This is a genomic window from Candidatus Baltobacteraceae bacterium (assembly GCA_035502855.1).
Lineage (GTDB): Bacteria > Vulcanimicrobiota > Vulcanimicrobiia > Vulcanimicrobiales > Vulcanimicrobiaceae > Aquilonibacter.
The window spans coordinates 1-90,557 of sequence record DATJTX010000026.1; the positions used below are offsets into that span (position 1 = coordinate 1).

General features: G+C 63.2%; 87 protein-coding genes and 2 riboswitches. Of the genes, 61 read left to right on the forward strand and 26 right to left on the reverse strand.

All coding sequences use genetic code 11. The features are described from left to right. Window positions 1–163: 163 nt before the first annotated feature. Both VMF11_10795 and VMF11_10800 read left to right on the forward strand, forming a co-directional pair. Complete coding sequence (locus VMF11_10795) at window positions 164–778, forward strand: hypothetical protein (GenBank protein ID HTU70792.1); 615 nt, start codon at window positions 164–166, stop codon at window positions 776–778. Between the two features lie 55 nt (window positions 779–833). After that, on the forward strand, window positions 834–1,958 hold the full coding sequence (locus VMF11_10800) for an LCP family protein (GenBank protein HTU70793.1): 1,125 nt from the start codon (window positions 834–836) through the stop codon (window positions 1,956–1,958). Window positions 1,959–1,993: 35 nt separating this feature from the next. On the opposite strand, the gene VMF11_10805 is transcribed toward VMF11_10800, so the two are convergent. Continuing rightward, complete coding sequence (locus tag VMF11_10805; protein HTU70794.1) at window positions 1,994–2,440, reverse strand: ATP-binding protein; 447 nt, start codon at window positions 2,438–2,440, stop codon at window positions 1,994–1,996. Window positions 2,441–2,500: 60 nt separating this feature from the next. Here VMF11_10805 and VMF11_10810 point away from each other — a divergent pair, with 60 nt between their 5' ends. Next, on the forward strand, window positions 2,501–2,986 hold the full coding sequence (locus tag VMF11_10810) for a peptidylprolyl isomerase (protein ID HTU70795.1): 486 nt from the start codon (window positions 2,501–2,503) through the stop codon (window positions 2,984–2,986). On the opposite strand, the gene VMF11_10815 is transcribed toward VMF11_10810, so the two are convergent. The 4 genes from VMF11_10815 to VMF11_10830 are packed head-to-tail and all read right to left on the reverse strand — an operon-like array spanning window position 2,987 to window position 8,460. Beyond that, window positions 2,987–4,993, reverse strand: a complete 2,007-nt coding sequence (locus VMF11_10815) for a hypothetical protein (GenBank protein ID HTU70796.1) — start codon at window positions 4,991–4,993, stop codon at window positions 2,987–2,989. After that, a complete protein-coding gene (locus VMF11_10820) occupies window positions 4,990–6,756 on the reverse strand; it encodes a hypothetical protein (GenBank protein ID HTU70797.1) in 1,767 nt (588 codons plus the stop codon). The genes VMF11_10815 and VMF11_10820 overlap by 4 nt, the downstream gene beginning before the upstream one ends. 40 nt (window positions 6,757–6,796) lie before the next feature. Then, a complete protein-coding gene (locus tag VMF11_10825) occupies window positions 6,797–7,669 on the reverse strand; it encodes a serine hydrolase (protein HTU70798.1) in 873 nt (290 codons plus the stop codon). Then, window positions 7,666–8,460, reverse strand: coding sequence for an ABC-2 family transporter protein (locus VMF11_10830; protein ID HTU70799.1), 795 nt, complete (start codon window positions 8,458–8,460; stop codon window positions 7,666–7,668). The genes VMF11_10825 and VMF11_10830 overlap by 4 nt, the downstream gene beginning before the upstream one ends. Window positions 8,461–8,682: 222 nt before the next feature. Between VMF11_10830 and VMF11_10835 the strand changes: the two genes are divergently transcribed. Next, a complete protein-coding gene (locus tag VMF11_10835) occupies window positions 8,683–9,405 on the forward strand; it encodes a pirin family protein (protein HTU70800.1) in 723 nt (240 codons plus the stop codon). A 1-nt stretch (window position 9,406) separates the two neighbouring features. On the opposite strand, the gene VMF11_10840 is transcribed toward VMF11_10835, so the two are convergent. From VMF11_10840 to VMF11_10850, 3 genes are all read right to left on the reverse strand, one after another. Further along, window positions 9,407–10,207 carry an ABC-2 family transporter protein gene (locus VMF11_10840; protein ID HTU70801.1) on the reverse strand — a complete coding sequence of 267 codons (801 nt, stop codon included), beginning with the start codon at window positions 10,205–10,207 and terminating at the stop codon, window positions 9,407–9,409. 188 nt (window positions 10,208–10,395) lie between these two features. Further along, complete coding sequence (locus VMF11_10845; protein HTU70802.1) at window positions 10,396–11,154, reverse strand: gamma carbonic anhydrase family protein; 759 nt, start codon at window positions 11,152–11,154, stop codon at window positions 10,396–10,398. Beyond that, a complete protein-coding gene (locus VMF11_10850) occupies window positions 11,151–12,158 on the reverse strand; it encodes an ATP-binding cassette domain-containing protein (protein HTU70803.1) in 1,008 nt (335 codons plus the stop codon). The genes VMF11_10845 and VMF11_10850 overlap by 4 nt, the downstream gene beginning before the upstream one ends. Window positions 12,159–12,174: 16 nt before the next feature. Here VMF11_10850 and VMF11_10855 point away from each other — a divergent pair, with 16 nt between their 5' ends. Continuing rightward, window positions 12,175–12,780 (forward strand): cytidylate kinase-like family protein, encoded by a 606-nt coding sequence (locus tag VMF11_10855; GenBank protein ID HTU70804.1) that lies wholly within the window; start codon window positions 12,175–12,177, stop codon window positions 12,778–12,780. Between the two features lie 158 nt (window positions 12,781–12,938). Here the strand turns inward: VMF11_10855 and VMF11_10860 are convergent, their stop codons facing one another. Continuing rightward, entirely contained in the window at window positions 12,939–13,193 is a 255-nt protein-coding gene (locus tag VMF11_10860) for a hypothetical protein (protein ID HTU70805.1), read from the reverse strand. Between the two features lie 80 nt (window positions 13,194–13,273). On the opposite strand from VMF11_10860, the gene VMF11_10865 reads away from it, so the two are divergent. Next, entirely contained in the window at window positions 13,274–14,065 is a 792-nt protein-coding gene (locus tag VMF11_10865) for an alpha/beta hydrolase (protein ID HTU70806.1), read from the forward strand. Here the strand turns inward: VMF11_10865 and VMF11_10870 are convergent. After that, the gene (locus VMF11_10870; GenBank protein ID HTU70807.1) at window positions 14,052–14,234 is read right to left on the reverse strand and encodes a hypothetical protein; all 183 of its coding nucleotides are present in this window, start codon (window positions 14,232–14,234) and stop codon (window positions 14,052–14,054) included. The two genes, VMF11_10865 and VMF11_10870, sit on opposite strands and share 14 nt — an antisense overlap. Before the next feature lie 75 nt (window positions 14,235–14,309). Here VMF11_10870 and VMF11_10875 point away from each other — a divergent pair, with 75 nt between their 5' ends. From VMF11_10875 to VMF11_10940, 14 genes are all read left to right on the forward strand, one after another. Continuing rightward, window positions 14,310–14,471 (forward strand): hypothetical protein, encoded by a 162-nt coding sequence (locus VMF11_10875; GenBank protein ID HTU70808.1) that lies wholly within the window; start codon window positions 14,310–14,312, stop codon window positions 14,469–14,471. A gap of 10 nt (window positions 14,472–14,481) precedes the next feature. Continuing rightward, window positions 14,482–15,246, forward strand: a complete 765-nt coding sequence (locus VMF11_10880) for a hypothetical protein (protein HTU70809.1) — start codon at window positions 14,482–14,484, stop codon at window positions 15,244–15,246. A 127-nt stretch (window positions 15,247–15,373) separates the two neighbouring features. Next, complete coding sequence (locus tag VMF11_10885; protein HTU70810.1) at window positions 15,374–16,393, forward strand: IS630 family transposase; 1,020 nt, start codon at window positions 15,374–15,376, stop codon at window positions 16,391–16,393. 107 nt (window positions 16,394–16,500) lie between these two features. Continuing rightward, window positions 16,501–16,956 (forward strand): hypothetical protein, encoded by a 456-nt coding sequence (locus VMF11_10890; protein ID HTU70811.1) that lies wholly within the window; start codon window positions 16,501–16,503, stop codon window positions 16,954–16,956. A 386-nt stretch (window positions 16,957–17,342) separates the two neighbouring features. Then, window positions 17,343–18,155 carry a TOMM precursor leader peptide-binding protein gene (locus VMF11_10895; GenBank protein ID HTU70812.1) on the forward strand — a complete coding sequence of 271 codons (813 nt, stop codon included), beginning with the start codon at window positions 17,343–17,345 and terminating at the stop codon, window positions 18,153–18,155. 46 nt (window positions 18,156–18,201) lie between these two features. Then, window positions 18,202–19,602, forward strand: coding sequence for a YcaO-like family protein (locus VMF11_10900; GenBank protein ID HTU70813.1), 1,401 nt, complete (start codon window positions 18,202–18,204; stop codon window positions 19,600–19,602). 138 nt (window positions 19,603–19,740) lie between these two features. Continuing rightward, on the forward strand, window positions 19,741–20,430 hold the full coding sequence (locus VMF11_10905) for a SagB/ThcOx family dehydrogenase (GenBank protein HTU70814.1): 690 nt from the start codon (window positions 19,741–19,743) through the stop codon (window positions 20,428–20,430). 1 nt (window position 20,431) lies between these two features. Next, the gene (locus VMF11_10910) at window positions 20,432–21,343 is read left to right on the forward strand and encodes an ABC transporter ATP-binding protein (protein ID HTU70815.1); all 912 of its coding nucleotides are present in this window, start codon (window positions 20,432–20,434) and stop codon (window positions 21,341–21,343) included. Continuing rightward, window positions 21,343–22,164, forward strand: coding sequence for an ABC transporter permease (locus VMF11_10915; protein ID HTU70816.1), 822 nt, complete (start codon window positions 21,343–21,345; stop codon window positions 22,162–22,164). Before VMF11_10910 ends, VMF11_10915 begins: the two co-directional genes overlap by 1 nt. Window positions 22,165–22,176: 12 nt before the next feature. Then, on the forward strand, window positions 22,177–22,815 hold the full coding sequence (locus VMF11_10920) for a hypothetical protein (protein ID HTU70817.1): 639 nt from the start codon (window positions 22,177–22,179) through the stop codon (window positions 22,813–22,815). Window positions 22,816–22,946: 131 nt separating this feature from the next. Continuing rightward, window positions 22,947–25,088 carry a hypothetical protein gene (locus VMF11_10925; protein HTU70818.1) on the forward strand — a complete coding sequence of 714 codons (2,142 nt, stop codon included), beginning with the start codon at window positions 22,947–22,949 and terminating at the stop codon, window positions 25,086–25,088. Then, window positions 25,081–27,006 (forward strand): RiPP maturation radical SAM C-methyltransferase, encoded by a 1,926-nt coding sequence (locus VMF11_10930; GenBank protein HTU70819.1) that lies wholly within the window; start codon window positions 25,081–25,083, stop codon window positions 27,004–27,006. Before VMF11_10925 ends, VMF11_10930 begins: the two co-directional genes overlap by 8 nt. Further along, on the forward strand, window positions 27,006–28,904 hold the full coding sequence (locus tag VMF11_10935) for a RiPP maturation radical SAM C-methyltransferase (GenBank protein HTU70820.1): 1,899 nt from the start codon (window positions 27,006–27,008) through the stop codon (window positions 28,902–28,904). Before VMF11_10930 ends, VMF11_10935 begins: the two co-directional genes overlap by 1 nt. A 12-nt stretch (window positions 28,905–28,916) precedes the next feature. Continuing rightward, the gene (locus tag VMF11_10940; protein HTU70821.1) at window positions 28,917–29,468 is read left to right on the forward strand and encodes a CPBP family intramembrane glutamic endopeptidase; all 552 of its coding nucleotides are present in this window, start codon (window positions 28,917–28,919) and stop codon (window positions 29,466–29,468) included. 332 nt (window positions 29,469–29,800) lie between these two features. On the opposite strand, the gene VMF11_10945 is transcribed toward VMF11_10940, so the two are convergent. Beyond that, a complete protein-coding gene (locus VMF11_10945) occupies window positions 29,801–30,346 on the reverse strand; it encodes an NUDIX hydrolase (protein ID HTU70822.1) in 546 nt (181 codons plus the stop codon). A 22-nt stretch (window positions 30,347–30,368) separates the two neighbouring features. Here VMF11_10945 and VMF11_10950 point away from each other — a divergent pair, with 22 nt between their 5' ends. Together VMF11_10950 and VMF11_10955 are read left to right on the forward strand one after the other, a co-directional pair. Then, the gene (locus VMF11_10950; GenBank protein ID HTU70823.1) at window positions 30,369–31,976 is read left to right on the forward strand and encodes a 3-hydroxyacyl-CoA dehydrogenase NAD-binding domain-containing protein; all 1,608 of its coding nucleotides are present in this window, start codon (window positions 30,369–30,371) and stop codon (window positions 31,974–31,976) included. Window positions 31,977–32,073: 97 nt separating this feature from the next. Continuing rightward, window positions 32,074–32,310 carry a hypothetical protein gene (locus VMF11_10955; protein ID HTU70824.1) on the forward strand — a complete coding sequence of 79 codons (237 nt, stop codon included), beginning with the start codon at window positions 32,074–32,076 and terminating at the stop codon, window positions 32,308–32,310. Between the two features lie 67 nt (window positions 32,311–32,377). Here the strand turns inward: VMF11_10955 and VMF11_10960 are convergent, their stop codons facing one another. Together VMF11_10960 and VMF11_10965 are read right to left on the reverse strand one after the other, a co-directional pair. Beyond that, window positions 32,378–32,788, reverse strand: coding sequence for a hypothetical protein (locus VMF11_10960; protein ID HTU70825.1), 411 nt, complete (start codon window positions 32,786–32,788; stop codon window positions 32,378–32,380). A gap of 19 nt (window positions 32,789–32,807) precedes the next feature. Further along, entirely contained in the window at window positions 32,808–33,644 is an 837-nt protein-coding gene (locus VMF11_10965) for a PaaX family transcriptional regulator C-terminal domain-containing protein (GenBank protein HTU70826.1), read from the reverse strand. A 44-nt stretch (window positions 33,645–33,688) separates the two neighbouring features. Here VMF11_10965 and VMF11_10970 point away from each other — a divergent pair, with 44 nt between their 5' ends. The 5 genes from VMF11_10970 to VMF11_10990 are packed head-to-tail and all read left to right on the forward strand — an operon-like array spanning window position 33,689 to window position 37,157. After that, a complete protein-coding gene (locus VMF11_10970; GenBank protein ID HTU70827.1) occupies window positions 33,689–34,810 on the forward strand; it encodes a Phenylacetic acid catabolic protein in 1,122 nt (373 codons plus the stop codon). Between the two features lie 38 nt (window positions 34,811–34,848). After that, entirely contained in the window at window positions 34,849–35,703 is an 855-nt protein-coding gene (locus VMF11_10975; protein HTU70828.1) for an enoyl-CoA hydratase/isomerase family protein, read from the forward strand. 38 nt (window positions 35,704–35,741) lie between these two features. Then, window positions 35,742–36,158 carry a hypothetical protein gene (locus VMF11_10980; GenBank protein HTU70829.1) on the forward strand — a complete coding sequence of 139 codons (417 nt, stop codon included), beginning with the start codon at window positions 35,742–35,744 and terminating at the stop codon, window positions 36,156–36,158. Between the two features lie 14 nt (window positions 36,159–36,172). Then, entirely contained in the window at window positions 36,173–36,394 is a 222-nt protein-coding gene (locus tag VMF11_10985; protein HTU70830.1) for a hypothetical protein, read from the forward strand. 37 nt (window positions 36,395–36,431) lie between these two features. Next, window positions 36,432–37,157, forward strand: a complete 726-nt coding sequence (locus tag VMF11_10990; protein ID HTU70831.1) for an MgtC/SapB family protein — start codon at window positions 36,432–36,434, stop codon at window positions 37,155–37,157. On the opposite strand, the gene VMF11_10995 is transcribed toward VMF11_10990, so the two are convergent. Both VMF11_10995 and VMF11_11000 read right to left on the reverse strand, forming a co-directional pair. Then, a complete protein-coding gene (locus tag VMF11_10995; protein HTU70832.1) occupies window positions 37,148–38,836 on the reverse strand; it encodes an ATP-dependent DNA ligase in 1,689 nt (562 codons plus the stop codon). The genes VMF11_10990 and VMF11_10995 overlap by 10 nt on opposite strands. 39 nt (window positions 38,837–38,875) lie before the next feature. After that, complete coding sequence (locus VMF11_11000; protein HTU70833.1) at window positions 38,876–39,976, reverse strand: NAD(P)-dependent alcohol dehydrogenase; 1,101 nt, start codon at window positions 39,974–39,976, stop codon at window positions 38,876–38,878. Window positions 39,977–40,086: 110 nt separating this feature from the next. On the opposite strand from VMF11_11000, the gene VMF11_11005 reads away from it, so the two are divergent. Next, on the forward strand, window positions 40,087–40,365 hold the full coding sequence (locus tag VMF11_11005; protein ID HTU70834.1) for an Lrp/AsnC ligand binding domain-containing protein: 279 nt from the start codon (window positions 40,087–40,089) through the stop codon (window positions 40,363–40,365). Next, window positions 40,365–40,724 (forward strand): hypothetical protein, encoded by a 360-nt coding sequence (locus VMF11_11010; protein HTU70835.1) that lies wholly within the window; start codon window positions 40,365–40,367, stop codon window positions 40,722–40,724. The genes VMF11_11005 and VMF11_11010 overlap by 1 nt, the downstream gene beginning before the upstream one ends. A 6-nt stretch (window positions 40,725–40,730) precedes the next feature. On the opposite strand, the gene VMF11_11015 is transcribed toward VMF11_11010, so the two are convergent. Both VMF11_11015 and VMF11_11020 read right to left on the reverse strand, forming a co-directional pair. Beyond that, a complete protein-coding gene (locus VMF11_11015; protein HTU70836.1) occupies window positions 40,731–42,428 on the reverse strand; it encodes a serine hydrolase domain-containing protein in 1,698 nt (565 codons plus the stop codon). Window positions 42,429–42,459: 31 nt separating this feature from the next. Further along, complete coding sequence (locus VMF11_11020; protein ID HTU70837.1) at window positions 42,460–43,479, reverse strand: MBL fold metallo-hydrolase RNA specificity domain-containing protein; 1,020 nt, start codon at window positions 43,477–43,479, stop codon at window positions 42,460–42,462. 82 nt (window positions 43,480–43,561) lie between these two features. Here VMF11_11020 and cysK point away from each other — a divergent pair, with 82 nt between their 5' ends. The 4 genes from cysK to VMF11_11040 are packed head-to-tail and all read left to right on the forward strand — an operon-like array spanning window position 43,562 to window position 49,949. Continuing rightward, window positions 43,562–44,527 carry a cysteine synthase A gene (cysK, locus tag VMF11_11025; GenBank protein HTU70838.1) on the forward strand — a complete coding sequence of 322 codons (966 nt, stop codon included), beginning with the start codon at window positions 43,562–43,564 and terminating at the stop codon, window positions 44,525–44,527. Beyond that, a complete protein-coding gene (locus tag VMF11_11030; protein HTU70839.1) occupies window positions 44,527–45,492 on the forward strand; it encodes an asparaginase in 966 nt (321 codons plus the stop codon). Before cysK ends, VMF11_11030 begins: the two co-directional genes overlap by 1 nt. A 22-nt stretch (window positions 45,493–45,514) precedes the next feature. After that, entirely contained in the window at window positions 45,515–49,033 is a 3,519-nt protein-coding gene (gene metH / locus VMF11_11035) for a methionine synthase (protein HTU70840.1), read from the forward strand. A gap of 25 nt (window positions 49,034–49,058) precedes the next feature. Next, entirely contained in the window at window positions 49,059–49,949 is an 891-nt protein-coding gene (locus VMF11_11040; protein ID HTU70841.1) for a sulfite exporter TauE/SafE family protein, read from the forward strand. A 240-nt stretch (window positions 49,950–50,189) separates the two neighbouring features. Here the strand turns inward: VMF11_11040 and VMF11_11045 are convergent, their stop codons facing one another. The 4 genes from VMF11_11045 to VMF11_11060 form a co-directional block, all read right to left on the reverse strand. Further along, window positions 50,190–51,473 (reverse strand): cyclopropane-fatty-acyl-phospholipid synthase family protein, encoded by a 1,284-nt coding sequence (locus VMF11_11045; GenBank protein HTU70842.1) that lies wholly within the window; start codon window positions 51,471–51,473, stop codon window positions 50,190–50,192. Further along, on the reverse strand, window positions 51,470–52,621 hold the full coding sequence (locus VMF11_11050; protein HTU70843.1) for an amidohydrolase family protein: 1,152 nt from the start codon (window positions 52,619–52,621) through the stop codon (window positions 51,470–51,472). Before VMF11_11050 ends, VMF11_11045 begins: the two co-directional genes overlap by 4 nt. A gap of 32 nt (window positions 52,622–52,653) precedes the next feature. Then, a complete protein-coding gene (locus VMF11_11055; protein HTU70844.1) occupies window positions 52,654–55,251 on the reverse strand; it encodes a dynamin family protein in 2,598 nt (865 codons plus the stop codon). Between the two features lie 275 nt (window positions 55,252–55,526). Next, window positions 55,527–56,879, reverse strand: a complete 1,353-nt coding sequence (locus VMF11_11060) for a hypothetical protein (protein ID HTU70845.1) — start codon at window positions 56,877–56,879, stop codon at window positions 55,527–55,529. A gap of 50 nt (window positions 56,880–56,929) precedes the next feature. Here VMF11_11060 and VMF11_11065 point away from each other — a divergent pair, with 50 nt between their 5' ends. Next, window positions 56,930–58,312 carry a PP2C family protein-serine/threonine phosphatase gene (locus VMF11_11065; protein HTU70846.1) on the forward strand — a complete coding sequence of 461 codons (1,383 nt, stop codon included), beginning with the start codon at window positions 56,930–56,932 and terminating at the stop codon, window positions 58,310–58,312. After that, window positions 58,299–58,691: a hypothetical protein gene (locus tag VMF11_11070; GenBank protein ID HTU70847.1), complete on the forward strand. Its 393-nt coding sequence runs from the start codon at window positions 58,299–58,301 to the stop codon at window positions 58,689–58,691. Before VMF11_11065 ends, VMF11_11070 begins: the two co-directional genes overlap by 14 nt. On the opposite strand, the gene VMF11_11075 is transcribed toward VMF11_11070, so the two are convergent. After that, window positions 58,669–59,442 (reverse strand): ABC transporter ATP-binding protein, encoded by a 774-nt coding sequence (locus tag VMF11_11075; protein ID HTU70848.1) that lies wholly within the window; start codon window positions 59,440–59,442, stop codon window positions 58,669–58,671. The genes VMF11_11070 and VMF11_11075 overlap by 23 nt on opposite strands. Beyond that, the gene (locus VMF11_11080) at window positions 59,439–60,422 is read right to left on the reverse strand and encodes an iron ABC transporter permease (protein HTU70849.1); all 984 of its coding nucleotides are present in this window, start codon (window positions 60,420–60,422) and stop codon (window positions 59,439–59,441) included. Before VMF11_11080 ends, VMF11_11075 begins: the two co-directional genes overlap by 4 nt. 40 nt (window positions 60,423–60,462) lie before the next feature. Beyond that, a riboswitch (cobalamin riboswitch) is annotated at window positions 60,463–60,632 on the forward strand. A 37-nt stretch (window positions 60,633–60,669) separates the two neighbouring features. Here VMF11_11080 and VMF11_11085 point away from each other — a divergent pair. The 5 genes from VMF11_11085 to VMF11_11105 are packed head-to-tail and all read left to right on the forward strand — an operon-like array spanning window position 60,670 to window position 65,218. Next, on the forward strand, window positions 60,670–61,146 hold the full coding sequence (locus VMF11_11085; GenBank protein HTU70850.1) for a hypothetical protein: 477 nt from the start codon (window positions 60,670–60,672) through the stop codon (window positions 61,144–61,146). Beyond that, complete coding sequence (locus tag VMF11_11090; GenBank protein ID HTU70851.1) at window positions 61,115–61,693, forward strand: cob(I)yrinic acid a,c-diamide adenosyltransferase; 579 nt, start codon at window positions 61,115–61,117, stop codon at window positions 61,691–61,693. Before VMF11_11085 ends, VMF11_11090 begins: the two co-directional genes overlap by 32 nt. Continuing rightward, complete coding sequence (locus VMF11_11095) at window positions 61,687–63,216, forward strand: cobyric acid synthase (protein ID HTU70852.1); 1,530 nt, start codon at window positions 61,687–61,689, stop codon at window positions 63,214–63,216. The genes VMF11_11090 and VMF11_11095 overlap by 7 nt, the downstream gene beginning before the upstream one ends. Next, window positions 63,213–64,133, forward strand: coding sequence for an adenosylcobinamide-phosphate synthase CbiB (cbiB, locus tag VMF11_11100; protein HTU70853.1), 921 nt, complete (start codon window positions 63,213–63,215; stop codon window positions 64,131–64,133). The genes VMF11_11095 and cbiB overlap by 4 nt, the downstream gene beginning before the upstream one ends. Further along, entirely contained in the window at window positions 64,130–65,218 is a 1,089-nt protein-coding gene (locus VMF11_11105) for an aminotransferase class I/II-fold pyridoxal phosphate-dependent enzyme (protein ID HTU70854.1), read from the forward strand. Before cbiB ends, VMF11_11105 begins: the two co-directional genes overlap by 4 nt. Here the strand turns inward: VMF11_11105 and VMF11_11110 are convergent. Then, window positions 65,170–67,101, reverse strand: a complete 1,932-nt coding sequence (locus VMF11_11110; protein ID HTU70855.1) for a TonB-dependent receptor — start codon at window positions 67,099–67,101, stop codon at window positions 65,170–65,172. The two genes, VMF11_11105 and VMF11_11110, sit on opposite strands and share 49 nt — an antisense overlap. A gap of 47 nt (window positions 67,102–67,148) precedes the next feature. After that, a riboswitch (cobalamin riboswitch) is annotated at window positions 67,149–67,302 on the reverse strand. Window positions 67,303–67,367: 65 nt separating this feature from the next. Between VMF11_11110 and VMF11_11115 the strand changes: the two genes are divergently transcribed. From VMF11_11115 to VMF11_11125, 3 genes are read left to right on the forward strand one after another with little or no spacing between them, the layout of a single operon-like run. Further along, a complete protein-coding gene (locus VMF11_11115) occupies window positions 67,368–68,189 on the forward strand; it encodes a helical backbone metal receptor (protein HTU70856.1) in 822 nt (273 codons plus the stop codon). After that, window positions 68,183–69,178: a GTPase HflX gene (gene hflX / locus VMF11_11120; protein ID HTU70857.1), complete on the forward strand. Its 996-nt coding sequence runs from the start codon at window positions 68,183–68,185 to the stop codon at window positions 69,176–69,178. Before VMF11_11115 ends, hflX begins: the two co-directional genes overlap by 7 nt. Then, on the forward strand, window positions 69,169–69,858 hold the full coding sequence (locus VMF11_11125) for a serine protease (protein ID HTU70858.1): 690 nt from the start codon (window positions 69,169–69,171) through the stop codon (window positions 69,856–69,858). The genes hflX and VMF11_11125 overlap by 10 nt, the downstream gene beginning before the upstream one ends. Here VMF11_11125 and VMF11_11130 read toward each other — a convergent pair. After that, a complete protein-coding gene (locus VMF11_11130; protein ID HTU70859.1) occupies window positions 69,846–70,976 on the reverse strand; it encodes a potassium channel family protein in 1,131 nt (376 codons plus the stop codon). The genes VMF11_11125 and VMF11_11130 overlap by 13 nt on opposite strands. Window positions 70,977–71,017: 41 nt before the next feature. On the opposite strand from VMF11_11130, the gene cobU reads away from it, so the two are divergent. Together cobU and VMF11_11140 are read left to right on the forward strand one after the other, a co-directional pair. After that, window positions 71,018–71,593, forward strand: a complete 576-nt coding sequence (gene cobU, locus VMF11_11135; GenBank protein HTU70860.1) for a bifunctional adenosylcobinamide kinase/adenosylcobinamide-phosphate guanylyltransferase — start codon at window positions 71,018–71,020, stop codon at window positions 71,591–71,593. 9 nt (window positions 71,594–71,602) lie between these two features. Then, window positions 71,603–73,189, forward strand: coding sequence for a Na+/H+ antiporter (locus tag VMF11_11140; protein HTU70861.1), 1,587 nt, complete (start codon window positions 71,603–71,605; stop codon window positions 73,187–73,189). Window positions 73,190–73,243: 54 nt separating this feature from the next. Here VMF11_11140 and VMF11_11145 read toward each other — a convergent pair whose 3' ends face one another. Further along, window positions 73,244–73,741, reverse strand: a complete 498-nt coding sequence (locus VMF11_11145; protein ID HTU70862.1) for a carboxypeptidase-like regulatory domain-containing protein — start codon at window positions 73,739–73,741, stop codon at window positions 73,244–73,246. Between the two features lie 121 nt (window positions 73,742–73,862). On the opposite strand from VMF11_11145, the gene VMF11_11150 reads away from it, so the two are divergent. The 16 genes from VMF11_11150 (at window position 73,863) to VMF11_11225 (ending at window position 90,327) form a co-directional block, all read left to right on the forward strand. Next, a complete protein-coding gene (locus tag VMF11_11150) occupies window positions 73,863–74,216 on the forward strand; it encodes an NADH-quinone oxidoreductase subunit A (protein ID HTU70863.1) in 354 nt (117 codons plus the stop codon). Beyond that, window positions 74,207–74,686, forward strand: coding sequence for an NADH-quinone oxidoreductase subunit B family protein (locus VMF11_11155; GenBank protein ID HTU70864.1), 480 nt, complete (start codon window positions 74,207–74,209; stop codon window positions 74,684–74,686). Before VMF11_11150 ends, VMF11_11155 begins: the two co-directional genes overlap by 10 nt. Before the next feature lie 80 nt (window positions 74,687–74,766). Then, a complete protein-coding gene (locus VMF11_11160; GenBank protein ID HTU70865.1) occupies window positions 74,767–75,363 on the forward strand; it encodes an NADH-quinone oxidoreductase subunit C in 597 nt (198 codons plus the stop codon). Window positions 75,364–75,365: 2 nt separating this feature from the next. Then, complete coding sequence (gene nuoD, locus VMF11_11165; protein ID HTU70866.1) at window positions 75,366–76,580, forward strand: NADH dehydrogenase (quinone) subunit D; 1,215 nt, start codon at window positions 75,366–75,368, stop codon at window positions 76,578–76,580. Between the two features lie 301 nt (window positions 76,581–76,881). Then, window positions 76,882–77,694: an NAD(P)H-dependent oxidoreductase subunit E gene (locus tag VMF11_11170; GenBank protein ID HTU70867.1), complete on the forward strand. Its 813-nt coding sequence runs from the start codon at window positions 76,882–76,884 to the stop codon at window positions 77,692–77,694. Beyond that, window positions 77,681–78,940, forward strand: a complete 1,260-nt coding sequence (gene nuoF / locus VMF11_11175; protein ID HTU70868.1) for an NADH-quinone oxidoreductase subunit NuoF — start codon at window positions 77,681–77,683, stop codon at window positions 78,938–78,940. Before VMF11_11170 ends, nuoF begins: the two co-directional genes overlap by 14 nt. 187 nt (window positions 78,941–79,127) lie before the next feature. Further along, on the forward strand, window positions 79,128–81,077 hold the full coding sequence (locus VMF11_11180; GenBank protein HTU70869.1) for a molybdopterin-dependent oxidoreductase: 1,950 nt from the start codon (window positions 79,128–79,130) through the stop codon (window positions 81,075–81,077). Then, window positions 81,070–82,053 (forward strand): NADH-quinone oxidoreductase subunit NuoH, encoded by a 984-nt coding sequence (gene nuoH, locus VMF11_11185; GenBank protein HTU70870.1) that lies wholly within the window; start codon window positions 81,070–81,072, stop codon window positions 82,051–82,053. Before VMF11_11180 ends, nuoH begins: the two co-directional genes overlap by 8 nt. 3 nt (window positions 82,054–82,056) lie before the next feature. Then, window positions 82,057–82,653 (forward strand): NADH-quinone oxidoreductase subunit NuoI, encoded by a 597-nt coding sequence (gene nuoI, locus VMF11_11190; protein HTU70871.1) that lies wholly within the window; start codon window positions 82,057–82,059, stop codon window positions 82,651–82,653. Continuing rightward, window positions 82,650–83,252, forward strand: coding sequence for an NADH-quinone oxidoreductase subunit J (locus tag VMF11_11195; GenBank protein HTU70872.1), 603 nt, complete (start codon window positions 82,650–82,652; stop codon window positions 83,250–83,252). Before nuoI ends, VMF11_11195 begins: the two co-directional genes overlap by 4 nt. After that, entirely contained in the window at window positions 83,252–83,566 is a 315-nt protein-coding gene (gene nuoK, locus VMF11_11200) for an NADH-quinone oxidoreductase subunit NuoK (GenBank protein HTU70873.1), read from the forward strand. Before VMF11_11195 ends, nuoK begins: the two co-directional genes overlap by 1 nt. Before the next feature lie 14 nt (window positions 83,567–83,580). Continuing rightward, window positions 83,581–85,602 carry an NADH-quinone oxidoreductase subunit L gene (nuoL, locus tag VMF11_11205; GenBank protein HTU70874.1) on the forward strand — a complete coding sequence of 674 codons (2,022 nt, stop codon included), beginning with the start codon at window positions 83,581–83,583 and terminating at the stop codon, window positions 85,600–85,602. 1 nt (window position 85,603) lies between these two features. Then, window positions 85,604–86,989, forward strand: coding sequence for an NADH-quinone oxidoreductase subunit M (locus tag VMF11_11210; GenBank protein ID HTU70875.1), 1,386 nt, complete (start codon window positions 85,604–85,606; stop codon window positions 86,987–86,989). Then, a complete protein-coding gene (locus VMF11_11215; protein ID HTU70876.1) occupies window positions 86,986–88,416 on the forward strand; it encodes an NADH-quinone oxidoreductase subunit N in 1,431 nt (476 codons plus the stop codon). The genes VMF11_11210 and VMF11_11215 overlap by 4 nt, the downstream gene beginning before the upstream one ends. After that, entirely contained in the window at window positions 88,413–88,835 is a 423-nt protein-coding gene (locus tag VMF11_11220; GenBank protein ID HTU70877.1) for a MarR family transcriptional regulator, read from the forward strand. Before VMF11_11215 ends, VMF11_11220 begins: the two co-directional genes overlap by 4 nt. 292 nt (window positions 88,836–89,127) lie before the next feature. Then, complete coding sequence (locus VMF11_11225) at window positions 89,128–90,327, forward strand: tetratricopeptide repeat protein (GenBank protein HTU70878.1); 1,200 nt, start codon at window positions 89,128–89,130, stop codon at window positions 90,325–90,327. Window positions 90,328–90,557: the final 230 nt, after the last annotated feature.

The following is a 90,557-nucleotide window of genomic DNA, read 5'->3' on the forward strand; positions in this document are numbered from 1 at the left end:
GCTGCGGGTTTTCGACCCATGCGGACGTCAACGCGGCGCTGGAGATCCGCCGGCGAGCGCAGTTGGCGCTCTCAAGACTCCCGGATACCGGTGCGGAGCCGGTTGCAGCGTAGGATGCGTTGCAAGGCAGTTACAACGAAATCTAACGGGGTACAAGGACCCCATGAAGCACTCGGCGATTCGGCTGTGGTTCGGCCTAGCGGTGGCGGTGATCGCCGCCGCGATCGCCGATCCGATCGTCGAGACGGTCTCGAACGCGGGCTGGTTCGGGCCGGGCAGCTTCACCGACCATTCGAATCTCGACGTGCTCCCGGCTTTACTCGCTGGCGCGGTTTTGGTCGGATGTTATCTCGTGCTGCGCGTGCGCCGCGCGCTTTTGCGTGCGTCGGGCGAGGCGCTGCGCGCCAACGTCGCACGTCTGCTTCCCTTCATCTTCCTCGCGCAGATGGGCGTGCTCTTCGCGATGGAGACGACCGAGCAGCTCGTCGTCTCCGGACATACCATGGGGGGCACGATCTGGCTCGGCGGCCCGATCTGGTTCAGCTTGACGGTGCACGCCGCGATGAGCATCCTGGTTGCCTACGCGCTGGCGCGCACCGCGTGCGCTTGCGCGCACACCACGCTGCGCGCCGTTCGTCATCTCCACGCGCTGGCGATCCGCGCCTTGCACGGACAGGCGCCGATCGCGCTGCGGCGGCGCGAGCGCACGGCGTTCGCTCGTCTCGCGCCGGTCCGCTGCCGCATCGGCAACCGCGCTCCTCCGTTCGCGTTCGCGTAAGACTCGCGTCCGTCTTGGACGCTTGCGAACCGTCTCGTAAGGAGTTTCTTCAATAATGTCGACAAGCATTCGCTGGAAGCGCGTCGCGCTCGTAGCAATAACCGGTATCGCCGCCGTTGTGGCCGGTTTCTTTCTCTTCGGCGATCGCGTGCGCCATGAAGTTGCGGTCACCGCTTCGCATAAAGCATTCGGAGCGAGCAAATTGAACGTGCTCCTGCTCGGCTATCAAGATGACGAAGGGACGACCGATACGATCATCTTGGCTCATCTCGACGTTGACCGGCGGACAGCGACGCTCGTCTCGATTCCGCGCGACACATGGGTTCCGATTCCCGGGCACGGTCACGACAAGATCAACGCCGCCTATGCGTTCGGCGGTCCGCACGCGAGCGCGCGGGCGGTGAGCGCGCTGCTCGGCGGTGTCCCGATCGACGCGATCGTGGCGCTGCAGCCCGACGGCGCGGCACAGATCGTCGATGCGATGGGCGGCCTGAACGTCGACGTTGACGAGACGATGAACTACGACGACAACTACGGCGATCTGCACATTCACTTGAAACAGGGTGAGCAGTATCTCACGGGTAGTCAGGTTGCGGGCTATTTGCGCTTCCGTCACGACGCTTCGTCCGATTACGGCCGCATGAAGCGTCAGCAGCAAGTGCTCAAGCTGATGCTGAACCAGCTCAGCCAGCCGCAAAATTGGGCGAAGCTGCCGCGCATCTTGGCGTTCGCGCGCAAAGACGTGAAGACGACGTTGAGCCAGGACCAGCTTCTCGCGCTCCTGGAGATCTATCGCGACGTCCCCGAAGACAACGTTCGTGCGTTCACGCTTCCCAGCAAGGCGGGCTGGGTCGGCGATGCGTCGGTCGTCTTCGCCGACGACCGGTGGGCGAAGCTGATCGGTAAGCTGCTCTTTACCAAGACCGACCCGCCGCAAGGTCAGATCGTCGTAGCGAACGCTACGGGCGACACCGACTTCGACAAGACGATCGTCGGCGCGCTGCGCGGCGGCGGCTGGAACGTCCGGACCGCGATCGATCAACCACCGAAATCGACCAGCATCGTGGTCGGCAGCTCGGCGGCGGCGCAGGCGCTCGCGGACGTCTTCTCAACCGGACTGCGGCCCGGAACCAACGCAACGCTGTTGCTCGGCTCGGATCTCGCGCCGCGGACCGAGTAGTTACCGTTCGCGCACCGCACGGCGTTCTCTGAGTTTTACGAGCCGATCCGATACTCTTGATGCAGCTCGATGCCGCTGCGGCGGAAACGGCTGAGGGTGACCGTCGTTCCGCGCCCGGGCATGCTCTCGACGTCGCACGAGTCCATGCACCGCTGCATGATCGGGATTCCGCGGCCGTGCTCGGTAAGTGCTTCGGGCAGCGGCGCGCGGCCAACCGGCGCATCCGGAAAACCGCGGCCATGGTCCTCGATGCGGGCCGAAATGAGGTGCGCGTCGATCTCGATCGTCACGTCGATGTCGGTCGAGCTTCCACCATGTTCGATGGCGTTCGCCAGGGCTTCGCCGACGGCAAAGATCGTCGCCTCCATGTCGGCTTTGGTGACTCCGTGGAGCGAGGAGAAGGTTGCTAGCGCGTCGCGGACGGTCCGTGCGTGGCGCGCATCGGGCGGAATCCGGACGTGCAGGCTGGGTCTCTCGGGCATTCGCAGAATTCTTACCGTAAAAGCGAAGGGCGCGAAACGGGTGTAGTGCAAGTGAGCGGCATGTCGATTGCTGCTCCTACCCCCGCTGAAGTAGAGACTTACTGCGAGCGCGCACGTAGCTCGCGCATACGTATCACGACGGAGAAGGGCGATATCGTGTTCACCTTCTTTCCCGATGACGCGCCGAACCACACAGCCGCCTTTATGAAATTGGCCGAGGCCGGGTTCTACAACGGTCTGGTTTTCCATCGAGTCGAGCCCGGATTTGTGATCCAAGGCGGTGACCCCGACGGCGACGGTACCGGCGGTCCTGGTTACCGCTTGAAAGCCGAGTTCAATACGCGTCCGCATCTGCGCGGCACCGTAGCGATGGCCCGCTCGTCCAGTCCCGACTCGGCCGGCTCGCAATTCTATGTTTGCCTTACCGACGCACGCTTTCTCGACAACAATTACACCGTGTTCGGGCAGATGACCGAGGGCTTCGAAACGCTCGATGCGATCAAACGCGGCGACGTGATGAAGAAGGTGACGGTGGAATCGCAGTAATCACGGAATCGCGTGCCCGATTTTTCCTACGTTGTACTCCGTAAACCACAAGCTGCCATCGGGTCCTACCGTTATTTCCTGCGGCCCCGCACCGCTCGTCGGTAACGGGAACTCCGTTACAGCGTGCGTGGTGAGCGAGATCTCGCCGAGCGCGTTCTTGCCCGCATCAAGGAACCACATCGCGCCGTCGACGCCCGCGGCGATGCCCTCGGGTACGGACCCTGCCGGCAGTGCGATCTGTGTGAGCGCATCCGTCGACGGATCGATCACGAGCACGAGCGGCGCGGTTCCGCCCGACGCCGTTACCCACACGTTGCCGTCCGTGCCGTACGCGATGTAGTTGGCATTATCGCCGTCCGGCACCGAGATCTGCGTCGTGAGCGTGTTGTTCGTGAGGCTGAAGTCGCCGACGTAACCGGTTTCGGCGAACCATGCGTCGCCGAGCGTGCCACCGGGGACCCATGTTACCTCCGAAGGCGTTCCCGACGGGGAGAACGGCAAGATCGTGAACTGACCGCCGGTATCGAGCGTCCAGACGCCGCCGCTGGTGTTGTCGGCGACCAGCATCAGACCGTTCGGTCCGGGCGCGATACCCTGCGGCGTTCCGGTGAACGGATAGCGTGCGATGATCCCGGTCGTCGTAACGCGATCGACGCCGCCGTTAGCTTGATCGGTAACCCAGAGCGCGCCGTCGGAGCCGGCCGTGATATCGAAGAGGTCGCCGCTGCTCACCTGATAGGTATATGCCAACGATGCGTTCGACGGATTGATGGCGTAGACGTTCGACGGCTGGTCGGTAAACCAGATGTTGCCGTCGGGTCCCTTGGCGATGCTGAAAGGGTGCGAGTAGCCCGTGTATTCGGTGATCGTCGTGCCGTTGATGCTCACACTCGCGCCGACCGGCGTGTTCGTTACGGGAAGCGCGAGCGCGACGTTGCCTGAATCGGTGATCGTTAGGGTGCATCCGCTTGCGCTCGATATGCTGCCGCCGCTCACCGGCAGTGTTGCCGATGCACCGCTGCCGCTGATCGAGCCGATCGTCGCGATGTTTGTACAGCCGGCAAGACTTGCCGTGTAGGTTCGCGTGCTGCCGGCTTCACCGAACCCGAGCTGTAGCGGTCCGACTCCGGTTCCGTTGAGCGAAACCGAGGTTACGGTGTTTCCGTTCACGTCAGCGATGAGCGGAGCGAGCGTCGAGGACTGCGAACTCACGCCGCTTGCGCTGAGCGTGATCGTGAAGGAGTACCCGGGCGCGCCGCCGCCGTCGTAGTCGACCGTTACGGAATCGGTCGATTTGGTTACCAGCACGCTGCTGCTCGGGCTGCCGCCGTCGAGCGAGACGCTCGCATGACCGCTGCCGCCGCTTTCGCTGATCGCGACGGTGATCGGATTCGCGTACGGATCGTTTTGACCGGCAGTGATCGGATTGTCGCCGAAATCGGTGGGCGCGATTACCAGACCCACGCTCTGCGGCTCACCGTCGGCGGGCAGCGACCCGGAGGGCAGCCTCGCTCCGAAGTTCGCGATCTCACCGCCGACGAACACCGGCACGCTGGTGGTCGAACCGGCGATGACGTCGACGTTCGCGGTTCCAACGCCGAGAATCGCCGCGCCGCTCGGGATCGCATTGTTCGCCGGCGCTTCGTTGTAAACGGTAACGGTGAAGACGTCGTTGCCGGTCGGAACGGTCACCGTCGTGGTGCAGGTTCGCGAGCTGCCGCTGCCGGAGCATGCGCTCGATGATGCCGAGAGATCGAGCGTTGCGTCCACGGTCGTTGCGCCTTGCGTGACCACGATGCCGGCACCCAGGGCCGATGCCGAAATGTACGCTGGATGCCGCGCGATGTCCGTCCCGCTATTCGCCGGCACGATCAGTGAGATCGCAACGATCTGCATCTTCGAATTCGATGGGCTTGCCGGCGCGCTCGGCGTGACGCTCCCGCCCCCGCCGCCGCCGCACGCAGCGAGCAGCAGTACGAGAAGCGGAGCAAAGCGCCGCGCGCTCATCGCTGCACCTGCACCAGCGTCGAAGTGTTGTCGAATACCATGTAGACGAGGCCGTTTGACGCTGCACCGATCGCACCGGCTTGCGATCCGAACGGGCCGTTGACGTCGGTTGCCATCACGAACGTGGCCGGGGAGACGTTCGTATCCATGCGGCCGATGCCGATCTGGCCGTAGAGCAAATAGTCGAACCACACGATACCGGGTTGTGCATTATCGGGCATCATGTACCAGGGTATCGCGCCGTCGGGGACCGGCACGATATTCACGATGCCGCTTGCATTCGCTTGAATGATCGCAGGGTTCGGTCCGTGATCGGTCACGTAGACGCCGTTGGCGTTCGCGAGCACGTCCCAAGGCTCGCCGCCGGCTTGTAACGGGTTGTTATTGCCGGGATACTCGATCAAACGATCGTTCACGTTATCGACGACCCAGACGTTCGACGAGGCGTCCACGGCGACGCCGGCCGCGGCGTTCACGCCGAGGAATACCGCATTCGGCGAGCCGGACGCCAGCGGGTAGTCCACCACCGAAGAGCCGCTCGTGTACCAGATCGAGGAATTGCCCGCGGCATACGCGATCGCCCCGCCGTTCGGCACCGGTGCCAAGGTCGAATTGGGTCCGGAGCCGATGGTGCTCGCGGGCGGAGCCGAGAACCTCTGCTCCTGATTGCCGGCGATCGCGTAGAACGTGCCGCCCGCGCTGACGATGCTGCCGAGGATCGGTGCGGTGGCGCTCGCCGCGTAATTGCTGACGCTTCCGCTCCCGCTGTAGTACGAGATGCCGCCGGAATTGAGCGGGGTCGTGTAATACACGCCGCCGTTGGTATCGAAGACGATCCCACCGTGATACGGATTGTTGACGCTCAAACTGCTGTCGGTAATCGATGTGAATGACGGGTAGATCGCTTGCAGCGCCGCGCCGGTCGTCGTGACGGGTGCGTACGACGAGCTCACGGAGATATTGCACGTGATGGTTCCGGACGTGCTCAATACGCCGTTGCCTGGAGCGTACACGTACTGCATGCCGGTCGGGCTCGGCGCGCTGATACTGCTCGGCGAGAATGACAACGCGCCGTTCAGATTGTTGTCGACGCCGAAGGTCAGCGTGATCGGATTGCCGTTCGGATCGACGAACCCGTTGCTCACGATCACGTCGTTGTCGGCATCGAGCGCGTAGACGCCGACCGTTCCGGTGGCCGGAATGATCTGATGAATCGCGGCCGGCGTGAGATCGAGCGACACGGATGCAAGGACGCCCGAGAGGGTCGCGCTGACGGATGAGGTCGTGCCCGCGGCGATCGCGACCGCGGGATCGATACCCCAACCCAATTGATTCGCGCCGGCGGGGATCGCGTTGCCGGTCGGTGGTTGGTCCCAGGTCGTGATGATGAAATCGTCATCGCCGATCGGGGCCGCGATGTTGAACGTGCACGTACGATTTCCGTACGCGTCGGAAGCAGCACAGGTCGAGCCGGCGGAGGCGGAGGTTTCGATGTTGGCGGCGGTTGTTGCCAGAGGCGTGCCCGTATCGTTGCCGGCGGTGTAGACGTTGACTTGTGCGCCGGCGGTGTTCTGCGCAACCGTGAAGATTCGGCGCAACCCCGCCGTGTGCGCGCTCGCGGCGCCCGGCACGTGCATCGTGATTGTCACCTGGGCCAGCGTCCTGGCCGGCGTTCCGGCGGTCTTCGGGAGCGCGTTCGAACCCCCGCCGCTACAATCGGATAGCAGCACGGCACTGAGGGCAAAGGCGACCCAGCGCAACATCGGACGAGCCCCTTCTAGGGACCGCGCGCGGCAACCTCGTCTAAAGATCCGTCCGGCCTACCAACCGGTATGACAGCGCCGCCAGCTCGTGGAAGGCGGGATAAACGGGCTCGAGGTCTTCGAGCCATTTACTGTAGACCGTCAAGATGTACGGCGAGTCCCCGAACGGTTCGACGATCGCGACGTCGCTGCGGCTTCCGTCGAGCGCTCCCGTCTTATGCGCGACCGGGACGCCGGGAGGGAGACCCACCGGGATTTTATTGTTGTCGGTCTGTCGCAGCATGATGTCGATCATCGCGCGGCAGTGCTCGGGTGAGACGATCGTCCGGATTTCTTCGCGCGAGCCGCGCGCAATGGCGTACAGCAGGCGCGCCATGTCGGACGGCGTGGTGACGTTGTCGTTGTGTTCCACGATCGCCGCAAAATCCAGGAAGTGCCGGGCCAGGCGGGTGCGGCTCATCCCGAGCCGCGCGCCGACCGCGTTGATTCGCGGCATCCCGAAGTAGCTGATGAGATAGTTGCTCGCGGTGTTGTCGCTGACCGTAATCATGGGCACCAGCAGCTCGTACACGGTAAACCTCGCCCCGTCGGGCTGTTCCGACATGAAATCGGACCCGCCGATCACGTCGGCGCTGTGGGTCGTGATGCGGTGCCGGAGCGTCCCCGGATGGCGTTCTTCCTCGACGAAGGCAGTCACCAAGATCAGCATCTTGATCGTCGAGGCGGCCGGAAAGACCTCATTCTCATTGAAGGCCAGGACCGGCGGGCCGGCGGCGAGCGTGCGGCAGTACACGCCCACGATGCCGGGCACGGCGCGCGCAATCGCCTCCACGCGGTCGTAGGCGGACGCCTTCGCGGCCGCCGGATAGGCGGCGAACGCGCCGGCGGCGAGCAAGAAATGGGCGCGCTTCACGATCCGGTTCCCTGGTATCGGTGCAGCCCTGCTTGCCAGAAAAGGTAGGCAAGCATGACCCACGCGACTCCGATCGCGGGCGTGAGCAGGCCCACCGCCGGATTGAGGTGCAGCCCGGTCTCGGCTTTCTGCAAAAAGTACGTCGCCGGGAAGTAGTTCATGAATGCGAACGGCAGCACGAAGGCGAGTACGAGTTGCACGCCGCGTGTGTAGATGCTGATCGGATAGCGCGTGAAGTCCTGTTCGAGCGACATCACGACCCAGCGCAACGTGTCGACGCGGATGAACCAGAACGAGATCGTCGCGACCGCGAGCGAGATGCCCAAATCGATGAGCGAGCCGCCGACGACGACCAGCGGTACAAAGAGCACGAAGATCCAATCCACGCGGACGTGCGCGGTTGCGGTCGCGAAGGCGAGCGTGACAATCGCAATAACGAGGCCGTCCGGCGAGAGTTGTGCGGGCACGGTTAGCACTTGGAAGAGCGTATCGAGTGGGCGTACCAGGAATCGGTCGAACCGGCCCTCACGCACGTAGTCGGGGACGGCGACGACGTTGAAGAACAGCGCGTTGTGTAATTCGTGACCGGTCATCCACAGCGCGTAGAGAAAGAACATCTGGCGAAAATCCCAACCGTTCATCGACGGGAACTGCCGCATCGTCACGTACAGCGCCGCCAATGCGACACCGTGATAGACGATCGTGAACACGAACCACATGATGAAGTTCGCGCGGTATTCCAGCATCGTGAGGAAGTTGACTCGCCAGTACTGGAGATAGGCTCCGGGCATCGATGACAGACTTTACCCGCGACGCAGGCGTCTCCCCGCGTCGAGCGGGCGGACGCTTGCGCGCGGTGAGTCTTTCGGCGGTGAGTCTTTCGAGAGAAGCCGAACTCAATCTTGACGGCCTGCTAGAGACCGCCGGGACGGGTTGCGGGTATCCTTGGATATCATCTCTTGCTAGGGCGTCTGCGCAACCTTTCGCGCAACGACCGGATTGAAGCTGGAACTATGAAGACCCTCACCGCCCCGGCGTTCACGATCCAGCGTTCGAAAGAGCGCGCGTATTTCGACCACGGGTGGCTGCAGACGTATCATTCATTCAGCTTTGCCGACTACTACGATCCCGACAACCAGAATTGGGGCGCACTGCGGGTGTTCAACGACGACACCGTCGCCGGCGGTGCAGGCTTTCCGACACATCCGCACCGCGACATGGAGATCGTCACCTACGTGCTCGAGGGAAAGCTCGCGCACAAGGACAGCATGGGGAATGAAGGCATCGTCGGCCCGGGCGGCGTGCAATTCATGAGCGCGGGAAACGGCGTGCGGCATTCCGAGTACAACGCCGATCCGAACGCCCCGCTGCATTTCGTGCAAATGTGGGTCGTGCCGGGAACGCTCGGCGGTGCGCCGGTGTACGGCCAGATGGATTTTACGCTCGCGGAGCGTCACAATCGCTGGCTGCGCGTCGTCAGCGGAGACCCGCTCGTGGAGGCGCCGATCGCGATAACCGCGGATGCGACGCTCGCGGTCTCGCGCGTGGACGACGCTACCGTCGTGTACGAGTTTGCCCCTCACCGCTACGGCTTTCTCTTCGTGGCCGACGGCAAGGTCGAGGCCAACGGCGAGCTCTTACAAAAGGGCGATGCCGTACGCTTGTTCGACGTTCCGCGTCTGGGCGCACGCGGCCACGGCGAGCTCATCCTCTGGGACGCCCCCGCCCTGGACTAGACTACCCACCCTGGACGACGACGCGGCGGGCGGCCGCGTTCCACACCGCCGCAGAGACGACGCTGAAGAGCACGAGCCAGGCGACTTGCACGCCGAGTGCGAGCGGCCATTGCGCGGGCGGAATCACGCCCACGTAGATCAAGAGCGGCGTCGAATACACGGCCGCGAACGGCAGCGCGAAGACGATTTGCCCGAAGACGCCCGGGAAGAACGTCAACGGGATGATCTGACCCGAGAGCAGATCGGAGACCCAGCGCACGATCAACTGGATTGCGAACGTTTCCAGCGTCCAAAATGCGGTCGAGTTCATCAGGAAATTGATGAAGAAGTTCACGCCGTAGCCCAGCAAGAACGAAAGCGCAAAGACAGCGAGCGTGGCCGGAGCGGGCACGTCGATATGGACCAGCAGCAGCGCGAAAAGCAGCGACGGAATCACCAGGACCGCGTGCAGGATCGTCTGGCCGACGCCGTCGGCGAAGAAGTAGAGCGGCACGCTGATCGGCTTCATCAAGTCGGTGGCGATCGTGCCCTCGCGGAGCTTCTCGCGAATCAGACGCGTGCCGTCGACTTCCAGAATCAGTGACATCAACAGTGCGATCGTGGCGTACGTGATCATGCTGTGCAGCGGCAGATTCAGCGGCATCGCGTTCTGCGCGTAGAGCGCCGTCCAGAGCGAGCGCAGGATGTACACGCGCAAGATCAGCGAGCCGACCTCGGTCAGCACCTCGAGCCGGTAAGTCGCCTCGCGCGCAAACGCCTTCTTGGCGAACTCCACGTACGGCTCGACATTCAATCCGCGCATCGAATCCAATCCAACCCTAGCGAAAGAAAAAACCTCAACGGTGATTTGGTTGGGCGTGTTTGGTTCCCGGGGCGTCTGAGAATCGGTCGAAGCCCGGAGGGCGAGAGACCGATTTCAGAGAGTAGCATTTTCACAAGGACGTGAAAATGCGGACGTCCCCGAAACCAAATACGCCCAACCAAAGAACATCACCGTTTGGGTTTTTTCTTGAGCGCCTCCTGGCGTTTCATCTCCATCTCCTGGAGTTCCAGCATCATCGCATCGACGACCGTGTCGACCTCGGTGGTCTGCTGCTTCGGCGGTTCCTCGCCCGCGCTGCGCCGCGCCGGCGCCTTGTTCGCGTGTGCGTCGAGTACGGCATCCTGCGCATGAGCTTTGCGCAGAAACTGCGCGTACGCTTGTGCGGCCTTGGCCCGGGCACCCTCGCCCGAATCGATGTTGAAGACGTTCTCGTAGAACTGCAGATCGCGCGCGGCCTCGGGCGCCTTCTCGGGCGGCACGATCTTGGCCGGATTGCCGTAAGCGATGTGCTGCATCGGCACGCTCGCGTTCTTGAGCAGGCGCGCATTGACGTGGACGATTCCGCCCAACGCGACGCCGCTGCCGTCCTCCATCACCGCGCCGTTGAAGACGCGGCTGCCGCTGGCGATGAAGCAGCCGCTTCCGATCGTGGCGCCGACGACGTAGGCGTGCGGTCCCACGATGCAGCGATCGCCGATCTTCACCGGAAACCGGGTCGCGCTTCCGCCGCTGGCTTTGATCACAGCGTTCTCCATCACCACGCAATCGGCGCCGAGCGTCAACGGCGCGCCTTCGGCCACGATCACGGCGCCGTGCAAGATCGCACAGCCCTGACCGACCGTCACCTCGCCGCTGATCGTGGCGCTTGGCGCGATGTAGGCGCTCGGATGGATCTTGGGTTTTTTCGTTCCGCTCGAGAGAATCATCGTATGCTCTCCGCCGCGCGCGCATCGTATCCTTCGACGTAGATGCGGCGAATGATCGATTCGAGGTCTGGTTCCTCGATCGAGACGTCCTCGAGGCTGTAGCGCTCGCTCGCCTGACGGATCAGCAGATCCGCCCGTTCCAGATTTCGGTCGAAACGAAAGCGGGCCGTCCGGCCGTCGCTGCTTTCGAGCTCGGCGCCCGCCAGCTGCGGCGAGGACACCGCGCGATCGAAACGCACCACCAGCGTGCGGAAGCGGCCGTACTCGCCCTTGATCCGTTCGACGTCGCCGTCATAGATCACGGTGCCTCGATCGATCAGCACGATCCGGCGGCACAAGCGTTCGACGTCGGCCAAGTCGTGCGTGGTGAGGATGATCGTCGTGCCGCGCTCGGCGTTGATGCGAGCGATGAACTCGCGGATCGCCTCTTTGGCAACGACGTCCAAGCCGATCGTCGGCTCGTCGAGGTAGACGATCGTGGGATCGTGGAGAAGTGCGGCCGCAAAATCGCCGCACATACGTTGACCCAGCGAGAGCTGACGCACGGGCGTGCGTAGAAACTCATCCATCTGCAGAATCCGGACGAATTCGTCGAGATTGCGCCGATAGATCGTGGGCGGAATACTGTAGATCGCGCGCAGCAGCTCGAACGACTCGATCAGCGGCAAGTCCCAATAGAGCTGACTGCGCTGGCCGAAGACGACGCCGATGTTTCGCGCGTTCGCCCGGCGCGACTGATACGGCACGATCCCGGCGACCCGCACCTCGCCTGCGGTCGGTACGAGGATCCCGGTGAGCATCTTGATCGTGGTCGACTTGCCGGCGCCGTTCGGTCCGATGTAGCCGACCAGCTCGCCCGGCTCGAGCGACATCGTCACCCCGCCCACCGCGACGCGCTCGTCGTAGGCGCGCGAGAAGAGCGTGCGCAGCGCTCCCAACGGCCCGGGAACGCGCTTGACCGCGCGGAAGACCTTGCGCAGGTCGCGGGTTTCGATGATCGGCATCGCGTAGTTCTTCGGCGTGATCCTGACGATCTCCAACCAATACGGAAGCGGAGCGGTTGCCATCGCGCAGCGCGTGGCGGCGGAGCTGGGCTACGAGTTCGTCGACCGCCAACTCCCGGTGGTGGTCGCGAAACGGATGCACATCTCGGACGCGCAGGCGCAGGCTGCCGACGAGACGGGCCGGTCACTCGGGGCGCGGCTGCTCTCGAGCCTCGAACTCGCGACGCCCGAGGTCGCGGTGACCAGTTTTGGTGAGACCTTCGACGAGGAGTACGTGCGGGAGGTGCAGGAGGCGGTGCGGGAGTTCGCCGCGCACGGCAACGTCGTCATCGTCGGACGCGGGGCCGGCGCGATTCTCGGACGACGGCCGGACGTGTTGCGGGTATTCATCTACGCGCCGCGTGACTGGCGGATCGAGCGCGTCATCGCCGAGCTCGGTTTCGACCGGAAAGCCGCCGCCGCCGAAATCGACCGCATCGATCGCGCACGCCGCGCGCACCTGCGGGATTGGTACAACGTCGAGATCGGATCGCCCGCGGTCGTGGATCTCGCGATCGACAGCGCGACCGTCGGGCTCGAGGGCAGCGCCGCAGTCATCATCGCTGCCGTGCAGGCGCGCTAAGGGTTTTTATGCGGGGAGCGGTTTCAGGCTAGGCGACAAGGAGCGACGTGTGCAATGGCACACGAGCTCCGTGTCAACGACGCCTGAAGCTGTTCCCCCGCATAAAAAAAGCGAGTCGCGGTTGCGACTCGCATATAGCCATAAAAAGAGCCGAGAAGTTAGGCTGCGGGTGCAGCTTTCTTCCGGCGCGATTTGCGGCGGGTGGTCTTGCGAGCGGACGCCTTACGAGCGGCCTTCTTGCGGCTGGCCTTCTTGCGGGAAGTCTTCTTACGCGAAGCCTTCTTGCGAGTAGCCTTCTTGCGAGTGGTCTTCTTGCGGCCCGCGGCCTTCTTACGGGAGGCCTTCTTGCGAGTCGCTTTGCGCTTCGGCGCAGCCTTCTTCGCAGCCGCTTTTCTCTTGCGTTTGACTGCCATGTGCGTGGAGTCATCCTTTCTCCGGCTACACAGTTGTAGCCAGGGGTAGTTGCCTACCTTATACAGTATTCTCGGCTGCAATGCAAGTTTTGTGTAGTGACGCGCGTATCGAGGTCGACGTTGCGGGTGATGGTGATGCAGTCGTCCTCATCCATGGCTTTCCACTCTCACGCGAGATCTGGCAGGCGCAGGCGCGCGCGCTTTCGCAGCACATGCGCGTCATCGCACTCGACCTGCGCGGCATGGGCGCGTCGACGGTAACCGACGGACCGTACTTGATGGAGTCGCTCGCGGGCGACGTCGCGGCGGTGCTCGACACGCTTGCGATCGAGCACGCGTCGCTCGTCGGTCATTCGCTCGGAGGTTACGTCGCACTCGCTTTCGCGCGCATGTACGCGGAACGTCTCGATCGTCTCGCGCTGGTCTGCTCGCGCATCGCCGCAGATGATTCTGCGCGCGCGGCACATCGTCACGATCTTGCCGACGACGCCGTTCGCACGGGATCGACGCAACGCATCGTGCGCGAATTCCGCGATGCCGCGCTGAGCGAAAAAACGCGTGACGATCGACCGGAAATCGTCGAAAAATTCAATAAAATCGCGGAAAAACACGACGTACACGGATTAGCGGCGATGTTGCGCGGGATGGCGCTGCGCGACGGGGCCGAGGACATCGCCGGCGACCTGCTGATGCCCGTGCTGGTGGTCGCCGGAGCGCAGGACACGATCGTCCCCGCACCCGAGGCCGAGGCGGCGGCTCGAGCCTTCCCGGACGGGCGGTTGGTCGTATTGCCCGGCACCGGACACGTGCCGATGCTGGAGTCGCCCGAGGCGCTGACTGCTTGCTTGCTCGCCTGGTTTAGCGACGGCTGACGGGGAGGCCCGACCGGCGCCGGACCATGTTATAGAGGAAGAGAGCGACGACGATCACGGCGGCGATCACCGCGGCCACCACGATGAGGTGCAGGGCCCAGCCCAGCAGCGCGATCGCCACCAGGACGGCGGCGATGATCAGGGTCAGTCGGATGAAGGTGTTCAGCATCGGTGGTTCCCATCTCCGTGGTAGAAGGCTCTTCCAAAACTACCGATACCCAGGTGGAGAGGTTTCACGCTACGTATGGACATCGGCACGGTAACGGCCCCCCTGACCGACGGGTCGGCGACGACCGGCAGCGTCTCGCTCTCGGTCCTGAAGACCGTCGAGGATCTCCAGGCGACGATTTCGGCGGAACTCTTCCAGTCGCTCGGTGTGGGCACGCAAATCGATCGGTACGCTTAGGGAGCAGGTCATGAAAATTGCTATTTCTTGCGCCGCGCTTGCGTTGGCGGTGAGTTTATGTGCTCCGGCGGCGGCGCAGACCAGTGCGGCGCCGCAGCGCCATCTCGTCTACTCCTTTACCTACGGCGCTACGACGGACGTCACGATCCATGACTCGGGATTCAATAACAACGGCACGAACGCGGCCGGCGGCGGAAACGGGATGGAGGACTACACCGATCGCGCCGGCGACACCGGGACGATCACGGTAGACGTAATGCGCGAAGAGCAGGACACCGGCCTCGTGCTCACCGTTTCCGAGACAGGTAGCAATCCGGCGCGCAGTGCCAAACCCGCCACCTGCGTGGTCTACGGGACGGGCAGCGTCATATGCGATCCGAACGCAACCGTCAACCCCGAGGAGTATAGCGTCATTCGGCTGCTCGGCGCGCACTTCGTCAACCCGTCGCTGCTCGATTCGAAGCTGCACTGGCAAATCTCGAGCCAAGGCCCGCAGTTCAGCGCCACGAGCGATTACACGATCGTCAAGAACGACGGCGGGCTCATGCAGATCGACGAGAGCCGCAAGCTGACCTATCAAGGTTCGCGCACCGGCAGCGCCGATGTCACCAACACGATCGGTTACGATTTCAACCGGCAGATTCCGACCTCGCTCGACGAGATCACCAGCGATCACGGTGCGCATCCCGGTCCGAACGAGATCGACACGACGGTGACGGTGGACGCGAAGCTGATCACCGATTCCATGGCGTCGGCGACGGCGACGACGCACTAAGCGATAGAAGGGTTTCTCTTTAGTGTAGTGTCGAATAAATTGCTTGAATAATACCGCGCGTCGCGGTAGAATGACTCATGGGTCGTCCTCTTCGTGATCTAAACATGACGGATGCAGGCGCGCGACGTTGCAGAGCTGGGCGCGTCGGCCGAAGACATCGCAACGCCTGGCGCACCGAGCGCGAATCTTGCTGCAGTGCGATCGTGGTTTGCCGAATGACGTTGTCGCCGAACGCGTCGGGACGAGCAAACAGGCAGTATGCAAGTGGCGAGAGCGCTTTCGCCTCGATCGCCTCCAAGGGCTGAGCGACGCTTCTCGCTCGGGCCCTCCGCGCCAAATCACCGATGACCGGGTCGATGAGGTCGTCCGGAAAACGCTCACGGCTCGCCCGAAGGGTGCGACGCATTGGAGCGTGCGCGAGATGGCCGCGGAGACTGGCCTTTCCCGCGCCGCGATTCATCGAATTTGGCAGACGTTCGGGCTGCAGCCGTATCGCGTCGAAACGTTCAAGCTTTCTACGGATCCGCTCTTCGTAGAGAAAGTTCGCGACGTTGTTGGGTTGTACATGGCGCCGCCTGAACGCGCGATCGTTCTGTGCGTCGACGAGAAATCACAAGTGCAGGCGCCGGACCGAACGGAGCCGATCTTTCCGATGCGACCCGGCGTTCCCGAACGGCAGACGCATGACTACACGCGACACGGCGTGACATCGTTATTTGCCGCGCTCAATGTCGCGACCGGAAAGATCATCGGGGCTTGTCATCGCCGTCACCGGCATCAAGAGTTTCTGCGATTTTTGAGGCGCATCGATGCGGAAGTTCCCAAAGCGCTGACCGTGCATCTCGTACTCGATAACTACGGAACCCATAAGACGCCGGCGGTTCGTCGCTGGTTTGCCGCACATCCGCGTTTTGAACTCCATTTCACACCGGCGAGCGCCAGTTGGCTCAACCAAGTCGAGCGATTCTTCGGGGAGATCACGCGACGCCGAATTCGCCGTGGAACATTCACGAGCATCGCCGCACTTGAACGAGCCATCATGGAATATCTCAACGCTCACAACGCCAAAGCCAAGCCATTTGCCTGGACAGCGACCGCCGACAAAATCTTCGACAAAATCACTTATGGTTATTCGCGCAACTCGTGAGACACTACACTAGCAGGCTGCGGAAAAGCGAATGAAAGAAGAGGATCGTCTTGCCAGCCAGCGGTTTTAGAGGATGGCTTGCATCGGGAAGTGAGGCATCGCGGTGCTTGCAGGGGCGTTTCGATACTGCATATCATGTCTCATGTCGCCATCGCTTGAAGATTTCGCATGCGAACTATGTTGTAAACCGCCGCAGTAAACGTAAATTACCATCGAACGCGATCGAGTCCTCGGAATTTTGTCTTGCGCATCGGCCCGATGGTTTTCATCCGTCAGAAGCCCTCTTCGATTTGCTTTCGAATCCGTTGGCTGATGGCCCTACCCAGCATGACGCGTTGTACGTGCGTTTAGTGAAGTGCAAAATCAAAGTCCAGAGAAGGAGCGAAATCCCAGTACTGGCGGCACCAAATAATGTACATCGACAAAAAGTGGTGGTGGTTGTACCGGTTGTACCGATGGTTCGTATGCAAATGTGGGCTTTTTTAACCAAGGAGCGTCGCTGGTTCCTAAAGAAGCCGGCCGTTGCGAACGGGGCGGCGCTATCCCCCGGACAGCATTTCTAACTCAAAGCTGACCGAGAGGTAATCATTATGGATATCGAGGTCTATGATGCGGTGGACAGTAGCCCTGCAGATGCAGGTAGTGTCGTCGCAGATGTAACCGCGTGTTGCTGCATCATCACGAGCTCGAGCTGCGATTGCAGTTCGTGCTCTGAAGCATAACGTCCGACGTTAGCAAAGGGGGGCGGCAGTACTGCAGACTGTTGACTCCCCAGCCTCAATCGACTTTCCAATATCGCGGTCTTATACGTCTTGGCGTGTCGCCAGACGTCTAGCTGTACCTTGCTCGTGTCCATTATGTTTGCACGGGAGGACCCATGTCGGTTACGCATTCCGAAACGTATCGGTTATTGTCTGGCGTCTCCGTTCAATCCATCGGTAGTGATGAGGTGTTCATCACCGGCGCTGGGCGGATCACTGCGGTCAACGGCCCGTCCTCCGCAATTGCGTCATTCATTCGCACGTTCCAAGACGAAGCGGGAAGCAATTTCGAGGATGCATTCCGCTCCCTCGAAGATCTCGAAGGCACTAAGACGAGCCGCGAACAATTCAAAAAGCTCTTCGACTCGCTGGTGGGAAGTTCGCTGCTGAAGCCGAACGTTGCGGTCCCGAAGACATTCCGTAGAGCGATCGTTGTCTCGCGTTTCGATCTCGAACTCACCGAGAATCATATCGAACGGAGTTCTGCGGAAGTGCTCTGCACGCACGTACTCGGCCGTCACCAAGATGGCGCGACGTTGTCGTCTTTCATCGACGGCGCTACTCAGAGCGACGTCGTTCTCGCGGTGGGATTGCACGAACACGAGTTCTACGCGCTGAATCGCCGGCTCGCGCCATCGTCGATTCCGTGGGTATTCATAGAATGCTCCACGCGGAAAGCGGTCGTGAGCCCGATTCTGCGGGCTGGGCGTTTCGCTTGTTACGAATGCCTGCGTCTTCGGCGACTCGGAACGTTGCGCGACATAATGCAGAACTCGATTCTGGAGGAACGCGTAAGCCGCGGACTCACGCCCGAAGTTTCCGCGCTTCGCGAGCTCACCACTCCAGAACGGGAGATGATCCGGGCGTTGCTGTTGCGTCGGCTCTACACATCGGAAGTTGCGATGGAGGATGCGTTTCTGTTCGCCGATTTCTCGAACGGTACGGTTTCTGCTATCCCCTGCGCTCATATCCCCGAGTGCGCCGTCTGCTCCTCAAGCTAAGATTGGACGCGATTTATCTATGCCGTCAGGGAGTACGTTTGCTCAATTGGTCGATCCGGAGGCCGGCATCATCTTACGCGCGTCGCTCAGCCGCAAGCCGCTTTGGTTCTCCGACATAAAATTCGCGTCAGCCTTCAGCAACCAGTGGCCGGGTCTGGTGGCGGCTCTCAGGGAAGAGCGTGCACGCCCGACCGAACGATCAAGAGAAGCTCGTTCAGCGTTCTGGAAGCCTTCGTCGGTTTCGGTCGGCGTCGGCTACGATACCGACTCGGCTCTGATCCGCGCGATAGCTGAAGGCGTCGAACGGTTCTGCGCTCAGATCATAGATCGGAAACGCCATGTATTTCGCGATGCATCGTACGCGGAAATGGCTGCCGAGGGACTCGTGCTTCCGATTGAAGACTATCAGGTACTTACGGACGAGCAGATAACAACGCAAGCGCGTCTGGAGCCTGAAACCGGCAAGGTTCCTGTCCGAAAGCTTACTCCGGACGACCAGATGACGTGGGTTCTCGTGCGTGAGTTGACCGAGAACAAGCCGGCGTATGTTCCGATCCTGAACGCTTTTCTCGGTGTTCGTCCGCCGCGCCACCATGATCGGATCATCGAGCAGATCAGTACGGGCACGGCGTGTCACGGAACGTGGGAAGCCGCGGTATTGAGCGGGTTGTGCGAAGTGATCGAACGTGACGCGTTTGTAGGCATGTGGCTACGTCGTCTCTCACCGCCACGCGTGTCGCTGGAATCGCTGCGCTCCGCGAGCGCCGTCCTCGATCGCATGGTCGGCGAATTTTCCCGCACGACGATAAAGCTCCACGTCAACGACCTCACCGCCAATTTCGGTGTGCCCACCTTCGTCGCTACGGCGACCCATGATAGGCCGCCATATGCCGTCGTCGGCGCGGGAACTCATCCGGACGCCGCCATCGCTGCGGAAAAAGCGATCTACGAAGTTCTCATGGCTGTTGCGGGCTACGTCGAGTCCACGTATCTGAGCGAGAATTGGGATTTCTGGAAGGTATTGCCAGAGGGCAAGATCCTCTCGGATCATGAGATCTCGCACATGAAAGACCACTCGGAGCTATACGTGAAGAACGACTTGCGGTCGCGCTTGGACTTCTATCTGACGGCTCCCGAAGTGGAATTCCGAGGGCAGACGTATCTCGGAGATCGGCATGGCGGCGATCCCGGCGCGATGCTCGATTTTCTGATCGCCACGATGCGGAATGCTGGATATCCAGTATTCGTCAACGACCTTACGATTGACGAAGTCGATCGTCTCGGCTTGAAGGTGGTCAAGGTGTTCGTGCCGCGGCTTCTCCCTCTGTATTGCAGAGAGGCGAACAAACCGCTTGGGTGTGCTCGGCTTTGGCAATACGAGCGGATCTTCCCTCAGCTACATGTGTTCGACGAGCCGCTGAATCCCTGGGCGCATCCATTTCCGTAAGGGTGAATCAGAAGTATGCTGCTAGACAATACCGACGATTTTTCGACGCTGCTAAAGAACTCCGGTGTTCCCGAGGATCTTGGGCAGCTGTATTTTGCGCATCTCGACGTGCGGCCGCGACTTGATTCCGGGAAGCCGTTGCATCCGGCGATTATGCGCTACTTCAAGAAGCCGAACCGCGCGTTCATCGCCACGCGAGAGTTTCCGTTACCGGAACTGGACGCCGATGCCGGCGGGCGTTCGTTCGCGGACGTTGTCCATAGGCGCCGAAGCTTTCATGACTTCACCGGTGCGCCGATGTCGCTGCAGGAACTGTCGACGCTGTTGAAGCTGGGCATGGGCGAGACGGGCGCTCTGCACAACGGTCAGGCGCGACGCGCATATGCATCTGGTGGCGCGATGTTCATAAACGACCTCTATATTATGGTCCGCAGCGTCGATGGTTTACCGCCCGGCCTTTATCATTTCAACGTCCAGCGTCACTTTCTTGAACTAGTCAGCGAGGGCGCACTGGATCTGAACGATTATTTCTATGATCAGTCTCGGCAGGGCGGCGTCGAGCGAGCCTCGCTCGAGAACTGCGCAGCTGCGCTCGTAATGGTCGCGTTCTTGCGAAAGGCCGGCTATAAATACGGCGAGCGTGCGTGGAAACTCGCGCTTCTCGAGGCCGGGCATATCGGTCAAAATTTCTACTTGGCGACTGCTGCCCTCGACGACGTCGGCATCAACTCGGTCGGCGGCTGCAAGGAGCTTGAGCTCCGCGGTCTGCTCCCAATCGATGCCCGATCGGAAGCCATCCTGTACGCGCAGATCGTCGGAAAGGCCTGACGTGTCTGACGCCGCGATATCCGTAGAAAAGGTGAGCAAATCGTACGGCTCTATCAATGCGCTGAAGGACGTGTCGTTCTCCGTTCCGCGCGGCTCAGTGTGCGCGCTGCTCGGTCCTAATGGGGCGGGAAAGACGACGCTAGTCGAAATCATCGAGGGCTTGCGCAAGCCCGACGCTGGCGGCGTAGTCGTCGAAGGCCTGGATCCCTGGCGGGACGCGCGGAAGCTCAAAAACATTCTCGGCGTCCAACTTCAGGGTGCCGCAATGCATGACCAGCTGACCGTTCGCGAGGCACTTGAGCTCTTTTCGTCGTTCTACGCGAAGAGCGCAAGTACGAGTTACCTACTCGATATGTTCGAGCTAGCGGAATGCAAGAACACGCTCTTTCGCCATTTGTCAGGCGGTCAAAAGCAGCGGACGAGCCTGGCACTCGCGCTCGTCGGATCGCCGTCGATCATCATCTGCGACGAGCCGACGGTCGGGTTGGACCCCACGATCCGCGAGGAACTGCACCACACTTTGCTGCGCTTGAAGGCCAACGGGTGTACAATTCTTCTTACGACGCATTACATCGAGGAAGCGGAGAAGCTTGCGGACATCGTCGGCTTCATTACACAGGGAACGATGGTCGCATTCGGTCGGCCCGCGGAGTTGATCGCCGCTCACGCCAGAGACAAGCAGGTCGTCGTGAGTTTCGAGCATGCCGTGCACGTAGACGCCTTGAAGCATATATCCGACGTCGACAGCCTGCGCGTGCTGAATGACAAGCGCTTTTCGTTCAGCACGAAGAACCCGGCGGCTGTCATCAGCTCCCTCGCTAAAGAGCACGCGTATCCGGCGCTTGCCGAAACCTCCATCGTCGATCCGAGCCTCGAGGATGTCTATTTCTCACTCAACGGAGGGCGTACCTGATGCGCGCCATTCTCGCCATGACGAAGACTTATCTGCTTCTCGCAGTCCGAATTCGTACTGCCTTCATGTTCTCGTTCGTGTATCCATTCGCGTATCTCGTGCTCTACCTCACGGCCTTCGGTTCGCATGTTCCAGCCGCTCAACTGATCGGACCGCTTTTGGCATTTACGGTGCTCAGTCGGGCGCTGTTCGGAATCGGGACGCAGTTTTCTATGATGCGCGAGCGCGAGATACTGAAGCGCTATTGGTTGGCTCCCATTACACCATTCCAAATTCTCATCAGCCGCCTCATCGGGAACTACCTACTGCTGATGATCGTCCTTGTTGCGCAGATTGCCATCGCGATGATCATCTTTCGGCTGCCCTTACTCGCGTCCCCGGTCGAACTGTTCGTTTTTCTCTCCATCGGCGTAATCGGCGTCTGCGCGATTGGGCTACTGGTTCCGAGCGTCGCGAACACGACGCAGGAGGGGCAAATCATGAATCAGTGCTTGTTCTTCCTGTGCCTTTTGCTGTCTGGATCGGTCTTGCCCTTTCTCGCGCTGCCCACATGGGTTCGAGAGGGCGCGATGACCGCGCCGCCGGCCGTCTTGACGCTTGGTCTCAGTCGGCTTTTCTCGGGACACCCGCCGGCGAACGCCATGCTTTCTCTGGGTTTGGATCTCGTCGTCTGCGCGGTGACGTGCGTTGCGATCGCGGCCGCGCTGTTCCGTTGGGATCGCAATCAGGTTGTAACGACACCGCAGCGGGCGTATGCGGCGGTTTCGCTGCTTCCGTTGCTAGCGTTCTCCGTTGCTCTTGCTTACTTCAAAGTCATATAAGAGGATTCAAGAATGTCCATCCGCGTCGTTACGGCCGTTATTCTCGCCCTGGTCGTCTCGGCGAGCATCGAAAATGCTCGTGCCGCCTTGACGCCCTTGGCGTTCGATGCCACGTTCGAGGGGCACTTTTGGAACGATTATCAGAAACACGCGTCTGCGCGATTCTCGATTACGCCGAACGCCGACGGTGCTTCGGTACAGTCGGTCGAGAACGGAAAGACGACATCTGGCGAAGTCACGGTCAAGGATGGGCAGCTGTCAGCTGTCTCGGGCGTGTGGGAAATCGAGGCGTATAACGACCTCGTCCGATTGACAGAGGACAACGCAAAGCCGTTTGCGGTCGGTAGTACCTGGCGCAGCAAGGTTCCGGTGCAAGTCGACAATACGCGCTTTGACGATGTCCCCGTTACAGTAACAGTGGCCTCAGTCGATGGGCCTAAGGTCGTACTTCAAGCAACAGGCACGTTGAGCGAAAATGCTATGTTGCGCGGATATTCCACACCCATTGTTCTCGACGTTAGCGCGGCGATGGCCATCGTCGACGGGCAAATCGCAGCAGGGCGCCTCGCCGTTTCCGACGACGTCAAGTCGATGATCGGCGAACAGCAGCTCAATTGGCAATGGACTCTGGCGCCTGCACGATCGATGTGAGGAGAGTCCGGAGCCTATCGTTGGCACTCGTCGTCATGTTTTCTCTTGTGTTACCACGTGGCCTGAAGTCCGGAGCAGAATCCCTCGCGCCTATCGCTGCGCTCGTCGTCGTTACGCAGGACGGCCGCGCGGTGGCCGGTGCAGATGTGATCGACGGCGCTTCCGGTCGGATCCTCGCGACGACGGACCGTAACGGGCGTGCCAACGTGCGGGTCGTGGTGGGCGAACGCATCGTCGCGATCCAAGACAGGACGCGCTCGGCGCCCACGGTCGTTACGACATCCGGTGCGACGATACAGCTGACCATACTCGCGACGATCGCAACGACGGTCAGTCATTCGGCATCGGTGATCAGTTCGAACGGCGAGGACGACGTCAGTACGATCGCCCTCGGTGGGGCACGTGGCGCCGCGCGGTCCTCTCCAATTTCGCGTTCGCCGGGCGAGGGCGGCATGACGTCTCAGTCAGTCGATGGCGTCGCGTTACCTGATCTTCCGGTGGCGTCGGCCGGCGTCGCGAGTAGTATGACGCTCTTCCCTTCAGATCTCGTAACCTCGACGAGCCTTTCGACCGCCGACGACGGTACCGTGAATACGAACATGGGCTTCCTCAAGCCGAGCGATGGGCCTGTGAGGGACCTCGATCTCGCGGCGTCCCAGTTTGACGGCAGTTCGGCTACGGTGCGCGCAGCCGATCGAGTCAACGGCTTCGGCTACGCGATACAACTAGGCATGAACGCGGACGAGGGGGCGCTTGACGGATATTCTGGCCGGGACACGAGCGGGCTCATATACAACCATGCGAGTGATTATCGTGAGTTCGAGTCCTCTCTGGATCTAGAATATGCGCGCGGGGCGACGTTCGCGCAGATCGTCGGATTCTCGGATACGCAGCGGCAAGCGAACGTCAACCGCGATATGCCCGGATCGCTGCCGTTGGGGGTCGGCCCGGGAAACTCGATAGACGGCGCGAGTTCCACGGGATGGGTTTATTTGAGACGGGCGCTCTTACACGGCGACGCGCTTTCGTATCTCGACGTGCATTACGGCGGCGACCTGAACGATGGCGAGAACCAAGCGTTCATCGCTGGAATTCCCGAGCCGAGCGAAAGCGAGTTGAGCTTCTGGGGAGCTAGCAGAAAGCTGCAGTTCGTTCATCCGACATCGACGGGCGATATGAGCCTTTATATGAGCCGCACGACAACGCAGAGTCTTTCGACGTTCGACGAGAGCGGATTCACGGGAGCGACCGGTTCGACCGATGTGGGGCTGCTTTGGAACACCGCAGTGCGTAATACGAAATATCACGTCGCCCTAAGCTCCCAGAATTCCACGGGATTCCTTCATTACGGCGGCCCGTCCGTTTCGATGACCTATGTCCATTCCAACGGCAGCGACGAGGTCTACGCCGAGCTGTTTCGCGGGGCGATTCAGTCTTACGAGGTTGCCGAAGCCGCCGCGAGCACCTTCATTCCGGCGATCGACTCGAGCATCACATGTTCGCCACAGACCGCCACGGCGCAGGCGCCGTCCGTTACCGATGGTCGGCAACCAGTTGGGAACTCCGCCATTTGGCATGCGAGCAAGACGATTTCACGAGTGAAGGTAACGGCCGGCGGCTACGCGAGCGTCATTCAAAATGGCCTCGCACGACAGGTCGCGAGCACTGCGTCCCATGTTCCGGCCGGCTACGCAGCGTCGCTTGCCGGCTTCGCACAGTATGCTTGCCAGAGCAGCGCAGTAACTCACGTCCTTTATCAAAGCTTTCGCAGTGTGCCGCAGCTGCTTCAGATCGACAACTATGTTGCGTTCGAATATCGTAGCGGGATTTTCTTGACACGGACGTACGTCGAGTCGCTTCGTGACGTCGCAACATCGATCGACCCCGCCGGGACGGCGAGCACGATAATTCCGTGGACGCAATTACAAGGCGTCCCGAAGTGGCGCTCCAATCTGCTGTTGGGACTTACGTCCGGCCAGCGTATTGTCGGCGTCGACGTCGCCTACGAGGGTACGAATAACGAGAACCACATCCCCGGATACGTGACCGTCGGCGTCGGAGCACGCCTTCCCGCGCCGCATGGCTATCTGCAATTCGACATCCAGAACCTCTTTGGAACCTACGCTGATCGGTTTGCCACGACATTGGGAGCCACGTCATTTTCGCTCGACGGAATGTCGGTTCCGTACACTGCCACGCCTATCGACCGTACTTGGTCAGTATCCTATCGCTTTGCCGTCGCCAGGCGAAGTCGGGGGACATCAGATGAGTAAAGTGCTTCTGGCATCGCTTCCGTGGACCACGGTGGCCGCGCCGTCGATGCAGCTTGGAACGTTGGTCTCCGTCCTCGAGCGCGAAGACATCATGGTCGAGGCGAAGTCGTTCTACTTTTCCTTTCTCGAGCTTCTGCTGTCGCAACGTAGCGCCGACTTCGGGCTTCAAGACTACGTCGACATTGCGGACATTTCGTTCTTGAACGGACTGGGGGAATGGGTGTTCCTGGTCGAGCCCTATGCCTCGCCTGACGAGCGCCGCGACGAGACATATTGGAACGTTGCAGGTAAGCATATCTCTCCCAGACTGGCGAGCGCCGCCAAGTTCGCGCGCGCACATGCCGCAGGCTTCGTCGAATGGGTGGCGCAAGAGATCGTCCGCGCTGAGCCCGACATCGTCGGCTTCACCAGCACGTTTGCGCAGAATGTCTGTTCGCTGGCGGTTGCGAAGCGCGTCAAGGAACTTCGTCCGCGAGTCGCGACCGTATTCGGAGGTGCGAACGTCGAGAGCGGGATGGGCGCGGCGCTTCACGCGGAATTCGATTGGGTCGACTACGTCGTCCGGGGGGAAGGCGAAGCGGCGCTCCCCGCGCTGGTGCGAGTCGTGGAAGGGGCACGGGTTCCTTCCAGCGTTCCTGGGCTATGCTACCGCGAAGACGGAGCGTCGGTCGCCATGCCGTTCGACATGGGCGCGCAGACTCTCATGGATTCGGTACCGCCTCCAAACTATGACGAATACTTCGAGCGGCTGAGATCGAGCAAGATACGCGCGATGCTCGAACCACTCATCCATATTCCCGTGGAGAGTTCGAGAGGTTGTTGGTGGGGCGAGAAGCACCATTGCACGTTCTGCGGACTAAATGGTCAGACGATGGCATACCGCAGCAAGAACGGGGACAATTTCGCGGACGAGATTATCGGTCTGAGCCGGAAGTATCGCCGCCTTCTATTTCACGGCGTAGACAACATCCTAGACCTCAAGTTCTTCAAGTCGTTCCTTCCGCGAATGCAGGCCGCTCGTGCCGAGGGCTTGGACTTCCGCTTCTTCTTCGAAACGAAAGCCAATCTGCGTAAGGAGCAGCTGCAAATGATGGGGAAGGCTGGCGTCTATCGGTTCCAACCCGGAATCGAGGCGCTCAATACGTCGATTCTGCGACGGATCGACAAGGGCGTTACGGCCATTCAAAACGTACGTCTGCTGAAATGGGCGCGCGAACTCGGAATGGGAGTTGACTGGCATCTGATCTACGGATTTCCAGGCGAGACGGTGGAGAACTGGAACGAGGTCCACGACATGATTCCGCTCATCAGCCATTTTCAGCCGCCGCGCCTCATTGGACTTCTTTTGGAGCGGTTCAGCCCGTATTTCGACGACCCTGACAAGTACGGAATAAAGATGGGCGAGGCTGCGTCCTGGTATCGTTCGCTCTATCCTCTCCCGCCCGAGAGGGTCACCGAATTGGCCTACTACTTTCAATACACGGCGCGGGACACGGTTTCTCCCGAGACCATCGCACGAGTCCAAAGGCGGCTCGACGAGATCTGGAACGACGAGACGTTCGTGCATAGTTCATTCAAGTATACGGTCGGGCCGGGATTCGTCGAAATCAAAGACCGACGCGTCGGGCTTCCGGCCCAGGATATCGTGCTCTCCGCGCTTCCCGCGCATATCTTTCTCATTTGCGATAACGCGGTGACGCCGCTCGAAATCGAGAAGTGGCTTGCCTCGAACGAGGCGCCGTTCGAGTATTCGCAGGAGATCATCCTAAAGATCCTCGACGAACTTCATTCGCGGAGAATCCTGTTCCGCGAGGGCGAGCGCTGGATCGCGCTCGCGACGGCGCGCACTCCGGTAGACGGCCCTGCGGCAAAACCGCTGTGGGAGACTTCATCCGTCCGCCCGCTAGCAGCTGTGTGATGAAGCGGCATAGTGTTTTGCTGGTCTCCCAGCCCTGGGCGTTCGTTCACGTTCCGTCGATTCAGCTCGGCGTGTTGCTTTCCAGCCTCAGGCGTGCCGGGATAGACGCGACCGCCGCTTCGCTGTACCTCGACTTCATGCATCTGTTGAAGGCGAAGAGTCGTGACTCGGCCGATGCGAGCGGCCGTTTTACGGTTGACAGCTATACGTCCATCTCGAATCTTTCGTTCCTGACGGGCATTGCGGAGTGGGCTTTCGCGTTCCCGCCGATCGCCGTGCACACGGAAGAAGAAGACGAAGCCTTTCTTCGGTGCGCCGAGCGTCGTTGCGGCCCGCGCGTCATCGCTACGGCCAGGATGGCACGTGCTCACGCCGAGGAGTTTCTTTGTGGCGCCGTCCAAAATGTAATCGATTCAGGCTGTACGATTCTCGGCATTTCGTCATGCTATTCGCAGACCGCTGCATCCTTGCAGTTGGCGATGCGCGTCAAACAGATCAAGCCCGAGGTCGTCATCGTCATGGGCGGAGCAAGCTGCGAGGCCGACATGGGGGCGGCATTGCACGAGAGCTATACGTATCTGGATTACGTGTTGCGCGGTGAGGCGGAGGATACGTTGCCGCAGCTCGTTCGTGCTATTGAAGGGCAGTCGGGATTCGAGGAGATCGCGGGATTGTGCTACCGCGCGGCGGATGGGAGCACGAAATGCGTCGGCGATGGAGCTACGATGACGTCGAAGATGGACGACGTGCCGATACCCGAGTACGATGAGTACTTCGAGCATCTGAAGCGGACAAACTTCGCGGCCGATGTGAACAGCTACGTCATGATTCCGGTGGAGAGTTCACGCGGATGCTGGTGGGGAGCCAAGAACCACTGCAAGTTCTGCGGCATCAACGGTGGAAGCATGGCGTATCGCAGCAAGTCTCCCGAGCGGTTTGTGAGCGAGGTTGAGGGCCTGTGCGTCAAACATCGGAATCTGCTTTTCCAGGCGACGGACTCGATATTGGATCTTCGCTACTTCGAATCGGTGTTTCCGCGGTTTCGGGACATGCGCGAGCGTGGCATCGATCTCTATTTCTTCTATGAGACGAAGGCGAATCTGCGCAAGCAACAGGTTGCGCTTTTGCGGGAAGCAGGCGTGCAGGTGATGCAGCCGGGCTTGGAGAGCCTGAGCACCAACGTGTTGCGTCTCATGAACAAAGGTGTGACGGCTCTTCAGAACATCCGGCTGCTGAAATGGGCGATGGAATACGAAATAGATGTCGAGTGGAACATCATCTGTGGCTTCCCCGGCGAGACGGCGGCCGATTACGCTATCATGACGGAGTTGATTCCGATGCTGACCCACCTCCATCCGCCAGACGTCATCCAAATGCAGCTTCAGCGCTTCAGCCCATATTTTGAAAAGGCCGACGAAAACGGCGTGCGAATTCTCGGCCCCGCGTCGTGGTATAAGTTCGTCTTTCAGAAGGACGACCAGACGGTTTGGCGTCTTGCGTACAACTTCGAACACGAGTGCGAATCCGCAGTGGCCACGGACGAAGTTCGGGCGCTGAAGGAGCTGGTCAAGCGCAATTGGGACAAGCGCACGTATCGCAAGGGGCAGAGTACGCTCGCGTATTGGCGAGGTCCAGGCTTTCTGACGCTGCGGGATCGTCGGCTCGGCCTCCCCGCGCAAGATTTGCGCATCGCCGGTTTGGCCGCATCGGTCTACACGCTGTGCGACGAAATCTTGACTCCCTCGATGGTCGTTGATTCGCTCGGCAAGGCGACTATCGTCGAAGTGCAACAGATCCTATCTTTCTTCGTGAAAAAGAAATTGATGGTCGAGGAGAACGGGCAGTACCTCGCTCTTGCCACCGCATATCGCGCGGCTCCGGTCGCCGCATCCGCATAAGCGCTGGAGAAGATGCACGTAACCCCTGCGTCCGTCCTCGCGTTGACCGCGATCGTCGAGGGGGCGCCGCTCCTCGCCGGGATATTAGGCTTCTGGAATATTCGGCAAGTATTTGTCGGACCGGTCCGACCGGCGGGTTGGGTGCTCGCCGTCTTAGTTCCCGTTGCTTATATCGCGACGACCTATGCGATGGAACCGGGGATCGCCGCTTTCGCGTTTGGGCCATGGCCGCTCAAGGGGCTCGCGCTGCTCGCGGCCGTAACGGGAGCGTTTACCGAGGAACTGCTCTTCCGCAGAATGTTGATTGAGATCCTTCTGCGTCGTCGCATACCGCGCATCGCGGCGGCGTTGACCTCGGGCATCGCCTTCGGCATCGCGCACTTAGTGTGGTCCCCGACCTCTCCCGCGCTCGTTGTCGGTTTTACCGGCGCATTGGGCTTCGCCCTCGCGATGACGTATCTTTTGGGCAATAGGAGACTATTGCCGTGCGTCCTAGCTCACTTCGCCATTGACGCCGTACTTGAGCCGGGCTTGCTGCACTTTGCGCTCGCTTCGCACCCTTGAGAAAAAGCGGTTTCGCTTTACTTCGTTCGCCCTGATCATTCCGACGCGGAAGAGGGCAACGTACAACGAAGCGGAGCTTTGGTAATTCACGGGCGCTGCGCTAGAACGTCGATCGTGGCGACTTAGGCCAACTCGAAAATAAGGGGTCAAACGGCCCCGCCATTGGCGTAGGGACCGCCGCGCCCGCGGCCACGCGGCAATGAAAACGAGTAGAAAAGAGAGGCCCCGGTGCCAACCTGTTGGCCTTTGATCTAGCTACCATACGGGTTACCCTCGTGTGGCGGGGTGACGAGCGCGTCGGGGGTAAAAGACGCCTAGACGTCTTTCTTGACTTAGCTTCCGAGGCGATCGAGGGCGGCGTAGGCAACCGCGACGCACGAGATCGCCCCAAACGCGCCGCCGCGCAGCATCGGCCGGATCTCGGCGAGCGGTACGGTATAGGGTTCGATCGATTCGGTGAGGTCCAGCTCTTGCGGATGCGTGCAAATCGCGTCATGGGCCAAGTAGCCGTACATCCGGCTATTCGAGCGCACGGGCTCCGCCGGGACGGCCGAGAGTAACTCCCAGCGCGCGGCCGTGTAACCGGTCTCTTCGGTCAGCTCGCGCTGCGCGCAGCAAAGCGGGTCTTCGCCCGGAGCAATGCTTCCGGCGGGCAGCTCGACGATCACCTCGTCGATACCGTAGCGGTACTGGCGCACCAGCACGACCTCACGTGCAGGCGTGAGCGCAAAGACCATTACGAACCCGTGCGATTCGCGCACGTAGTAATTGGGAAGCACGGCGCCGCTCGGCAGCTCGATCTCGTCGCTGCGAATGCGCAGGTGCTCGGACTCGATGAGGTAGGTCGAGGAGCGAACGCGCCAGAGCGGTTTTTCCATACGACCGCGAAGTTCAGAATCCGTGGAAGATCTCATGCTGGTCGTGGGCGCGGGAACGATGGGCGCCGGAATCGCCTACGTGGCCGCCGCGGGCGGATATACCGTCGAACTGATCGAGCCGGATTCCGGGGTGCGCGAGCGCGCGAGCGCGCGGATCGCGAAGGACGCCGAACGCGCCGGGACGCCCGACGTGCTCGCGCGGGTGCGGTTTCATTCCGTGATTCCCGCGCGCAGCGAAGCGGCGATCGCGATCGAGGCCGTTCCGGAACGGCTCGATCTCAAGCGCGAGGTCTTTGCCGCGCTCGAGGCGGCGTTAGGGCCCGATGCATTGCTCGCCACCAACACCTCGTCGCTCAGCGTGAGCGAGATCGCGCAGCATTGCCGTCACCCCGAGCGCGTGGTGGGACTGCATTTCTTCAACCCGCCGGCGGCGATGAAGCTGGTCGAAATCGTGGAGACCGAACACGCGTCGGACGACGCGCTCGATCGCGCCCGCACGATCGTGGAACGCATCGCCAAAACCGCCGTCGCCTGCGCCGACACACCGGGCTTCATCGTGAACCGGGTTGCGCGTCCGTTCTATTTGCAATCGATGCGCGCCCTCGAGCGCGGCGTTGCGCCGATCGAAGAGCTGGACGCGCTCGCCCGCGGCGCCGGCTTTCGCATGGGTCCGTTCGAATTGATGGACCTCATCGGTCTGGACATCAACCTCGCGAGCAGCGAATCGGTCTACGAACGGCTCGAGGCCGAACGCCTCGCGCCGCGGCCGATGCAGCGCCAACTGGTCGCGCAAGGGCGGCTCGGACGCAAGACCGGTTCGGGATTCTACGCGTACGAGGACGGGCGGTACGCGCGACTCGATCTCTTCTCGGGGATACAAGAGCGCAGCGATCCGCTCGAAGAGTTCGTTGCCGTCGTCGGTTTCGGCGGGACCGCGGACGATCTGGCGAGTGCGCTCGAGCCGCGTTGCGAGCGCGTGCAGCGCGTGGAGAACGACGACTTGCTCGATCGCCTCGATCCGGAGGTGACGCTGGTGATCGACACGGGTGACGGGTCCAACGATCGCGCCGAGATCGTGATCGCGCTCGATCGCCGACTCGAGCCGTCGACGATCATCTTCGTCGATGCGTACGCGACCGATCTCGGGGCGTTGCGCGCGCGGTTACAACATCCGCAGCGCGTCGTCGGCTTCGGTGTTCTCGGCGCCTTCAACGATCAGCGCGCGGTCGAGATCGTCGACTCCGATGCGGCCAGCGACGACGCGCTCGCATTGGCGCAAGAGTGTTTCGAAGCGGTCGGAAAGGTCGTCGTCTTGGTCGAGGACGTTCCCGGACTTTTCCTCGGGAGGGTCGTCGGCTCGATCGTCAACGAAGCGATGATTGCGGTCGCCGAAGACGTTGCTTCGCCGGACGACGTCGACCTGGCGATGCAGCTCGGCGTCAATTATCCGCGCGGTCCGATCGAATGGGGACGCGAGATCGGCGGTGCGCGCATCGCGCGCATTCTCCAGCGGCTTGCCGGCGCCGAAGGCGAGGAATTCGCGCCGCATCGCTCGCTGTGGGTACTCGATGCGCCGCCGGAGGGTTCCGAGGAAGCGGAAACGGCGCCCCTGAACAGTTTTCCGGCGTGAGGAAAGAACGATCGAACCTCTGAAAATCGGCCATCACTACGACACGACCTACGGCACGCTCTGGAAGGACGGCACCTATTTCCCGCGCGGAACGCGCGTGACGGTGGTCGGCGTGCATCTCAATCAGGGGTTCTGCGTCCGCTTCCCGGCCGAGATCGACGGCGAACCGCTCGAGACCTGGGAAGATTGGAGTGAAGCCGATTTTTTGGCTGAGCACGGGTCGATCGCGCCGCCGCGAGAACCGCTGTCCGGCAACGTGCTCAGCGAAGCGCGCGAAGTGCTCTCCGATGCGGAAGACGGCTGTCATCTGCACCTGCACGACGATATGGACTGATTTAACTTGTCATCCTGAGCGAAGCGAGCGAAGTCGAAGGACAACGCTCAACCAAAGCATCGCTCGATCAGAAGCTGAAGACGACGCCTTCGAACCAGAGATAGCCGCAGATCCATTGGTTCTGCGCGGTCGATCCCGGCGCCGACGGCGTGTATGAGGTGTTGAAGCAGTAGTTCGTCGCCGGGGTGAGATTGCTGAACGTGGTCGATCCTGTCGCGTCCGTGACCTGGGTCGTGATCAGCGTGCCGTAGTGCCCGTTGACGTCGGTGTAGAGGTTGACGGGCTGATTGGGGATCGGCGAACTGCTCACGTACACCGCGACCTGCGCAGCCGAGGCACTGGGGTTCGGCGTCGGTGTCGAAGCCGTGCTGGTGGGTGCGGGCGTTCCGTAGAGGTCTTCCGGGTTGTAGCCGCTGTTGCACGCAGCGAGTGCGAGCGCCGTGACGGCGAACGCGATCAGGAGGATCCGTTTGGGCATGGCGGCGGAGCTTCGACGCCTATCCGGCCCCCGCCTTGCCCGTCACGCTCAGGAAAAACCGGCGCGATTTCTGCTCGATCCTGCGGTAATATTCGCGAAAAATCGCGGCCGCTCGGGTCCCCGGCCAGTGTGCCGGGAGCAGCGATGCGGGCAGACCGGGATCGACGTAGGTGAGTTTGCGATAGTCGTGCACGAGCCAGAGGCGTTCGACGAACGCGCCCCGGTCGGTGAGCTTGGTTTCGCGTTCTTCGCGCTCGAGGCGAGGGGCATAGGCAGCGATGAAGTCGTCGTATGCGGCCGCGATCGCGTCGAGATCCCAGCATCGCTGCAGCAACTCCCGATCGTTCCCCGGGCCGGCAAAGTCACAGACGAACAGGTCGATGTCGGCATCGACGCCCGCGTTTTGCGCTGCTTCGCGCACGGCCTCGAGCGCATCGTGCGGCGAGATCCACGTCGAAGAAGAAAGTGGCGCCCAACCGAGCAAGGCAAGTTCCTTGCGCAAACGGTCGCGCCCCGCGCGCCGCGATTCGGCGATGCTGTAGGTGAGCAGACGCCAGCGTCCATCCCACGCGACCAGCGGCCCGTAGATCCGTGGGCTCAATTCCTCGATCCGACGCCGTCCACGCTCGGTTACCGCGTAGTTCGAGCGGTTTCCGAGTTTTTGGGCCCGCAGCCACCCTTGCCGCGACATCCGCGAAACCGCTTGCCGCACCGCCGGCTCCGAGAGGCCGAACGATGCCATCAGCAGGATCAAACTCCCGATCGGCAGGGCTTCCTCGCCCGGTTGGCTGTGCACCAGGTCGCCGTACAGGGTGAAGATGAACGAGTTCGGCCTCTTTACTTTCCGTTCCGACATGCGTAGTATGACAGTATTCTCACGCCAAATAGAAAATCCGTCACATGCGCATCGCGACCTTCGACGACTGGCTGGACCTGCTCAAGGAGTGGCAGCACGACATCGGGCTCGATCCGGAGCTGATCGAGCGCTACGTGCCGGGCTATGCGTTCGAGGCGAAATACGGCGCGTTGCCGACGCCGGAGATTTACTTCGGCGATTTCAAGGGCGAGCGGCGTTGGGAAACCGTGCGCGAGATCCCGGACCAGCGCATGCGCGATGCGCTGCTGAACATGATCGTTTTTCAGGGCGACACCGAGTTTGCTTCCAACGAGCAGCAGCGCTTTCTGGTCGAGCGCGCACCGTCGGAATACGATCTGGCCTCGCTCGTGCGCATCATGGCCGAGGAGACCCGCCACGGCTACCAGATGTGTCACGTATTGATCCATCATTTCGGCAGCGAAGGCAAGATCGAGGCGCAGAAGCTGCTCGAACGGCGCGCCTTCGGCAAGAAGAATCGGCTGCTCAACGCGTTCAATGACGACGTTACGCACTGGCTCGATTTCTTCGCGTATACGAATTTCATGGACCGTGACGGGAAGTTTCAGTTGACGATGCTCTCGCACTCGGGTTTTGCGCCGCTCGCGTCGTCGGTCGGTCCGATGCTGCGCGAAGAATCCTTCCATATGGGGACCGGTATCACGGGGTTGCGCCGCATTGCGCAAGCGGGCGTCATTCCGGTGGAGATCCAGCAGAAGTATTACAACAAGTGGATCTCGGGCTCTCTCGATCTCTTCGGCACCGACCATTCGGGTTCGGCGCAGTGGGCGTATGCATGGGGCATCAAAGGGCGCGTCGACGAGGATAAGGCCGGCGAGGCGGTCGACCGCGAGCATCTCAACGAGCGTGCGCGCGCCCAGTTCCATGCCGAGGTGCAGGCGACGGTCGACCGTGTCAACGAGGTCAACGTGAGCGAGGTCGGGTTCTACGTTCCCGACATGCGCTTCAACCGCCGGATCGGCGCGTTCGCCGGGAAACGCTACGCGGTCGACGGGCGCGAATTGACGGAGCACGAGTGGGAAGCCTACGCACCGACGGTGTTGCCGACGCCGGCCGACGAGGTCGCGCTGGCGGAATTTTTCAAGAACCCCGAGTGGATAGCACCCCGTGTGTCATCCCGAACATAGCGAGCAACGTGAGTGAAGTCGAGGGACAGCTACCAATCATGGCAACGACCAACGGTATAGCAACACAAACGCCCTTCGGGCGCGAGCTGCGGACCTTCGCAGGGAAGCCGGTCGTCAACGCCTGGAAAGACGGGCATCTCGCCTTCATCGAGATGGACGACCCGCCGGCAAACACCTATACGCATGAAATGATGCGTCAGCTCGACGACGCGATTCTCGACGCGCGCTTCGATCACGATGTTGAAGTCATCGTGCTGACCGGCAAGGGTGAGAAGTTCTTCTCGGCCGGCGCAAACGTTGCGATGCTCAACGCGGTCACGCCCGAGTTCAAGAACATGTTCTGTTTGCACGCCAATGAGACGCTCAATCGATTGGAACAGACCCCGAAACTCGTGATCGCCGCAATCAACGGCCATTGCGTGGGCGGCGGCCTGGAGATCGCGATGGCCGCGGACATCCGTATCGCGCGCAAAGATGCCGGAAAGATCGGGCTACCCGAGGTCGCGCTCGGCGTGCTGCCGGGCACCGGGGGAACGCAGCGGCTGGCGCGACTGGTCGGGAAAGCTCGGGCGATCGAGCTCATGGTCATCGGAAAGACGTTCAGCTTCGAGCAGGCGTTGGATTGGGGTATCGTCAGCGACGTCTACGAAGGCTCGGCCGACGAATTCCGCGCGGCCGTAGCCGATTTTGCACGGCAGTTTTGCACCCCCAACAAGGCGCCGATGGCGGTTGGCCTGATCAAGCGCAGCGTCCAGACGGGCTGGGAGCTTCCGCTCCAAGACGCTCTTGCGCTCGAGCGCGAGCTGCAGTCGCAGCTCTTCAAGAGCGATGACGCCAAAGAAGGCATTGCGGCGTATAATGAAAAGCGGGTCGCCAAGTTCAAGAACAAGTAGGAGGGGCAATGAGGGGAGGGACAATGAGGGGAGCGACAATGAAGGCTTTTGCAATCGCCGGAATCATCTTCGCATCGTGTTTCGCGATCGCGCTCCCGGCCCAAATGGGCTCGATGAACGCAATGGGCTCGATGGGGAAGATGGGCGTCGTGAGCGCGATGCCGACCGTTCACGGCGGAGCGCTCGTCGACGCCAAGGGCATGACGCTCTACGTTTTCGCGAAAGACACGGCCGCGACGTCGAATTGCACCGGCAAGTGCGCGATCATCTGGCCGCCGCTGCTCGCTCCGAGCGGTGCGACGGCATCGGGAAAGTTCTCGATCATCACGCGCAAAGACGGAACGAAACAGTGGGCCTATAACGGGATGCCGCTCTACCTCTTTTCGAAAGATACCGCTCCGGGGCAACAAAAGGGGAACGGCATCAAAGGAGTTTGGAAGGTCGCGCGGCCGTAGCCACGCCCATACTCGTGCGGCGCTGGGAAACATTGACCGCGCTGGCCGCGGTGGTTATCGCCAGCGCCGCAGCGCTCCCCATTCCCGACCGGCTGACGCTCTCGATCGTGTCGGTGGTGTTGCTGGCGCTGGTCAGCGGCTCGATGCTCCTGCGCGGTCTCTCGCAGCGAAAGACGCGCAGTTCCGACGCCGCCGATCGGGCACGTCGAATTCGCGAACGCAGGGACCGTCGCTGATCGCAGGCTGAGCGTTAGTCGCCGCGAAGCCCCCGTGATGAATTTCGCCGTCGAACCGATCGGTGAGAGCTGGCCCCAGCTTGCCGAACTTGGCTTAGCGTTGATTTTGTCGGCTCTGATCGGTCTTGAGCGCGAATACCGTCAAAAGAGTGCGGGGCTCCGCACCTACACGGTGGTCGGGGTCGCGGCCGCGTTGATGATGCTGGTTTCCAAGTACGGCTTTACCGACGTGCTCCTAACCGGTCGAATCGTGCTCGATCCATCGCGGGTAGCAGCGCAGGTCGTTACCGGAATCGGGTTCATCGGCGGCGGCGTGATCTTCATGCGTCGCGATGTCGTCCGCGGACTTACGACGGCTGCGATCGTCTGGCTGACTGCGGCAGTCGGCATGGCGTGCGGGGCGGGGTTGCCGGTGCTCGCAATCGCGGTCACCGCAGCGCATTTCGTCGTCGTTTTCGTCTTTCCGTCGCTGGCTCGTCGCTTGCCGCGGGCGCGCTTTCGCTCGACCCAGCTTCGGTTACTCTACGAATTGGGCCGCGGTTCACTTCGCGACGCTCTCTCGATCTGTACGCACCGCGGGTTCAGCGTTTCGGACCTCAGTGTCCAACATACAGGGGATGGTGCGAACGATGTCGTCAACGTGCTGGTAACCATTCAGGGATCCGGTGACCTCGAGCAACTCGAAGCGCTCATGGTAAAGGTCCCCGGTATGCTCTCGGTCGCGACCGCCGATGCCGGCGAACCGATCGAACGCTATGAGTGAACGCGCTCGCGCTCCAGCATTGCTGCGTAGATCTCTCGAACGCGCGCGATCGTATCGATGTCCGCCGGCGGCTTGTCGTCGCGGATCCGAACGATGCGTGGAAACCGTAGTGAGAAACCGCTCTCGTGCAAATCGCTCTCCTGAATTATGTCGAACGCAACTTCGAGCACGATCTCCGGCTCGACCGGAATCTCGTGCGACCGCGCCTTTTCGCGTTGCGCGTGGGCCGGAAGCGCGTGCTCGAGAAACCGGGGCGTCAGGGCCGCGATCTCGGCGTCGGTGAGGCCCGAGTAGGCTTTGCCGATCGTCAGCAGTTCGTCGTGTTCTCCGCGGACGGCGAAGGTGTAATCCGAGAGCACTTTGGCCCGCTTCCCATGCCCCCACTCGACGGCCACCACGACGACATCGAGCGTGTCGAGTTCGCGCTTGAGTTTGAGCCACCACTTGCCGCGCCGTCCCGGCGCATACGGTGAATCGGCGCGTTTGAACATCGCGCCTTCGTTCCCGCGCGCGCGGGCCGCCTCGAAGCGCGCGTTGATCGTCTCCGGCCCGGCGTCCGGTTCGAGCGTCTCGAACGGCGCGATGCGCAGATGCGCGTTCTCGGCGACCGCCTCGGCCAGGCGTGCGCGCCGCTCGCGCAGCGGCACATCGAGCAAAAATTCGTCGTCGATCGCCATCATGTCGAACGCGACATACTGCAACGGAACCTCCGCGAGCAGAGCCGCATCGATCTCCTTGCGCTGCAAGCGCGCCTGGAGCATCCGAAAGGGAAGCACCTGGCCCTCGCGCATCGCGATGATCTCGCCGTCGAGCATCATGCGGTGAGACTGGCCGTGCAGCGCCTGCGCGATCTCTGGATACGAATGGGTGACGTCGTTGAGCGTACGCGAGAAAAGCGTTACGCGGGCGCCCTCGACGTGCGCCTGCGCGCGAATCCCGTCGTATTTGTCTTCCGCGTGCCAGAGCGCGCCGGTCAGGTCGCGATAGATTTCGCCGTACGGGATTGGAGAAGCAAGCATGAACCCGATCGGTGATCCGTAGCGGATCCGCACTGACGAAAGGTCGCCGTGCTTGGCCGCGACCGCCACCGCGCCGACGTCGCCGGCGATCATGACCGCGCGCCGCACGTCCGGAGCGTGGAGCCCGAACGCTGCGGCAATCGCGTCATCGACCAGCCCGGCGCGCAGTCCGATGCGCAGATCACCGGTCATGATCTTGATCACGTACGTCGCCTCGAGCGGATCGGAACACGCGCCGAGAATGCGTTCGCACAGATGCAGGCGGTGCTTGCGGGCCGACCGTCCCGCCGCCGCCGCGATCTCTTCGAAAAGCGCGCCGAGCGAAGCGGGGGTCAGAGGCTCGCGAAAGAGCCCGAGGTCGTGCGGCTCACGGACGAACGGACCGAGCGCAGCGCCCAGATCGCCATGCTCGCGATAGCCGGCGCGCAGTTGCGCGTCGGTCACGCCCCACGCATACTGGGCGGCTTCGACGATCGCGCTTGCGCCGATCGAGAGCTGCTTTTGCTCGCGCGCGGCAAACGCGTTGCCGGTGAAAAAGCGTGCTGCAGCCGCGAGATTCGCATCGTCGAGCTCGCGAAAATATGCGGCGAGTATTGCGATCTTCTCGAGCTTACTCGCCGTAGCGGCGATAGCCGCGCAGGTGCGCGCGAAGGCGATCATTCCCCAATGATTGCCTGCGCGCGCAATGCGCTCCCGCGTTTACGAGAAGAGGATCAGCGGTTTGATGACGCCGTCGGTCTTCTTGTCCATCATCTCGAATGCCGGTTCCAGTTGATCGAAGCGGAAGGTGTGCGTGGTGAGCGGGGTCGGATCGACGCGGCCGTTCTGCAGGATCGTCAGCAGGCGCTGCATCCGCAGACGTCCGCCCGGGCAGAGGTCGGTCTTGATCGTTTTTTCCGCCATGCCGACGCCCCATGCTTCGCGCGGAATCGGGACGGTATCGCCATGTCCGTGATAGCCGACATTGGAGATCGTGCCGCCTGGCTTTGCGACGCGGATGCAGTTGGCGAAGCTGACCGGATTGCCGAGCGCCTCGATGGCCGAGTCGACACCGATGCCGCCGGTGAGAGCCAGGATGCGCTCGACCGGATCTTCCTTGGTAAGGTCGATCGTGACGTCGGCACCGAAATGCTTGCTCATCTGGAGACGCGACGGGACGGCGTCGACGGTGATGATCAAACCGGCGCCGCGCAACCGCGCACCGGCGGTGGCCATCAGTCCCACCGGGCCTTGCGCAAAGATCGCGACCGTACCGCCGATCGGGATGTTCGCGTTCTCGGCGCCGGCGAAACCGGTCGAAAGCATGTCGGCGCAGTAGACGGCCATCTCGCTGGGGATGCTCGGGGGGATGAGGGCCATGTTCGCGTCGGCTTCATTGACGTGGAAGTATTCGGCGAACACGCCGTCCTTCACGTTGGCGAACTTCCAACCGCCCAGCGCACCGTCGGACTGCGAGGAATGGCCGGCTTGCGAAGCCAGATCGCCCCACGTGGGCGTGATCGCGCCGACGACGACGCGATCGCCGGGCTTGAAGAGTTTGACGTCGGAACCGACCGCGCTGACGATTCCGACCGCTTCGTGGCCGAGGGTGAGGTTCTCACGCGGGCCGATCGCCCCATGGACCGTATGTGCGTCGGACGAGCAGATCAAGGCATGAGTTGTTTTGACGATCGCGTCGGTCGGGCCGGGCGTCGGAACCGGTTTCGTAGCGAAACCGACGTTATCGAGGCCCTGCATGACGAATGCGCGCATCGTTGCCGGGGGCGCTGCCGGGCGCTCCCGCATGGTCGTGGCTGACATATACTATCCTCCGCATCAAGCGTAGGAGCGCTGTGGGAAGAGGGCGGGAAGGCTCATCGGAACCGGTCCTTCTCAAGGTCCGCCGGTGCGCGTCTGCGAAGCCGCTTCTCATGGTTACGGCCTTCATCTTGATGAACGTCTCCCGCACGCATCTCAAATCGATCGCCGACGATCTGCTTGCGATCGACGGAATCGCGGAAGTCTACTCGGTCGCGGGCCCCTTCGACATCATCGCGATCGCCCGCGTGCGCGAGCACGACGAGCTCAACGACCTGGTCACCGAACACGTGGCCGCACTCGAGGGAATCGAGAACACCGAAACGCTGATCGCGTTCAAAACCTTTGCCAAAAAAGATCTCGGCCTACTCTGGGACATAGGAGTCGACTGATGAACGTACGTCGTCCGATCGTCGCCCTCGTTGCACTCACGCTGGCTGCAGCGCCGGTTGCGGCGCTCGCCGACTGCTACATCAACGGTACCGGCGGAATGCAAGCCGAGATCCATACCGCGAAATGTCATGCGAACGGCGGCGCCGGTAGGGTCCGCTGCGATGGCAACACCGAGGGAAATCTGGGGAATATCACGTTTACCTACAGCGACGGCTCCCACAACTACCGCTGCGAGATCAACGTTGCACACGTACACGGGGCCGGATGGCGCTGGGACGTGTCCCACCGGGGGGACTGCGGCGTGCAAAAGAGCGGTCCCGACACGTTCGAGGTGCTGCCGATCGCTCGCCGCCGTTAGGCGAGGTTAGGGAAGCTCGATGCGATAAAGATCCGCGCCGTCGAGCCAGAGCCGCTGCATCTTGCCTTCGAACGGCGTGTCGAAGCGAACCACCGACGGTCCCAACGCAAAGGTTCCGTTGGCCGACGGCCGCAGATGCTGCAGCCCGTCGACGGTGAGACCGCCTTTGACGATGACGATCCGCATCACCAGCGCCGAGCCGAAGATCGAGGTTTCGTAGCGTCCGGTCAACGCGTTCCATGACGCGGGATGCGGGAACGTCGTCGGTCCGGTGTGCCGGGAATTGACATAGTACATTCCCGCGTTGGTAAAGCCGTCGACCGCTTTTGCCTTGTTCCGTTCGAAGGCGACGTAGTAGATCGTGAAGCGCGGATCGTCGGTCCAGAACATGTCGTGTCCCTGCGCGACGAGACGATAGGTTCGTCCGGCGTCGGTGAGCGCGAGGGTGCCGTGCGCGTCGGTGACCTCGACGCTATTGCCGCCGGTCATGTGATATGCCCCGACGTAATCGCTCGAGACGATCGCGGGCGGTGGAATCGGCGGACCGTTCGGCGGCTGCGGCAGCGCTTGCCCCAGGCTCTGCGCGCGCAGCACCGCCATCGCGTATTTCACGATCGCACACGGATGCAGCGGCGCTTCGACGAGATTCGAGAGCGCGATCGCACCGAAGCCGCGCGTGAGGTTGGCTTGGAAGCACGCCGTGTAGCCGGAGACGCCGCCGGTGTGCCCGACGAGATGATCGCCGTCGGTGTGAAAGATCGAGAGGCCGTAGCCGTATTCGTGATAAAAGGCCGGCCACTCGGCTAGCTCCACGTCCTTCGCGACGTCCGGAGCGCCGTTATTGAAATGGTCGGCGGTGGTCATCGCGGCAAAGCTTGCGGGAGAAATCAGCTGGACGCCGCTTGCGGTCTTGCCGCCGTTGAGATAGAGGCGCAGGTAGGCGGCCATATCTCCTGGTGTCGAGATGATCGAGCCGGCCGGATCCACGAAGTCAACATACGGCGAGGGGATCAATACCGGGTTCGGCGGCGTCGCGACGTAATCGCCGTCGCGGAATTGATAGCCGGTGGCGGCGTCGGAGAGCGTGCGATCGTCGAAGATCGCCGAGCTATGCGTCATGCCGATCGGCGCGAAGACGTGGTTCTCGATATCTGACTGCCAGGTCGTGTGCGAAACCGCGGCGACGATCGCGCCGACCGTGGCGAAGCCGTCGTTCGAATACGACCACTGCGTTCCCGGCGTGAAGAGCGTGTGCGCGTTACGCAACGCGGCGATCGCGTAGCCGTACTGTTCGACGGTGTAGTCGTCGGGAATGCCGGCCGTGTGGGAGAGCAGCTGATGAACCAAAATCGGCACGCCGTTACTGTGGATCGACCAAGACGGCAGATACCGTTGCACGCGGGCATCGAGATCGACCAAGCCGCGATCGTGCAGCTGCAAGAGCGCAAGTGTGGTCATCGATTTGGAAATCGAACCGATCGGAAAGCGCGTGTCGGCGGTCACCGGCGTCTTGCTCGCCACGTCCGCCATGCCGACCGTGATGATCGCGAGCGTCTGGGTGCGATCGGTGATCGCCACCGACATGCCCGGCGCGCCTTGTTCGCGCAGCGCCTGCGGCGCATACGCCCGAATCGCGGCGATCGCATCATCGATCGTGGGCGGCGAGGATGTCGTCTGAGCCTGCGCGGGAAGGAGCGTTGCCAAAAAAAACAAGACGGTTAGTGCTGCCGGGATTCTAAAGGAGTGAGAGTTGCGCATGGTCCTCCATATACTCGGCGTCGACGCCGAGCGCACGCAGGCGATAAACGAAATCGCGCCAGCCGTGATTCAGGAGTACTTTGCGCGGCTGCGCGCGTTCCACGTATTGCAGCAGCGCGGGATAGTCGGCGTGGTCCGAGAGCGCGAAGCCGCGCTGCGTTCCATAACGGAAGAGCGCGCCGCGATCGAGTGACCAGCCGGTCAGCACGGCTGTGCGTACCGGTTTGTTGCGCAACGCCTTGGGCAACGCCTTTCCACCCGGCGGCCAGATCAGCACGCTGCGCGCATCGAACGCTTCCGCGTGATACCGCGCGTAGGACGGCATGGAAACGCCGCAGGCTTCGTAGACCTGTGCCAGCGCATCGACCGCATCGTGTACCGTCAGGGCCAATCCGGCGGCGCCGAGAATTGCCATCGCCTCTTGCGCTTTGCCGAGCGAATAGGCGAAAAAAACCGGTACCGCGTCATCTTCCAACGTCTGGCGCGCGAAGGCGACCATCTGTGCCGCGACTTCGGCATGCGGCGGAAAGACATACTGCGGACGGCCGTAGGTACATTCCATCAGTACCACATCGCACGGTTTGACCTCAGGCGGCTCGACCGTGAGCGATTCACGCAGCTTGAAGTCGCCCGTATAGACGAAGCTTCCGCCCTCGCCCTCGATCAGCAGCTGCGCGCTGCCGAGCACGTGTCCGGCTGAAAAGAGCGTGAGCCGGTGGCCACGTTCCTCCCACGGTTCGTTGAAACCGTGCTCCTCGAATTCGACCGGCTGCGCAGGCTCGGACTGCGGCAGGGTCGAGAGCCGGCGCCGCTCGGCACGGCGCGCAAACCGGGTGCGGCAGATGCGGGCGGTGTTCGGCGTCGCGACGACCGTGCGGTGCTCGCGCGCATGGTCGCTATGCCCGTGCGAGACGTAGCAGCGCTCCCGCGAGCGCATGCTGTCGATCCACAGGTCGAGCGCCTCGACGTAAAGGGATTTCTGGGAGAGGGAGAACACCTCTCGAACATTCGTTCGAGGGGCCGACAATCACCTCGCTTGCGCAACACATCCGCTGCGGGAGGGGGTTCAAACAGACACTATGGCACGCATCTACGAAAACTTGGCCGATACGTTCGGCAATACGCCGCTGGTCAAGATCCCGCGGCTCAACAAGGGTCTTCCGGGCACGATCCTGGTGAAGATGGAGTCGTTCAATCCGGCCGGCTCGGTGAAAGATCGCATCGGCGTTTCGATGATCGAAGCCGCCGAGCGCGACGGTCGCTTATTGCCGGGGATGACGATCCTGGAACCGACCAGTGGAAACACCGGCATCGCGCTGGCATTCGTCGCGGCGGCGAAGGGCTACAAATGTATTCTCGTGATGCCCGACACCATGACGATCGAGCGTCGCAATCTGCTCAAAGCGTACGGAGCGCAAGTGATCCTCACCCCAGGCGCCGACGGCATGAAGGGTGCAATCGCGCTGGCCGGCAAGATCTATGCTGATACGCCCAACAAATACTTCATGCCGCAACAATTCGAAAATCCGGCGAATCCGGAAATCCATCGCCGTACGACCGCGGAAGAGATCTGGCGCGACACCGACGGTGCGGTCGACATCTTCATCGCGATGGTTGGAACCGGCGGCACGATCACCGGCGTCGGCGAAGTGCTCAAGGCACGCAAGAAGAACGTCCAGATCATTGCCGGCGAGCCGGAAGGGTCGCCGGTTCTGAGCGGAGGCGCGCCCGGTCCGCACAAGATCCAAGGCACCGGCACGGGTTTCATTCCAAAAGTTCTCGACCAAAGCGTCTATGACGAGGTGATTCGGGTAACCGATGCCGAGGCAATCGCAACGGCGCGGCTCCTCGCGCGCGAAGAAGGCATGCTGGTCGGAATCTCGGCGGGGGCGAACGTCTGGGCAGCGTTGCAAGTTGCTGCGCGTGACGAGAATAAGGGCAAGCTCATCGTGACGATCGGCTGCGATACCGGCGAGCGGTACTTGAGCAACGCCGTCTTTGCCGATCAAGCGGCGGTCGTCGTCGAACCCGCCCTCGTTTCTTGATGGTCGTCGAGGTTACACGCGGCGATCGGGTAGAATCGGTCCACCACGTTGCCCTCTGCGCAGCGAACGCGGACGGCGAGGTGGTACTGCAGACCGGCGATATCGAATCGCCGGTCTTTCTTCGTTCGACCGCCAAGCCGTTCATCGCCGCCGCGGCGATCGATGCGGGAGTGCGCGAAGCGTTCGGCCTCGATCAACGCGAGATCGCGGTAATGAGCGCCTCGCACGTGGGCGAGCCGTTTCATGTCGACGCGGTTCGTTCGCTTCTGAAGAAGATCGGGCTCGACGAATCGGCGCTGCAATGCGGCGAGCAAGAGGGACGTCCGCACGGCTCGATTTACAACAACTGCTCCGGCAAGCACGCCGGAATTCTCGCGCTGTGCCGCGCGCTCGGAAGCGACCCCGCAACGTACATGGCGATCGAGAATCCGGCGCAGCAGCACATCCTGACGTTTTGTGCGCGACTCTCCGGCGACGATCCGGCGAGTTGGCCGGTGGGTATCGACGGCTGTGGCATCCCGGTCTATGCAACCTCTCTTCGCCGCGCGGCGATGGCGTTCGCGCGCTTCGCTTCGCTCGCCCAACTGGAATCGCGCGACGCGATGGCGCTCTTGGTAGTGCGCGACGCGATGATTTCCTATCCGGAATACGTGCACGGAACGGCGGAATTCGACTCGCGCTTGATGGCTGCCGGGGGCGGCTCCATCGCCTGTAAATCGGGCGCCGAGGGCGTGCATGGTTCAGCGCTGATTCCCGAGGGTATCGGGCTCGTCAGCAAGGTTCTCGACGGCGCAGCCCGTGCTCGGGCGCCGCTGACGATGGCGGCGCTGGGCCGGTTGGGCAGCCCGCTCGCCGATGCCGCCGACTTGGGGGGCTTTGCCGCGCCGGTCGTGTATAATCGTGCAGGGCGTGCGGTCGGAGCGATCCGCGTGCGCTCGAACTTCGCCGTCGAAGAAGCGAGTTGATTCGGATACATTGCGCGACTACTTGCGCCTGCTGCAAGAGCGGGTACTGATTTACGACGGCGCCATGGGCACGCAGCTCATGGCGCTCGACTTATCCGCGGCCGACTTCGGCGGCGACCGCTACGCCGGATGCAACGAGGCGCTGGTTCTCGCGCGGCCGGACATCGTGCGCTCGATCCATGCGGCGTACCTGCAAGCCGGCGCGGACGTCGTCGAGACCGACTCGTTCATGGGCTCGCATCTGAAGCTCGAAGAGTACGGCCTGGGCGAGAAGACGCTCGAGATCAACGCACGCGCCGCTGCGCTGGCGCGCGAAGCCTGCGACGCGATCGCAACGCCCGATCGGCCTCGCTTCGTCGCCGGTTCGATGGGTCCGACCGGCATGTTGATCTCCTCGTCCGATCCCGCACTTTCGAAGATCACCTTCGAGGAACTCGCCGCGATCTACGGCGAGCAAGCGCGCGCGCTGGTCGAGGGCGGGGCCGATGTGCTGTTGCTCGAGACGATGCAAGACCTGCTCGAGCTCAAAGCCGCGATCGCCGGCATCGTGCGCGAGTTCGACCGCGGCCTTCGCCGCGTGCCGATCCAAGCGCAGCCGACGCTGATCACCGAAGGACGGATGCTGCTCGGAACCGACATCCGCGCGATCACCGCAACGCTCGATGCACTGCCGATCGACGTGATCGGCCTCAACTGCTCGACCGGCCCCGCGCAGATGCGCGATGCGGTACGCTACCTCGCCGAGAACTCGCGCTGTTTCGTGAGCGTGATCCCCAATGCCGGCCTCCCGTTGATGGGGCCCAAGGGCGAAACCATTTACCCCGAAACCCCGGACGAACTCGCGCGCGAGCTCGGCGACTTCGTCCGCGACTTCGGCGTAAACATCGTCGGCGGCTGCTGCGGCTCGACGCCCGCGCACATCACCGCGCTACGCGACGCGATCGACGAGGCAGCGACGACTGCGGCGCGGGGTCGCGCAGCGAGCGTAACAATCAAAAGCGAGCCCCTCGGCGCCGCTCGGGACAGGCTCCGCGATCCCGTGCCGCAGCAAGCTGCCTCAGCGATGACCGCGATCGCGCTTGAGCAGGAACCGCGGCCGCTGCTCGTCGGCGAACGTATCAACAGCCAGGGCTCGCGCAAGATCAAGCGGCTGCTGCTCGAGGATAACTACGACGAGATCATGCTGGTCGCGCGCGAACAGGTCGAGGGCGGCGCGCACGTGCTCGACGTGTGCTGCGCGCTGACCGAGCGGACCGACGAGGACGGGCAGATGCGTGAACTGGTGCGCCGGCTCGCGCAATCGATCGAGGCGCCGCTGATGATCGACTCGACCGAACCGCGCGTGATGCAGGTTGCGCTCGAGAACTACCCGGGGCGTGCGATTCTGAATTCGGTGCACCTCGAGGCCGGGCGGGCGAAGATCGACGTGGTGCTGCCGCTCGCCAAGGAGCACGGAGCGGCCGTCATCGCGTTGACGATCGACGAGAGCGGGATGGCGAAGACGGCACAGCGCAAGCTGGAGGTAGCGCAGCGCATCCACGGGATCGTGGTCGACGAATACGGGTTGCCCCCGGGCGCGTTGATCTTCGACGCGCTCACGTTCACGCTCGCGACCGGCGATCCCGAGTTCGCGAGTTCGGCGGTGGAAACGATCGAAGGTATCCGCCTGATCAAGCGTGAGTTGCCGGGCGTGCTCACCTCGCTCGGCGTCTCCAACGTATCGTTCGGATTGAAACCGGGAGCGCGTGCGGCGCTCAACTCGGTCTTCTTGCATCATTGCGTGGAGGCCGGACTCGACGCAGCGCTCGTGCACGCCAAGGAGATCTCGCCGTACGCGGAAATCGAACCGAACGTGCGCGAGATCTGCGACGACCTCGTGTTCAACCGTCGCCCCGACGCGCTGCAGCGGCTGATCGAGCATTTCGAAAGCATCATCCCGAGCGAAGTCGAGGGAAGCGCTTCGAACGCGTCCCTCGAAGCCGACCTTCCCGTTGCGCAGCAAATTCACAACGCCATTCTGCGCCGGCGCAAGGACGGAATCGAAGCCAAGATCGACGCGGCACTGCAAGAGCGCGACCCGGTTGCGGTGCTCAACGAGATCCTGCTGCCCGCGATGAAAGAGGTGGGCGACAAATTCGGTTCGGGTGAATTGATCCTGCCGTTCGTGCTGCAATCCGCCGAGGTGATGAAGAAGGCGGTAGCGCATCTCGAGCAGTTTCTCGAGAAGAAGGAAGGCGCGACCAAAGGAACGGTCGTGCTGGCGACGGTCTTCGGCGACGTGCACGACATCGGCAAGAACCTCGTCTACACGATCCTGACCAACAACGGCTACACCGTGCACGACCTGGGCAAGCAGGTCCCGATGAACACGATTCTCGAGAAGGCGGTGGAAACGAACGCCGACGCGATCGGCCTTTCAGCGCTGCTCGTTTCGACCAGCAAGCAGATGCCGATCTGCGTGCAGGAGCAAGACGCGCGCGGCTTGCGCTTTCCGGTGATCGTGGGAGGTGCGGCGATCAATCGCGACTTCGGACGCCGCATCGTGCTGCTCGATGAGGGAGCACGCTTCTTCGAACCCGGATTGTTTTATGCCAAAGACGCGTTCGAGGGATTGGAGATCATGGATCGCCTTACGAACGACGAGCGCGCACGAGAAGCTTTTCTCGAACGCATCCGTAAGGAAGCGTACGCGCAGCGTGACCGCGCCCGCGACGGCGTCGTGACGCACGCCGCGGGACCGTCGACGTCGGCCGTGAAGAGCGAGCACGTCGATATTCCGCAGCCGCCGTTTTGGGGAGCGACCACGATCGAGGGCGTCGATCTGCGCGAACTCTGGCCGTGCTTCGATCTCAAAAGTCTGTACCGCCTTTCGTGGGGCGCGAGCAACACGAAGGGTGAGGCGTTCGAGGCGCTGGTGCGCGACGAGTTCGATCCGCGGCTGCGCCGCTATCAGCGTGAAGCGGAAGCGGGCGGCCTCCTCGAGCCGAAAGTAGCCTATGGCTATTACCCTGCCGCGGGCGTCGGCAACGACGTGATCCTCTACGATCCGGACGACCGCGGGCGCGAGATCGCGCGCTTCCCGTTCGCGCGCCAGGTGGGCGGCGACCATCTGTGCTTGGCCGATTATCTGCGTGAACCGCAGGATGGCCGCGGCATCGACGTCGTCGCATTGCAGGTCGTGACCGTCGGCCGCAGCGCGACCGAGCGCATCGATGGGCTCCAGGCTGCCGGTGATTACAGCGGGTCGTACTTTCTCCACGGCTTTACCGTCCAGTCTGCCGAGGCGTTAGCCGAGTGGACGCATCGCCGGATTCGCACGGAACTTCGCCTCGAACACGGGCGCGGAAAGCGCTATTCATGGGGTTACGGCGCGTGCCCGGATCTCTCGCAGCATGCAATCGCGTTCGGTGTGCTCGGTGCGCAAGAGCGCATCGGTGTCGAGTTGACCGAGGCGTTTCAGATCGTTCCCGAACAATCGACTGCCGCGATCGTGATCCACCACCCGCGCGCTTCGTACTTCAACGCCGCAGCAGTACGTTAGCGGACCCGCAGCGAAGGGCGGCGATATGAGTGTCGTCGCCATTATTCTCGCCCTGCTGTGGATCATCGGTGCGATCTTTGCGGTCTTCTGGGCGGTCGAAGTCTGGCGGCGCAAGGAATTCGCGTGGCCGAGCCCCGTCGGACTCGGGATCGGGTTTCTGACCGATTTCTTCGATACGCTCGGCATCGGGTCGTTCGCGCCGACGACCTCGCTCTTCAAGTTCTTCAAGCTCGTCCCCGACGAAAAGATTCCCGGGACGCTGAACGCCGGTCATACGCTACCGACGATTACCGAAGCGCTGATCTATATCACGGTGATCGGCGTCGATCCGCTCACGCTGGTGCTGTTGATTGCCGCGTCGGTTGCGGGCGGCTGGCTCGGCGCCGGATTCGTGGCGCGCTGGCCGCGCCGCTACGTGCAGATCGGGATGGGCGGTGCGCTCGCGGTTGCCGCGCTGATCTTCGTGATGACGAACTTGCACTTGATTCCCGGCGGCGGCGACGCACTCGGGCTCTCCGGCGTGTTGCTCGTTGCCGGAATCATCGCAAACTTCGCGCTGGGCGCGCTGATGACGATCGGCATCGGCCTCTACGCGCCGGCGCTGATCCTCATCAGCCTGCTCGGCATGAACCCGCGCGCCGCGTTTCCGATCATGATGGGCTCGTGCGCGTTTCTGATGCCGGTAGCAAGCGCGCGTTTCGTCCGTTTCGACGCGTACCAGTTCAAGGCCGCGATCGGGCTGACGCTGGCCGGGATTCCGGGCGTGTTGATCGCCGCGTACATCGTAAAGTCGCTGCCGCTCAACGCGGTGCGCTGGCTGGTCGTCGTCGTCGTGCTGTACGCCGCGTTCACGATGCTGCGCTCGGCGTACGTGGAACGTGCGGAGTCGAGCGCGGCATTGTCATCCCAAGCGTAGGCGCGTAGGGCCGAAGTCTACAGAAGCACCACGCAACCGTTGGCAAGCGAAGGCTCGAAGTTTTGCTCCATTCGCAGGATGCGACCCTTCGAGGCTCGCCTTCGGCTCGCACCTCAGGGTGACGGAGCAACTGTCATCCTGAGGTGCACGAGCGCGCAGCGCGAGTGCCTCGAAGGACGCGAGCAGCGTCTTCGCGGGCAACGGTTGCGTGGTGCTTCCCTCGACTACGCTTCGCGGAGTTTACCCCGAGCGTGAGTCGAGGGGCCGGGATGACAAGTCGTACAGATCGCGGCGCGTGGGCGGGATGGTGACGCGGCCGCTCACGTCCGGACGCGCGAGCAGCGACTGATAGACGCCGATCGACGCGGCATCGAACGAGACGGCGCTCGCCGCCATGTATAAGCGCCAGACGCGATAGGCGGCCTCGCCCGCCCGCGCGATCGCCTCCTCACGATTGCGCTCGATATTGGCGACCCAGGCGCGCAGCGTGCGCGCGTAGTGCTCGCGTAGATTCTCGACGTCGCGCACCTCGAAGCCGGTTCGTTCCGCGATCGCAAGGCCGTCCGACACGGCGACCAAATCGCCGTCGGGAAAGACGTAGCGCTCGATGAAGGGATTGCGCGGCGGCCGCCGTCCCGGACTCTGTTCGGCGATGCCGTGATTGAGAAACAGACCTCCGGGGCGCAGCGCGGCGAAGGCTGAGCGAAAATACTCCGCGAGCTTGGGACGTCCGACGTGCTCGAACATGCCGATGCTCGCGATGCGATCGAAGGCGAGGCCGCGCAGCTCGCGATAATCGCGGTACTCGACCTTCGCGCGATCCGCAAGGCCCAACTCGGCGATGCGGCGATTCGCTTCGTCGTGCTGAACGCGGCTGAGCGTGATCCCGTGCGACCATGCACCGCGCTGTGCTGCCGCGATCACCAGCGATCCCCAGCCGCAGCCGATGTCTAAGAACGACATACCCGGCTGTAGGCGCAGCTTGCGCAGCACGTAGTCGAGCTTGGCCGCCTGCGCGCGGTCCAGATCGTCGATGCCGTCGTCATAGTACGCGCACGAGTACACCAGATCGCGATCGAGAAACGTGCGGTAGAACTCGACCGGATGGTCGTAGTGGTAAGAGATCGCAGCCCGATCGCGCCGGCGCGAATGGCGCCGTCCGTGCAATTGCGCACCCGCCGGTGAAGGCCGGGCCTCACGAGGAAGCTGTAGCAGCAGGTACGCAACGCGCGCGGTACGCACGCCGGAGCGGCGCTGATTCGCGGCGTTGAACGCCGTGATCGCCGCGACCAAATCGCCTTCGATATCGAGCGCGCCGCTGACGAACGCGGCTCCCATGTTGGCCTCGAGCGGAGGTGCGAGTGCGCTGCGGAGCGCCCCGGGTGAATTGATGACGAAGGTGAACGCCGGCGGCGTGGTCTTGCTCGGCAGCGTGCTTCCGTCCCAGAAGCGCACGTCGAAGTTTTGGGCGAACGCATTGCCGAAGACCGTCTCGAGCACGGCAGCAGCGCGCCGCGTCATCATGAGGCCAGCGTGGTGGTACCCGTGCGTAGACCATGGACCGCCGTGCCGCCGATCATCGTGCCGATGATCTTGTACTCGCTGTCCCAAAACGAGAGATCGGCGCGCAGCCCCGGCGCGATTCGCCCCATCTCGTTTTCGAGTCCGATCAGCTTGGCCGGCGCGTGCGTCGCCGCCATGACCGCCTCGGCGAACGAAATATCGGCGTACGACATGAAATTGCGCACGGCCTGATCCATACGCAGCGCGCTGCCGGCGATCGTGCCGTCAGGCGCGCGCATGACGCCGCCCACGATGCGATAGCCGGCGTCGACCGGCGGCATCAGATCGCTGGCGAGCACGACGCGGTCGCCGACCGTGCGATACAGAATGTCGACCATCACCGGCGCGACGTGATAGCCGTCGCTGATCACCTGCACCATCGTCCGGCGATCTTGGATGAATGCCGCGAGAATGGAGGGATCGCGGTGAATGAGGGGCGGCATACCGTTGAACGCATGGGTCAGCGAACGAAAGCCCAAGCCGATTGCGAGCAATCCGTCGCCGTAGCGCGCGCTCGTGTGCCCGGCCGAGCATACGACGCCGTGCTCCAGGAAGACGCGCATCGCATCGGCCGCGCCTTCGATCTCGGGCGCCATCGTCACCAGCAGACATGCACCTTTACAGGCGTCGACCATCTCTTTCGCGCGCGTTGCCGAAGCGGGGATGAGCCACTCCGCGCGATGCACCCCGCGGAATTTCATGTTGAGAAACGGCCCTTCGAAATGAATGCCGAGGCAGCGCGCGCCGCGCGGTTCGTCCTCTTCGAGATCGTGCGCCGCATCGACCACGGCCGAGGCGATGTGCAGCATCGATTCAAACGGCGCCGTCATCACGCTCGCGACGAAACCGGTGGCTCCCATTCGCGCGTATTCGGCGGCTGCGACCGGGACGGCGTAACCCTGATCGCGATTGAAGAGCATGTCGCCCGCACCGTTGGTATGAACGTCGATCAGACCGGGAGCGATGCTGCTGCCGGGCGGAAGCGGATAATCCGAAGGACCATCGGCGGGAAGAATGGCGGCGATGCGCCCGTTCTCGATGGCAATGCGGCCGACCGTCGACGTTCCGTCACCGACGGCCAAGAAAGCTGGACCTAACGTGGTGCTCATGACCGGGTTATCGCTCTTCGACACCGTCCGGTTCAGCGCCCCTTGCCGAACATACGTGCGAAGAAGTTCGGCGGCCGCTCGGCGGGCGTCGCCGAAACGACTGCGGCGCGCGCCAAGCGCTCCAAGCGAGCCATGTGGCTCTCCGCGTGCGCTTCGAGCGTCGCGCGCAAGGCTGCCGTCTCGTTCCATCCCGCCGGTGCGCGATGCATCCGTCGCGCTGCGTTATATTCCAACGCCGAAACGACGAAGATGCGCTCCACGGCGATATTGCGCTCGCGCAGATAGGTTTGCGCGAGTTCGACCACGTGCCGCCGCTCGCTGGGAGCCTCGTTATCGGCGATGGTGTGCGCAAAGAGCATCGGCTTGTTGAACTGGGCGATGCGTTCGTAGAGGTTCAATTCACGGTCGGAGAGCTGACGCGAGAAGAGAGCGAGGACCTCGCTCGCGTGCGAGGCGACCACGACGTTGACGTCTTCGGCGTCGGGCTCGCCCGAATCAAACGCGGGCGCGTGAACCAGAACGAGTTCACGCGGGAGCGACCACGGCACCAGCACCAGAACCGGCGCGTGTTCGGCGGCGGCGGTCGCGCTCTCGAAGGGTATCTCACTCCAATCGCCGTCTGCGACCAGTGTGAACGCCGCGTTCCGCTCGCCGTAGCGCACGTGGATGGGAAAACGCGCACTGCCGGCGACGTCGTCGTTGAGGACGTTCGTTTCGGCAAAGGCGTTGATCAAGCTCGTCTTGCCGCGCCGCAGCGCGCCGAGTACGGCGACTCGCCAGCGTGAGGGGCGCAAACCCCCGCCGTAGCGATCGCGGTCGAATGACGCATCGGCGTGGGAACGGCGCACGGTCTCGGAGCCCGGATCGGCCGGCGCAATCTCTTCCTCGTACTCCATGAATCCGTCGACGATTCTACGCACCGTTTCGAGTTCGCGCGAGAGCGCGGCTGCGCGCGTCTCGAGCTCCGTGCGCAGCGCGGGAACACGACCTTCGCGACGCGCGGTTAGCGCTCGATCGACGCTGCCCAGATCCGCATCGCGCCGCTCGAGCACGGCAATCGCAATCGCCTGCGTCAATTCGTCGTAGATGCGCTGCAAGCGCGCGCCGATACGGTCGGCAAAGGCCTGTACGTCGGTGGTGAACCGCGGAAAGATTTCGGTTCGCAGATCGGCGGTCAACTCGCGCTTCATGTAGCTTCCGGCCTGACGGTCGCGGAAACGCGTGGCGATGTCGTGCACGAGTCCGATCGCCGGTCCGCCGATCGCCTCGAGCACGATTGTGGCAGCGACGGCATGACGGACCTCGCCGGTCCACAGGCTCGTGCCGGGCTCGGCGCCGAAGGCGCGCGCGGCGGCGTCGTTTGCGGCGAAACGCAGCGGAAGGATCGTTTCGGCCCCCTTGACGGTAATGTCGATCTGATCGCCGACGCGGCCGGCCGCATCGTGCGCGAATTCTTCGACGACGTGTGCGACCACGCGATCGACGATGATGTTCAGCCGCTCGCGGTCGCGCAGACGGCTGATGTCCGCGGTGTCGATCGCCTGCGCGAGCGCGCGTTCCAAATCGCCGGCGAGCTGCGCGCCGCGCTGATGGATCGATGCGCGGGTCGCAATTCCCGACTGCAGCAGTGCATCGCCGCGGCGCCGTGCGTCCTCGTCGAGCCGCTGCAGGGCCGGCTGCACCTGCGCGCGGCGTTGGTCGAGCGCATCCCGGTCGAGCGCCAGCATCGCCAAGTCGTGCTCGATCTGCGAGCGCGCGCCGTCGACCGCGGACGCGACGTGATCGCGCGCTCGCTGCAAGCGGGCGCGTCCGGTACGGCGGATCAACGACGCGTCGAGCGCCTGCAAAAACTTCGGAAAGCGGCTGGCCTCGATCTTGGCCTCGTCGTGCTCGAGCTTCCCGTCGACGTACTCGCGGGCCGAGAGCGCGTACACGTAGGTTCCCGGCGCGTGCACTGCCGCGAGCGCCGCGATCCGCTCGTAGGCGGCTTCCCATGCCGGCCGGCCATCACCCTGCGGCTGCTGCCAGAGATCGATCTTGGTTTGCACGATGAAAATCGAATCGATGTGCTGCCGGATGATTCCCAAGAACGAGGCATCGCCTTCCGAAAACGGTTGCTGCGTGTCGATCAGGTACAGCACGGCGTCCGCGGTCGGTAAGAACTGCAGCGTCGCGCGCCGGTGCGCCGGGTCGATCGAGGCGAGTCCGGGCGTATCTGCGAGCACGAATCCGCGCCGCAGAAGAGGCGAGTCGGTCTTGACGATCACCCGCGTTGGTCCGTTGTTCTCGGTTCCCGTCGTGAAACGGTTCAGCGCATCGAGCGGAATGCGCTCCCTTCGCCCGTCTTCGAAGATGGCCGTAGCTTCGTCGGATGATCCCGCTTCGAGTTCGGTGATCGTCGCCGTCGTCGGATTGATGTCGACGGCGAGCAGTCCAAATTTCTCGAGCAGGGCGTTGAGCAGAAACGACTTACCGCTCGAGAATTCGCCGACGACCGCGAGAAGGAAGGTGGCGCGTTGCAAACGGGCGCGTACGTCTGCGACCGCTTTCCGGCGCCCCTCGCCGATCTGCTCCTCGATCACGAGCAGACGCGCGACGAGATCGTCGCGCGTCCGTTCGTACCGGCGCATCGCATTAGAATCTACTCTAGACAACTACTATACGCGCGCCTACTGTAGTAGCCGGGAACGTTACTCATCAAGCCCGATTCCCGGCTGTACAGGGTAGATAGTGCTCCTAGGCACGGCGCCAAAGCCATCAGCACCGCTGTTCCGGCGTCGGGCTTTTATTCGGCGCTTATTGGCCGGGCGGGTTCTTTGTGGTTTTGGAGCCAGCCACGCAAGCCAAGTCGGCAACTTCATTCCCAATATTCCTCGCGGTCGGCCGGCCTTATCCTGCTCGAATACTAAGGCTTTCGGATAACCGCCAGAGCCTCGTCGCGATGCTGCTCCATCAATTCTTTGGTGTCTCCCTCGACGTTGAGACGCACGAGCGGCTCGGTATTCGAGGGTCGAACGTTCATCCACCAATGGGGATAGGAGATCGTAACGCCGTCGAGATGATCGATCTGCGCATCCTGATAATGCCGCTCGAGCTCGGCGAGTTTTCGCGGAATGTCCTTGACCTCGGTGTTGATCTCGCCCGAACGGAAACGCGTGTCGATCGGCGCGATCACCGCGCTCACCGGTTTAGCGGCTTCACTGAAGAGTTCCAAGCATTGCATGAGCGCGATCATGCCCGAATCGGCGTACCAATTGTCCTTGAAGTAAAAATGGCCCGAGTGTTCGCCGCCGAAAACGATGTCTTGGTCGCGCATCGTTCCCTTGATGATCGAGTGTCCGACTTTGGAGCGAATCGGTACTCCGCCAGCGCGCTCAACCAGCTCCGGCACGCTGCGCGAGCAGATGAGGTTGTAGAGGATCTTCGCGCCGGGATGCTTTTTCAAGGTATTCAGTGCCACGAGTGCCGTGACCGTACTTCCGTCGATCAAATCGCCCCGCTCGTCGACGATGAACATCCGGTCCGCGTCGCCGTCGAATGCCACCCCGAGATCGCATCGATGTTTGCGAACCGCCGCTTGGAGATCGAGCATGTTCTCGGGCTCGATCGGGCTCGCCGGATGATTCGGGAAGGTACCGTCGAGTTCGAAATAAAGTGGGATCACCTCGCAGGGCAGATGCTTGAAGACGTGCGGAACGGTTTCGCCGGCCATGCCGTTGCCGGCATCGATCGCGACTTTGAACGGTTTGACGATGCTTCGATCGATGAACGAGAGGCAGTGTTCCGCAAAGTCGTCGAGGATCGAACGCTGCGCAATGCTTCCGATTCTCGAACCGGGAGCGGGCACGTTGCCGGATGCGATTTGATCGCGGATCCGGCCCAGACCGGTATCGAGGGAGATCGCTTCCGCCAGGGCGCGGGTGAATTTCATTCCGTTGTAATTGGCCGGATTGTGCGAGGCCGTGATCATCACGCCGCCGTCGAAACCGTAGCGCCCGACGGCAAAGTAGAGTGCGTCGGTCGATACCCTTCCGATATCGGTGACGTCGGCGCCGGCTTCGGTCGCGCCGCGCGCCAGAGCGGAAAAGATCCGTGCGCCCGACGGTCGCATGTCGCGTCCGATCACGATGCGCTTCCCAGACACCAGCGGAACGAAGCAGCGTCCGATGAGGTAGGCGATCTCATCATTGAGCTCTGACGGATAAATTCCGCGAACGTCGTACGACTTGAAGAGCCCAGGCTGTATCTGCACCTGCATGATCGATACGATTTCGGAAGGGTAAATGATCCTACCCCCTGCGCCGCGCCATGAAGACTCCTAGGGCGCCGTTCCTGCGCGTTCCCGGGGCAGTGGTATGGACCACCTTTCTGGTGGTCGTCCTCGCCATTGCCGTTCAGGGCGCCTTCGCGACCAGGGCGAATATTGCGCGGACGTTCGATGCGCAGTCGCACATCGTGCAGGCGCAATTGGAACTCGAGGAACTTCTCCGCCTCCAGATCGATGAGGAGAATTCCGTTCGCGGCTACATTCTCACGCGCGATCCTTTCTATCGGCAGCAGTACGCCGCCGCGGCGCAGGCATTCAACCAGAAGGTTGCTGCCGTTGCCCAGGTCCTGGAGCGGCAAAATCTCCAGGACGCGGAGCGCACCCTCGAAGACTACGTTTCGTTACAGAGTAACTGGCGAAGAAAAATCGCCGGACCGGAACTCGCGGCGCCGGGCCACGACGTCACGGAAATCGACAAGGAGAATAAGGCGTTCTCCGACTACGAGAGCGAAACCGCCGACTTCATTCGCAACGCGCTTGCCAAACGTAACGAGACGCTTACACGCTCCACCCAGGAGCAGATCGATCGCGACACCTGGACGCGAACGTTCTGGCTCGCGCTCTTCGGTCTGCTGGCGATTCTCTTCAACGGTTTTCGGTCTCGTCTCGTCAGCGAGCTCGAGGAAGAGCGTACCACGACCGAGATCCTCCAGCGCGCGTTTCGCAGCGAGCACATTCCCCTACCCAACTGTGAAGTCGGAAGCGCATATCTTTCTGCCGGCAGCCATCTCGCCGTCGGCGGCGACGTCTACGACGTCTATCGTCTCTCCGATACGCTCGCCATGGTCTTCATCGCCGACGTCAGCGGCAAGGGCGTCGACGCCGCGGTGCTGACCGCGTTCATCAAATTTACGATCCGCGGGATCGCGCTGCGCCGCCGCGATCCCGGCGCGATGCTCGCCGAGTTCAACACCGCGTTCGCACAGACGGTCGAAAACCCGGATTTGTTCGTCTCGATGCTGGTCGGGGTGCTCGATACCCAAACGCTGCAGTTCCGCTACGCCAGCGCAGGACATGATTCGGCCTTTCTGCGCCGGGGCACCGAGGTCAAACAGTTGGCCGTGACCGGGCCGGTCCTCGGCGTCATGGAGGAGCCGTTCGAAACGAGAACGCTCTTTCTGGGCGAAGGCGATACGCTGGTACTTGCAACCGATGGTTTGACCGAAGCGCGAAACCGGCAGGGCGAACCGCTCTACGAGCAGGGCGCGATGGAACTGATCGCTACCACCAATCCGCAGCCGCAGCTGCTCGCCGACGAAGTAATTGCCCAGGTGAAGGCGCTGGGCGGCAACCAGACGCGCGACGACGTCGCCGTACTCGCGATTCGCGTCCACGAGCCGGGAGGTTCGGATGCGAGCGATTAGCATTGTCGTTGCGTTGTTGCTCGTCATCGCGCCCGGCGTGGTGATGGCAGACTGTCATGTTGGCGTGAAGCAGCGCGTCGTGCTGTACGGAACGAGCGACGACCCCGACGTCTTCGTGTGGGATTCACGTTTTCGTTTGCGCGACTACGAGGCCGGTACGTTCGATCAAGCACGAGCACTGCTTCCGCACGCCACGCTCGTACGTCCGGGAACGCGCGCGGTCATCGAAGCCTGCGTTTCCAACTTCGTTCAATCGAAGTACGGCATGCAGCCCGACGATGCGGTGGGCATCGTGATCGTCACGGGGCCGCTGCACGGGCAGCGCGGATGGGTGCTCGGGTCGGCCGTTCGCGCGATCATTCGCCCCGGACGGCCGTGAAAACGCGCGGTCCCTGCGGCGTATCGACGCGCAGCACCCCGACCCCGTACGCCTCCTCGATCAGCTGGGGAACCAGCACGCGATCCGGAACGTCGCATGCCAGCATGCGTTCGCACCCGAGCAGCAGCAAACGATCGGCGTAGGCCGCGGCGTCGTTGAGATCGTGGAGCACGCACACGACCGTGCGTCCGTCGCGCGCCAGATCCCGCAGCAACGCCAAGATCTCGTGCGCGACACGCACGTCGAGATGACTCGTCGGCTCATCGAGCAGAATCACCGGCGTCGCTTGCGCGAGACCCATCGCGATCCAGATGCGCTGCCGCTCGCCGCTCGAGAGCGTGGTGAAGAGGCGCTCCGCCTCGCGCGTCATCTGGACGGCGCGCAGCGCGCGCTCGACGGCCTCGTGGTCCTGCGGGTTCGGATTCCACTCCCACCACGGATGATGCGGATAGCGGCCGATTGCCACCACGTCGCGCACGCGCAGGGATTCGATCATCGCGTCATCGGCGGTGACGAAGGCGATCGCCCGCGCCCGCGCCGCGACGGAAAGCGAGCGCAGTGCCCGACCGTCCACCGCGATCGTCCCTTCGAGGACGGGCCGGATGCCGCACATCGCCCGCAGGAGCGTCGTCTTGCCGACGCCGTTGGGGCCGAGCACGGCGAGGAATTCGCCGGCTGCGATCCGCGCGTGGATTCCGCGCACGAGGGTTCGTCCGGGCACGCCGATCGCGACGCCGTCGAGCGCGATCACGCCGTTTGCTCCTGATGCAGATACAAATAGAGAAACGCGGGAACGCCGATGAAGGCGAGCAGCACACCGATCGGGAGCTCTGAAGGTGCGATGATGCTGCGTGCGACGGCGTCGGCGAGCGCGCAAAGCGCGGCGCCGCACATCGCGGAGGCGGGAATGAGAAGACGGGCGCGCGATCCGACCAGACGGCGCGCCACGTGCGGCACGATCAATCCGATGAAACCGATCATGCCGGCGAGTGCGACGCTCGCCGCCGCGAGCAGTGAGGTGGCGGCGAGGATCAGCCACTGCGCGCGATCGACGTCGACGCCCACCGTGCGCGCGCGGATGTCGCCGACGCGCAAGGCGTCCAAGGCGGGAGCGGCGAGTGCGGCGAGCCCGGCGCCGATCAGCACGTAGGGCATCGCGAAGAGGAGATCGCTCCAGCCGCGTCCCGCCATCGAGCCGGCGAGCCACGCCAGAATCGACTGCGCTGCGTCGGGCGAGTCGGAGCGCGCGATCGCGAAGACGACGATCGCCGAGAAGAGCGCCGAGATCGAGATACCGGCCAAGATGAGACGATTCGCGTCGACTCCGCCGCCGCGGCGCGCGAGCGCCGCCACGATCACCGCCGTGAGCAGGCCGGCGATGAAGCCGAGGGCAGGAAGGAGCGGTGCCGCGACTCCGGCGAGGATGGCTAACGCGATCGCGGCGGCCGCGCCCGCGCTCACGCCGGTGAGATACGGATCGACCAGCGGGTTGCGCAGCATGCCCTGCAGCAACGCGCCGCCGGTTGCCAGCGCAGCGCCGACCACCGCTGCGATAGCAACGCGCGGCAGCCGCAGCTGCCAAACGATCGTCGCGACGTCATTGCTCGAATGCGGATGCAGCAACGCCGCCAGGATCGCGCTCGGTGCAATGCTGCTGCCGCCGGCGAGCAGACTGGCGAAGAACGCGAGCAGCACCAGCAGCCCAATCAATGCGAAACGAAACGAAACCACTGGAGGCGCGTTGGCGCCAGGAGATTGCCTGCCCTACTCGTGAAGTACGAAAGCGGCTCGTGTGGATCGGAAGCCGGTGGAAATCCGGCACGGTCGCGCCACTGTATGCGGGAAGCGGGCGAGGTCACTTTCGTGAAGAGGGGAAGGCCGCGCCGGATCGCGAGGATCCGCAAAGTCAGGATACGTCCGGCGAGCATTTTGGAACCGATCGTTCCTCTACTCCGTCACCTCGCGAAAGGGTCACGAGATGTTCTTCGCTCTTCCGTTCATCGCGCTCTTTTCGGTCGGCGTCGCCTGTTCGCTGATCGGCTGCATCGTGCCGCTGGCGGCGATCGCCGCCGTAACCGCGTCCGCTCTGCGCTTGCGCGACGGATTACTCTTGGTTGCGGGCGTCTGGTTCGCGAACCAGTTCATCGGGTTCGCCGTGCACGGTTATCCGGTGAACGCGAACACGCTCGCCTGGGCGGCGGCGCTTGCTCTTGGGACCGGCGCTGCATTTTTCGTGGCGCGCGCCGTTAAGCATCCGTTGATAGGCTTCGCTTCCGCCTTCGCCGCGTTCGAGCTGGTGCTGATGCTTTTCAGCGTTCCGCTGGGAGGTTGGGACGCGTATGCGCCGCGCGTTCTCTTCGAGGTGTTTGCGGTCAATGCGGTCTGGTTTGCGGCTGCGTATCTCGTGCTTCGGGTGGTGAGCCGTGGCTTCGATCTCGACCCGTCGCGGCGATGACGGAAGCACCGCCTCGCCCGGCGGTACGCGCCTTTCGAAAGGCGATCTTCGCGTTGAAGCCTCGGGCTCTATCGACGAACTCAACAGTACGCTCGGGGTGGCGCGCGCGTTTTGCGAAGATGCCGAACTCGCCGCCATCGTCCTAAGCATCCAGCGGCTGCTCTTTCCGATCGGCTCGGCGCTCTCGACCAAGCCCGGCGGGCGCCGTCCCGTGCCGGTCATCGGCGACGAGATGGTCGAGATGCTCGATGGGCTGGTCGAGCGCTACGAGGCCATGCCCGGCATCGTGCGCGACTGGACGATTCCGGGAGGACACCGCACCAGCGCGCACTTCGAAGTTGCGCGCACGGTGTGCCGGCGCGCCGAACGCAACATCGTTCGTCTGATCGCCTCCGGCGAAGAGGTTCAGAAGAACGTACTGCGCTTCATCAACCGCCTCTCCGACCTGCTCTGGCTCTACGCACGAACGCGCGATGCCGCGCACGGGGTCGACGCTCGTCTTCGCGACGAAGCGCATCCCGGGCCACCGTGGTCGCGCGCATGGTAGCGTCTTCGTCGCGCGCCGCCGCGATCATGGTGCTGGGAACCGCCTCACACGCGGGCAAGTCCGTGATCGCGACCGCGCTCTGCCGCATCTTCGCGCGAAGGGGCATGCGCGTGGCCCCGTTCAAGGCGCAAAATATGTCGCTCAACTCGGCGGCCACGCCCGATGGACTCGAAATCGGGCGTGCGCAAGCACTGCAGGCGGAGGCCGCCGGCCTCGCGCCGCGCACCGACATGAACCCGATCTTGCTCAAGCCGATGTCCAACGCCGGCTCGCAGGCGGTGGTGAACGGACGTGTTTTCGGGGTGTTGGACGCGCGGGACTTCACCGGTGAGCGCAAGCGCGTCTTTTGGCCACACGTCGTCGGTGCCTATGAGCGGCTCGCGGCGGAGTTCGAGTTGATCGTGATCGAAGGGGCAGGTTCTCCGGCGGAGATCAACCTGCGCGCGAGCGACATCGTGAACATGCCGGTCGCGCACCTGGCGGATGCGCGTTGCATGCTCGTTGCCGACATCGATCGCGGCGGAGCATTTGCCGCGGTCGCGGGGACGGTGGATCTGCTCGACTCGGCCGATCGCGCACGGGTCGCGGGTTACGTCTTCAATAAGTTTCGCGGCAACGCGTCGCTGCTGAACACCGGCATCGCGGCGCTTTTCGAACGCTCGGGCATTCCGTGCCTTGGCATCGTGCCCGCTCTTGACATGACCGGTCTCGATGAGGAAGACGGCGTGACCGTCGAACGCCGGCGCGAGCGCGGGTGGGATGAAGCCGGCGATCGGCTGCGCATCGCGGTCGTAGCGTTGCCGCATATCGCAAACTTCACCGACTTCGACGCGCTGGAAGAAGAGCCGTCGGTCGATCTGATGTACACACGAAATTCCTGCGCGATCGCTAGCGCCGACGTCGTGATTCTTCCCGGAACGAAGGATACGATCGGCGATCTACGGTGGATGCGTGAGCGAGAGCTCGATCGCGCGGTCGCTGCACGAGCATCGCGCGCGGGCGGAATCGCGATCGGCATCTGCGGCGGCATGCAGATGCTGGGCATCTCGATCGACGACCCGCTGCGGGTCGAGTCCGGGGGAAGCTGCGCGGGTCTGGGACTGCTCGACCTGCGTTCGCGCTTTGCGGCTGAAAAAACGACGATCTGTGTACGCGGGGAGTCGACCGCCTTCGGAACGCGGGTCGCGATCGACGGTTACGAGATTCACGTCGGGGTCACCGAATACGGCGCAGGTGCGGCACCGTTTGCGCAGCTGCGCTGCGGTGATGACGGAACGCATCGCAACGGTGCCCTCGCCTTGGGTGGCCGCATCCTCGGGACCTACGTGCATGGGCTCTTCGCCCCCGACGAGCCGCGCCACGCGTTTATCGCGTGGGCGCGGGCGTTGTGCGGCCGCGCGCCCGCGGCGCACCTCGAGGCCGTGCAGGCGCGACGGCACGCGCGGATCGACGCGCTTGCCGACGCCGTGGAAGCGGCGCTCGACCTGGGGGCGCTGCTGCCCGCGGAAACACTCGCTCGGTGAAACGCGCTTCGACGATCGCGTATGCCGGACTGCTCGATCTCCTCGCCGGCGACCCGCTCGCGCTTCCGCATCCGGTCGCTGCGATCGGCGCGGCCGTGCGTTTCGCCGAACCGCGGGCCCGAAGACGAATGCGCGACGAGCGTTTCGCCGGAGCGGTGGTCACGCTGGCGATCGTCGGCGCGGCGGCGGCTGCCGGCGCGATCCTCGAACGTGCGCCGCTTGCGTTGCGTGCGCTCGCGGCAGCCAGCACGCTCGCCTGCGGTAGTCTGCTCGATCATGCAGCTGCCGTGCGCGATGCGCTGGAGAGCGGTGACGTCGATGCGGCGCGCAGGGCGGTTTCGCGGATCGTCGGCCGGGACGTTGCGGATCTGACCGGCCCACAGATCGCGCGCGCGGCGATCGAGGCGTTGGCCGAGAGCACGTGCGATGGGGTCGTCGCGCCGCTGCTTTTTTTGGCTGCGTTCGGTCTGCCGGGCGCGTTCGCGTATAAAGCGATCAATACGCTCGACTCGCTGATCGGACACATCGAACCACCCTACCGTCGCTTCGGCGAGGCGGCGGCGCGCCTCGACGATTTGGCGAACCTGCTTCCCGCTCGCGTCAGCGCGGCGCTGATCTCGCTGGCCGCATTGCTCGGCGGCGGCAACGCGCGTGCTGCGCTTGGGCTCGCGCTTCGCGACGGTCTGCGTCATCGCAGCCCGAACGCAGGGGTCAGCGAAGCGGCCATGGCCGGGGCATTGGGTGTCCGGCTCGGCGGACGATCGAGCTACGATGGGATACCGCACGACGCGCCGGTCATCGGCGCGGAATACGAGCCGCCATCCGTCCGCGACGTGCGGCGCGCGATGCAGATCGTATTCATCGCCGGCTTGCTGAGTATCGTCATCACCGCGCTGCCGGTACGAGACCGCCGATGAGCGTGGTGCACGGCGGCGATCTGCATGCGGTTGCGCGGCGGCACGGCGTCGACGCGGCGACGCTCGTCGATTTCAGCGCGAACATCGCGCCCGATGGACCGCCGCCCGGTGTAACTCGCGTACTTGCGCAGGCCGCGATTGCGCCGCGAATGCTCGCGCCGTATCCTTCTCGGTCGTACGCGCCGCTGCGCGCGCAGATCGCCTCGGCACTCGAGGTCGGACCGGAGGCGGTCGTATTGGGGCACGGCAGCGCGGCACTGATCGATATCGCCGTGCGTACCGCCGGCGCCTCCGAGTGGCTCGTTCCCGTTCCCGCCTTCAGCGAGTACGAGCGCGCACTGCGCGCCGCCGGCGCCCGCCTGGTACCTTTCAGCTTGCCTGCGAACCTGGAACTCGACGTTGCCGAGTTCACCCGATCGTTGCAGGCGCGTCCGCGAGCCGGCGCCCTGGTCAATACGCCGCACAATCCCTCGGGATCGGCGCTGCAGCGCGGCGAAGCGCTCGCCCTGCTCCGCAATTGCCGGGAAATGCAGCGTCCACTCGTCGTCGACGAGGCGTTTGTCGAGTACGCGCCCGAGCGTTCGATCGTACGCGACGCGGTTTGCTCTGGGCATGCGATCGTGCTGCGCTCGCTGACCAAGTTCTACGCCCTCGCGGGCGTGCGTATCGGGTACGCGCTCGCGCATCCCGATCTCGCGCACGCCATGCGCGAGCGCTCGCCATCCTGGCCGGTCGGAACACTGGACGAAGCGATTGCGCTCGAGGCGCTGCGCGACGAGCGCTACGCGGTACGGACGCGCGAGAACAACACGCGTGCGCGCGAGGACCTTGCGCGCGACCTGCGCGCGTTGGGACTGCGCGTCTTTCCTTCGGTCGCGAACTTCCTCCTGATCGAATTGCCGGTCGCGCCGCGGCATCTCGAGGTCGCGTTGCGCGCGTTGATCGAGGACGGAATCGTCGTGCGCGACTGCCGCAGCTATGCGGGGCTCGAGCACGGCACCGCGATCCGTGTTGCCGTGCTCGATCGAGCGCAAAATCAGCGGCTCGTCAATTCGATCGCAAAGGTGCGTCCCGGCATCGGATAGCCCCAGACCGCCGCGTACCGTTCGTTACCCAAATTGTAGCCGCGCAGCGTGAGCAGCACGTGACCCGAAACGCGCAGGCTCGTGTAGCCGGTAAGGTCGCTGTACGCCGCCGGCTGGTAGAAGAGCGGCTGCGTCGGATCGAGCGCTCCCTGCGGGCCCACCGACTGCTCGGTGATCCCGGCTGCGTGGACGAACGCCTGCGGGCCGCCGGAGTATCGCAATCCGAGCGTTATATTGAAGACCGGGTAGCTCAGCGTCGGATAATCCGGCAGGCGCGTCCGCGCATCGAGATCTTGCGCCAAACAGAGATCGGTCGCGCTGAGCACTGCCGTGATCCCGTGCGCCGGCAGGGTCTGCGCGTCCAAGGTGAGTCCCGCGATATGGGCGTGGTCGACGTTCTGCGGCGCATAGACCGGGAACGTGCCCGGCGGCGCGGTGACCGGATTGCAGTACTCGAGGCACGTCGGCACGATCAGGTCGCGCGTGGCGTTGTCGAACCATCCCAGTGAGATGCCGCCAAGTACGCGGTCGTCGCTCAATGTAACGTCGCCGACTTTCGCACGCTCGGGCTGCAGGAGCCCGAAGCCTTGCACCACCGATCCATAATTCGGATAGTACAGCTCGGTCGCGTTGGGGGCGCGGAACGCGGTGGCGGCGTTGACCTTGAACGTGAGGGCGTTGGAGAGATTTGCGCGCCAGCCGACCGAGGGCGAGAACTCTCCGCCGAGTGCGCCGTCGCGTTCGCCGCGAACGCCCGCATAGAATTCATCGCGCGTGCCGATCCAGGTTTGCTGAACGTACGCCGCGCTCTGAGCCAGGGCCGCGCCGATGACCGGGTCGCCGTTGCCGTCGTTGACCTGGACGATGCCGCGCGAAAGATCGATGCCGTAGATGGTGCGCTCGCCCCCGCCGGTGACGACGTCGCGGAGGCTCACTCCGCTTCGCATTTCGGTATCGAGCGACGGCGAAAGTTGAAAGCAGTACGCATCCGTGGCGGCGTCGCAGTCGAACGTGACTTGCTGACTCGAACCCTCGAAACTCGCGCTTACGTTCGAGCGCGCGCGGCGCGTCGAGAGGGTCAGGACGCCGTCGTCGTTGACGTCGTGCTCGCGGCTGGTCGGCGAGTAATCAGGAAACAAACCGGTCGCGCCCAAGTCGTCGCTCGCCGCCGAGGCGTGGAAGGCGAGCGCGAACGCGCCGAGCGTGCGTTCGAGGCCGTAGCGCGCGGTCGTCGCCTCGTAGTCGCTGTCATTGCGCGTGGCGGGATTCGCGGCGCCGCCGGTCGAGCTCTCGGGCAGGGCGTAGGCGTTGTTCGCGACGATGCGTTCGAAGCCGAAGCCCGCGTCCTCGACCTCGAGCTCGCGATCGTCGAAGGTGCCGTAGCGCAGTGTCGCGCTCGGCGGCGCGTGCTGCGCGTCGGTAATGACGTTGATGATGCCGCCGATTGCGCCCGTACCGTAGAGCGTCGATCCGCCGCCCTCGACGACCTCGATGCGCTCGACGCCGACGGTCGACATCGTCCCGAGCGCAACCGAGTCGGCGAGCCCCCCCGGCGCGGGCGCGCCGTCGATGAGCACCAGGACCTCGGTCGAATCGCTGCCGCGGATACCGTAGTCGACCGACGCGCCGATCGGGCCGTAGTTCAAGATTTGCACGCCGGGAACGTCCGCCAGCGCATCGGCGACGGTGCGGTAGCCGTTGCGCGCAATATCGGCTGCGCTGACGACGTAGGTCGTGCGCACGCTGTTGCCCAGTGTTTCGTCGGTACGATCCGCGGTAACGACGTGCGCGATCTGCGGCAGCGCCGATGGCGTCGGGGATGGAGAAGGAGAGAACGGAATGACGGCTGCGGCGAGCGCGCGCAGCGCGAGAAGCGGGAACATGGCAAGCCTTCCTTTTCGCGAGGAATGGGTGATGCAGCGGCTTGCAGCGGTATCCTGACTTGCGGATCGTAGCGATTGCTCCGTGCCTTCCCACCGCTTTAGCGGGCAAAGCGTTAGCTTTGACCGATAAAGCTGCAGTGGCGGCGAAGCGGCTCCCCGCATACAGTGGCGCGACCGTGCCGGCATCTCACCGGCTTCCCGCGCGGCAAACCTGGATCGCGGATATTGGAGAGGCGGGTGGCGTTACCTGCCGCGAAGGGAGCCTGGTGCTCCTGCACCTCCTGCTTGCGCTACGTATCGTTACGCTCACGCCGGCCCTGGCCGAAGACGTCGCCGCGATCGGCGCGCGCGCGCAGCTCGTCGGTGTCTCGGAATTTTCGGATGACGTACCGAACGCGGCCACCTTGCCGCGCGTCGCCGATTTTACGAGCGTCGACGCGGAGCGGATCATCGCCCTTCATCCCGATCTCGTCGTCGGCATTCCCTCGCAGTCGCGGCTCGTCGCGCCTTTGCGGCGCCTTGGAATCCGCGTCGTCTTGATCGCCGACAACACGTACGACGACATCTTCATCGATCTGCGGACGCTCGGCGCGTTGACCGGTCACGCGGCAGGGGCTCGAGCGGAGGTCGCGCGGCTGCAGGCGCAGACGGCGCGTCTTCGCGCCGGTGTGATTCGGCGCACGTATCGTCCATCGGTTTTCGTCGCCGTCGGAGCAAGTCCGATTTGGACCGTGGGTCCGTCGTCGTACATCGCAAAGTTGATCGAGCTTGCCGGCGGAGAGGACGCGGCCGGCGACCTGCGCGCGCCGTGGGGCCAATATAGCGGCGAGGCGCTCCTGCGCGTGCAGCCTGACGCGATCGTTTCCGATTCCGACGCGGGCCTGATCGCGGTCGAAGACCGCGAGCCGTGGCGGAGCTTGCGCGCGGTGCGCGAAGGACATGTGTTCGTCATCACGGATCGGCGCGTAGACAACGCGTTCTTCCGTCCCGGACCACACTACAATGAGGGACTCCGCTGGCTGATCGAACGATTGTCGTCGCTGTCGACACCCACGACCCCGAGCGACCGCTCGACCCCGAACTGGTAGAACTCGAAGCGCTGGCCGAAGCGGCCGGCGCGCTGATCGTCGCGCGCGTCGTGCAGCGCCGCGACCATCTCGATCCCGCGACGTTGATCGGCAGCGGAAAAGCCCGCGAGATCGCGGATCTGGTGGTGGAACTCGACGCCGCACTCGTGCTCGTGCTCAACGATCTGCGCCCCCGTCAGCGCAAGAACCTGGAAAAGGTCATTCCGGTGCCGATCGCCGATCGCACGATGCTGATTCTCGACGTCTTTGCCCGTCATGCGCGCAGCCGCGAGGGGAAGCTGCAGGTCGAGCTCGCGCAGTTGCGGTATCGGCAATCGAATCTCATCGGCGTCGGCGCCGATCTCTCGCGACTCGGCGGCGGAATCGGCACGCGCGGTCCCGGTGAAACGAAACTCGAAGTAGATCGCCGGCGGATTCAGAGCCGCATCAGCGTGCTGCGGCGCCAGCTCGAGGACGTACGGCGGCAGCGCGGCACGCGGCGCGGCGCACCGCGTCGCGAGCCGCTGGTCGCGCTCGTGGGATACACGAACGTCGGCAAATCCTCGCTGCTCAACGCGCTGGCGCGAAGCGACGTGCACGTGGCCGATCAGCCCTTTGCGACGCTCGACCCGACGGTGCGGCGCGTGTACTTGGCACCCGAAAAATACGTTCGCGTAGCCGACACCGTCGGCTTCATCACCGATCTTCCCAAGGATCTGGTCAACGCGTTTCGCGCCACGCTGGAGGAACTGCGCGAGGCCGACCTGCTGGTGCACGTGCTCGACGCCTCCAATCCCGACTGGCCGCGTCAGCGCGTCGCGGTGGAGTCGCTCTTGCACGAACTCGAACTCGACGCCAAACCGCGTCTGCTCGTCTTCAATAAAATCGATGCTGTTTGTCATCCCGAGCGTAGCAGCGAAGCTGCGGAGTCGAGGGAAGCGATTCCACTCAGTGCAAAGACCGGAGCCGGACTCGATACGCTGCGGGCGAGAATTGCGCAATGCGCCTGACCGCGCTGGCGGCCGTGCTCGTCATGCTGGCGGCGTGTTCGCCGCGATATCCGGACGACCGCCGGGTCGCGCTGGTGCGGGCGATGACGCCGTCGGTCGTGTTGCTGACGATGCGGATTCCGCCGGAGAAAAAGGCAGACGGTTACGACGAGGCCTACGGCACCGGCTTCGTCGTCGCGAGCGGAACGTGGGGAAGCGACATTCTCACCGTTGAACACGTCGTCGACGGTGCATGGGACCTGCACGCCACGATCGGCAATCGCGAGGAGGTTCCGGCTCGCGTCGTCGCGGTCAACGACGATACCGACGTCGCGTTGGTGCGCACGCCGCGCGCGAATCTTCCGGCGCTGCACATCGGCGCCGCGGACGTGCGCAATCAAATCGGACGCGACGTCGGCTTGCTGGGGTATCCGATTCCGGATGAGTTCTCCGACGAGCAGTTGGGGTTGGCAACCTCGCTCGACAGCGGACTGCTTTCCTCGATTCGCAACGACGCGCTCGAAGTGACGTTGCAGATCGTGCCCGGAGAGAGCGGCGGTCCGGTGTTTTTGATCGATACCGGCCAGATCATCGGCCTGGCCGACTCACGCTTCGACGACGAACACTCGATCGGGTTTACGGTTCCTATCGGCGATGCACTTGCATTTTTGCACAAGGTCGATCGCGTTCACGGTTTTTGAAGCTTGTCCAGCTTTGCCAGCGCGCCCGGCGGCAGAATTTCGCGCATGTGATCCGTCGCGATCAGCGAACGGTCGCCCACCCATTGCAGCGGAGGAATCCAGAACCAGCCGGCGAGGGCGTTGAGATGGCCGGCGTAGCCGCTGCGCAACTCCGCGAAGCGTCTCCAGGCGCCGTCCCGGTCGTCGCGCAGCGCGAGCCCGGCTGCTTCCAATTGCGTGCACGCTTCATCGAAGTCGCGGCGCGTGATGCCGGGATCGTGCTCGCTGCCCTCGAGCCGGAAATAGCGCGCGAGATCGTGCGTCGCATGGCGGCCGATGTTGTAGAGAATGCGCGCCTCTCCCGCGTCGCACTGGACGGTCGTCATCATGAGGACCGCGCAATCGAGCAGTGTGCCGAGCGTTCCGACCCACGATTCGTAATCGTGGCTCGATCGGAAGTAGGCCAAGATCGGATAGGCGAGATGCGTCTCCATCAACGACGCGCACCAGGTCTCCGCGCTGCGCATCAACGCCGGAAGGTCCTTCGCGATGCCGATGTGCGCGGCGATCCGCAGCAAACCGACGCCGCTGGGCGGTGACCCGGCGCGAGCACCGACTGCGACGACGAATTGCTCGCGCGCCTGAAAAGCACCGAAGATCGCGAAGAGAAAGGCCGCCGTGGTGGAGATGATGCCGAATCCCGAGGCGCCGGCCGCGAGCGAGACCAAACGGGTGATGCCGGTGTTGCCGACAAAATCACCGAATCCGATCGTGAAGAACGAGGTGCCCGCAAAGTAGAACGCTTCGCCGAACGTCGTCAACGCCGGGTGAACTTGCTCGCGCAGGGCGTAGAAGATGAGACCGTACCCGATCAGGACCAGCAGCGACCACAGCATCAACATCAGAACGAGATTGAGCGGCGCGAAAACGGCGAGGAAATCCTCGCGTGCGTCCTCGTTGCGGGCATGCATGCGATTCGCCAGGGCCGGCCACACCGACCAGAGTCCCCGCGTCTGGTAGTAGCTCGGGCGGTAGCGCCGGCCGACGGCGCGGGGCACGATCACGGACTGGAAAAGATCGTTGAGGCTCGCGGCCACGAGGAGGATGCCGATGACCACGAGGACCACGCGTATCGCCATCCGCGAGTGATTCAACTCGGCAGCGGAGAAGGCTTGCTCTCATGGCGGTTACGCTGGTAACGGGGCCGGTGCGCTCGGGGAAGAGCCGTTACGTGGTCGCACTTGCGCAGTCGTCGGGCCGGCGCGTAAGTTACGTTGCAACGTCGATACGCGATTCGGGCGACGGCGAATGGAACACGCGCTTGGAACGCCACATTCACGATCGACCCGCGACTTGGGAGCTGATCGAGAGCGCGTCGCTGGCCCACGAAAGCCTCACCTCTCTCTTTCGCGACGCGACCGAGGAGCAGTGCATTATCGTCGACGCCCTCGGCACCTGGCTGGCGGCACGTATCGCGACCCACATCGACATCCTGGAACGCGATTTCGCGGCGTTCCAATCGCAGATCGACGAAGAAGCCGCGCACCTCGCGCAAGCCATGCTCGACTCGCGCGCGCAGGTGATCGTCGTCGCCGAGGAGGTCGGCTGGGACATCGTGCCGGTCGCCGTCTCGGCGCGCCTCTTCCGCGACGTGCTCGGACGGATGAAACAGCAGCTGGCCGCGCAGGCCGGCGGCGTCTTCTTGGTGGTCTGCGGGTACGCGCTCGATCTGCGCGCGCTCGGAATGACGATCTAGGCTCGCACGATGAACGAGGCGTTGCTCCTGGTCGCGCTGCTCAGCGCGATCGTCGCCTCGGCGATCCTAGCGCAGCGCTTGCGCATTCCGTATCCGGTCGCCTTCGTCGTCGTCGGGTTGATCCTCGCGTTCTTTCCCGGACTGCCGCAACCGCGCTTCGACCCACAATTATTGTTCTTGATCGTCCTCCCGCCGCTGCTCTTCTCCGGGGGCTGGAACACCGATTGGTTCGCGTTCCGACGCAATCTGCGGCCGATCACGCTGTACGCGGTCGTTCTCGTGATCGTAACGACGTTCGTGGTCGCTGCACTCGCGCACTCGCTCGCCGGCTACGGGTGGGCCGCGGCGTTCGTGCTCGGTGCGATCGTATCGCCGCCCGACGCGGTTGCCGCCGAGGCGGTTTTCGAACGGCTTGCCGTCCCGCGGCGCATCGTGGCGGTCCTCACCGGCGAGGCCTTGGTCAACGACGGAACCGCGCTCGTGATCTATCGCTTCGCGCTCCTAGCCTTCGTGACGGGCACGTTCTCACTTGCCTCGGCCCCGCTCGCCTTCGTGTTCAATATCGTCGGCGGGGTCCTCTGCGGTCTGGCGATCGGCCTGGTGATCGAGTTGGTGCTGCGCGTGCTGGCACGCTTCGAGCTCGACGACGCGACGATCTCCAACGTCGTGTTTCTGCTCGCGCCGTACGCAGCGTATCTGCCGGCCGACGCGCTGAACGTTTCCGGCGTGCTCTCGGCGGTAACGGCCGGCATCTACTCGAGCCGGCGCGCGCAAACGATCATGTCGTCCGAGGAGCGGCTCATTGCGAGCGCGGTGTGGCGCGTAATGTTGCTCGTCTTGAACGGCCTGGTCTTTTTGCTGATCGGTTTGGAACTGCCCGGAATCGTTCGCGCACTCCCCTCGCTCGCGACCGCTGCGATATTCGGTCTCGGGATCAGCCTGGTTCTGATCGTGCTGCGCATGGCCTGGGCTTATCCCGCTGCGTGGCTGCCGCGGCTCATTCCACAAATCCGCGCGCGCGATCCGCTGCCGTCATGGCGTTGGATCTTCGTGATCGGATGGAGCGGGATGCGCGGCATCGTCTCGCTCGCCGCGGCGCTCGCGCTGCCATACACCGACGCACACGGTGCGCCGCTGATACACCGCTCGGAAATCATCTTCGCCACGCTGTGCGTGATCGTGGTGACGCTCGTATTGCAAGGGCTTTCGCTCGATCCATTGATTCGCGCGCTGGGAATCAGCGAAACGCACCAGCGGCAATCGCAAGAAACGGCGATCCGTATACGCGCGCTCCAAGAAGGTGAGCGCTATCTGCGCTCGGTCGAGCCCGAGGCGCGAAAACCCGGTGAAATGGAAGCGGTCGGGCGTCTTCTCGGAGAGTACCAACGCCGGATCGAACAATTGCAGGGCCGACTCGACGACGAGGGACCCGGCGAAGCGCGCGACGAGCGCGAATCGGACCGGCGCCTCGAATTGGCCGCGCTCGATGCCGAGCGCCGTGAGATCACGCAACTCCGCCGCGAGGGAAAGATTCCCGACGATATCTTCAGTGCGATCGAATACGATCTCGACCTCGCCGGCTTACGCCTGCGCTGAGAACGTTTGTCATCCCGAGCGCAGCACTTCGCGCCTACGCTCACCATGAGAACGTTACGGCTGCGTAGATGCGAACGGCGATGGCGTGAGCGTGGGCGTTGGGCTCGCCGCCGCGCTCGGTGAGGCGCCCGGCGTGTAACCCGGTGGAACGTAGGTCGGCACGATCGTTACCGTCGGCGTCGGGGTGGCGGGCGGCGGCAATGTCGGCACCGAGTCGGGTTTGGTGATCGAGACCAGCCGCAGATAGCCGGCTTGCGCGGTTTCGTCTTTTTTCACGCGGAGCGTGTAGGACGTCGTCGTGAATCCCGGCATCCGCGCGGTCACCATTTGCAAGCCGACCGGTACGTGCGGGAGGGTGAATGCGCCCTCTGCATCCGCGGTGACGACGAAGAGCGAGCCGACCGAGACGATCGCGTCTGCGATCGGACGGTTGGTGGTCGCATCGAGAACGCGCCCCGTGACCGCACCGTAATCTTGAACGCCGACCACGCCGTTGTTGCAGCTATCGCCCATCGCGAGAAGAAAAACCAGGCCGAGAACCGCTTTGCGCATGCTACCTCTTACGATTGGATAAACGGCGGGGCCTCCGATCCGGTTCCCAGGGGTCCATTGGCTGGTTCCCTGCCCGCCAAAGGGAGGCAATTGGCGGGGCTTGTGAAAAAAATCACAAGCCATGAACCCGTATGGACCGGTTGCGATCTACCTGTGCGTCGCACTAGCTGCGGCACTGCTCTTTACCTTCTTGCCGGGACTGCTCGGCAAGGCCAAACCCAATCCGCAGAAGCAAGAGGCCTACGAATGCGGCGTTGAGCCGACCTCTGCCGTCTCCGGCCGATTTCCGGTCCGGTTCTATCTGATCGCAATGCTCTTCGTCATTTTCGACGTCGAGGCGGCCTCGTTCTATCCGTGGGCCGTGAGGATGCACGCGCTGCGTGTTTTTGGGCTGCTTGAGATGATCGTCTTCGTCATCGTGCTCGCGATCGGCTATGCCTATGTATGGAAGAAAGGGGGGTTCGTGTGGAGATAGGCCCGGGCCAATTTCTCCTCGCTCGCCTCGACGACGTCGCGCGCTGGGCGCAGAGCTCCTCGGTCTGGCCGCTCACGATGGGCTTGGCCTGCTGCGCGATCGAGATGATGACGGTCACTTCCGCCGAGTACGACATCGCGCGCCTGGGTTCCGAAGTCTTTCGCAGCTCGCCGCGTCAAGCCGACCTGATGATCGTCTCGGGGCGCGTCGCACAGAAAATGGCGCCGGTCGTCAAACGCCTTTACGACCAAATGGCCGACCCGAAATGGGTCATCTCGATGGGCGCGTGCGCGAGTTCGGGCGGAGTGTTCGATAACTATGCGATCGTCCAAGGCGTCGACACGGTCATCCCCGTCGACGTCTACGTGCCCGGTTGTCCGCCGACTCCCGACGGCCTGCTCTATGCCGTCAATTTGATCCAGCAACAAATTCGCGAAGGTGGCCGCGGCGGTATCCTTGCGAGAGCGTAGTCTTGTTTCTGTCATCCTGAGCCCTTCGACTGGGCTCAGGGTAAATTCAGCGTAGCGAAGTCGAGGGATCTAACACATCTATGCCGTCCACACAAACTCCGCCGATTGCGGGAACCGCGATCGATCCGCCCGGCGTGCGTCCGGCCATCGACGACGCGGCCATCGAGGTCGTTGCGCCGGCGGACGTGCGTGCCCGGCTCGAGACGCTCAAGGCCGAAGGCTATTCGATGCTGCTGGATCTCGGCGCCGTCGACTATCTCGGCCGTACGCCGCGCTTCGAAGTCGTCTATCATCTGCTGAAGATGCCGACGAGCGCAGCGAGCGTTGCGCAGGTCGGCAGGCCGGCGCGTCTGCGCGTGCGTTGCGGGTGCGCTGAAGGGGTGACTCTTCCGACGGTCAGCGACCTGTGGAAGTCGGCCGACTGGGCCGAACGCGAAGTCTTCGATCTGTTCGGGATCGCGTTCGACGGGCACCCCGATCTGCGCCGGATCCAAATGCCGCACGATTGGGAAGGTCATCCGCTCCGCAAAGATTATCCGCTGCGTGGTCCGGCGCGTGAACGCTCGCCGCGGCCGGCCTTCGGGCTGAAAAGCAACGTGCAGGCCGGCACTCCGCCGACAGGCCGCACCCTGGAAGCCTTGCAAGAACAAATAAAGAAAGCGCGTGAGTCCACGTGACCATGTCGACCACACCCCTCACGCCCGAGATCGTCTCGCACGAGGGCAATGCGATGGTGCTTTCGATGGGGCCGCAGCACCCTTCGACGCACGGCGTGCTGCAGATCATGCTCGAGATCGAAGGCGAGACGGTGCTGACCGCCGAGCCTGAGATCGGCTATCTGCACACCGGCATCGAAAAGAACATGGAGAACCTGTTCTGGTCGCACGGGCAGACGAACGCCGAGCGCATGGACTATCTTGCGCCCTCATCCAATGCGCTCTGCTACGTGCTCGCGGTAGAGAAGTTGCTCGGCGTCACCGATCAGATCCCCGAGCGGGCCGTCCACATTCGCGTGCTCAATGCCGAACTCAGCCGGATCGCCTCCCATTGCGTGTGGCTCGGAACGCACGGCATCGACCTCGGCGCGATCTCGGTCTTTTTCTATTGCTTCGATCTGCGCGAGAACATTCTCGACCTGCAAGAAGCCGCCGGCGGGGCACGCATGCATCCCAATTACATTCGGGTCGGCGGCGTCAACGGCGATCTTCCGGACGGATACGCCGATCGGCTCGACGCCCTGATCGCGAAGTTCCCCGGGCGCATGAAGGAACTGCGCGGCTTGCTTCAGGCCAATCCGATCTTCCAAGACCGCACGATCGACGTCGGCGTGCTCAGCGCCGCGGAAGCGGTTCAGTGGAGCGTGACCGGTCCGGCGCTGCGCGGAAGCGGCGTCGCCTACGACGTGCGCAAAGCGTTTCCGTACTGCGGTTACGATCAATACCAGTTCGACGTACCGACGCGCGCCGAGGGGGACGCCTATGCACGCTTCCTGGTGCGCCTCGATGAGATGGAACAATCGATGCGCATCATCCGGCAGGCGCGCGAGAAGCTGCGCACGCCCGGACCGTACGCGATCGACGACACCAAGATCTTCGCACCGCCGAAAGAGACGATCGTGCTCTCGATGGAGGCGCTGATCCATCACTTCAAGATCGTGAGCGAAGGCTTCCGCGTTCCGCCTGGCGACGTCTATCAGGCGGTCGAGGGGCCACGCGGCGAATTGGCCTACTACCTGGTCAGCAACGGCGAGAACCGACCGTATCGCGTGCGCACGCGCCCACCGAGCATGTACAATTTGCAATCGCTCAAGGGCATCGCTCCCGGCAACCTGATCGCCGACCTGGTGGTGATGATCGGCTCGCTCGACCCGGTCTTCGGCGAGGTGGATCGCTGATGCCGCCGCGATCGCGCGCTCAGCGTTTGCCCGCGAAACCGCTCCTCGCGTCCTTCGAGGCACTCGCGCTGCGCGCTCGTGCACCTCAGGATGACGGTTGCTCCGTCACCCTGAGGTGCGAGCCGAAGCTGCGCGCTCGTGCACCTCAGGATGACCGTTGCTCCGTCACCCTGAGGTGCGAGCCGAAGCTGCGCGCTCGTGCACCTCAGGATGACCGTTGCTCCGTCACCCTGAGGTGCGAGCCGAAGGCGAGCCTCGAAGGGTCGCATCCTGCGGGGAAGCGACAAGGGAGCGTTCGCGAGTGAGCACGACGGAAGCGTTCGATTTTGGCGCATTGGCGGCGGAGCTCAAGCCGCGATGCCAAGCCCTCGTTGCGCTCTACGAGCAGCCGCGCTCGGCGCTGTTGCCGATCATGCATCTCTTTCAGGAGCGCCAGGGCTACGTTTCGCCGGAGGCGATTCGTTTTGTGGCCGATCTGCTCGGCCTCACGGCGGCGGAAGTCGAGGCGACGGTTTCGTTCTACACTTTGCTGTTCCGCAAACCGGTCGGCAAGTACGTGCTGCAAGTCTGCCGCGGATTGATGTGCGAACTCAACGGCGCCGAGTCGATCATGTCGTATTTTCGCGAGAAGCTCGGCATCGGTACGCTCGAAACGACGGATGACGGGCTGTTCTCGTATGAAGAGGTCGAGTGCCTTGCCGCATGCGACCGTGCGACGTGCATGCAGGTCAATTTGGAATTCGTCTACTCTCTCACGCCGCAGGCGATCGATTCGATGATCGAAGCGATGCGCAACGGCACGTATCCGGTCAAACCGATGGCGCAGACGGCCAAGCCCGATCGCACCTGGAAGGTAAACCAGGACGCGAGCATCGGCACCGGGGGAAAGTCGCCGGGAACGCTCACCTCCACCGATCCCGACAATGCCGGCGGAGTCGGCGATCCGAGCGGCGCGATCATGCTCGATCACTTCGTGACGGAAAGCGCGTCGTTCGTCGCGCGCACGCGAGAGCGCTTCGTCCGCGACGCGCGCAGCATCGCCGAGATCGTGGAAGAGGAGCGTCCTTCGACAGGCTCAGGATTAAAAGGGAATGGTTCAAATGCCGGTCACTAAAATCCTGACCGCCGGGATCGGCGAGGCGGATCTGCGCGACATCGACGCGTATCGCGAGCGCGGCGGTTACAAGCAGTGGGAGCGCGCGGTGCGCGAACTCAAACCCGCCGACGTGATGGAGGCGGCCGATAAGTCGGGGCTGCGCGGCCGCGGCGGCGCGGGATTTCCGACCGGGCGCAAATGGCAGTTCTTGCCCAAGAACGACAACCCGCGCTATCTCGTGTGCAATTGCGACGAAGCCGAGCCCGGCACGTTCAAGGATCACATGCTGCTCGAGGAAACGCCGCATCTGATTCTCGAGGGCATCCTGCTCGGCGCGTACGGAATCAACTGCACGCATGCGTACATCTATATTCGCGGCGAGTTCAAGCGCGGCTTCGAGATCTTCACCAAGGCGATCGCCGACGCGCGCGCGGCCGGACTGCTCGGCGCCAATGTATTCGGGAGCAGCTATAGTATCGAGGTCACCCCGCATCGCGGTGCCGGCGCCTACATTTGCGGCGAAGAGACCGCGCTGCTCAACTCGCTCGAAGGCAAGCGCGGCGAACCTCGCCTGAAGCCGCCGTTCCCTGCGGTCGCGGGACTCTACGGTATGCCGACCGTCGTCAACAACGTCGAGACGCTCGCCTATCTCGTGCCGATCCTCGAGCGGGGCGCGGATTGGTTCGCTGCCGTCGGCAGCGAGCGCAGCAAAGGCTACAAGGTCGTCTCGATCTCCGGTCACGTGCAGAAGCCGGGCAACTACGAAGTGGCGCTCGGCACCACCCTGCGCGAGCTGATCGAGATAGCCGGCGGACTGCGCCCCGGACGCACGTTCATGGCGGTGCAGCCCGGCGGCGGTTCGTCCGCGTGCGTGTTCGAAGAACACCTCGACTGGCCGTACGACTACGAGTCGATGGCCAAAGCCGGCTCGATGCTCGGCTCGGGCGCATTCACCGTCTTCGACGACACGACCGATTTCGTCAAAGCGGCGTTGAACATGGTGCGGTTCTACGCGCACGAATCATGCGGGCAGTGCACGCCCTGCCGCGAGGGCGGCCACTGGCTCGAGCGTGTGCTGCATCGTTTCGTCGAAGGCCGCGGTCTGCGCAGCGATCTCGACATGATCAAACGCGTGGGTCACATGATCACCGGCCTCAACCTGTGCCCGCTCGGCGACTCGATCGAACCGTTCTTACTATCCGTATTCAATCGTTTCCCAGATCAGTTCGAAGCGCGCCTCCTCAAGGAAACGGTGAGGGTATGACCCCGGGGCTTTTGCTCGCGAGACGTTCGCTCGCGAAACCGCTCCTCGCGCCGCATCGTGCGGCGCTCCTGCTACCGAGTTTTTGCGCCACGTCCAATGGAAGATCGCATCCTGCGAATGGCGCAAAAACTTCGAGTTTTCGCTTAGCGAACGTCTCGCAAGCGCTTGCCCCGGAGTCATAGAGAGAATGGCTGACAGTCCAGAATTGGTAAACCTGACCATCGACGGCGTGCCGGTGAGCGTTCCGAAAGGCACGCTGCTGGTGGAGGCGGCGAAGACCGTCAAGCAAGAGATTCCGGTCTATTGCTACCACACCAAGCTCGGTCCGGCCGGATTGTGCCGCATCTGTCTGGTCGAGATCGAGGGCATGCCCAAGCTGCAGATCGCGTGCAACACGCCGGTCGCCGAGGGCATGGCGGTGCACACGCAGAGTGAGAAGGCCAAGACCGGGCGCGGCATGGTGCTGGAACTCTTCCTGGTCAATCATCCGCTGGATTGTCCGATTTGCGACAAGGGCGGCGAGTGCGATTTACAAGATTATGCGATGGCGTACGGCCGCGGATCTTCCGATGTCGCCGATCCGAAACTGAGCAAACCGAAGGGCGTCGATCTCGGCCCGACGATCGTGCTCGACGAAGAGCGGTGCGTCGTTTGTCAGCGCTGCGTGCGTTTCGACGACATCATCGCCGATGAACGGCAACTGATCGTGAAGGATCGCGGGCACAACGACATCATTGCGACCGCGACCGGCGATCCATACCGGCATCACTTCACCGGGAACGTGACCGAACTGTGTCCGGTGGGCGCGCTCACCTCGAAGACCTATCGCTTCAAATCGCGTCCGTGGGATTTGAATCGGACGCAGACGACGTGCACGCAGTGTCCGGTGGGATGCCAACAGTTCTCGGACGTGCGCTACGGCGAGCCGCTGCGCACGATGTCGGTCGAGCATGACGACGCGATCTCCGACGGCTGGCTCTGTGACCGCGGGCGCTACAACATCGGCTTCTACCGTTCTCCCGAGCGGATCACGCAGCCACTCTACCTGCGCGACGGAACCTTCGTTCAGATCGGTTGGGACGACGCCTTCGTGCTCTGGGCGCGCTCGATCCGCGACGCGCGCGGCTCGAATGCCGGCGTGGGCGCGATCGGCGGCGGGCGCCTTCTCAATGAAGAAGCGTATCTGTTGCAACACGTCTTTCGCGCGCTGGGCGTACGCAATCTCGATTGGCGCGCCGGGCGTCAGCAGCAAGCCTCACCGGGCCGGCGCTCGGGCACGTACGCCGATCTCGAACGCGCGGATGCGATCGTCATCGGCGGTCAAACGCCGGCTGAACTGGCGCCGGTGCTGTGGCTGCGCGCGATCAAGGCCAAGCGGTCCGGCGCGCAGATTCACCACGTCGACGCGGAAAACGCCGCGCAGGTCATCGCACGAATTCCCGCCGGCGCACGCTTGGCGATCGTGTGGGACGGCGTCGACCTGGCGCTCGGCAAGACACTCGCCGAAACGTCGAGCGGACGGGAGGCAAAAACGTATATCGCGAGCGAACAAGGCAACGCGCGCGGAGCCGAGGCGATGGGCATGCTGCCGATCGACGGCGGCATGGACGGCGCGCTGATGTTCGATGCCGCCCGGAGCGGTAAATTGGGCGCGCTCTCGCTCTTCGGCGTCAACCCGCTGCGCAATGCCGCGGATACGGACGGCGTGCGGGCCGCGCTCAACGCTCTGCCGTTCGTCATGGTGAGCGAACTCTTCATGACCGAGACGGCGCAGCTTGCAGACCTGGTGCTACCGGCCAAGGGCGCGTTTGAGAAGACCGGGACGACCGTGAATCTGGCCGGCGATCTTTTGCCGGTAAACGCCTCGCTGGAAGCGCCGGCCGGCCCGCTCTCCGATCTCGAGATGCTCATCGGGCTCGCGCAACAGTTCGATCTGGCGCTTCCGACCATCGAAGAACTCGACGCAGCGGTGATCGCGCGCGCAGCCTCGCCCTTTGCCGGCGAGTTCGGCGACGCGCTCTATCACAGCGGCGCGTTGCGCCAGGGCGACGAGCGCGCGCGCACGCCGCGAACGCTCTGGGACGGTGGCGGCACGGCCGCACACGACGATCGCGTGAGGGCGGTAACGCATGCCTGATTGGCTCGTCATTCTCATCAAATCGGCGATCCTGCTGCTTGTCGTCGTTACCTCGTTTGCGTATGCGATGTTGGCGGAGCGCAAGGTGCTCGGGTGGATGCAGCTGCGTCCGGGGCCCAACCGTGTCGGTCCGTGGGGGCTGATGCAACCGGCGGCTGACGCGGCGAAACTCATTCTCAAGGAAGATCTGACGCCGAAGAGCGCCGATCCGCTGATCTACCGGCTTGCGCCGTTCATCTCGCTGCTCACCGCATTTTCGGTGTACGCGATCATTCCGTTCGGCGCGGGTTCGTCGGGCACGTGGGCAATCGGCAACGTCAACGCCGGCATCCTCCTGCTGCTCGCGATTACCTCGATCGGCGTCTACGGCATCTCGCTCGGCGGATGGGCCTCGGGTTCGAAGTATCCGCTGCTGGGCAGCGTGCGCTCGACGGCGCAGATGATCAGTTACGAACTGGGAATGTCGCTCTCGCTGATCGGCGTGCTGATTCTGGCGGGCACGACCTCGCTCGACGGGATCGTCAACGCGCAGGCGCGCTGGTGGTTCATCGGCCCGCAGCTCGTCGGCTTCCTCATCTACGTGATTACCGCGGTGGCGGAGACCAATCGCGTGCCGTTCGATTTGGTCGAGGCGGAAACCGAATTGGTCGCCGGATTTCACACCGAGTATTCGGGTCTGCGCTTCGGGCTGTTCTTCATCGCCGAATACGTCAACATGCTCACCGTCTCGTGTATCGCCGCGCTGCTCTTCCTGGGCGGTTGGAACGCGCCGGTCGGCCTGGGTTCGGTTCCGATCCCGGGCATCGTGTGGTTCCTGATCAAGGTGGGAGCGTTCATGTTCTTCTACATGTGGCTACGCGCGACGCTTCCGCGTTTTCGCTACGACCGGCTGATGGCGTTCGGTTGGAAGGTGCTCTTGCCGATCGCCACGGTCAATCTCATCGTCACCGCGATCTACGTCGCGCTGCGGGGCTAACTCATGCGCAAACAACTCTACAACGTCGGGGCGATTCTCAAGGGCCTGAGCATTACGTTCAAGTTCATGTTCGCCAAGCGCCCGACGATCGAATATCCGTCGGTGAAGAAGCAGCATGCACCGCGCTTTCACGGACTGCACGAGCTGCGCCGCTACGCCGACGGCAAGGAGCGCTGCATCGGCTGCGAACTCTGTTCGAGCGCATGCCCGGCCAATGCGATTACCGTGATCGGCGCCGAGAACACGCCGGAGAACCGCGTCTCGCCCGCGGAGCGGTACGCGGCACGGTATGAAATCGACGAACTGCGCTGCATCTTCTGCGGCATGTGCGAAGAGGCGTGTCCGACCGACGCGATCGTGCTCACGCCGCGGTTCGAGATGTCGGATTACCGCCGCGGATCGTTCATCTACGCGAAGGATCGGCTGCTGGTTCCGCCGGAGGCCGGCGTCGGCACGCCACCCGACGAGCGGCCCAACGGCATTCCCTCGGATCTCGGCCGCGTCGCCGACGTCAAATCGACGGTCGACGTGCAGACCGGGTACGACGCGACGCACCGCGGCACGATCCTGAAAACCGAGCGCCGGGGACTTGCCGGATGATCCTGTATTGGGGGTTGGCGGTCGTGCTCATCGCTTCGGCGATGTGGTGCATCACGGCGCCCAAGCCCGTGTACAGCGTGGTCGCGCTGCTGCTGAATTTCGTCGCGCTTGCAGCGACCTACCTGACCCTCAACGCCGAGTTCCTCGCGGTCATTCAATTGATCGTCTACTCCGGCGCGATTCTGGTCTTGTTCCTGTTCGTGATTGCGTTGCTCTCCAGCGGGGTCGCGCCCTTTGCGACCGGCCCCGATCGTCTGCCGAGGATCGTCTATCCGGCGGTCGCACTGGTCGTGATCGCACTCGGTTTTCTGACGTGGTCGCTGGCGCATACGGCGGTCGTGACGCCGGCGAGCGCGGCCGGAGGCTCGACGCTCGGACCGGCCGGTACTGCCGGCGTGTTCGGTTCGGTGGCCGACTTCGGAACCGCGCTTTTTACGACATATCTCTTGCCGTTCGAGATCACAGCGCTGATTCTGATGGTCGCGGTGATCGGCGTCGTGCTGCTGGCAGGCGATCAAGCGCCGTACACGACGAGCAAGAAGCACGCCGAGGAAGTGCGGCGCGAGATGCGCGAAGCGATTCTGCGGGAGGGGGACTAATGGTTCCGATGACGGTCCCGGTGGCAAATTACGTCGGACTTTCGGCGGTGATTTTTTTCATCGGCGTCGCGGGCGTGCTCGTGCGGCGCAACCCTTTGATCATGCTGATGTCGATCGAACTGATGTTCAACGCGGCCAATCTGCTCTTCGCCGCTTTTGCGCGCGCCTGGTTGAATAACGCCGGACACATCTTCGTCTTTCTCGTGATCACGGTCGCTGCCGCTGAGGCGGCGATCGGCCTCGCGATCGTGGTGACCGTGTTCCGGCGCAGCGAAGTCGTCGACGTCGACAACGTCGCGCTGATGAAAGGATAGTAGGGCCGCCGACGATGCTGCATCACGTGATGGGGGTTGAGGGATCGTATCCGGTGCTGATCGCGCTCTGGCTCTTGCCGCTCGCGGGCGCGATCGTATGTTGGGCCTTCGGCCCGCAGCTGCGCCGATTGGCCGGCCCGCTGGGTTCGGCGACGATCGGCGCTTCGTTCGTCGCGACCTTGATGCTGTGGGGCTCGGCGACGCAGAAGGTCAGCACCGGCGGGGTCGATCTGGTCGGCGCGCACCAAACGCTGTTCAGTTGGTTCCCCGGCTTCGATTTCGGCCTGCTGCTCGATCCGCTCGCATTGCTCTGGACGCTGATCATCACCGGCGTCGGCTTCTTGATCCACGTCTACTCGATCGGCTACATGGACGGTGATCGCGGCTTCGCACGCTTCTTCGCGCAGATGAACCTCTTCGTCTTCGCGATGCTCACCCTCGTGCTCTCCGATAACTTCGTCGGGTTGCTCGTCGGCTGGGGACTGGTCGGCTTGGCTTCGTATTTCTTGATCGGTTACTGGTTCTTCAAGCCGAGTGCGGTTGCCGCGGCGCGCAAGGCGTTCGTGATCAACGTCGTGGGCGACGTGGGCATCATGTTCGCAATCTTTGCGATCTTTTCGTCGGTGCACTCGATCACGTTCGGCGATGCGTTTGCGTTTGCGGGCTCGTACCCCACGCCGTGGCTCTTGGTGATCTGCATCTGCCTTTTCATCGGCGCGGCCGCGAAATCGGCGCAGATTCCGCTGCATACCTGGCTTCCCGACGCGATGGAGGGCCCGACCCCCGTCTCTGCGCTGATCCACGCAGCCACGATGGTCACCGCCGGCGTGTATCTCATCGCGCGCTGCGCTCCGCTGTGGAGTCAGAACAGCGACGCGCAGGTGGTCGTCGGTACGATCGGCGGTCTCACCGCGCTGCTGGGCGCGATTCTCGGCTGCGCCCAGTGGGACATCAAACGAATCCTCGCCTACTCGACGATGTCACAGATCGGCTACATGATCATGGGCGTGGGCGTCGGCGCCTACGAAGGCGGGATCGCTCATTTCTTCACGCATGCGTTCTTCAAGGCGCAGCTCTTTCTGGGTTCGGGCATCATCATTCACGCGCTGCACGACGAGCAGGACGTGCGCCGGATGGGCGGCCTGATCAAGCGCTTGCCGTTTGCGTTCGTCGCAATGCTGACCGGCGTCATTGCGATCTCGGGTATTCCGTACATCGGAAGCGGGTTCTTCAGTAAGGATCTCGTGATCTACGGTGTGCTGGCGCACGGCTATCCGTGGCTCTACGCGCTGGGCATCGTAACCGCCGGCATCACCGCGTATTACATGTGCCGGCTGCTCTTCGTCACGTTCTTCGGCGCCTACCGGGGCGACGTCGATCCGTCCGATTTGGGCATTCGTCATCCCGAACTTGCCGGCACCCCGTCCGCTCACGACGCGGTGGCGCAAACGCACGAACCGCAAGACGTACACCACTCGCCCAGCGCGCAGTGGTTCATGATCGTTCCGGTCGCGATCCTGATCCCGTTCACGGTGCTGATCGGCTGGATCATGTTCGGCGGCGATTCTTCGCCCTGGGCGCGCTTCTTCGCCGAACAGTTCCCGCACCCGGCGCTGGCCGCGACGCCGGTGAGCGAAGGCGTGACCGGCGCCATAACCTTCGCCTGCGTGCTGGTCGGCATCGCCTTCGCGTACCTTCGCTATGGAAGCGCGGCGGCTACGGCCAACGCGATCGAATGGCTGCGCCGCGAGTCGGTTCACATGCCGGCGGTTTTGACCAACGCATTCTATTTCGATGCGGCACTCGATCTGCTCTTCGTGCGCAGTTCGCAGTTCCTCGGCACGATCTTCAGCCGGTATCTCGATCCGCACGTGGTCGACGGCGCGGTACGCGAAACGGCGATCTCGGCGCAGTGGCTCGGCGCGCTGGTGCGTTCGTTCCAGACCGGCCTGTTGCGCGCGTATGCGCTGCTCTTGGTTTTCGGCGTCGCATGCTTCGTCGTGTACTACGCGATCGTCGCGGGAGGAATTCGCTGAGATGGTGCTTGCGCTGATCCTACTGCCGATCGTCGTCGGCCTCGTCATGCTCGGGCTGCGCGACGAGCGTGGGACGGCATCGCGAGCGGCCGGAGCAATCGTGGCTGCGGCAACCTTCGGCATCGCGATCGCGGCGAACGGTCAGGAGTGGAGTTTCCGCTGGCTCTCGCGTCCGTTCGAATCCGCGTTCCACTTCGGCAATACCGGTATTTCGTATTGGCTCGTGCTGCTGCTCGCGCTGTGCACGTTCTGTGCCGTGCTCTCGGTGAACGTGCCGCGGACCGCCGCGTTCATCGGGCAGTTGCTCTTGCTCGAGGGCACGATGATGGGCGTCTTCCTGGCGCGCGATCTGCTCGTTTTCGCGCTCTTCTGGGATCTGATGCTCTTGCCCGTGTTCTTCACGCTGATCGGCTGGGGGCAACATCACGCGACGGCCTGGCGCTATTTCATCTACAACTTTGCCGGCGGCCTGACGCTCTTGCTTGCTACCGCCGCGTTCGGCGTGCTCTTCGGCTCGACCGACGTGATCGGGCGCGGCGGCGTGCATTTGATCGGCAGTTGGGTTCCGTGGATCTTTGCCGGCTTCGCGTTCGCGTTCTTGGTCAAGACGCCGATCTGGCCGCTGCATACCTGGATGCCGCTGACCTATTCCGACACGCCCGCGCCCATGGTCGCGGTTGTGAGCGCGGTGCAATCGAAAGCGGGGCTGTACGGTCTGATCGTGATCGGCATGGCGCTCATGCCGGACTATCTGCGCGCCTCGGCGTTGGTGTTCGTCGTCCTGGGCGTGATCTCGCTGCTTTACGGCGCGCTGACCGCGCTGGTGCAAACCGATACCAAGCGCGTCGTCGCGTACTCTTCGCTCTCGCATTTGGGGTTGATCGTCATTGCGATCGCCACGTTCAATCCGATCGCACTGGCCGGCGCGCTGATCTACATCATCGCGCACGGCCTCTTCTCAGCAGCATTGTTCCTGATTTTGGGATACATCGAATCACGCGAGGAGACGCGCTCGCTGACGCGGCTCGGCGGTCTGGCCGCGGTCAATCCACGCCTCGCGGGCGCGCTCACGATCGCGTCGCTGGCGGCGCTGGGATTGCCGGGCCTGGCGGGTTTCGCGGGTGAGATCGTGATTCTCACCGGCGTGTTCCAGGCTGGTTGGATCTGGGCCGTGATCCTCGCGCTCATTCCGATCGTGCTCGCCTCGGCGTACATGCTGCGTCTCTATCAGGGAATCATGAACGGACCCGAGATTCCCGATCTGCCGGTGCGCGCCGATCTTTCGTGGATCGAAGGCATCGCGCTCGCGCCGCTCGTGCTCGCGCTGGTGTTCGTCGGCGTCAACCCGCACGTGCTCACGCTCGCGGTTCAAGGGATCGTACGATGAACATCACCGTTACGAGCGCCGACTGGGGCGCCCTCGCGCCGCTCACCATCGTCGCGGTGACCGCCCTGGTGGTGTTGCTCGCCGATCTGGCGGCGCCGAAGAATCTCCATCGCGGGGTTGCGATCGGCCTTGCGGTGGCCGGTCTGCTGGCCGCGGGCATCGTCTGCGCCACGCAGTATGGCCATGATTACGCCGCCTTCGGCGGTGCGTTTATCCTCGGCGGCTTCAGCGTGGTGTTCCAAGAGATCATCCTGATCGGCGCGCTCGGTTCGGTGGTGCTCTACGGCACGACCGGCGAGCGCGCGCGTGTGTACGGCTCGATCGCGCTGCTCTTGTGGTCGACGTGCGGCGCGATGCTGATGGCCGGTGCGGGCAGCTTGATGACGATCTTCCTCGGACTCGAGCTGCTCTCGCTCGCGCTCTACTGTCTTTGCGGCGTGGCCGATCGCCCCACCGCGCGTGAAGCCGCGCTCAAGTACCTTATTCTGAGCTCAATGGCCTCAGGATTTCTGCTCTACGGGATGGCGCTGCTTTTCGGTGCAAGCGGCAGCGTGGCGCTCGCGGACCTGGTCAACCCGGCACTCGCCGGCAATCCGTTGACGTGGATGGGCGCGGGGCTCTTTCTGATCGGCATCGCGTTCAAACTCTCGCTGGTTCCGTTTCACGCCTGGTCGCCCGACGTGTACGAAGGCGCGCCGCTTCCCGTTACCGCGTTCATGAGCGTGGTGACCAAGGCCGGCACGCTCGCCGTCTTCGCGCGCTTCATCTACGCGGCGTTGCCGGCCGGCGTCGATCAACGCCTGCTCTTGCCGGTGTGGATTATTGCCGCGGTCTCGATGATCGCCGGCAACGTCGGTATGCTCGCGCAGCACGACCTCAAACGGCTGATCGCCTATTCGGGTATCGCGCAGGTCGGTTACATTCTCGCCGCCTTTGCCGGTGGAAGCGCGCTCGGCCTGCGGTACGCGATCTACTATCTCGTCGCGTACACGTTCATGAACTTGGGCGCGTTCGGCGTGGCGGCGCTGCTCTCCGACGAACACGAACAAGGCTCGCGCCTGGCCAACTACCGCGGTCTGGGATTCCGCCGCCCGGTTACGGCCGCGCTGATGACCTTCTTTCTGCTCGCTATGGCCGGCTTGCCTCCGACCGCCGGGTTCCTCGGCAAAATCCTCATCCTCTCGACCAGCGTCGATTCCGGATATGCGTGGCTCGGCGCCGTCTTGATCGTCGGGACCGCGATCTCGCTCTATGCATACGCCAAGGTCATTCGCGCGATGTATTCGCGCGATCCCCACGCGCACGCGCATGACGTGCATCCGTTCGCCCCGCTCGCGTGGATTAGCGCCGCTGCGTGCTTTGCGCTCATCCTGATCATGACGTTTTATCCCTACACACCGAGTAACGTTTTGCCGCTCGTGCGATGAGCGCCGAGCGCGACGTTGTCAAGACGCTCGGGAACACGGTCAGAACGATCCGTGCCCGCGTCGACCGCGCGCTGCAACAATCGGGCTCTCGCCTTGGACAGTATCAGGTGTTGCGGCACCTGTGGGAGATTGACGGGCTGACGCCGCGCGAGATCGCGGACCGCCTCGACGTGGAAATGCCGACGATCACCCGTACCGTGCAGCGGATGGTGCGCGACGGATTGGTTGCCCGGCAAGCACATCCGCAGGACGCCCGTTCGGTCCGTATTTATCTCACCGACCGGGGCCGCAGTCTGCAGCCGGTCCTCTCGGCGATCATCGATCGGGAGACCGAACACGCGCTGCGCGGCTTCTCACCGCACGACCGAGCGACGCTCGTACGGATTCTCGAGGGCATCTCCGAAAACTGTAAGGACTAGACGACTTTATCCGTCAAAGCTGAAGCTTTGCCGGCTAAAGTCGCGCGGCTTCGCTCGCGCTGTCGTCTCGGCTGTCAAAGGTGAACCTTTGCGAGATAAAGTCGCGCGGCTGCGCTCGCGCTGTCGTCTCGGCTGTCAAAGCTAACGCCTTGCCGGCTAAGGTCGCGCGGCTGCGCTCGCGCTGTCGCCCTAGCCGTCAAAGCTAAAGCTTTGCCGGCTAAAGTCACGGCGGATGCTGCCCAGGCGTTCTGATCGGTGTACTATGGGGTTACGAACCAAAGGAGGGCCGAGCATGAAGTTGGGCCTGTCAATCGGCGCCGCTCTCGTTGCCCTGGCACTCTTGGTCGCGGCGCCCGCCGCGGCCGACATGCAATTGTACGATAACCCATCGCTCGTCAAGTCGATCTTGGACGGTTTCCCCGCCGACCCGGCCGGAGCGATCCGTGCGACGCGGGAACGCATCGCGGCAGGCGATATGCCCGGCGCGATCAGGCGCCTCTCTGCCTACGTCATGCTGCATCCCGATGAGATCGCGCCTAAGCGCTTTCTCGGCGACCTCTACTTCCGGACCGGACAGATCGACCGGGCCGCATTTCTCTACCAAGAGATTCTCGAGCACGCGCCCAACGATCGGGAAACGCACAACCGCCTGGGCACGGTCTACGCCGAAGAGAACCGCGTCGACGACGCGATCGCGCAGTTCAACGCGGCATTGCCGGGAACGGACTCGGTCAACGACTTGGTCCAATTGCACGAACGTAAGGGCGATCTCGCGCAGTACGAGAGCGACATGGTTCGGCTCGCGCGCGATTTTCCGACCGATCCGGCGATCCAAGGTGAGCTCGGCCAAGTCTTCGAGGCAATCCGTCAGCCGGCCGAGGCGGAGATCTACTACCGCCGCGCGCTCGATGAAGATCCGCAAAATCTCACCGCCATCAACGGCTTGGGTTTGGTATTGCTCGACCTGCACGAATACGACGAGGCGATCGTGCAATTCAAGCATTGCCTGCTCATCGAGCCGGACTCATACCAGTGCGAGGACAATTTGGCGGCGACCTATCTCGAGGCGAACCGGCCCGACGATGCAAAGCGGACGCTCGATCTCGCCTTTAAACTCGCACCGGAGCGTGCCGAGACATTCGTGAACTACGGCTACTTGGCCGACATGCAGGACGACTGGCAACGCGCGGTCGCACAATACGCCAAAGCGATCGAGTTGTATCCGTATCTGCGCGAAGCGTACATCGATCTCGCGCTCGATTACCAGCGCCGTCAGCTCTACGTCTTGGAACAAGCCGTGCTCATCAAGGGAATCGCTTCCGTGCACGACGACGGACGTCTGCACGTGCTGCTCGGCGACGCGTATGAAGCGCAAGGCGATAAAGCCGATGCGCTCACGCAGTTCCACCTCGCGGAGAAGGGGAGCGATCCGGATGCCGTCGGCATCGCAACCAAGCGTGTGAGCTTACTTCAAGCCACCACCCCGCAATAGATAGCTGCGCTCGGGATGACCAAGGCACCGGCGCGGCACTTAGGGAAGCTCCGAAGAAGTCGCTGTACCGATCGCAAGGAGCATTTTCCGGTGCGAATCGAGGCGCATCCGAGGGAGCATAGCAACGCGCTCTGTGACCGAGGATGCAACGAAGACCCGCACCGGAAAATGCCCTTGCCCGAAGGGTTATGGCCGCGATGGCGCATCTCCATCGTCGTCGGCTCGGTCAC

Coding starts and splice junctions, on each gene's coding strand:
- VMF11_10795 (HTU70792.1), top strand. CDS start 164: ATGAAGCACTCGGCGATTCGGCTGTGGTTCGGCCTAGCGGTGGCGGTG.
- VMF11_10800 (HTU70793.1), top strand. CDS start 834: ATGTCGACAAGCATTCGCTGGAAGCGCGTCGCGCTCGTAGCAATAACC.
- VMF11_10805 (HTU70794.1), bottom strand. CDS start 2,440: ATGCCCGAGAGACCCAGCCTGCACGTCCGGATTCCGCCCGATGCGCGC.
- VMF11_10810 (HTU70795.1), top strand. CDS start 2,501: ATGTCGATTGCTGCTCCTACCCCCGCTGAAGTAGAGACTTACTGCGAG.
- VMF11_10815 (HTU70796.1), bottom strand. CDS start 4,993: ATGAGCGCGCGGCGCTTTGCTCCGCTTCTCGTACTGCTGCTCGCTGCG.
- VMF11_10820 (HTU70797.1), bottom strand. CDS start 6,756: ATGTTGCGCTGGGTCGCCTTTGCCCTCAGTGCCGTGCTGCTATCCGAT.
- VMF11_10830 (HTU70799.1), bottom strand. CDS start 8,460: ATGCCCGGAGCCTATCTCCAGTACTGGCGAGTCAACTTCCTCACGATG.
- VMF11_10835 (HTU70800.1), top strand. CDS start 8,683: ATGAAGACCCTCACCGCCCCGGCGTTCACGATCCAGCGTTCGAAAGAG.
- VMF11_10840 (HTU70801.1), bottom strand. CDS start 10,207: ATGCGCGGATTGAATGTCGAGCCGTACGTGGAGTTCGCCAAGAAGGCG.
- VMF11_10845 (HTU70802.1), bottom strand. CDS start 11,154: ATGATTCTCTCGAGCGGAACGAAAAAACCCAAGATCCATCCGAGCGCC.
- VMF11_10850 (HTU70803.1), bottom strand. CDS start 12,158: ATGCCGATCATCGAAACCCGCGACCTGCGCAAGGTCTTCCGCGCGGTC.
- VMF11_10860 (HTU70805.1), bottom strand. CDS start 13,193: ATGGCAGTCAAACGCAAGAGAAAAGCGGCTGCGAAGAAGGCTGCGCCG.
- VMF11_10865 (HTU70806.1), top strand. CDS start 13,274: ATGCAAGTTTTGTGTAGTGACGCGCGTATCGAGGTCGACGTTGCGGGT.
- VMF11_10870 (HTU70807.1), bottom strand. CDS start 14,234: ATGCTGAACACCTTCATCCGACTGACCCTGATCATCGCCGCCGTCCTG.
- VMF11_10875 (HTU70808.1), top strand. CDS start 14,310: ATGGACATCGGCACGGTAACGGCCCCCCTGACCGACGGGTCGGCGACG.
- VMF11_10880 (HTU70809.1), top strand. CDS start 14,482: ATGAAAATTGCTATTTCTTGCGCCGCGCTTGCGTTGGCGGTGAGTTTA.
- VMF11_10915 (HTU70816.1), top strand. CDS start 21,343: ATGCGCGCCATTCTCGCCATGACGAAGACTTATCTGCTTCTCGCAGTC.
- VMF11_10920 (HTU70817.1), top strand. CDS start 22,177: ATGTCCATCCGCGTCGTTACGGCCGTTATTCTCGCCCTGGTCGTCTCG.
- VMF11_10930 (HTU70819.1), top strand. CDS start 25,081: ATGAGTAAAGTGCTTCTGGCATCGCTTCCGTGGACCACGGTGGCCGCG.
- VMF11_10935 (HTU70820.1), top strand. CDS start 27,006: ATGAAGCGGCATAGTGTTTTGCTGGTCTCCCAGCCCTGGGCGTTCGTT.
- VMF11_10940 (HTU70821.1), top strand. CDS start 28,917: ATGCACGTAACCCCTGCGTCCGTCCTCGCGTTGACCGCGATCGTCGAG.
- VMF11_10945 (HTU70822.1), bottom strand. CDS start 30,346: ATGGAAAAACCGCTCTGGCGCGTTCGCTCCTCGACCTACCTCATCGAG.
- VMF11_10960 (HTU70825.1), bottom strand. CDS start 32,788: ATGCCCAAACGGATCCTCCTGATCGCGTTCGCCGTCACGGCGCTCGCA.
- VMF11_10965 (HTU70826.1), bottom strand. CDS start 33,644: ATGTCGGAACGGAAAGTAAAGAGGCCGAACTCGTTCATCTTCACCCTG.
- VMF11_10970 (HTU70827.1), top strand. CDS start 33,689: ATGCGCATCGCGACCTTCGACGACTGGCTGGACCTGCTCAAGGAGTGG.
- VMF11_10975 (HTU70828.1), top strand. CDS start 34,849: ATGGCAACGACCAACGGTATAGCAACACAAACGCCCTTCGGGCGCGAG.
- VMF11_10980 (HTU70829.1), top strand. CDS start 35,742: ATGAAGGCTTTTGCAATCGCCGGAATCATCTTCGCATCGTGTTTCGCG.
- VMF11_10990 (HTU70831.1), top strand. CDS start 36,432: ATGAATTTCGCCGTCGAACCGATCGGTGAGAGCTGGCCCCAGCTTGCC.
- VMF11_10995 (HTU70832.1), bottom strand. CDS start 38,836: ATGATCGCCTTCGCGCGCACCTGCGCGGCTATCGCCGCTACGGCGAGT.
- VMF11_11000 (HTU70833.1), bottom strand. CDS start 39,976: ATGTCAGCCACGACCATGCGGGAGCGCCCGGCAGCGCCCCCGGCAACG.
- VMF11_11005 (HTU70834.1), top strand. CDS start 40,087: ATGGTTACGGCCTTCATCTTGATGAACGTCTCCCGCACGCATCTCAAA.
- VMF11_11010 (HTU70835.1), top strand. CDS start 40,365: ATGAACGTACGTCGTCCGATCGTCGCCCTCGTTGCACTCACGCTGGCT.
- cysK (HTU70838.1), top strand. CDS start 43,562: ATGGCACGCATCTACGAAAACTTGGCCGATACGTTCGGCAATACGCCG.
- VMF11_11030 (HTU70839.1), top strand. CDS start 44,527: ATGGTCGTCGAGGTTACACGCGGCGATCGGGTAGAATCGGTCCACCAC.
- VMF11_11040 (HTU70841.1), top strand. CDS start 49,059: ATGAGTGTCGTCGCCATTATTCTCGCCCTGCTGTGGATCATCGGTGCG.
- VMF11_11045 (HTU70842.1), bottom strand. CDS start 51,473: ATGATGACGCGGCGCGCTGCTGCCGTGCTCGAGACGGTCTTCGGCAAT.
- VMF11_11050 (HTU70843.1), bottom strand. CDS start 52,621: ATGAGCACCACGTTAGGTCCAGCTTTCTTGGCCGTCGGTGACGGAACG.
- VMF11_11055 (HTU70844.1), bottom strand. CDS start 55,251: ATGCGCCGGTACGAACGGACGCGCGACGATCTCGTCGCGCGTCTGCTC.
- VMF11_11060 (HTU70845.1), bottom strand. CDS start 56,879: ATGCAGGTGCAGATACAGCCTGGGCTCTTCAAGTCGTACGACGTTCGC.
- VMF11_11065 (HTU70846.1), top strand. CDS start 56,930: ATGAAGACTCCTAGGGCGCCGTTCCTGCGCGTTCCCGGGGCAGTGGTA.
- VMF11_11070 (HTU70847.1), top strand. CDS start 58,299: ATGCGAGCGATTAGCATTGTCGTTGCGTTGTTGCTCGTCATCGCGCCC.
- VMF11_11085 (HTU70850.1), top strand. CDS start 60,670: ATGTTCTTCGCTCTTCCGTTCATCGCGCTCTTTTCGGTCGGCGTCGCC.
- VMF11_11095 (HTU70852.1), top strand. CDS start 61,687: ATGGTAGCGTCTTCGTCGCGCGCCGCCGCGATCATGGTGCTGGGAACC.
- VMF11_11105 (HTU70854.1), top strand. CDS start 64,130: ATGAGCGTGGTGCACGGCGGCGATCTGCATGCGGTTGCGCGGCGGCAC.
- VMF11_11110 (HTU70855.1), bottom strand. CDS start 67,101: ATGTTCCCGCTTCTCGCGCTGCGCGCGCTCGCCGCAGCCGTCATTCCG.
- VMF11_11125 (HTU70858.1), top strand. CDS start 69,169: ATGCGCCTGACCGCGCTGGCGGCCGTGCTCGTCATGCTGGCGGCGTGT.
- VMF11_11130 (HTU70859.1), bottom strand. CDS start 70,976: ATGGCGATACGCGTGGTCCTCGTGGTCATCGGCATCCTCCTCGTGGCC.
- cobU (HTU70860.1), top strand. CDS start 71,018: ATGGCGGTTACGCTGGTAACGGGGCCGGTGCGCTCGGGGAAGAGCCGT.
- VMF11_11140 (HTU70861.1), top strand. CDS start 71,603: ATGAACGAGGCGTTGCTCCTGGTCGCGCTGCTCAGCGCGATCGTCGCC.
- VMF11_11145 (HTU70862.1), bottom strand. CDS start 73,741: ATGCGCAAAGCGGTTCTCGGCCTGGTTTTTCTTCTCGCGATGGGCGAT.
- VMF11_11150 (HTU70863.1), top strand. CDS start 73,863: ATGAACCCGTATGGACCGGTTGCGATCTACCTGTGCGTCGCACTAGCT.
- VMF11_11160 (HTU70865.1), top strand. CDS start 74,767: ATGCCGTCCACACAAACTCCGCCGATTGCGGGAACCGCGATCGATCCG.
- nuoD (HTU70866.1), top strand. CDS start 75,366: ATGTCGACCACACCCCTCACGCCCGAGATCGTCTCGCACGAGGGCAAT.
- nuoF (HTU70868.1), top strand. CDS start 77,681: ATGCCGGTCACTAAAATCCTGACCGCCGGGATCGGCGAGGCGGATCTG.
- VMF11_11180 (HTU70869.1), top strand. CDS start 79,128: ATGGCTGACAGTCCAGAATTGGTAAACCTGACCATCGACGGCGTGCCG.
- nuoH (HTU70870.1), top strand. CDS start 81,070: ATGCCTGATTGGCTCGTCATTCTCATCAAATCGGCGATCCTGCTGCTT.
- nuoI (HTU70871.1), top strand. CDS start 82,057: ATGCGCAAACAACTCTACAACGTCGGGGCGATTCTCAAGGGCCTGAGC.
- VMF11_11195 (HTU70872.1), top strand. CDS start 82,650: ATGATCCTGTATTGGGGGTTGGCGGTCGTGCTCATCGCTTCGGCGATG.
- nuoK (HTU70873.1), top strand. CDS start 83,252: ATGGTTCCGATGACGGTCCCGGTGGCAAATTACGTCGGACTTTCGGCG.
- nuoL (HTU70874.1), top strand. CDS start 83,581: ATGCTGCATCACGTGATGGGGGTTGAGGGATCGTATCCGGTGCTGATC.
- VMF11_11210 (HTU70875.1), top strand. CDS start 85,604: ATGGTGCTTGCGCTGATCCTACTGCCGATCGTCGTCGGCCTCGTCATG.
- VMF11_11215 (HTU70876.1), top strand. CDS start 86,986: ATGAACATCACCGTTACGAGCGCCGACTGGGGCGCCCTCGCGCCGCTC.
- VMF11_11220 (HTU70877.1), top strand. CDS start 88,413: ATGAGCGCCGAGCGCGACGTTGTCAAGACGCTCGGGAACACGGTCAGA.
- VMF11_11225 (HTU70878.1), top strand. CDS start 89,128: ATGAAGTTGGGCCTGTCAATCGGCGCCGCTCTCGTTGCCCTGGCACTC.